This window comes from Corynebacterium poyangense (genome assembly GCF_014522205.1).
GTDB classification, from domain to species: domain Bacteria; phylum Actinomycetota; class Actinomycetes; order Mycobacteriales; family Mycobacteriaceae; genus Corynebacterium; species Corynebacterium poyangense.
Genome location: NZ_CP046884.1, coordinates 1152398 through 1267740 on the forward strand (window position 1 = coordinate 1152398; position 115343 = coordinate 1267740).

Consider the following 115343-nt stretch of genomic DNA (forward strand, 5'->3'; position numbering starts at 1 on the left):
ATGAGCAACTTGCTGCTCTCCGGGAGAAGCTCACCGGCAACTAAAGCTCACCCGATCGGTTGAGGTTTATCGCCCCGAGAGCAACCTGATTCTCTGAGGTTGTTCTCGGGGTTTAGCTATGCCTAAAGGTAGTTGGCTGGATCTAAAAAAATTGCCTGAGTCTTTAGAGTATTTCTGGGAATAGTCGTATAATCAAACATGTCAGAACGAAGTCGGGCATAAGCGGGCGTAAAAAATCGAGGAAAATGTCGTTTATGTTTGGACTTTGGTCAACTTCGTGAGCATCATGGCGTGTTGAAGAACTGTCGTGAACATTTTTCATGGAGCCATGTTGTCATGTCTTGAAAGGTGCCCACATGGCGTCAACGACGACTACGTCGCAACATATTTTGGACAATATCGGTGGTCCGGGCAATATCACTTCGATGACCCACTGTGCTACCCGTTTGCGGTTCCAGTTGGCTGATCAATCCCGCGTTGATATTCCTGCCTTGGAATCTGACCCAGCGGTTCTTGGGGTAGTGAAGCAGGGTAGCACTGGACTTCAAGTAATTATGGGAGGGGGTGTAGCAGAGTATTACCAGGGTATAAAGGCTTTGCCGGGTATGTCTGGCCACGGTGGAGAAGACAGCGCTCAAAGCGGTAAAAAGAACTACGGTGGTGTGCGCGGCAAATACGGCTGGGTAGATTACTGTTTCGAAGTCCTCTCCGATACCTTCCGTCCTATTCTCTGGGCTCTCTTGGGTGCATCCTTGATCATCACTTTGCTGGTGCTTTTGGACACCTTCGGCGTTCAGGATTTCCGGCAGGAAATGACAGAGCAGCCTCCCACCTTCCAATTCCTCCACGCAATGTGGAAGTCCGTGTTCTACTTCTTGCCGATCATGGTTGGTGCTACAGCTTCCCGGAAGCTGGGGGCTAATGAATGGGTTGGCGCGGCTGTTCCGGCTGCTCTTTTGACGCCGACCTTCATTGATATGCAAAAATCCGCAGTCGAGGTCAGCACGTCAATTTCTGACAAATCCGCGTATTTGACCCATGTCTTTGGGCTGCCCATGTATATCAATGATTACAGCGGGCAGGTGTTCCCGCCATTGTTCGCGGCGGTGGTTCTCTATTTCGTGGAAAAGGGACTGAAGAAGATTATTCCGGGCGCTATCCAGATGGTGTTCGTTCCTTTCTTCTCCTTGGCCATCATGATTCCCCTCACCGCGTTTGTGGTGGGACCGTTCGGGCTTCAAGTGGGTAACTGGATTGCTAATTTCTTGTTCTTCCTCAATGAAACGAGCCCGTTCATTTTGGCAGTGGTTATTCCGTTGCTCTACCCGTTCTTGGTGCCCCTTGGTCTGCACTGGCCACTAAACGCCATCATGATTGTTAACCTCAACACCTTGCAGTATGACTTCATTCAAGGTCCGATGGGTGCCTGGAACTTCGCCTGCTTCGGTGTTATCACTGGTGTGTTCATTCTTTCCCTGAAGGAAAAGAATACTCAGATGAGACAGGTTTCCGCTGGTGGTATGTTTGCCGGTTTGCTCGGCGGTATTTCCGAACCATCTCTTTATGGTGTGTTGCTTCGGTATCGGAGAAGCTATTACCGGCTGCTTCCGGGTTGTTTAATCGGCGGTATTGTCATGGGCATTTTCAATGTTAAAGCCTACGCGTTCGTCTTTACCTCTCTGCTGACTGTGGTGGCCATGAAACCGGTGTTGGGCTACTGCATTGGTATTGCTGCTGCTTTCTTCTCCTCGTTGCTGTTGACCTTGTTCCTGGACTACCGAACCAAGGAAGAAAAAGCTGAGATGCAAGCTCGGATTGCTGCGGAGCGTGAAGCAGCTAATGAAGCCGAGGACGAGCGGATTGCAGCGATTGAGGATCGCAATGCTGCTCCGGTTGTTGCTGGTGGAGCAGGTGTTGCTACGGCGACTGCAACTCAGACTAAACCAGTTGCGCAAACCAAACCCGTCAAAGAAGCACTGCAACCAGGTACACAGACGTCGGTGGGGGCGCCTTTGGAAGGCGAGGCAGTGGAATTGTCTGAGGTGCCTGATCCGGCTTTTGCCCAGGGCGCTTTGGGACAAGGTATTGCCATCAAACCAACCGGTAATACCGTTGTTGCGCCAGCCGATGGAACTATAATTGCGGCCCAAAAGACGGGACACGCAGTAGGACTTCGGTTGGATTCCGGTATTGATATGTTGATTCATATCGGCATTGATACGGTCCAAATGCAAGGTGATGGATTTGAGGTTCACGTCGAGCGGAAGCAGCACGTTAAGGCTGGGGATAAATTAATTACCTTTGATCGGGATAAGATCCATGCCGCCGGATATTCGGATATTACGCCGGTATTGATTTCTAATACGAAGAAATTCGCCAAGGTGGAATCCTATCCCGCGTCGTCTGTGAGCATTGGTCAAGAAGTGATCAAGGTTTATGCTAAGGACGGCGAGTAGTAGCTAAACAGCTACTCGCGGAAACTCAGGCTCCCTCATCCGACTTTCGGGTGGGGGAGTCTCTACACTCAGAGGTATGTTAAAAATAGGTCTGACTGGTGGGATTGGCAGCGGGAAATCCACCATGGCTGCGCTGTTATCCCAGCACGGGTTGAGAGTTATTGATGCTGATGCGATTGCTCGGGAGATTGTGGAACCGGGGCAACCGGCATTGACCGAACTAGTAGAGCATTTTGGCAGCGAAATCATTCAGTCCGACGGCCAGCTGGATCGGGCGCGTCTAGCCCAGCTTGCTTTTTCTTCGCCAGAGGAAACCGAGGTACTGAATAGGATTACCCATCCGCGGATTGCTCAGGAAACGCAGCGGAGATTTGATGAAGCTGAGCGAGATGGGGAAACAGCCATCATCTATGACATGCCGCTATTAGTTGAAAATGGCCATTATCATGACATGGATCTCAACGTGGTGGTTGAGGTGGATCGAGAAGAAAGAATTCGACGCCTGACTACCTCGCGGGGTTTAGCGAAAGATGACGTAAAACGTCGCATTGCTGCTCAAGCTACAGATGGTGAGCGTCGGGCTGTCGCCGATGTCATCATTGACAACAATGGTTCGGTTGAGGATCTCAGACCTCAAATAAAAAAACTGCTAAACCGCATCGCTAGTTACTCCACGTGATAGGCCTCCTGATTGAAACTAAAAGAGTGCTCGTCTAATTGACATTTCACCTCTTGATCCTGGGTAACTCCGCAGCGAATACCATCTAGCTCTAGGTATTGACCTGGTTGCAGAGTTTTCACCCCAGGTTGGGCACTGAGTGGGCGATTAGCCTGAATTACCCGTGCCCCATCCTGTCGGTTAATGCTTAAGGCATTTCCTGATGCCGGAAGATCTAGCCGGCACAGAGCTGAGGCTTCATTATTATCCTTCGTGGTGGGGTGTAATTCGCAATAGTCACCGCGGGTGGTCGTAAACATATACCCCTTTTGCTCAGGGTAAATATGATAAGCGGCAAAAGCGTCTCCCTGGTCTGGGGTAATATTCTTCCACGAGTCTGGGGAGGCGTCGTTCCCCTGAGACTCAGAAGCCGAATGAGTAGCGCTATTGGTGGCAGAATTCTTCTCAGTTTCCTGAATAGTTGTCGGTTCAGCCGTCATTGATACGGTACTGACAACACTGCTCTCCTTAGAATGACTATCGTTATTATTTCCTGATTCACCGCTATTCGTGCTGCAACTAGCTATACCAAGAGCACAAATGGTCACGGGGAAGAGAAGGAGTTTCTGGGAGAATTCTTTCATGTTGTCAGGCTATGTCACCTAGCGAACAGTTTCAATATGATCGACCACGCAAAGCGAAGTAGCGTACCCTGGTACGCATGGCTTTTGCAGCTGAGCAACCAGTTTTATCGTATTCAGAGTTTCGTCCCGTTGGTGAAGTTGAGCGTAGCGAGGGTGAGTTTCGGGTAGAGTCCGACTACCAACCCTCAGGTGACCAACCCGGCGCTATCAAAGAATTAGATGAACGACTTCGTCGTGGTGAACGTGATGTGGTTCTTATGGGTGCCACGGGTACTGGTAAATCAGCAACGGCAGCGTGGCTTATTGAGCAGCAACAACGTCCTACCTTAGTTATGGCACCGAATAAGACCTTAGCTGCGCAATTAGCTAACGAGCTTAGGCAACTATTGCCGCATAACGCGGTGGAATACTTTGTTAGTTATTATGACTACTACCAGCCAGAAGCGTATATCGCCCAGACCGATACGTATATAGAAAAAGACTCCTCAATTAATGAAGACGTAGAACGGCTTCGCCACTCCGCGACCTCTGCTTTATTATCTCGACGTGATGTGGTGGTGGTGAGTTCGGTTTCGTGTATTTATGGTTTAGGAACCCCACAGTCATATTTAGATCGCTCAATTGTTTTGCAAGTTGGGGAAGAAGTCGAGCGAGATCGGTTTTTAAGACTCCTCGTAGATATTCAATATGATCGCAACGACGTTGCTTTCACCAGAGGAGCATTCCGCGTTAAAGGCGATACAGTTGATATCATTCCCGCCTATGAAGAACTCGCTGTCCGCGTCGAATTTTTTGGCGACGAAATTGATGCACTTTTTTATATTCACCCACTAACAGGCGATGTCATCCGGCAAGTGAAAGAATTAAGAATATTCCCAGCAACTCACTACGTCGCTAGCCCAGAACGCATGGAACGAGCAGTCGCCGATATTAAAGAGGAACTTTCTCAACGTTTAGCGACCTTAGAAAATCGTGGAAAGCTGCTAGAAGCGCAGCGCTTAAGAATGCGCACCGAATATGACTTGGAAATGATTCAACAAGTGGGTTTCTGTTCTGGGATTGAGAATTATTCCCGGCATATTGATGGTCGTGCCGCAGGGTCAGCGCCTGCAACGCTCATTGATTATTTCCCTGAGGATTTTCTCACCATTATCGATGAATCCCACGTCACCGTTCCTCAGATTGGTGGAATGTATGAAGGGGATATGTCGCGCAAGCGCAACCTTGTGGAACATGGTTTCCGACTCCCCTCAGCCTTAGACAATAGGCCGCTGACCTGGAATGAATTTGAAGATAGGGTAGGCCAAACAGTCTATATGTCAGCTACCCCCGGGCCCTATGAATTAAGTGCTAGCGGTGGGGAATTTGTGGAACAGGTAATTCGTCCCACTGGGCTGGTAGACCCGAAAGTGATAGTAAAGCCGACCCGAGGGCAAATCGATGATTTAGTAGAGCATATTCGACAGCGGACTGCCATCAATGAACGAGTCCTCGTGACGACATTGACGAAGAAAATGGCAGAAGATTTAAGTGATTATCTTCTCGAATTGGGAATTAAGGTTCGCTATTTGCACTCAGATATTGATACTTTGCACCGGGTTGAATTACTACGACAGCTTCGCCTGGGTGAATTCGATGTCCTGGTAGGTATTAACCTGCTACGCGAGGGTTTAGATCTTCCCGAGGTGTCCTTGGTAGCGATTCTTGATGCGGATAAAGAAGGATTCCTGCGTTCTTCAACTTCTCTCATTCAAACTATTGGTCGGGCTGCGCGGAACGTGTCGGGTGAAGTGATTATGTATGCCGATAGCGTTACTGATTCTATGCGTTATGCTATTGAGGAAACGGAGCGACGTCGGGAAAAGCAGATTGCGTACAACACTGAACATGGAATAGATCCTCAACCGCTGCGTAAAAAAATTGCTGATATTTTGGATCAAGTTCATGAGCGCCGAGACGCCGCGGAGGACTCGGGTGCTGCCGGTGACACGGTACTAGCCCACCCGGTTGAGCGTCGGGAAATTTCACAACTTCCTGCGGATCAAGTACAGAAACTGATCGATGATTTGACGCAGCAAATGGGGGAGGCTGCCCGAGATTTGAAGTTTGAATTGGCGGCCCGCCTTCGTGATGAAATCCATGACCTGCGTCAAGAGTTGCGGGGATTAAAAGAAATGGGGATGTAGGCGACATACCGTCGTGCCGCTGCCGCTGGATCCTGGTACAACAGTTAGCTGTAAGAGACATGAGCACCCAGATAAGGGTGTGCCGTCTAATCTGAAGAAGAGAGACGATGAAGTACTCCAACATTGCGGTGGGAACTGATGGTTCGGACGCGTCTTTGAAAGCGGTAGAAACCGCGGCGAGTTTAGCTCGGGCGTATCAGGCCGACCTCACCATTATTTGTGCTTTTTATAACAACTCCGGGGCCCTATTCCATGCCGGGCAAGGAGATGGTCCAACCGGTTTCCCCATAGTTAATCAGGAACGAGCTGAAGAATATCTAGAAAAGGCTCGGCAAGTAGCGGCTGCGGAAGGCGCAGAGAAGATCTCTGTCTTAGCCCGCTCCGGGTCCCCAGTAGAAGTGTTAGTCAATGTTTTAGCAGAAACCGGTAGTGAATTATTGGTGATGGGTAACCGGGGAGTTCGTTCACTTGCAGGGCGCGTATTTGGCTCCATTCCCACGGGAGTGGTTCGCCATGCCCACGTAGACGTGATGCTTGTCAACACCGATGGACATAATCCACCCCACTAGGGTGGGCATTGCTAGAATAAGGGACATCCGAAATCAAAGATTTCTTCGAGGGAAGGCCTTATGAGCGACACTTATTCCACTATCGTCGTGGGAACTGATGGTTCTAATTCTTCCATGCTTGCAGTAGAACGTGCTGCACGCATTGCCTCCGCCTTTGATGCGGTCCTGATTGTGGGGTCGGCATACTACGAAACCAAAGAAGAAGCTTCAAAAACTCTTCGTCAAGATTCTGTCACCGTAGTCGGTGACGAGACTGCCCGGAAGAATCTCCAGGATGCGTCTGAGCGTGCCACTGAGTTGGGCGCTCAGAATGTTCGTACTGAACTGCGTTCGGGCACCCCAGTCCAAGCTCTGATGAGCATTGTCAATGACAACAAAGCTGATCTTTTGGTTGTGGGAAATCGTGGCATAAATTCGCTCACCGGTCGTCTTTTAGGATCAGTACCGGCGGACGTCGCCCGCCAATCAGACTGCGACGTCATGATTGTTCACACAGTTAATTAATCTGTGGTCACGTAGTTACCTCCTCCCGTTGTCGGCTGATATGTCCTCAAGGGAGGAGGTTTCGTGAATTTTAGGTGGCCTGATCTGAGCATTCAGGAATGTCGATGGACTTGGGAACCTCACCAATAACGGTTAAAGATTGTGTCGCGCGAGTCAGTGCAACAAATAAATCCTGCCAGCCTTGGGGAGATTGTTCGACGATTTTGCGGGGCTCCACCAAGACCACGTGGTCAAACTCTAATCCTTTGATGGCGTCGACCGAATAACCACAGTCACTATCATTGGCCGAGATGATAGCGCTTAAGCGGTCTGGTTCTTCGGCCGAGAGTTCGTCAATAATAGCCTGAGGGTTGGTGCCACTAGCTAAGAATCGCACCGGATAGTCAGAATCGCGAATCGCCTGAGTGCCCGGGCTATCCGGATCAATAATCCTCAGCACCTGGTGGGCAATTTCCATAATCTGTGATGGGGTTCGGTAATTGACGGTCATAGTGCGATAACGGAAGCGGGATCCAACAAAGGGACTTAAGGTTTCTGCCCAAGAATCGACGCCGGCAGGAGAACCAGTTTGGGCGGTATCACCTACTAAGGTCATCCACCGGGAAGGACAACGGCGCATCACCATTCGCCACTCCATCGGGGAAAGCTCTTGAGCTTCATCAACAATGACATGACCATAAGCCCAGGTGTAATCCGCGCTGGCTCGTTCCGCGGTGGAACGCGAATCCCTAGTTTCTTGGCGTTGAGCTAATGTCTCAGCGTCAATAACATCATGGGCGCCTAGAATCTCTGCTTCAAATTCTTCGTCATCGGTATCAGTGTTTGCAGAGCTCGCTAAAATATCCAACGCTTCTTGAGCTTCAGTGACTTTTTGCCGCCAATTGTCATCGGCGCGACGTTGCTCTTCCTCAGGATCTGGCATTCCCACCAGCACCGCAAGCTCATCCAGCAGAGCTGCATCAGTAGGCGACCAGGAAGACCCAGACGGCCGGTATAACGCCTCTTGAGTTTCGGTATCATAAGCGCGGGCGGCATACGCTATGCGGTTTTTATCTTCCAATAGGCGACGCAACACCGTAGTCGGTGACAATTCTGGCCAGAACTCAGCCACCAAATCATTGATTTCAGGTTCCTCAGCAAGGTCATCATGAAGTTGGTCAATGTCGGCATGATGGAGGAGGTTTGCCCCACCTAGGGGGTCTGCACCAATAGTTCCAGCCATCTGTTGGGCTAAACGATGCAGCAACTCTTCCCGGAAGACTGATTGCGCTAGGTTATGGGGGCGACGTGAGCGTCGAGCCTTGGTGCGGGCCGCTTTAACCATACTGGGGGTGACTTGGAGGGTGATCCCATCGACCTGGAGATAGCGTATTTCCTCCGGTAATACCTGGTAATGGCGAACTTCCTCGGAGAGAATTTCCACCATCTCTGCTGAGCCTTTGATTTCTCTGACCAGAAGAGATTCCTTCCCCGTGCCACTAATCCCCGGGTAGAGATCCCCGATGGTGGACAGAACAGTTCCGGTTTCGCCTAGTTCGGGGAGAACATGAGATATATAGTCCAGGAATGTTCGATTGGGGCCGATAATAAGTACGCCCGTACGGGCAAGCTGTTCTCGCCAGGTGTAGAGAAGATAGGCCACACGGTGAAGTGCGACGGCAGTCTTTCCGGTCCCGGGTCCACCTTCTACTACTAAAATTCCCCTGGTGCTATCGCGAATGATCTCATCTTGCTCCCGCTGAATAGTTTCCACAATGTCTTTCATCCGGCTAGTGCGGGGTTGCTGCAAGACGTGGAATAAGGCGGATTCAGAACCTACGCCTCCGCGTTGGTGTCCCGCTTGGTTCCCGGACAGGAATTCATCATCGAAGTCAGTGACTGTTCGACCATGGGTACGTAGATGACGTCGTAGTCGTACCCCTTCTGGTTGAGCTGTGGTAGCCAGGTAAAAGGGTCGCGCCATGGGTGCTCGCCAATCCAGCAACAGAGTACGATAGTTTTCTTCCCGAGCATCTAGCCCCATCCTGCCAATGTAGCGACGATCCATGGTGGGTTCGCCGGGCAGGGGATTATCAATATTGCGCGTGTCCTCGCAGTGAATATCAATCCGGCCAAAAACCAGGCCCAGTTGGGCCAGGTTGAGACGATCTAGGCGAGCATTGAGGCTATGGTATTCGGTTTCACGCTGTACGAGCGCTTCAGCGGCCGGATTAGCGGGATCGGTATTTAGTTGCACTAATCTGAGCCGCTCTGTGGCTTGAGAGACTTCATTATCAAGGCGAGCAAAAAGACCATCTACGTAGTTTTGTTCGTGCCTTAACTCTCGCTGGTACTCAGATTCTTGCGACTCTTCTGGCGCTGGGGCTGTAACCAACGCATCCTCCCTCTCCTTAAGACGTAGCCTCTAAGGATACCTCGAAGCGGTTCATCGTGGAGAACACTGACATCATCGACTGCCGAACCCAGGCGGTGCAAAAGAAGAAACCCTCGCGATACCAATCCACCATGAGGGAATCAGCGGCGAGGGTAAACCGAGAGATCGCTTTTAGAAATCAAACTTTCCAGCTAGCTTTTTCTTGGCCTTCTTCAATGACTTATCGGCTTGCTTTTGCAGCTTCTTAGCCTTTTTCTGAGCTTTCTTCGCACTGCGGCTATTCAGTTTCTTATCGGCTTTGTCCTGCGCAACAGAAAAAGCAGCATCGGCCCGTTCTTGAGCTTTAGACGCGGTCTTCACCACGCTCTTGCGCGCTGCCGCGCTATTCTTCTTGGCCGAATCCAACCAATCGTCTTTATTGTCGTCGATATATCCTCGCGCAGATTCGGTAAGATCCTGAACCTTTTCGCTAAGGCTAGCTGCGCCAGCTTTGACAGAGTCGATCCAGTCGTCTTTATTGTCATCGACATAGTCGCGGGCAGTGGTGGCGTATTCGCCTGCCTTGGAGGAAGCGTCGGAGAAAAATTCTTTGGCATTAGCCTGGAATTTCTCGGCTTCAGACTTTGTCGGCAAAGCAGCTTGCACGGCTTTGTTAGCGCGCCACCTTAGCCCCGGACGACCTTCGGTATCCATGGTGGTGATAGCTAATCCGCCGAGGAGTGCCAGATTAGTGAGGAAACCTTGACGGCGAGACTTCTTTTCTTCCTCATCCTGGGTTTCCCAGAATGCGTGGCGCGCCAGAATGGTAGGAATCGTCAGCGCGGTGAGGGTACCAGCAGCGAGCCGAGGAGCCTTGCCTAATGCTAGAGCGGAGGCTGCGCCCACCTTTGCTCCACCGACTGCCCGGGTAACCAACTTGGGATCGTCAGGGATTTGCTTGGCGTATTTGCGGGGCAACAAAGAACGAACCCGCTTGAGGATTTGTTCTGTGCCTTCTACGTGTGCGTCGACGTTAGCCAAAGTGTCAACACCGTCGACCACATACACCGATGCCAACATCGGGCGTGCGAGCTTACGAATCATTTGTAGAACCGCTCCTTAAAAATCGGTCCGAGAAATTTTTCTTCTGTTCAATCGTAGCGTGAATTAGATAAATCGGAAGCAATGGGTAATGGGCGGGGGTGTACCTATTACCATCGCCGGTCCCACCACACGGATAAATGAGGTCGCTCTTCTCCCAATGTTGTCGAGGCGCCGTGTCCGGGATGAATAACTGTGCGGTCATCAAATATATCAAATATTCGCTCAGTGACATCCTTATACAACCGGACAAAATCAGACTCGCTGGACGTTTTCCCCAAACCTCCAGGGAAGAGACTATCGCCGATAAAAATGTGATGAACGCCGTCAATTTCTGTGATGACGGCGAGCCCTCCGGGGGTATGTCCTCGCAGTATTGCCACCGGGAAAGAAAATCCATTCCACTCCACATGGTCACCGTGGTGGAGTTCGACATCGGGAGCCACCGGCAAGGCTGGGGCGTCGAGGAACGAGGCCCAGTGTTGGGCGCCGGTGGCGTCCAGCACCTCGCTGAGGGCGCGGACATGGTCGTGGTGACGGTGTGTGGTGACCACTCCGGTGATCGTTACCCCTGCTTCTTCGGCCATCGCAAAAATTGCCGGAGCGTCGTCGGCTGCGTCGATGAGTAAACCTTCATTGCCGGAGCAAAGAAGGTAGCAATTATTATCCATCGACGACACGGAAATATGTTTCATCGTTAATGCGTTGCTCATGGCTTAGAGGATACCGAGAGGTGCGCCCTCATAGCATCGTTGGTATGTTCGATACGGTAGTTCCGACAGAGAAGACGGGGTAAATAAGTGGCTGATCGCCTCATTGTTCGTGGTGCGCGGGAACACAACCTCAAAGGTGTCGATATTGACATTCCGCGTGACTCTTTGGTGGTGTTTACTGGCCTCAGCGGATCAGGGAAATCCTCCTTAGCTTTTGACACCATTTTTGCTGAAGGCCAGCGTCGTTATGTGGAGTCCCTTTCTTCCTACGCCCGAATGTTCTTAGGCCAAATGGATAAACCCGACGTGGATTTTATTGATGGGCTATCTCCGGCGGTATCTATCGACCAAAAATCTACCAATCGAAATCCACGCTCCACCGTGGGGACGATCACTGAGGTTTATGACTATCTCCGGTTACTTTATTCTCGAGCGGGGACGGCCCATTGCCCGGTGTGTGATGCGCCGGTCGGCAAACAAACACCCCAGCAGATTGTGGATCAGGTCCTCGCTATGGAGCCTGGATTGAAATTCCAGGTTCTTGCCCCAGTGGTGCGCACTCGGAAGGGAGAGTTTGTTGATCTCTTCCAGAACTTGGCAGCTCAAGGTTATTCTCGGGTTCGCGTTGATGGGGAAATTTATCAGCTATCCTCACCGCCATCATTGAAGAAGCAGGTCAAACATGACATTGATGTGGTTGTTGATCGGCTTCAAGTCAAGGAGTCCCAGAAACAACGACTAACCGATTCGGTAGAAACTGCTTTGGCTTTAGCCGACGGTGTTGTAGTCATAGAATTTGTTGGTCTTCCTGAGGAGGATCCGAATCGGGTACGTCGATTCTCTGAAAAAATGGCTTGCCCCAATGGGCATACACTTCATGTTGATGAGTTAGAACCTCGGGCCTTTTCTTTTAACTCTCCTTATGGTGCTTGTCCTGATTGCGATGGATTGGGGACCAGGACTGAAATTGATGAGGACTTAATTATTCCCGACCCCGATGCCCCAGTGCGCAGTTGTGTCCAGCCGTGGAAAACAAGCCCTAATCATCGCTACTTTGAGAAGCTCATTGAGGGTTTTGCCGCAGCTATGGGGTTCGACGCCAATATGCCGTTCTCAGAGCTCACACCTGAGCACAAGCATGCGCTTATCCATGGCACTGAGACAGAGGTTCATGTCCGCTACCGAAACCGTTATGGTCGGCAACGTAGTTGGACTGCTCCCTTTGAGGGAGTGATGGGATATTTGCATCGGAAACTTGAGACCGCAGATTCCGATTCCCAAAAGGAGCGTTTACTTTCTTATACGCGCGAGGTTCCGTGCCCAACATGCCAAGGGACACGACTTAAACCAGAGATTTTAGCTGTCCGCTTAGCGTCGGAAAGCCACGGAGAACTTTCCATTGCTGGCCTATGTGAACTCAGCATTGAAGAAGCAGCAACTTTCTTGGATTCTCTCATTCTCGGAGCCCGCGAGGAGATGATCGCCGGAGCGGTACTTAAAGAAATCCAAGCTCGGCTGCATTTTCTGTTAGATGTGGGACTCAATTATTTGACGCTTAACCGGGCTGCTGGAACCCTATCCGGCGGCGAGGCTCAACGTATCCGCCTGGCCACCCAGATTGGTTCTGGACTAGCTGGGGTGCTGTATGTTCTTGACGAACCCTCCATTGGTTTACATCAGCGGGATAATCATCGATTAATTGAAACCTTAAAGCGACTCCGCGATATTGGAAACACGCTTATTGTCGTCGAGCACGATGAAGACACTATTCGCGCTGCTGATTATCTTGTAGATGTGGGGCCTAGAGCCGGAGAATTTGGCGGAGATATCGTCTATCAGGGGCCACCGGAAGGAATTTTCACCCAGCGGGAATCATTAACCGGAGCGTATCTTTCCGGTCAACGAGTTCTTGGGGTGCCAGAGCACCGCCGAGATAGAGACCCGGATCGAGCACTGAGAATCATTGGTGCTAGGGAGAATAATCTCAAGAATTTGGATATCGACATTCCCTTGGGGCTATTGGTATGCGTAACCGGAGTATCCGGATCCGGGAAATCCACGCTTATCAACGAAGTCCTAGCCAAAAACCTCGCAAATTCATTAAACCGAGCCCGCCTCGTGCCTGGGCGGGCACAACGCGTCGAAGGTGTGGAGAACCTTGACAAACTAGTCCAGGTGGACCAATCGCCCATTGGCCGAACCCCTCGCTCTAACCCAGCGACCTACACCGGGGTCTTTGATAAAATCCGTAATCTTTTTGCCGAAACCACAGAAGCGAAAGTTCGAGGTTATAAAGCCGGACGTTTTTCTTTCAATGTCAAAGGTGGACGGTGCGAGGCGTGCCGTGGTGAAGGAACAATAAAAATCGAGATGAATTTCCTTCCAGACGTCTACGTTCCCTGTGAAGTGTGCCATGGGGCTCGATATAATCGAGAAACTCTGGAAGTGCGCTACAAGGGGAAAAACATCGCTGAAGTTCTTGATATGCCTATCAGCGAAGCAGCTATCTTCTTTGAACCTATTAGCGCTATTCATCGCTATCTGAGCACCCTTGTTGATGTGGGTTTAGGGTACGTGCGGTTAGGGCAATCTGCGACCACCTTATCCGGCGGAGAAGCCCAGCGCGTGAAACTCGCCGCAGAATTGCAGAAGCGTTCCAATGGGCGCACCATCTACATTTTGGACGAGCCCACCACCGGTTTGCATTTTGAAGATATTAGGAAACTGATGCTGGTGATCCAGGGCTTAGTTGATAAAGGAAACACTGTTGTAGTTATTGAACACAACCTCGACGTCATTAAGGCTGCCGACTGGATCATTGACATGGGTCCAGAAGGCGGGGATGGCGGAGGGACCGTGGTGGCCAGTGGTACTCCGGAAGATGTAGCACAAGTCAACGGGTCTTATACCGGACAATTCCTCGCTCCCATGCTGGGGATGAGCTAATCTGTGCCCATGTCACAACGTAGGGATGAAGATGCCGATACCGACAGCTTTGCCATAATTGGCGGCGACAACCCTTGGGATCAAGCCCAAGGCCAGGCTTATGCTCGCCAACGTGGTAGCACCGGGCCGGTCGTTGCTCTCGTTGTTTTAGCACTTATTGCGGTGGCTTTAGCCATAGCTGTGTGGAGTTGGTTGGCCGGAGGATCTCAGAAAGACCAAGCCGAAGCTGTGGCTACCAGCACCACCACCAGCACGCACTCGTCAAGTAGTACCAAAGCATCCTCAACGACGAGTTCATCCTCCACAACGTCGAGCACTCGAAGTTCGACATCAACAACCTCGTCATCACGTCGACCCTCGACGTCAACCGAACCCACCAGCTCTAAGCCGTCGCCACCGCCAATAGCTTTAGGACAAGCTGGGCAAAGCCAATGTGGCGAGATGGGTGGCCATCAGATCTGGTCCGGAAACAGCAATACCAGCTGCGAGTTTGCTCGAGAGGTTGGCTATGCTTTGGCCGGAACACCAGATGGTCAGGATGCGAAAATTAAGGCCACGAGTCCAGTCACCGGTCAGCGCTACACGATGGACTGCCGTAGTTTGAGGAACGGATACTTTGACTGTCGTGGCGGTGATTCTGCCCAGGTGATTATCTCTGGGAGATGAGGTAGGAGAGTCCGCCTAAGGAGTGCAGGCCAGCGCTGCTGCGCGTAGTTTTGACATTGTGGTAGAGGTGAGTTACTATGTCACCGCTACCGCCTCGAATTTACACTTGAATTTGAGGCCACAAGAGGAGATCTTCCCACCCCAGGCCGCTATCAAAGTTGGCTACGGGTAAAGAGTTAGTGCTTACAGTATTGTTCTGTAACACCATTAGCTTTGTGGCCATGATCTCCCGCGTCTTAAGAGCGTGGGATTTTTTTCATGGAACCAAGACCTTCGATTGTGGTGTGGTACGTACATTCTTACCCTGCTACCTGAGGAGTCCACATCAGCGCTGAAGCTCGCATCAATGAGCGAATCCGAGTTCCCGAGGTCCGTCTTGTCGGCCCAAGCGGTGAGCAAGTGGGTATTGTCCGCACTGAGGACGCCCGCAAGCTTGCTTATGATGCCGACCTTGACTTAGTTGAGGTTGCGCCTAAGGCTAAGCCGCCGGTTGCCAAGATCATGGACTACGGCAAGTATAAGTACGAGCAAGCTCAAAAAGCCCGCGAAGCTCGCCGGAACCAGCAGCAGACCGTGGTCAAGGAGCAGAAGCTTCGTCCCAAGATCGATGATCACGACTATGAGACGAAGAAGGGGAACGTGGTCCGTTTCCTGGAGAAGGGTTCCAAGGTTAAAGTGACCATCATGTTCCGTGGCCGCGAACAATCACGCCCAGAGCTGGGATATCGGCTCTTGGAACGGTTGGCAGAAGATGTTTCTGAGGTGGGAATTGTAGAATCTCGCCCGAAACAAGATGGCCGGAATATGACCATGGTGCTCGGACCCGTCCGTAAGGGCAAGAAATAAGCACGCAGACCCCGTTCGACTGGGATTAAGGACTTTTAAGCGATGAAGCAGAAGACCCACAAGGGCACCGCAAAGCGCGTTAAGATGACCGGCTCTGGCAAGCTTCGCCGGGAGCAGGCTAATCGCCGCCACCTCCTTGAGGGTAAACCCTCCACCCGTACCCGTCGTCTGAAGGGCACCAAGGATGTTGCCCAGGCTGACACCAAGCGCGTCAAGCGTCTGCTCGGCAAAGCCTGAGCCAAATAATTGCCCTGAACGTTTACGACAAATAATTAAGGAAGTACCGAAGTGGCACGTGTAAAGCGGTCCGTTAACGCTAAGAAGAAGCGTCGTGAAATTCTCAAAGCCGCCCGTGGTTACCGCGGTCAGCGTTCTCGCCTGTACCGCAAGGCCAAGGAGCAGTGGCTGCACTCCAAAACTTACGCCTATCGTGATCGTCGCGCCCGTAAAGGGGAGTTCCGCAAATTGTGGATTCAGCGGATCAACGCTGCTGCCCGGATGAACGGAATTACTTACAACCGTTTAATCCAGGGGCTACGGCTTGCTGGCATTGAGGTGGATCGCAAGATCCTGGCTGAGTTGGCTGTCAATGACTTCCAAGCCTTCTCTGCTATTTGCGAGTCCGCTAAAGCCGCATTGCCGGAGGACGTGAATGCTCCCAATGCTGCCTAAGAATTTTAGGTAACCGAAAAACTCGTCTCTGGACATAAAATGTTCCTGGTGAGACGAGTTTTTTCATTCATTGGTCCTTTCTAGGGAACTGATGCCTAGCGCCAACACTATGATGGTTCCCACGATAATGAGAACCAGATGCGCTGCTAAGCAGTGATGATGAGGTGGAGTTAGTCATGGATTCCTTTGATAAGGATGGTTTGCCCATCAAGCCCAGGAAAGGGAACTGGGAAAACACCCAAGAGCAAATATTTGCTAAGCATCCGGGTGCTGATGTGGGGGCTTTTAATGTTCAGGATGTTGGGGCACAGTCTTATCGGCCTAGCATCACACAGCCCAGTGCCCCTGAACCAGTTTCTCAACCTGTAGATTCCGGGCTTCAGGCCCACCGCCCGCCCAAAAACAAAGCATTAGCTGCCTGTTTGGCACTGTTCCTGGGTACCACCGGGGCACATAATTTCTACCTGGGTAATTATCGCCGCGGAGTGGCTCAACTGACTTTCCTCGGGCTTTCATCATTCCTAGCTGGGGTCCCCGGTTTCCTGCTCGTAGTCTGGGCAATCATCGAATTCGTCTTAATTCTCGCCGATGTCGGCGCCTATAACACCCGAGGTCACCAGTGATCACCGAACTTGATTTTTCGGCACCTTTTAGCGATAAAACTCCTCGAGTAGTCCATGCCGCTAAACTGAAGCGTTCTTCCGGTCGAAAAAAGGCCCAGCGATTTTTAGTCGAAGGGGAAAATAGCGTCGAGGCGGCTTTAGCAACCGGCGCAGCTACTGATATTTTCCTCAGCGAGAGCGCTGCTCAACGATTTCAAGAATTGCTTCACTTAGCTCAGTACAGCAACGTTTATTGCCATCCAATTTCTGCCAAAGCTGTCCAGTTGCTATCAGACACAAAAAGTTCGACGGGTATCTTCGCGGTCTGTACCCCGGTGCTCTGGCGTTTTCGGCAGTGCCTAGACGGATCTCCTCGGCTTATCAGCATTCCGGTGGAAACCCGTGAACCAGGAAACGCAGGTACTCTTATCCGCGTATCCGACGCCATGGGAGCAGACGCCGTGGTTTTTGCTGGAGACACATGTGACCCGTTGTCGTCAAAAGTCGCTCGATCATCAGCCGGTTCTCTATTTCACATTCCGGTATCTCGGCATCGAGACATTGACGAAACGATTAGCTATATCCAAGGCAAGGGGATTCAGGTGTTAGCTACTGCTGCTGATGGTGATATTTCCCTGGATAATGCAGGCGAGATTCTCTCGCAGCCAACTGCCTGGCTGTTCGGTAATGAAGCACATGGCCTCAGCCCGCAGATTCAGGAATTAGCAGATCATCGGGTGAGAATTCCCATTCGTGGCCGGGCAGAATCACTCAATTTGGCTACCGCTGCCGCTATATGTCTGTACGAGTCGGCCCGGGCCCAGCAGGAAGAGTTTCCCACCCAGAGATAAGAACCTAGGCAATCTCAAAAGCTGAAAGTCTAGCGGGGTAGACTGAAACGAATTGCAGAAGAGTAAACCCACAAGAAGGGGAAGGGCGACCAGGTGAGTGAGTCGACACAACAGCCGAAAATCACCGAAAATTCTTTGACGGAACCAGCTCTCAATGAGGCAGCAAACGCCGCGATCGAGGCTTTTTCCGCTGCTCAAAATCTGGATGAATTGGCCGAGCGACGCCGCGAACACCTTGGCGATTCTGCAGTTATTCCTCAAGCACGTCGATTTCTTGGGCAACTTCCTAAAGACAAGCGAAAAGACGCCGGACGTCTAGTCAACATGGCTCGTGGCCGAGTGGAGAAACACTTCGCACAGATCAAGGCGGAGCTAGAGGAAAAACGGAATCTTGAGGTTCTTCGCTCTGAACGTGTTGATGTCACTATCCCGACTGTTGTTTCTCAACTAGGAGCACTGCATCCCATCACCACCCTCGGAGAGCAAATTGCCGATATCTTTATTGGGATGGGATGGGAAATTGTTGAAGGCCCCGAGGTTGAGGCTGAATACTTCAATTTCGATGCGTTGAATTTCCTCCCTGATCATCCCGCTCGCACTTTGCAAGATACCTTTCACATTGGTGAACCAGGATCCAATCAGGTTTTGCGTACCCATACCTCACCTGTGCAACTGCGAGCGATGCTGGATCGGGACCTTCCCCTGTATGTGGCCTGTCCGGGACGGGTATTCCGAACTGATGAACTTGATGCCACGCATACCCCGGTTTTCCACCAAATTGAGGGATTAGCCATTGATAAGGGGTTGACCATGGCTCATCTCAAGGGCACCCTTGATCATTTAGCGAAAACACTCTTTGGTCCAGAGACCACCACTCGGATGAGAACAAATTACTTCCCCTTCACCGAGCCTTCTGCAGAGGTGGATGTGTGGTTCCCCAATAAAAAAGGTGGCGCTGGTTGGATTGAGTGGGGAGGCTGCGGCATGGTCAACCCCAATGTGTTAAAGGCTGCTGGGATTAATTCCGAAGAGTATTCCGGATTTGCTTTCGGAATGGGCCTTGAACGCACTCTCCAATTCCGCAACGGGCTCAGCGATATGCGTGACATGGTAGAAGGCGATGTCCGATTTACTCTTCCCTTTGGCATTCACGCATAGCGGAAAAAGCGTCGCATCGATAGATTTTCACTCTTAAAGGAGTACTCACTTTATGCTGATTTCACAGAATTGGATCACTCGAATTGTGCGGCATGCTAATCCGGGTTGGGGAGTCTCAGCTGCTGAGTTAGATTCTGGATTTGTTCGGGTTGGATTTGAGACCGAAGGCTATGCCTCAATTCCGGAAACCACCGGACCCCTGGTTATCGGACGGGTCGAAAACATCAAAGAATTAGAGGGGTTCAAAAAACCCATCCGGCACTGCCTGGTCAACGTTGGGTCCGCCAACGGCAGCGGGGACCTCCAATCCATCGTGTGTGGTGCCCGGAATTTCTCGGAAGGCGACCTTGTTGTAGTTTCTCTTCCCGGGACGGTGCTGCCCGGTAACTTTGAGATTTCTGCTCGAAAAACCTATGGGCAGATCTCTGCCGGCATGATCTGTTCTGCCATGGAGCTAGGTCTAAGTGAAAAGCAAAATCCCGGGATCATCACGTTGGATCCGGAAAGCGGAGAACCTGGCGATGATGCCCGTGACATCCTCGGGCTACACGACACAATTTTTGACGTCAATATCACTCCAGATCGCGGATATGCTCTGTCCGCTCGCGGTTTGTGCCGGGAAATTGCCAGTGCTTTTTGCCTCAAATTCACTGATCCGGCGTTTGACCCCTCCGCTGCAGGCGTCACTATCACCGTCCCGGAGGTATCGGGCGAAGCTGCGCCCGTTCAGATTGATGATGAGACGAAGGCGCGACGTTTCGGGCTGAGACTAGTCCGAGGAATTGATCCTCGTGCCGCATCACCTTGGTGGCTACAGCGTGAATTGATGCTGAGTGGTCAGCGTCCGGTGAATGTTGCTACGGATATTACGAATTATGTGATGCTGCTTCTCGGGCAACCTATGCATGCCTTCGACGCCCGGAAGATTCAGGGTGGTATTCATGTGCGTCGGGCCCGGAAAGGTGAGAAGCTTCGTACCTTAGATCATGTGGAGCGAGCCCTCCATCCAGAAGATGTGGTGATCTGTGATGATCAAGGCATCCAATCCTTGGCTGGTGTCATGGGTGGAGAGACCTCTGAAATCTCTGAGAGCACCACAGATGTCTACCTCGAGGCTGCTATTTGGGATCCTATCGCGGTAGCTCGAACGTCTCGTCGGCATAAATTAAGTTCGGAGTCTTCCCGACGTTTTGAACGCGGGGTAGATCCGGCGATCGTGGAAACCGCCTTGGATATTGCTGCCAGTCTGCTCATAGAGATTGCTGGCGGGACCATTGATTCCGGTCGGACTTTGATCGGCGAATTATCAGCTATGCCGGCTATCTCGATGAGAGCTACTCGCCCCACCGAGTTGGCTGGAGTTGAATATTCACAGGACGTGGTTGTGAAACGACTCCAAGAGGTGGGGTGCCAGGTAGAGGACGCTGCTTCGGGGGAGCTTGAGGTAACTCCGCCGACATGGCGTAGTGATTTGACCATGCCTGCAGAGTTAGTAGAAGAGGTATTACGGCTAGAAGGGCTAGAAGCAATCCCGTCCATTCTTCCGACTCCTCGTGGTGGACGTGGATTAAGTGCGGCTCAGCGACGCCGTCGGGCGATTGGTCACGCCTTGGCTTATTCCGGCTATGCCGAGATTTTACCTACGCCCTTTATGTCTCCCGACCTTCCGGATATGTGGGGGCTTCCGGATAATGATCCGCGCCGAGCTACCGTCAAGGTGCAAAACCCGCTGGATGTCTCCCAAAGCCACTTGGCTACCACCTTATTGCCGGCCATGTTCGAAGCTGTGGCTCGAAACCATGCCCGTGGTCGGGTCAATATGGAGATATTTGGACTTCAACAGGTGTCCTTTCACCGGGCTGAGAAATCTCCCATGCCTTCCGTGGCGCAGCGCCCCGATGATGCCACTCTTCAGGCTGTGCTAGATTCGCTGCCTAAGCAACCTCTGCACGTGGCAACCGTTGGGGTAGGTCAGCGGGTTTATGGCGGTCCGCTTAGTACTGCGCAGGACTATAGCTGGGCCGATGCCGTCGAATCTGCCCAGATTGTGGCACGTGCGGCTGGTATGCAGTTGGAAATTCGCCAGGGTGAAGAATTACCGTGGCATCCTGGGCGCTGTGCAGAACTGCGCGTTAATGGAGAAACTGTGGGGTATGCCGGAGAATTGCATCCCCAGATTTTAGAGAAGATGGAACTTCCGGCTCGGACGTGCGCAATGGAGCTAAATATCAGTGCCTTAACGCTAGAAGAGTATCTTCCCGCTCCGGTGCTTTCGGCTTACCCGAGTTTGCATCAAGATATTGCGCTGGTGGTGGATGAGGATATCGCTGCTGAATCAGTGCGACAGGTCGTGGTAGAAGGGGCCGGTGAGCTGCTCGAAAGCGTCGAACTTTTTGATATTTATCGCTCTGACCAGTTAGGGGAAGGCAAGAAATCGCTGGCTTTCGCCTTAGTATTCCGCGCTCCGGATCGCACTCTTAGGGATGAGGAAGTAAATGAGCGACGTATGGCTGCTGCCGAACTAGCCCGACAGCGTCTTGGCGCAGAGATGCGGTCCTAGGAAGTATCGCTCCCGAGGAACCTGCCCAACACACCGAATGCATAATTTACGAATTAACGTATAAAGTGCTAGGGTGTTGGCATGAGTCTTGATGTAGCAGTAGTGGGTGCCACTGGATACGCCGGAGGAGAAATTCTCCGGCTGCTTTTAGGTCATCCCGCGTATCTTTCAGGTGAACTAAGCATTGGGGCACTCATGGGAGCTAGTTCCGCGGGGCAGCGTCTGGGAGCCCTCATGTCACACCTGCCGCAGCTTGCTGATTGCGTCATTGAAGAAACCGATATTTCCCGGTTGGGAAATTTTGACGTGGTGTTTCTTGCTTTACCGCACGGTCATTCGGCGCGGGTGGCTGAGCAAGTCGGTGACGACACTGTAGTTTTGGATTGCGCTGCTGATTTTCGCTTGCGGGACGCACATACCTGGACAAAATTCTATGGGGCCGAGCATGCGGGGAGCTGGCCTTATGGGATCCCCGAGATGCCGGGGCATCGCGAGGACATACGACAAGCGCGGAGAGTAGCTGTACCTGGCTGCTTCCCAACTGGCGCTACTTTAGCTCTCTTACCTGCCGTACAATCGGGGCTTATTTATCCTGACGTGGTGATCACCTCAATCACCGGGGTTTCTGGTGCGGGGAAAAAAGCGGCTGTCGCATTTTTAGGTTCTGAAACAATGGGGTCGCTTAAGGCGTATAACGTTGCCGGCCAACATCGTCACACGCCGGAAATAGCTCAAAATCTCAATGAGTTTTCTCAAGAGCCAGTGACGGTGTCTTTTACTCCCGTCTTGGCACCACTAGTACGCGGTATTCTCACCACCGCAACGGCGCCGATCCGAGAGGGAATTAGTGATGCCCAAATTCGGGAGAGCTATGAGAAGTTTTGCGCGAAGGAACCGTTCCTGCACCTATTAGATCCTGGGCAGCAACCTCAAACCCAAGATGTTGTGGGAAGCAATATGTGTCAGCTCCAGGTGCAGCTAGACGAGTATTCGCGACGTCTGGTCGTCACCTCAGCTATCGATAATCTCACTAAAGGTACCGCCGGGGCAGCTATTCAATGCATGAATCTTATTTGCGGTTTCCCGGAAACAGCTGGACTAGCTCAAGCCGGTATAGCACCTTAAACAAAAAGAAAAGAGTGAATTTATGAGTACTCACCCAGGCATCACCACCCCCGCTGGTTTTCGGGCGGCCGCTATTGCGGCTGGCATTAAACCGTCAGGGAAATCAGATATGGCGCTCGTAGTAAACGATGGGCCTAAGTTTATTGCGGCTGGGGTTTTTACCCAGAACCAAGTCTTTGCCTCCCCGGTTAAAATCACTCGGCAGCATATACAAGACCATTGCCTTAAGGCCGTGCTTTATAACTCCGGTAATGCTAACGCCTGCAATGGCAAACAGGGGGACGATGATGCCTTATCGTTGATTACTCAAACTGCCAACAATCTAGGAATAGAGCCAGCTGACGTGGGAGCGTGCTCTACGGGACTCATCGGAGATCTTTTGCCGATGAATGTGATGCGGCCAGGAGTTGACGCTTTGTCTTCCAACCTCGGAGGCAATGGGCATCTCGCAGCCGAAGCCATTATGACCACCGACACGGTTGCGAAAGAGTTCTTTTCTGCTCAGGGGGAGTGGTCCTTGGGCGGGATGGGAAAGGGAGTTGGCATGATGGCGCCCTCCTTGGCGACGATGCTGGTCTGTCTAACGACCGATGCTGATGTCACCGCCGAGATGGCTCAAAAGGCCTTGGGTAAAGCGTGTTCCACAACTTTTAATACGCTAGATGTGGACGGCTCTACCTCCACTAATGACACGGTTCTGCTTTTAGCTTCCGGTGCGAGCGGGTACACCCCCAGTCAAGAAGAATTCGACGCCGTGGTCTACGAGGCGTGTTGGGATCTTATGAAACAAATGCAGGCCGATGCTGAAGGGGTAAGCAAACGAGTATCAATCACAGTCCGTGGTGCTGAAGATAATGATTCTGCCCTTACTGCTGCTCGTTGTATTGGTCGGGACAACTTGTGCAAGTGCGCGTTCTTTGGTTCAGACCCCAACTGGGGACGGGTACTCGTCGCTGTCGGGATGGCTCCGGTGGTAATGGATCCAGAGCACATCAATGTCTATTTCAATGGTGAACCGGTATGCCTAGACTCCACAGGAACTCCTCATGCTCGAGAGGTAGATCTTAGCGGGCCAGATATTAGCGTGGAAGTTGACTTAGCCACTGGCGGCCCGGGTACAGCAACGGTGTACACCACAGACTTATCTCATGCCTATGTGGATATTAATTCTGCCTACTCCTCCTAAAGCACCGTGATCAGTAAGGACACCTCGTCAATGTGTGAAGACGTTAGATCTTTAAGTTCTGGAGCTCGAGCTACCGTATTGGCTGAAGCATTGCCGTGGCTTAAGCACTTCCGCGACAAAATCGTGGTGGTGAAATACGGTGGCAACGCAATGGTCGATGACCAGCTCAAAGCCGCCTTTGCTGCCGATATGGTCTTTTTGCGTACCGTTGGTGCTAAACCAGTGGTAGTTCATGGCGGCGGTCCACAGATAACCACCATGCTGAAACGCCTTGGCTTAGAAGGTGAGTTTCGCGGCGGCTTCCGAGTCACCACTCCCGAAGTCATGGAAGTTGTCAGAATGGTGCTTTTTGGCCAAGTAGGTCGAGACCTCGTCGGACTTATTAATTCTCACGGGCCCTATGCGGTGGGTTGTTCTGGCGAAGATGCTGGACTCTTCACTGCGGAAAAACGGTTTGTCAATGTTGATGGACAACCCACAGATATTGGGCTAGTCGGCACAATTACTGATGTCAATCCCTCCGCAGTCATGGATATTATTGAGGCAGGGCGCATCCCCGTAGTATCGGGGATTGCTCCGGGAGTAAACGGGGAAGTCTATAACATCAACGCCGATAGTGCGGCTGGGGCTTTAGCGAGTGCTTTGCAGGCTGAACGTCTACTCATTCTGACCAACGTGAAAGGTCTTTATTCTCACTGGCCTGACCAAGATTCTTTACTCTCGAAAATTCAGGTAGGGGAGCTTGCCGAACTATTGCCTGAACTAGATGCGGGAATGATCCCGAAGATGGAATCCTGTTTAAAGGCTGTGGAATCTGGAGTAGCGGCAGCGCATGTCATTGATGGTCGGATTGAGCACTCTGTTCTTCTGGAGCTACTCACCATGGGAGGCATTGGAACCATGGTGCTGCCGGATGTTTATGACCTCGCAGATTATCCCGTAGGCAAGGTACTAAGAAAGGATGAAAGCCAATGAGCTCAATCTTGGAGCGCTGGTCAGAAGACCTGATGAACACCTATGGCACTCCGCCTGTAGCTTTGGTATCTGGTTCAGGATCAACTGTTCGCGATGATGCAGGTAAGGAATACCTTGATTTGCTGGCCGGCATTGCCGTAAATTCCTTAGGACATGCTCACCCTGCTGTGATAGCTGCGGTCTCTCACCAAGTTGCCACCTTGGCTCATGTTTCCAATCTTTTTGCCTCCGGCCCTGTGGTTTCCGTTGCCGAAGAACTAAAAAAGCGTTTTCGCAGTTCAGCCGAGACGCGAGTCTTTTTTTGCAATTCAGGTGCAGAAGCTAATGAAGCAGCCTTCAAGCTTGCCCGTCTAACTTCACGACCACGGGTGCTCAGTGCTATTCATGGGTTTCATGGCCGAACCATGGGTTCGCTGACGTTAACGGGTCAACCCGATAAACGAGCTGCTTTTGAACCCCTAGTACCAGGCGTGGAATATTTCACCTTCAACGATGCGGAGTCTTTGCGAAATCTAGTAACCAAAGATCCGGACAATACTGCTGCGATTATCCTTGAGCCGATTCAGGGCGAAACCGGGGTGATTCCAGCAACCAAAGATTTTCTCCACGAAGCACGACAACTCTGCAATGATCACGGGATTCTTCTGATCTTTGACGAAGTACAAACCGGAGTAGGTCGCACAGGCGCATTTTTCGCTCACGACATCTACGGAATCACACCAGACGTAGTCACCATGGCCAAAGGCCTAGGAGCAGGGCTTCCAATTGGAGCGTGCCTGGCGACCGGCCGGGCAGCTCAACTAATGCGGCCAGGTTCCCATGGAACTACCTTCGGTGGTAATCCCGTGGCCTGCGCGGCCGCGATAGCCGTACTAGAGACGATTGACGACGATTTTCTAGCGAGCGTCCGCGCCCGAGGCCGTCAATTCCGTGACCTATTAGCTGGCTGTGCGGAGGTCAAAGACGTCCGGGGAGAAGGACTCATGCTTGGCGTGGTGTTGCACCACCCCATTGCCAAAGATGTTGTGCGCTGCGGTCTGGAACATGGCGTCATCCTCAATGCTCCCGCCGAGGATATTATCCGGCTTACCCCACCGTTGGTGATCACTGAAGAAGAAGTTGCCGAGGCAGGACGACGAATCTCCGCGACGCTGAAGGCTGTGTCCGAGGAAAGGAACAAATAAATGAATTCGCTTCGCCATTTTCTATCCGATGATGATCTGACGCCTCAAGAGCAAGCTGAAATCCTATCCTTAGCTGCAGAATTAAAAAAGGCACCGCTGTCACGTCGCCCCCTCGACGGAGGCCTTAGCGTGGCCTTGCTTTTCGATAAAACCAGCACTCGAACCAGGTTTTCCTTTTGCGCAGGGATTGCCCACCTAGGCGGAAATGCCATTGCTGTTGATTCTCAAACTTCTCAACTCAGCAAAGGAGAATCTTTCCAAGACACCGGGGCGATATTGTCCCGTATGGTCGAAGCCATAGTCTGGCGCACTAATGCGCATAGCAATCTTCTCGAGATGGCAGAGACCGCCACAGTTCCCATCATCAACGGGCTGAGTGATGACGTTCACCCCTGCCAAATTCTGGCTGATCTCCAGACCTGTATTGAAAAACTCTGCCCGGAAGAAGGCCCCGCTGGTCTATCGTCGAAAAAGGCCGTGTATGTGGGCGACGCTGCCAATAACATGGCGCACAGCTATCTACTCGGCTTTGCTACTGCGGGAATGGATATATCCGTCGTCGGCCCTGAAGGATTTCTGCCTGATCCAAAATATGTTGCCCGGGCGAAGGCACGAGCTGAGGAAACCGGAGCAACGGTTCGGGTGAGTTCGGATCCTCTGGAAGTACGTAATGCTGATGTTGTTATCACGGATACCTGGGTGTCTATGGGGCAAGAAGATGACGGAAAAGACCGGCGCACTCCATTCTTGCCGTACCAAGTCAACGCCGATTTGATGAAGCTTGCGAATCCGGGAGCAATATTCCTTCATTGTTTGCCGGCTTATCGAGGAAACGAGGTGACCTCCGAGGTCATCGACGGTCCACAGTCGGTGGTTGTTGATGAAGCGGAAAATCGGCTCCATGCTCAAAAGGCTTTGCTAGTGTGGCTGCTAGAGAAAAATGGGCGAAGCGAGGCTCTATGACAGAGTTTCGTGATAGCGTTGCGCAGCCAGGGATGAGCCGTACTGCACGGCTGGCGTTGATTGCCGAACTGCTTCAGCGAACTCGGGTGTATTCACAGGTTCAGCTCTCAGAATTGCTGCTGGACGAGGGAATTGACATAACCCAAGCCTCTCTATCTCGTGATCTAGACGAACTCGGTGCTAAGAAAGTTCGTCCTCGACGAGGGGGGAGAGGTTTCTACACCATTGGAGAGACCGACCAATCCCAACCCGAAGTGGTTACTGGTCCAAGACTAAAACTCCAGCGGATGGTGGATGAACTCGTCGTTTCCATAGACCACTCCGGGAATATTGCGGTGTTGCGCACGCCACCTGGAGCTGCCCAATATTTGGCCAGTTTCATTGACCGAGTGGGCATGGGAGAGGTTGTGGGATCTATTGCTGGTGATGACACGGTTTTTGTACTAGCACGTGAACCGATGACCGGAGCTGAGCTTGGAAAATTATTAACTGAAAAGTGATCCTGGGCCGAGCCTCACGGTGGCCACGACCCAGTTGTAAAGTGTAAAAAGCACTCATGACATCTCCCCGGCGCGCGGGGAATCATGAACAATATTTTATAAGGAGATTTTCCCATTATGACTGACTGCGTAGTCCTCGCCTATTCTGGTGGTCTGGATACTACTGTTGCCATTCCGTACCTGAAGAAAATGACGGGTGGAGAGGTTATCGCCGTTTCCATTGACCTGGGACAAGGCGGTGAAGATATGGAGTCAGTCCGCCAACGAGCATTAGGGGCCGGAGCGGTAGAGTCCATTGTGGTCGACGCCAAAGATGAGTTTGCTGAGCACTATTGCTTGCCGACTATTAAAGCCAATGGCCTCTATATGAAGCAGTATCCGCTGGTGTCCGCGATTTCCCGGCCGTTGATTGTCAAACACCTGGTGCAAGCAGCTCAAGAACACGGTGGTACTCACGTAGCACATGGCTGCACCGGAAAAGGAAATGATCAGGTTCGTTTTGAGGTGGGATTTATGAATATGGATCCAGACCTCAAGATCATTGCTCCTGCCCGGGATTTTGCCTGGACTCGTGATAAAGCTATTGCCTTCGCTGAGGAAAACAACGTTCCTATTGAGCAGTCAGCAGCGTCTCCCTTCTCCATTGACCAAAATGTATGGGGTCGGGCAGTGGAAACCGGATTCTTGGAGGACCTGTGGAACCCGCCCACCAAGGATCTTTATGCCTACACGGAAGACCCTAACTTGGGTAACGCTCCTGATGAGTTGATTATCTCTTTTGAGAGCGGAGTTCCCGTTGCGATCGACGGCCGCCGCGTGAGCGTTTTGGAAGCTATCGAAGAACTCAACCGTCGGGCCGGCGCCCAGGGGGTTGGTCGTCTCGATATGGTGGAAGATCGCTTAGTGGGAATTAAATCGCGTGAGGTCTATGAAGCTCCGGGAGCTGTAGCCCTGATAACGGCTCACGAGGCTTTGGAAGATGTCACCGTCGAGCGGGAATTAGCTCGGTATAAGAGGTTGATCGACGCCCGCTGGTCCGAAGAAGTCTATGACGGCCTATGGTATGCCCCGTTGAAGCGTTCCCTGGATGCGTTTATTGAGTCCACCCAGGAAAATGTTACTGGCGATATCCGCTTGGTACTCCAAGCTGGACGGTGCGTCGTCAACGGACGTCGTTCTAACCACTCGCTCTATGATTTCAACCTGGCCACCTACGATACCGGCGATACCTTCGACCAAACGCTGTCTAAGGGATTTGTTGAACTTCATGGACTATCTTCCAAGATCGCTAATCGTCGGGATCGTGACGCCCGCAATTCCTAAAGTTATTTGACGCGGAAAGAGAGACCTGAGCATGCAGAAGCACGGAACAAACCAAGGAGCGCTCTGGGGAGGTCGTTTTTCAGGTGGCCCGAGTGAAGCAATGTTTGCCCTCAGCGTATCCACTCACTTTGATTGGGTACTAGCGCCATATGACATCCTTGCTTCTCAAGCTCATGCCCGGGTTTTGCACGCTGCAGGGTTGCTTAGCGATGATGAACTAGACAACATGCTGGCTGGTCTTCGTCAACTAGGAGAGGACGTGGCTGATGGATCTTTTCAGCCTGCCCCCACAGACGAGGATGTTCACGGCGCTATGGAGCGGGGTCTTATCGAAAAAGTCGGATCCGAATTAGGCGGACGGTTAAGAGCCGGTCGTTCGCGAAATGATCAAGTAGCTACTCTCTTTCGGATGTGGGTGCGCGACGCTATCCGGGAAATCGCTCAGGAGGTGAGTGATTTGGTAGCTGCACTAGTTACTCAAGCCGAAGCCCATCCTGACGTTATTATGCCAGGTAAAACCCATTTCCAAGCAGCCCAGCCGGTACTTCTTGCTCATCAACTTTTGGCCCACGCCCACCCCTTGTTGCGTGATTGCGAAAGGTTACAGGATCTCGACAAAAGGCTGGCTGTGTCTCCCTACGGATCTGGGGCATTAGCGGGCTCATCGCTTCATCTTGACCCGGAAGCCATCGCCGCTGAACTAGGTTTTGACTCCGCCAGCGATAACTCGCTCGATGGCACTGCGGCGCGGGATTTTGCAGCCGAAACCGCTTATGTATTAGCCCAAATTGCGGTAGATTTATCCCGCTTAGCGGAAGAGATTATTGCTTGGTCAACTCCAGAGTTTGGGTACGTCACGCTTGCCGATCAGTGGTCAACTGGGTCGTCAATTATGCCGCAGAAAAAGAATCCCGATATTCCGGAACTCACTCGAGGGAAAACTGGTCGGCTCATTGGAAATCTTGCGGGGCTTATGGCCACTCTCAAAGCTTTACCGTTGGCTTATAACCGCGATTTGCAGGAAGATAAAGAGCCCATTGTGGATTCTGTGACACAATTAGGGCTTCTTTTGCCGGCCACGACAGGGTTAGTTTCCACTCTCACGTTCCATCCTGAGCGAATGCGGGAACTCGCACCCGCTGGCTACACCCTAGCCACTGATCTCGCAGAGTGGATGGTCCGGCAGGGAGTGCCCTTCCGGGAAGCGCATGAAGCGTCCGGAGCATGTGTGCGTATTGCTGAAGCTCGAGGGGTGGGATTAGATGAGCTCACGGATGAGGAATTAGCGTCTGTTGATGATCGGCTCACTCCTGCTGTACGCAGTGTGCTCAATGTGGAAGGGGCCGTTGCATCGCGGGATACCCGGGGAGGTACTGCGGGAATTCGGGTAGCTGAACAGCGTCAACGAGTAGCTCATCTCAACTCACGGTATCGTCAGTGGGCAGAAACACCGGTACGAAAGGACAGGAACAAGTAATGAGCCTTGACCCACAACTTCTGGACATTCTCGTGTGTCCCAAGGATAAAGGTCCACTCCGCTATGAGGAGACCGAAGGAAAACTGATTAATGACCGCTTGGGTCTGGCTTATCGGATCGATGACGGAATTCCAGTGTTGCTCATTGATGAGGCGGAAACCTACCCGCCGCAATCCTGAAGAGTATCCAGTTTTCGAAGTGCCGAGTATAAGATCTTTACGCCGGTGGCTAGATCTGATACTCGGCTTAGTTCGTGGGGTGAATGGCTTACTCCACCATTGAGGCTAGGGATAAACACTATTCCTGATGGGCATATCCGTTGGATAATCTGAGCGTCATGGCTGGCCCCCGAAACCATAGTGCATACTCGTGTGCCACACACGTGCGCAGCATCATGTAAAACCTGCTGAACGTCTGCCGATAGGTGCTCAGGCAATACCTCTGACACGTGATGGCAGGTGCACTCTAATTGACGGTGATTCGCGATACGGTGGGCTAGGTTCATTAGGTCGTGAGCGCATTCTTGCTGAACAGTGTCTACAACTCCGCGGATATCTACGCTCAATGTGCAGACGCCAGGAATGGTCGTTATTCCACCGGGTTCTACCGATAGTTGACCGGTAGTAATCCGAAGCCCGGGATCGAGAAAATCCAGAGGGGCGCGTTGCAGAGCATATTCTTCAGCAGCAACTAAGAACTCCGCGGCACCAGCAAGGGCGTCCCGCCTAATTCTCATTGGGGTGCCACCACTGTGCGACGCCACCCCGGTGAACGTGAAGCTAAGGCGGGTACTTCCTGAAATTGTGCTCACGATTCCGGCGTCGAACCCACTCTTGTCAAGGCTGGGACCTTGTTCAATATGGAGTTCAATGAAAGCTTTCCATTCGTGCGGTTGCCACTGTGCGGCAGCAAGATCATTCGGATTCAACCCTAATTCCTGCATCGCGCGAAAGGCGCTTATGCCAGTAGCGTCGGAAAGCTGGGAAAGTGATTCCGACGTATGTAGTCTCGCCGCTATTCTGCTGCCCACACACGCTTGGCCGAACCGTGCTCCTTCTTCGGTGGCGAATACCACTATCTTTAACGGGTGGTTCCATGCGGTTTCCGTTTCCGAGGCCCGGATATGAGCTATTTCCATTGCTGCAATCACTCCGGCTACGCCGTCGAAACGCCCGGCGTGTTCCACGCTATCTAGGTGGGAGCCACAGGCAAGAGCTGGTGCAGTAGAACGGGTGCCGGCAAATTCAGCTATGGTATTACCTGCGTTATCGCTATAGACTTGGGCGCCTAGCTTGCTCATTTCACGACTGAAAAATGCGTGCGCTTGGCGTTCCTGCAGGGTATAGCCAAGTCGGGTAACTCCATGGTCGTCGCGGTTGTCGTTAAAGGTTGCAAATTGTTTCAGGTAGCGGCGCAACCTTTCATGGTTAACCATATAAAGACCTCATTTATCAGGGTGGGTGGTTCTTTCTAGCGACCTTATACCCATTACTATGTAGTGCGTATCTTGCTGGGTTTTTGAGATCAATGAGGATCATCCGCAAAAATGACCAAAATTATTAATGAACTGCAATGGCGTGGACTGATAAATCAGCACACGGATTTAGAGGCTCTGGAAAAGGCCTTGGCTACCGGGCCAATCACCATGTATTGCGGATTTGATCCCACCGGCCCGTCCTTACATGCGGGGCATTTAGTCCCGCTCCTGATGTTGGCTCGATTCCAGCGGGCTGGACATCGACCTATTGTTCTGGCGGGAGGCGCAACCGGTATGATCGGCGATCCGCGCGAAGTAGGCGAGCGCAGCATGAATGATGGGGATACCGTTGCTGAATGGGCAGAAAGAATTAGTAGTCAGCTGCAGCGCTTTGTCTCTTTTGAAGGAGAGTACGCCGCACAACTGGTGAACAATAATGAATGGACCCAAAACCTAGGTGTCATCGAGTTTCTTCGTGACATTGGTAAGCATTTTTCTCTCAACACCATGCTGGCTCGCGAAACCATTAAAAGGCGGCTGGAAAATGATGGAATTAGCTTCACCGAGTTTTCCTATATGTTGCTTCAGGCCAATGATTTCTTGCAGCTTCATAAGCGTTATGGGGTGACTATGCAGGTAGGCGGTGGAGATCAATGGGGGAATTTAGTTGCTGGGGTTGATCTCTTGCGTCGCACCAAAGGTGTTACCGCTCATGCCATGACTGTACCGCTGGTGACTGATTCCGAAGGCAAGAAATTCGGAAAATCCACCGGTGGAGGGAGTTTGTGGCTAGATCCTCAGATGACCAGCCCGTATACCTGGTATCAGTATTTTATTAACGCGTCCGACGCGGATGTTATCCGCTATCTACGCTGGTTTACTTTCCTTAGCCAGGACGATATTGCAGATCTTGAAGAGGAAGTAACAGAGCGTGCCTATAAGCGTGAAGCTCAGCGAACCTTGGCTCAAGAAATGACCACTTTGGTCCATGGCGAATCAGCCACGCGCGCTGTGGAGGTAGCTGCGCAGGCATTATTCGGTCGCGCAGATCTACGGGAGTTAGATAGTGCGACGCTAGCAGGCGCGTTGTCTGAGACCTCAGTGGCTGAAGTTCTGCCGGGAGAAGGGCGAGGAATTGTTGATCTTCTCCTGAAAGCGGGACTTGTAGAATCCCGTGGAGCTGCGCGCCGTGCTCTCAAGGATGGTGGTGTCTACGTCAATAACAACCGCATTAGCTCTGAGGAGTGGGAGCCGCACTCTGAAGATTTATTACATGGAGAGTGGCTGGTCTTACGACGCGGGAAAAAGAATTTTGCTGGCGCCCGAATTCGCCGCTAATGAACCCGTTGGCCTGCGTATTTGCCGAAATGTGGAAAGCGGTGTAAATTATTAATCCGTTGCCGAGGTAACCGCTGGGTTGCTGGAAGGTAACAAATCGGGACCAGAAAAAACTTGACTTTAAGATCTAGTTGCTTATAGAATTCAGGTCCCAGTCACCAAACTCTTACGTTTAGTGACCTGTGTTGTGTGAGAACTCAATAGTGTGCCAGTAGTATTTTTTTGTGATGGATTCACGCGTTATTGGTTGTGGCTTGTTGTGTGATGGGCCTCGTGGTGCTGTGGTGGGGTTGTGGCTATTCCTTGCTGTTGTGGTGTCACGGTGATCAATAATGTTTTTTTAATTTAGCTTTGGCTGTTGCTGGTGGTATGGTGTGTTGTCCTCGTCGGATGTGCTGTGTCATTGGTGATGGTTTTTTGTTTTTTGGTTAGGTTTTGACTCTTTGTTGTGGAAGGGTTTTTTCCTTTTTTATGGAGAGTTTGATCCTGGCTCAGGACGAACGCTGGCGGCGTGCTTAACACATGCAAGTCGAACGGAAAGGCCTTGCTTGCAGGGTACTCGAGTGGCGAACGGGTGAGTAACACGTGGGTGATCTGCCTCATACTCTGGGATAAGCCTGGGAAACTGGGTCTAATACTGGATAGGACTGCATTGTAGGTGGTGTGGTGGAAAGTTTTTTCGGTATGAGATGAGCCCGCGGCCTATCAGCTTGTTGGTGGGGTAATGGCCTACCAAGGCGGCGACGGGTAGCCGGCCTGAGAGGGTGGACGGCCACATTGGGACTGAGATACGGCCCAGACTCCTACGGGAGGCAGCAGTGGGGAATATTGCACAATGGGCGCAAGCCTGATGCAGCGACGCCGCGTGAGGGATGACGGCCTTCGGGTTGTAAACCTCTTTCGCTAGGGACGAAGCTTTGGTGACGGTACCTAGATAAGAAGCACCGGCTAACTACGTGCCAGCAGCCGCGGTAATACGTAGGGTGCGAGCGTTGTCCGGAATTACTGGGCGTAAAGAGCTCGTAGGTGGTTTGTCGCGTCGTCTGTGAAATTCCGGGGCTTAACTTCGGGCGTGCAGGCGATACGGGCATAACTTGAGTGCTGTAGGGGAGACTGGAATTCCTGGTGTAGCGGTGAAATGCGCAGATATCAGGAGGAACACCGATGGCGAAGGCAGGTCTCTGGGCAGTAACTGACGCTGAGGAGCGAAAGCATGGGTAGCGAACAGGATTAGATACCCTGGTAGTCCATGCTGTAAACGGTGGGCGCTAGGTGTAGGGACTTTTTCACGGTTCCTGTGTCGTAGCTAACGCATTAAGCGCCCCGCCTGGGGAGTACGGCCGCAAGGCTAAAACTCAAAGGAATTGACGGGGGCCCGCACAAGCGGCGGAGCATGTGGATTAATTCGATGCAACGCGAAGAACCTTACCTGGGCTTGACATACACCAGATCGCTGCAGAGATGTAGTTTCCCTTGTGGTTGGTGTACAGGTGGTGCATGGTTGTCGTCAGCTCGTGTCGTGAGATGTTGGGTTAAGTCCCGCAACGAGCGCAACCCTTGTCTTATGTTGCCAGCACGTAGTGGTGGGGACTCATGAGAAACTGCCGGGGTTAACTCGGAGGAAGGTGGGGATGACGTCAAATCATCATGCCCCTTATGTCCAGGGCTTCACACATGCTACAATGGTCGGTACAGTAGGTTGCGATATCGTGAGGTGGAGCTAATCCTTGGAAAGCCGGTCGTAGTTCGGATTGGGGTCTGCAACTCGACCCCATGAAGTCGGAGTCGCTAGTAATCGCAGATCAGCAACGCTGCGGTGAATACGTTCCCGGGCCTTGTACACACCGCCCGTCACGTCATGAAAGTTGGTAACACCCGAAGCCAGTGGCCTAAACTCGTTAGGGAGCTGTCGAAGGTGGGATCGGCGATTGGGACGAAGTCGTAACAAGGTAGCCGTACCGGAAGGTGCGGCTGGATCACCTCCTTTCTAGGGAGTTTTGTTTTTTGTTTTTTTGGTTGTGAAACGTCATGCGTGGTCATGGTTGGTAGCGTGTGGGTTTGTTGTGGTGCTGCTGGTGGCTGTTGGGTGTCTGGGATGGCACAGTTAAGTGTTTTCCTTGTTGTCTGGCTGTGGTGTGCTGCTGCTTGTTTGTGGGTGGTGGTGTGCTGTGGTTGGTGTTGTGTGAGAACTGTATAGTGGACGCGAGCATCTTATTCTATTTTTCTGCAGCATGTTGTGTGTTGTGTAGGGCGTATAGTGGATGCCTGTGGTATATCGAGCCGATGAAGGACGTGAGAGGCTGCGTTAAGCCTCGGGGAGTTGTCAGCTAAGCGTTGATCCGAGGATGTCCGAATGGGGTAACCTGGCCATCGTTATGGGTGGTGACCACGTGGTGAATGTATAGCCATGGTGGGGGTAACGCGGGGAAGTGAAACATCTTAGTACCCGTAGGAAGAGAAAACAATTTGTGATTTCGTGAGTAGTGGCGAGCGAAAGCGGATGAGGCTAAACCTGGTGTGTGTGATACGTGGCAGTGGTTGCATGCTAGGGGTTGTGGGGTTTTTTGCGTAACAGTTCTGCCAGGCTGTTGATTGTTGTGGTTGCAAGAGCGGAAGTGGTGTGGGAGCACTCGTCGTAGAAGGTGATAGCCCTGTACGTGTACTTGTGATTGTGATGGTTTGTGAATTGTCCCCGAGTAGCAGCGGGCTCGTGGAATCTGCTGTGAATCTGCCGGGACCACTCGGTAAGCCTAAATACTTGATATGACCGATAGTGGATTAAGTACCGTGAGGGAATGGTGAAAAGTACCCCGGGAGGGGAGTGAAATAGTACCTGAAACTGTGCGCTAACAATCCGTCAGAGCCTCTGTGTGGGGTGATGGCGTGCCTTTTGAAGAATGAGCCTGCGAGTCAGCGGCATGTCGCTTGGGTTAACCTTTGGTGGGTAGCCGTAGCGAAAGCGAATCCTCATGGGGTGTGTGTGGCATGTCCTGGACCCGAAGCGGAGTGATCTACCCATGGCCAGTGTGAAGCAATTGTAAGAGGTTGTGGAGGCGCGAACCCACTTAGGTTGAAAACTGAGGGGATGAGTTGTGGGTAGGGGTGAAAGGCTAATCAAACTCCGTGATAGCTGGTTCTCCCCGAAATGCATTTAGGTGCAGCGTTGTGTGTGCTTGCTGGAGGTAGAGCTACTGGTTGGTTTAGCGGGACGATCATCTTAGCGATATCAGCCAAACTCCGAATGCCGGTAAGTGTGAGCATGGCAGTGAGACTGTGGGGGATAAGCTTCATAGTCGAGAGGGAAACAGCCCAGATCGCCGGCTAAGGCCCCTAAGGGTGTGCTAAGTGGAAAAGGATGTGGGATCGCGAAGACAGCCAGGAGGTTGGCTTAGAAGCAGCCATCCTTGAAAGAGTGCGTAATAGCTCACTGGTCGAGTGGTTCTGCGCCGACAATGTAGTGGGGCTTAAGTACACCGCCGAAGCCGCGGCAAGAACACATGTTTGTGTGTTGTTGGGTAGGGGAGCGTCGTGTATGTGGTGAAGTTGCCGGGTGACCGTGTGATGGAGTGTACGCGAGTGAGAATGCAGGCATGAGTAACGATTGATAAGTGAGAATCTTATCCGCCGTATGACTAAGGGTTCCTGGGTCAAGTTCGTCTTCCCAGGGTGAGTCGGGTCCTAAGGCGAGGCCGTCAGGCGTAGTCGATGGATAACGGGTTGATATTCCCGTACCTGTATGCATGCGACCATGATGAATCAGTGATACTAACTTTCGTGCTGTTGCATTATTGTGCTGCGCATCCTTTTGTGGGTGTGTGGTTGGTGTGATGGTGTTGGGAGGGCCTGATCTGGTAGTAGTCAAGTGATGGAGTGACGTAGTAGGGTAGCTAAGCCATCTGGTGGTTATGGTGGTGTAAGCGTGTGGCCTAAAGGCTAGGGAAATCCGGTCTTTGTTTGTAAAGGTGAGGCGTGATGCGTAGCCCTTTTTGTGGGTGATGTTAGTGATCCTGTGCTACCGAGAAAAGCTTCTAGCGATGTGTGTGTACGGCCCGTACCCGAAACCGACACAGGTAGTTGGGTAGAGCATACTAAGGCGTTCGGGTGAACTGTGGTTAAGGAACTCGGCAAAATGCCCCCGTAACTTCGGGAGAAGGGGGGCCGCTGGTGGTGCCCCATGTTGTCTGTGGTGGTGCTGTTGGTGGTCGCAGAGGATAGAGGGAAGCGACTGTTTATCAAAAACACAGGTCCGTGCGAAGACGGTTAAGTTGAGGTATACGGACTGACGCCTGCCCGGTGCTGGAAGGTTAAGAGGACCTGTTAAACCTGTTGTGGGTTGAAGCGGAGAATTTAAGCCCCAGTAAACGGCGGTGGTAACTATAACCATCCTAAGGTAGCGAAATTCCTTGTCGGGTAAGTTCCGACCTGCACGAATGGCGTAACGACTTCCCTGCTGTCTCAATCACAGGCCCGGTGAAATTGCAGTACGAGTAAAGATGCTCGTTACGCGCGGCAGGACGAAAAGACCCCGGGACCTTTACTATAGCTTGGTATTGGTGTTCGGTTCGGTTTGTGTAGGATAGGTGGGAGACTGTGAGGTTATCACGCTAGTGGTAGCGGAGTCGTTGGTGAAATACCACTCTGGCCGGATTGGATGTCTTAACCTTGGCCCATGATCTGGGTTGGGGACAGTGCCTGGTGGGTAGTTTAACTGGGGCGGTTGCCTCCTAAAAGGTAACGGAGGCGCCCAAAGGTTCCCTCAGCCTGGTTGGTAATCAGGTTTTAGAGTGTAAGTGCATAAGGGGGCTTGACTGTGAGACTGACAGGTCGAGCAGGAACGAAAGTTGGGACTAGTGATCCGGCATCTCATTGTGGTTTGGGTGTCGCTCAACGGATAAAAGGTACCCCGGGGATAACAGGCTGATCTTCCCCAAGAGTCCATATCGACGGGATGGTTTGGCACCTCGATGTCGGCTCGTCGCATCCTGGGGCTGGAGTAGGTCCCAAGGGTTGGGCTGTTCGCCCATTAAAGCGGCACGCGAGCTGGGTTCAGAACGTCGTGAGACAGTTCGGTCTCTATCCGCCGCGCGCGTGGAAACTTGATGAAAGGCTGTCCCTAGTACGAGAGGACCGGGACGGACGTACCTCTGGTGTGCCAGTTATTGTGCCTATGGTATGGCTGGTTAGCTACGTGCGGGAGGGATAACCGCTGAAAGCATCTAAGCGGGAAGCCTGTTTTAAGATAAGGTTTCTTTTGAGGTTCCCTAGAGATGATGGGGTTGATAGGCCGGGGTTGTAAGCCTTGTGAGGGGTTGAGATGACCGGTACTAATAGACCGATAACACACAAAAAATGAGTGTGTGTGGGATTGATAGTGTGTGTTTGCGTCTGCTGTATAGTGTCTGGCATGACACTGCCACCCCTTGGTGGGTGTGGTGGGTTGTGTTGGTGGGTGTGTTGGTGGTTGATGGTGGCAGGGTCACGCCCGGTCCCGTTCCGATCCCGGTAGCTAAGCCTGTTTACGCTGATGGTACTGCACTTGTGAGGGTGTGGGAGAGTAGGTTGCTGCCAACACGTGATAATTTGATTAATTCCCTGTGGGGTGGGGTGGTATGGTGTGATCCCGTACCACCCCACCCCACCTTTTTGTTATGCCCCTGCGGGGGGGGTAGAGGCATAGCCCGGGGATGGCGCGGGGTATGCGGGGACGATACCCGCCATCAAGGGTGTGGAGGATTGCATTCCTTTCTTTCTAGACAAGAACTGAAAAGCTTTAATGCGTGAGCATTCCAATTTCAATTAAATATGTTGCCGTTGAACTATTCGTTCTCGACGAGTTATTAATACTGACTCCGCAATCTGAGTGTTAAGAATTTGAACTGGTATAATGCTGCGGAGAATTGTGCCTAGAAGCTAAGGAAGAATATCTAAAAATGACCGATCGTTCCAGAAACTCCGCCGGCTCATCGCGGAAGAAATCCCCAACCAGTAAGCCTAAGGGCTGGAAAAAGGGTTCTGAGGGCCGCCGGTTTTCGGGCCCTAAACGGAACGATCAACCTCATCCTCGTCAGCGGTCTGAGGAAGGTAGCCGGTGGGACGAAGATAACTCTAGGTCGCGCACCTACCGTAAGGTTTCATCTTTGCAGAAGAACTCGGAAGGTCATAGGTCCGGTTCAAATAGTAGAGATGATGATCGGGCAGGTCGTGGTGGCGGAGGAGGGCGTCGTCACTCTTCTCGGGGTGGTGCAGGACGCTCTCAACGAGGTTATCAACCGCGTCGGCCAAATTTCCGGGAGGAGCGTACTCAAAAACACCTCAATGAACCAAAAATTCCCGCCGATATTCATGCTCAGGATTTAGATCCCTTGGTTCGTCAGGATCTGCGTGTGCTTTCTAAAGATAATGCAGACCGGGTCGCCCGCCATATGGTCGCTGCCGCAGTATTTATGGATGAAGACCCTGATCTAGCTCTTAAACATGCTCGTGCTGCTAAAGACAGAGGTGGACGAGTCGCAGTTACCCGGGAAACCTGTGGTATTGCAGCATATCGTGCAGGAGCATGGAAGGAAGCTCTAGCTGAGCTTCGTGCTGCTCGGCGGATATCAGGTGGCCCAGGTCTATTAGCGGTCATGGCTGATTGTGAACGGGGTTTGGGTCGTCCTGCGAAGGCTATCGAATTGGCGGATTCTCCGGAAGCTCAGCAACTTGACGATGATGCGACCACAGAGCTAGCTATCGTTGTTGCCGGCGCTCGACAAGACATGGGTGATTATCAAGCAGCGGTAGAGATTTTGAAGCATCATAATCCTGGTGCTGACCGCTCACCTTTCGAGGCTGCGCGGATCAGCTATGCTTACGCGCACGCACTTCAACTAATTGATGATCGTCAAGGTGCACGTACATGGTTTGAGCACTGCGTTGCACTTGACGAGGATGGATTAACCGACGCTGTGGATCGTTTGGCCGCCCTTGATGATTCTGATTCTGGGAAGCGTACGCGATGAGCCTCCTGAACAATCATGACGCTCTGCTGCTCGATCTTGACGGAACGGTGTGGGAAGGGGGACACGCTCTTCCCGGTGCAGTAGAAACCATCGACAACAGCGGTTTGACCGCCATATACGTCACCAATAACGCTTCACGTTCTCCGGAATCCGTCGCGAAAATGCTGAGAAATATCGGGTTGCGCGCTACTTCAGAGGACGTTTTAACCTCAGCTCAAGCCGCTGTAATGATGGCGCAAAAGTATTTGTCTCCAGGCGATAATGTCTTGGTACTGGGTTCGGAATCTTTCCGAGAACTCGTGAGAGAGGCCGGTTATCGGGTTGTTGACTCTGCTGATTGTCAACCAAAGGCAGTTATGCAAGGCCACAGTCCTCAAACCGGCTGGGCCGAACTGTCTGAAGCTGCGCTTTCTATTAGAAATGGAGCGCGGTATTTAGCGTCTAATCTTGACACCTCTTTGCCTATGGAACGTGGGCTCATGGTGGGAAACGGTTCGATGGTGGCAGCGGTGGTGTCAGCGACGGGAGTGGAACCAGAGTCCGCCGGGAAACCGGAGCCCACCATGTTTTACCAAGCTCAGGAATTAGCGAAAAGTTCCGCTCCGCTAAGTGTGGGTGACCGCCTTGACACTGATATTCAAGGTGCAATTGCTGCTGCTATGCCGGTTCTTCACGTGTTGACCGGGGTATCTGGGCCTGAGGAGTTGATGCACGCTGAGGTTAGCCGTCGCCCTACTTATATTGCGCGTGATTTGCGCGAAGCAACGTTATCCGCCACCCAACTGCAACCTAGTTCCCAGGGTGGTTTTAGTGCGACGTTGGAGGGGAGCGAAGTTATTCTTCGTGGTGGGGAACCATCTGCAACTTTTGTTCAAGCTGTGCGCACTGTGATGGATGTTGCTTGGCAGTGTGAGGATTCTTCTAGCCTGAAGGTTCGGGCGGTCGGCCGGAAAGTTGAAGAAATCATGGAGCAGTGGTGGTAATTGTGGCCGTGCCGAAACCACGCGACCCACGTCAATCCGTGATAACTCCGGAACGGGTAGAAGAGCGTTTTCGAGAAGTGTTGCGAGCTGATAATCGCGAAGCTGAGTCTCTGCAAGACCAGGATGAAGACGCTGGCGATGCAGCTCATCAACAACGGCTATATGAGCAGTTATCGCAGGCACATGAAGTTCTTATAGCAGCGCTCCAGGAGGATTGAGAGTAAATGACGGGGCGAAGGCGTCTTGATGCGGAATTAGTGCGTCGCAAAATAGCACGTTCGCGGGAACAAGCTCGTGCCATGATTTGCGAAGGGCGCGTGGAGATTAATGGATTTAAGGCTCACAAGCCAGCTACGGTGGTGGAGGATTCCGCGTCCATTCGGGTGCAAACCACGGTCGAAGATACGTGGGCTTCCCGGGGGGCACATAAACTTCTAGGCGCCTTGGAAGCTTTTGAACCTCAAGGGTTATCAATAGAGGGCCGACGCGTACTTGACGCCGGTGCTTCAACCGGGGGTTTTAGTGACGTGCTTCTGCGACGTGGCGCACGGGAAGTCGTGGCTGTGGACGTCGGTTATGGGCAGCTAATTTGGCGGCTACAGAATGACTCTCGGATGTTGGTGTTGGATCGAACGAATATCCGTAACCTGACCCCAGAAATGATGAATGGAAAGTGCGAGATGATGGTGGGAGATCTTTCATTTATTTCGCTTAAGCTCACTCTTCCTGCAATTCAGCAATGTCTGATCCCGGGTGCTGACTTATTGCCCATGGTTAAACCCCAATTTGAAGTGGGTAAAGATCGGCTAGGCCAAGGCGGGGTAGTTCGAGATCCGGAGCTGAGGGCAGAAGTAACAAAGGACATCGCGGTATTCTCCCACCAATTAGGCCTAAGCCTTCGTGGTGTGGTGGCCTCTCCGCTTCCCGGCCCGAGCGGCAACGTAGAGTACTTCCTATGGTTGATAAATGATGAGGGGAAAAGTCACCCCTCATCGGAAGATCTCACTCACATGATTAACTCTGCTGTATCGGAAGGACCTCAATGAGCACCCGGCGAGTTTTGCTGGTGCCGCACACCGGCCGTAAAGATAATGTTGCAGCTGCTGCCCGCGCTGCTGAACTTTTGCAGGCAGCAGGAATTGAGGTGCCGGTGTTAGTTCATCAAGACCCAGCACCTATTGATAATGATCCAATTCTTTCCGCTTTGGAGCGACGTCACCACAATGCGCACGCCACTGAGGGTGCTGAACTGGTGCTGGTATTAGGGGGAGACGGAACCTTTCTTAGAGCAGCAGATTTAGCTCATAGCGCGGACTTGCCGGTGTTAGGAATTAATCTGGGTCACGTTGGTTTTCTTGCAGAATGGGAAGCCGAGTCCTTAGACGAGGCTATTGAACGAGTGATAGACCGAGATTATCGAGTCGAAGAAAGAATGACCTTAGCGGTCACGGTTCGGGATGAAGCTGGAACTATTGTCAACACCGGATGGGCGCTCAATGAGGTCAGCGTTGAAAATCTCAACCGCTCTGGGGTACTAGATGCTGTGCTGGAAATTGATTCCCGTCCGGTGAGTTCTTTTGGGTGCGACGGTGTGCTGATCTCTACTCCCACCGGTTCTACCGCTTATGCTTTTTCCGCAGGTGGACCAGTTCTTTGGCCAGAATTAGACGCTATTTTAGTGGTCCCCAATAACGCTCATGCTCTTTTCACTAAACCGTTAGTTGTCAGTCCTCAATCAACGGTCGCCGTGGAATCGATTTCGCCGACGTGTGCCGCAGCAGTGTTGATGGATGGTTTTCGTTCGGTAGCTTTGCCGTCGGGCGCTAGGGTAGAAGTAGCTCGAGGTCCGCGTCCAGTGCGATGGGTGCGATTGGATGATAAGCCGTTTACCGACCGGTTAGTGACGAAACTGCGCTTACCGGTTGAGGGCTGGCGTGGCCCTCGCAGTGGAGGAAACCGCTCAAAGCATTAGAGGGTAGGTGCCATGCTTGCGGATATCGCGTTATGGAATCTGGGAGTTATCCCCGAGGCTTCGGTTGAGTTCAGTCCGGGGCTAACCGTCCTCACCGGTGAAACTGGTGCCGGGAAAACCATGGTGGTCACCGGATTGCGGCTATTGACCGGCGGCCGAGCAGATGCTTCTCGAGTTCGTACGGGGGCAGATCGTGCAGTGGTGGAAGGGCATTTTCACGTCGATGGGTTATCGCAGTCCCAAGCTGATACGGTTGCCGCCATTGTCAATAATGCCGGGGGGAGTGGAGATGATGGGGAATATATAGTTTCTCGTCATGTGAGTGCCGCTGGTCGTTCACGCGCCCATGTTGGCGGGCGGAGTGTTCCAGCCGCAACATTAAAAGAGTTCGCGGAGCAGTTAGTCACTATCCATGGTCAGAATGATCAATTGCGACTATTGTCTCCTGAGCGTCAACGAGAGGCTTTGGATCGTTGTTCCCCGGATATTCCGCCATTGTCGGCGTCATATCGGAAGGCCTATCAGCATTGGCAGGAATTGCGAAAAATCTGGCAGCAGCGAACATCACAGCGTCGCGAGATTGCGCAAGAAGTTGATCGGCTTCGTTTTGCTATCGGGGAAATTGATGCGGTAGATCCGCAACCCGGGGAAGATCGTGAACTGGTAGATAGTATCCGACGCCTCCAGGACGTCGATTCGCTCAGAGAAGAAGCTTCCCTTGCTTGGGCAGCTATTGATGGTGCCGAAGTACTAGGTGGGATTGAGGATGAAGATCATGCCGCTAGTACCCGGTTAGGTCAAGCTCAAACCACGTTGGCAAATAGTGAGGATCCCGTTTTACAAGAGCTGGCCACGAAGCTGGGGGCAATCACTGCTGAGTTAAGTGAAATTTCGGCAGAACTAGGAAGTTTTCTTAGTGATCTTCCTGCCGACCCAGAGCAATTAGAACTGTTACTTCAGAGGCAACAGGAGCTGAAAACTTTAACGAGAAAGTATGCCCCGGATTGTGCTGGGGTGGTGAAGTGGCGGGAGAAGGCGCGAAAAAAGTTGTCGGCTTTGGATATCTCGCCAGAAGCGCTCGATCAATTGCAACGTGATCTGGACCAGGCAGAAAAGAAGATGGTGGCGGCGGGGGCAAAGCTCAGCGCAGCGCGACGCGCGACAGCTCAACGAGTCGCTAAAGATGTCACCGACGAGCTTCATGGACTCGCGATGCCGCACTCGAGCTTGGAGATTGCAGTAGCAGAAACTGCCCCTGGACCATTTGGCTTAGATGAGGTGGAGCTACGGCTGGCTGCAGCGAGCGGATTAGAATCGCGGCCGCTTGCCGCTATCGCCTCCGGTGGTGAGCTTTCTCGAGTGATGTTGGCTCTAGAAGTTATCTTGTCTCAAGCAAGTCAGGGAATGACCCTTGTTTTTGATGAAGTCGACGCGGGAGTCGGCGGAAAAGCTGCCGTGGAAATCGGAAGACGTTTAGCCCGTTTAGCCACCCGCCACCAGGTCATAGTCGTCACTCATCTCCCCCAAGTGGCAGCCTATGCAGATGTCCATATCCATGTGGCTAAAGAAAGTGCATCTGATTCGGTGCGCTCGGAGGTTGAAGTGCTAAGCGAAGATCGTCGAGTTGCGGAATTGGCTCGAATGCTCGCAGGGCTCGACGATACTGCCACCGGTAGAGCTCATGCTTTAGAACTTTATCGTCGCGCGCAACAGGAAAATGCCCAGATGCGGCAGGGTAGCGTCGGCGCGCCTACCGGAAAATAGGTTGATAAGAGGGAAAGATAGGCCGCATGAGTCTGTTCTCCCGCTCTTCTGATCAACCCGGAACCCACGGCGTTCTTCGTGACTGCACTCCCCACGGTAAAGGGTTCCGGCGCCTGGCTGAGGGAGATATCGCGGTGATTGACTGCCCGGATATCTCTCGACGTTTTGCGCAGCGACTCATTGAAGCTAATCCTGCCGTTGTGGTCAACGCTGCCGAATTCTCTACCGGAGCTATTCCCAACTTTGGTCCCCAAATGCTTCTTAGCGCCGGAGTTGTACTGGTAGAAGGTGTGGGTTCTGATGTTATTCATAGCTTCCGGGATGGCAAGAAAGGTCGAGTTGATGAAGACGGTGCGGTGTTTGTCGGGGACCGACACGTCGCAGATGGCACAGTAGTTGATCTCCATCACGCCGAAACAAAATTCGATGAGGCCCAACAGTCCTTGGTGGACCACATGGAAGCGTATTTTGGCAACGCTATCCAATTTATTCATTCGGAATCACCGCTACTTATTGATGGTTTGGGTATTCCTGATACGGGAGTCTCCATTGAAGGCCGCACAGTGATTGTGGTGTCTCCTATGCCGGATCTTGTGGAAAGATTGGGGAGATTAAAACCTTTTATTCGGGAACAACAGCCACTCATTATCGGTGTTGATGACGCTGCAGATGTGCTTATACAGGCTGGTTATGACGTCGATATTATTGTCGGCAATCCAGCTGATATCGCTGCGGAAACTCTTCGTAGTGGTACCAGAGTGGTATTGCCGGCAGAACCGGATGGTCATGCGGCAGGTCTAGAACGCATCCAGGATCTAGGGATAGGGGCTATGACCTTCCCCGCGGCCACAGATTCTGCCACGGATCTGGCATTCCTCTTGGCCGAGTTTTATGGGGCAAAGCTCATTGTCAACGTCGGACCTTCTCTTAATCTAGAAACAATTTTTGGCGATTCCCCTCAATCAAACCCCGCCGCTCTTCTGGTCCGTGCAAAAATGGGTGGAAGACTCGTTGATTCTGAAGCCCTCATCACGATGTACGATGGTCATTCACATTCGAGTGGGGCTTGGCTCTGGGCTGTTTTAGGAATTATCACTGCCATCGCTGCAATTGTCTTACTAGTTGGTTTGGGTGGTGACGACACTTTCCTTCACAACCTCATTAACACGTGGAACACAATTGCCTTGACATTCCAAAGCTGGTTCAAATAGTCCCGGAGGGTTAAATACAGATGGCACACAATAAAGGACAAGGACGTAGTGGGTTTCTGATTGCCGGTCTAGGTTTCGGGGTGGCTGCGGGAACACTTCTGGGAGCTTTAGTGATTAGCCCGGCCACCGCGGGTCTGGGCGATGGCGGGGCAAATAAGGCCCAACTCGCTGAGGCTGAGGATCACGCCAAAATTGCCGAAGCTCAAGCTAACAGTGCGGATAGCGTCGTTTCCGAATTAGCTTCCGATGCGGTCAAAGGAACACTCGACGGAAAACCGGTCCTGGTAATCCGGACCAATGACGCCACTGATGATGATGTGAACGCTATCAATAACTTGCTGAAATCTTCTGGAGCAGAAAACGCGGGCACATTGAAGCTCACCGAGCTTTTCTCCAGCAGTAATGGGGTAGATCGTCTCAAGTCCATTGTGGCTAATACCCTTCCTGCCGGCGCGCAACTTAATACCAAAGATTTAGATCCTGGAACGCATGCTGGTGATGCCCTCGGAGCAGCTTTGCTATTAAAACCAGATAGCAATGACCCTATTGCCTCCGATAATGATCGAAAATTATTATTAGAAGCCCTCAAAGGCGAAGGATTTATCGATTATCAGGATGGGTCAATTAAACCTGCCCGAGCTGTGGTGATTGTTAACGGTGATAGTGATGGTAGTGGGGAGAGCAGCTTTGCCAGCGGCATGTTAAGTAATTTCAGCCGAGCCCTTGCCGTCCAGTCAAAAGCTACGGTGGTTGCCGGTAGAATCCATACTGCTAGTGATAGTGGTGTCATTGGTCAACTGCGTGGTTCCAACATCAAAGAAATCTCCACCGTGGATTCCCTGGATCAGGACTGGGCTCGCCTAGCTACTGTCTTGGCTATTAATGAGTTATTACAAGGCAAGCACGGCAATTATGGTGCTGCTGCGTCTGCCGATGCGGCGGTTCCGAAACTGTCAAAGGGCTGATATACTGAAAGCCCGTGGGTTGTGCCGGTGCGGAACGCTCCAAACGTGTTCCCGGTGACCTGCGGATTTTTCGTTTCCGGGCACCCACATCGTTAGTGAGAATCCCGAGACATCGTTGAGGAGTCCGCCTGTGCCTCAGAAATCCCGCCCAACTAAGTTCGTTTTTGTGACGGGAGGCGTCGTATCCTCCCTGGGTAAGGGGCTAACTGCAGCTAGCTTGGGTCAGTTGCTTATTGCTCGAGGATTATCAGTCACCATGCAAAAACTTGACCCGTATTTGAACGTGGACCCGGGGACTATGAATCCCTTTGAACATGGTGAGGTCTTTGTAACCGATGATGGCGCTGAAACTGACCTTGACTTAGGGCACTATGAACGGTTCTTAGACCGCAACCTTACCTCTCATGCCAATGTCACCACCGGAAAGGTCTATTCCACAGTCATCGCCAAAGAACGCCGGGGCGAATTTTTAGGGAAAACGGTTCAAGTGATCCCGCATATTACCGATGAAATTAAGTCCCGGGTGTTGGCGATGGCTGAGCCAGATGCCGACGGAGATCGTCCGGATGTCGTTATTTCGGAGATTGGTGGCACCGTCGGAGATATTGAATCTCGCCCCTTCCTTGAAGCAGTTCGTCAAATGCGCCATGAAGTAGGTCGGGAAAATATCTTCTTTATTCATTGTTCTTTGGTGCCTTACTTAGCTCCATCCGGTGAGCTGAAAACGAAGCCCACGCAGCATTCGGTAGCCGAATTACGCGGTATCGGCATAGTCCCAGATGCTTTGGTGTTGCGATGTGATCGTGAAGTTCCTCCACCATTAAAAGAAAAGATCGCTTTGATGTGCGATGTAGACACCGAAGGGGTGATTTCTTGCGCCGACTCGCCCTCCATTTACAACATTCCTGAGGTGCTTTATCGCGAACATCTTGACACTTTCCTCATCCGTCGCCTGAATCTACCTTTCCAAGATGTTGATTGGACAGTATGGCAAGATCTATTAGATCGAGTACATAATCCGACGACTGAGCTGAACGTTGGAATTGTTGGTAAATATGTTGATTTGCCCGACGCCTATCTCTCTGTCGTGGAAGCATTGCGCGCTGCCGGATTTGCCCATTATGCACGGTTGAATATTCGCTGGGTCTCTGCTGATTCCTGTACTGACATGGATGGGGCAGCACAAGCCCTTGCTGGTCTTGATGCAGCGGTGGTTCCCGGTGGCTTCGGGGTTCGAGGCATTGAGGGGAAAATAGGCGCTATTCGTTATGCCCGGAACGCAAAATTACCTTTACTTGGCTTATGTCTCGGATTGCAATGTACCGTGTTAGAAGCTGCTTTAAGCGCGGGAATTACCAATGCGAGTTCTACCGAATTTGAGCCGGATACCCAAGCACCTGTGATTGCCACCATGGCAGAACAGCAAGCCGCCGTTTCTGGCGAAGCCGATCTTGGCGGCACTATGCGTCTAGGAGCATATCCGGCGGTGTTGCAAGAAGGCTCTCTGGTGGCCGAGCTATATGGCAGTACCGAAATTAGTGAACGCCATCGTCATCGCTATGAAGTCAATAACGCCTTTAAGGATGAAATCACCGCGGGGTCGCAATTGCAGTTTTCCGGTACTTCGCCGGATGGCAGCCTCGTAGAATTTGTTGAATATCCTCGAGACGTCCATCCATTCTTGGTAGCGACCCAAGCCCACCCGGAATACAAATCCCGACCCACGAAGCCGCATCCCTTGTTCGTCGGACTTATTAAGGCAGCACTCGAAAGGAAGGCTTAGGCGATTATGGCTGCTGCAGCTCAACACAAATTTCAGGCACATGAGTCTGAAGTTTTAGTGGACGCTCCAATTTTGGCTCTTCGACGTGACCAGGTAGAAATGCCAGGTGGCAAGAAGAGTGCTCGAGAAATTGTGGAACATTTTGGGGCTGTGGCAGTGGTCGCGTATCGTCCCGGTGATGCACAGGATCCAGGATCCGGAGAGATTGCCCTGGTCCGCCAATATCGACAGTGTGTTGCTCAGCGACTACTTGAGCTGCCGGCAGGAATTCTTGATCTGGCCCAAGAAGAAGAGTTGCATTGTGCTCAACGAGAGTTGCAAGAAGAGGCGGGACTTGCAGCAAAAGACTGGCGAGTGTTAGTGGATCTGGTAACCAGTCCTGGGTTTTGCGATGAGGCGGTACGAGTCTATCTAGCGCAAGAGCTAGAGGATGTGCCACAACCAGAAGCAGAGGATGAGGAAGCCGATATGGTTGTGGAATGGGTCCCTTTATCTACGGCGGTTTCTTCTATCATGCGAGGTGAGATCGTCAATTCTATTGCCATCGCCGGAATATTTGCCGCTGCTGAGGTAGTGTCGGGCCGTAGCGTTGCTCGCCCAGTTTCTACCCCATTTGCCTTACGTCCGCAGCGTCTTGCCCAGCGAAGAATTGCTCAAGGTATAGGCCCAGATCTGAAGAAACTGTGAAGACTGATCCGGAATCAATAGCCTCGCAATGGTTGAGCCACCTTACCGTTGAGCGTGGCTTATCAGCCAACACTTTAAGCAACTACGAGCGCGATATTTCTCGATATTGTTCCTGGTTAACTGATGTAGGGATTAATAATTTCTCTCGCATCACTACCGCTGATGTAGAAAACTATGTTGCCTACCTACGCCGGGAAGGTCTCGCATCATCTTCGGCGGGGCGTGCGTTAGTGGTAGCGCGAGGACTGCATCGTTTTGCCGTAAGCGAGGGGTATGTCGGAGTGGATGTGGCTCACGACGTCCAGCCCCCCTCAGGGAGCAAGCATTTGCCCGATACCTTGAGCATTGCAGAGGTAACCAAGCTCATTGAAGCCATTCCCGAAGGTGAAGAAGCCAGCGCAGAAGACCTGCGTGACCGTGCCTTGTTGGAGTTACTGTATGGGACAGGTGCGCGGATCTCGGAAATTCTAGCTCTTAGCGTCGATGATCTTGACAACTGCGATGGGATCATCCGATTCCTCGGCAAGGGATCAAAAGAACGTATTGTGCCCGTCGGCGGTAAAGCTATAGCTGCGGCCCACCACTATTTAGTGCGCGGTCGACCTCAGCTACATAAGGGGAAAACCTCAGCGTTATTCCTCAATAAGCGAGGCGGTCCACTCTCTCGGCAAAGCGCTTGGGCGATTCTGAAAAGCAGCGCGGAGCGAGCGCATCTACACCAGGACATATCTCCTCATACCCTGCGTCACTCCTTCGCTACCCACCTCCTCGAAGGTGGAGCTGATGTACGCGTGGTGCAGGAATTACTAGGTCATTCATCAGTGACAACAACACAAATCTATACTCACATCACCGCTGAAAATCTCCGCGCCGTATGGGCAACGTCTCATCCGAGAGCTTGAAAGAACACAGCGAGTGGACCATTATGTGAGCCTTGACTGATGAATCACTCACGGACATGTACTCTATGAGAGAGGGGATCGACGCCCCGGTAAGTCAAGGAAGAAGGGTTGACTGTGAGCGATTCGGGTTTATTTGACGCCCCGGATGTCGAATACGGGCTGACCGGGCGGCCAATTCGGGAACTACCGGAGCCAAAGCCCTTGGACAAACATGGTCCAGCCAAGATTCTTGCCATGTGCAATCAAAAAGGCGGAGTGGGGAAGACTACGTCCACCATTAATCTGGGAGCGTGCTTAGCCGAGGTGGGCCGGAAAGTCCTCATGGTTGACCTTGATCCCCAAGGTGCCCTCTCTGCTGGGTTGGGAGTGCGCCACCAAGATTTAGATGTCACTGTCTATAACCTCTTAGTCGATCACAGCACCACAGTTCATGGTGCTCTCGTCCACACCTCCATTCCCGGTTTGGATTTAATTCCCGCAAATATCGACCTGTCGGCAGCCGAAATTCAATTAGTTAATGAGGTGGGACGGGAACAGACTCTGGCTCGAGCTCTTCGACCGGTGATGCGCGATTATGACTACATCATCGTGGATTGCCAACCCTCCTTAGGCCTATTGACAGTTAATGCCTTAGCCTGCGCCCACGGGGTTATTATCCCCATGGAATGTGAGTTTTTCTCTCTGCGCGGCTTGGCGCTACTGACCGACACTGTAGAAAAGGTCCGTGACCGCTTAAATTTCGACTTAGAGATCGTCGGGATTTTGGTGACGATGTTTGATCGCCGGACAAGCCACGCTCGTGAAGTAATGAGCCGCGTCATTGAAGTTTTTGAAGACAAAGTCTTTGACACAGTTATCACACGGACCGTCCGTTTCCCAGAGACATCAGTAGCAGGAGAACCCATTACGAGCTGGGCTCCAAAGTCCCAAGGCGCCGAACAGTACCGAGCATTAGCCCGTGAGGTTATTGAGCGGACCACCTTCTGAAAGCCCACCCTAAAATCTGGTCTGCCTCGTTGATATGACGACTACGGAGAACCTGGATGAGCCAGCAGTTCAACCCGAGATCACCGGATTTCGGGTAGCCCTGCACAACTTTGAGGGCCCCTTTGATCTGTTGTTGCAACTGATTCAGGCACGTCGCTTAGATATTACCGACGTCGCCTTAGCTGAAGTCACTGATGAATTTGTGGCCTATACTCGCCACCTTGGTGATGCAGCAGACTTGGATGAAACCACACAATTTCTATTAGTGGCAGCCACGCTCCTAGATCTGAAAGCTGCTCGCCTGGTCCCTCATGGAGAGGTCGACGATGAAGCTGACCTCGAGCTTCTTTCTGCGCGAGATCTGCTTTTTGCTCGTCTTTTACAATATCGTGCTTATAGTCAAGTAGCCGAGAGATTCCACCAGTGGCAGCAAGAAGCGCCGCGACGCTATCCTCGTCTCGTAGCTCCGGAAGAAAAGTTCGCGTCCCTCTTACCACCTGTCTATCTGGGACATACCCCCCACAGTTTCGCTGAATTGGCTGCCGGGGTTTTTCGACCCCAACCACCGGAAGAAGTGGCGGTGGGGCATATTCATCAAGTCGCCGTAAGCGTTCCCGAACAAGCAGGTCGGATTCTAGATATTCTCAGCACCGTCGGGCAGAAACAGTGGTTATCTTTTCACTCGCTTACTTCCGATTGTGCGCTATCCATGGAAATCATCGGTCGGTTTTTGGCTCTTCTTGAGCTCTATAAGGCCCATGCTGTTGAAGCTCATCAAGAAGAGGCCCTAGCCGAACTAAAAGTTCGCTGGACTGGGAAGGACGTTGATCCTTCGGTGGTAGCCGCAGCGAACTGGGATTAATTATGAAGAAAGTTTTCCTTAGGGGCGAGCTTTTAGCAAATCTAAAACCGAGTCATCTAATGGCCGATCAGCATATATCCGGACATCTGGTTCTTCTGGGTCATCTTCGGTGTTGATTCGTCGGCCTTCCCATTGTGGATCCAATCCAAGCTTTTCCAAGACGTGGAAAGACGCAGGATGGTTGACGGTGACTCGGGCTGATACTGGAATGTGCGGGTGGCTCCGAGCTGTGGTTTTCAGCGCGGTTTCGCTGACTTCGGTGGCATAGCCATATCCCCATTTTTCCGGCCGAAGTCGGTATTTCAAATCCCAAACCTGATTCTCAACCATCTCCACCCCGCCTACCCCGATGAACTCGGCAGGTTGGTCTCGGAGGTAGATGGCCCACGGGCCCAGACCATGTTTGTGCCAGCATTCCTGGGCGTGTTCAATCATGGTTTTGGTTTGGCGGGCTGATTCGTGACGTGCCTGGGGGCGATGCGCCCAAATCCGGGCATCGCTATAAACCTTAAAAGCTTCATCTGCTTGGTTACTGTCCAAAGGCAGAAGAAGCAGTCGTTCTGTACGTGTGATGCTAGTCATAGAAGTATTGTAGATCACAATAAGAAATGGTGTTCGAATTTTCTCGCGTACTACTAGGATGATGCTGTGACTTCAGCCGAACCAGAACTTCCCTTAGTGTCTCAGCTGCGATCCCAATTGGAATCAATTCTTCTGGTTGTTGATACCCCAGTGAGTATTGAAACGTTGTCTCACGCTGTCGATGCTCGCCCGGAGCAAATCTTGATAGAGCTCCGGGAAATCGCCGCGGAATTTACTGCTCGGGGAAGCGGAATAGATCTCCGCGAAACAGAGGAAGGTTGGCGTTTTTATACCCTCCCCGCTAACTCCGATGCCGTCGAACAGTTTATGCTCGATGGGACTCGCACTCGTCTTTCCCGCGCAGCCCTCGAAACCCTTGCCGTGATCGCCTATCGTCAGCCCGTTACTCGGGGACAAGTTTCCGCGGTTCGCGGAGTCAATGTTGACGGAGTGATGCGCACTTTACAATTGCGCGGTCTCATCAAAGAGGTCGACACACCAGAATCGGGCGTTGCTCGCCATTACGCCACCACCGAACTATTCCTTGAACTCTTAGGATTAAATTCTCTCTCGGAGCTTCCGGAGTTGGCCCCCTTGCTCCCGGATGTGGACTCCATCGAGGACCATTAATTTTTCTGCCTCAATCAGGTAGACTACCTAGGTTATCCATATCCATAAGAGAAGAGAGGCACGAGGAAACGTGACCCCACCCGCTCGCCGAGAAGGTACACCGGAATCTTCCCAGTCCTGGGATTATCCTACAAAAGACCAGCGTCAACAGGGATTTCGTTCGCGGAGTAAAAAACGTAAGCCTAAAGAATACATCCAAGGTGTCACCGCTGATCAGCGATCAATGCCGCTGATATCCAGCGCAAAGCCAGCACGCCATCAACATGTCGATGAAGAAGAAGTACGACGTCGTCAGGCCGCCAATGAGGCTGCAGGAGTCGAGAAAGTTCGGCTTCAAAAAGTATTGGCTCGGGCCGGGGTGGCGTCGCGACGTCGTTCGGAGATCCTGATTGAGGAAGGCCGGGTAGAAGTTAACGGCAAGGTGGTTGAACGCCAAGGAATGCGAGTTGATCCTTCCGCAGATATCATCCGCGTTGACGGAGTCCGCGTCAATGTCAATGAGGATCTAGAGTATTGGATTCTTAATAAGCCCCGTGGTTTGCAAAGCACCATGGAAGATGAATTAGGTAGGCCTTGCATCGGTGACCTGATCAGTGAAAAGGTGAGCTCTGGTCAACGGCTATTCCACGTCGGACGGTTAGATGCAGATACCGAGGGGTTGCTTCTGTTGACCAATGATGGGGAATTAGCCAATCGCCTGATGCATCCACGCTATAAGGTGTCGAAAACATATCTCGCCACTGTCTTAGGAGAGGCGGATCGCAGTGTGGTACGCGCCTTGAAAGAGGGGATTGAGCTTGACGATGGGCCGGCCAAAGCCGATTATGCGCAGATTGTGGATGTCTATAATGGGCAGTCATTGATTCGGGTGGAACTGCATGAGGGGCGTAAACACATTGTGCGTAGGATGCTGAAAGAACTTGGCTACCCGGTGCAGCGGTTGGTACGCACGAAAATTCATACTGTACAGCTAGGAGAGCAAAAACCTGGACATCTCAGGGCGCTGAACTCTTCCGAGCTGACTAGTTTATTCAAGGCGGTGGAAATGTGACTACTGCAGACAAGATTCTTAGTAACCTGCCTCATGGTGGCCTGATTCTTGCCGTTGATGGACCTTCGGGAACAGGGAAGTCCACCATGTGCCGCGCGGTAGCTAAAAAACTTCATGCTCGATATATCGATACAGGCGCAATGTATCGAGTGGCTGCCCTAGCTGTGTGGAAAGCAGGAATAGACCCAGAAGATAGCGCCGCCGTCATTGAGATAACGTCTGGTCTTGCCCTTGAAGTCAATGATGATCCGGATTCCACCGAGGTCATCGTGGATGGTCAGGATGTATCTCAAGAGATCCGAGGACCCGAGGTTACAGCTATAGTCTCAGCGGTATCTGCTATCCCTGAAGTTCGCGAAAACCTGGTTGCCTTGCAACGCCACCTCTGTGAGGAAGCTGGCCGGGCAGTGATTGAAGGACGAGATATTGGCACCGTCGTTCTTCCAGATGCACCCGCAAAAGTATTTCTGAGCGCAGCTCCGGAGGTTCGGGCTCGACGCCGCTATGAACAAGACTTAGCGGCAGGTCGTGACGTCGATTTTGCGACTGTTCTGCGCGATGTTCAGCGACGAGATGATTATGACTCCCATCGTGCTACCTCACCTCTGCGGCCAGCAGATGATGCCGTCATTATCGACACCTCTGATCTCACACCGGACCAGGTTCAGGAAGCCTTAATAGAGGTAGTTGAGGAATCATGTTGGGCTGAGCTCGAGGATAAACAGTGGGAAGAACTCGCTGAGGAATATGGCATTAGCAAGCCGGATACTGTCGAAGAAGCTCTGTGCACAGTAGCTATTGTGGGGCGACCCAATGTTGGCAAATCCACGTTGGTGAATCGTTTTATTGGTCGGCGAGAAGCTGTAGTAGAAGACCACCCGGGGGTAACCCGTGATCGAATTTCCTATCTCGCTGATTGGGGCGGGCAACGATTCTGGGTTCAAGATACCGGCGGGTGGGATCCCAATGTCAAAGGAATTCATGCAGCTATTGCCCGCCAAGCTGAAACAGCGATGTCCACGGCTGATGTCATTGTCATGGTCGTTGACACGAAAGTGGGGATTACTGCCACCGACGAGGTAATGGCCCGACGCCTATTGCAGTCTGAGGTTCCTGTCCTGGTGGTGGCAAATAAGTGTGACTCAGACATGCAGCTAGCTGATATGGCAGAGTTTTATGCCCTCGGACTAGGTGACCCTTTCCCCGTTTCAGCACGTCATGGTCGGGGAGGGGCTGATGTCCTAGATGCAATTTTGGACGCATTCCCAGAAGAACCACGTGCCAGCTTTATCACGGAGGGGCCCCGACGGGTAGCACTAGTAGGAAAACCTAATGTCGGGAAGTCTTCTTTGCTGAATAAGATGACGGGTGAAGAACGATCCGTCGTCGATTCGGTAGCTGGAACCACCGTGGATCCGGTTGATTCTTTGGTGCAGTTAGACCAAAAACTGTGGCGGTTTGTCGATACAGCTGGGCTTCGGCGCAAGGTGAAGAATGCTTCCGGTCATGAATACTATGCGTCCTTGAGGACCCAAAACGCCATTGACGCTGCAGAAGTGTGCGTGATGCTTATTGACTCCTCAGAGCCGGTATCTGAACAAGATCAGAGAGTACTGGGGATGATTATGGAATCCGGGAAGGCCTTAGTGCTCGCTTTTAATAAGTGGGATTTGATGGATGAGGACCGTCGCTGGGAACTTGAGCGAGACATCCAACAACAGCTAGCGCATATTCCGTGGGTTCGGCGGGTTAATATCTCCGCGAAGACCGGCCGGGCTCTGCAAAAGATTGAGCCGGCGATGATTGAGGCGTTGGAGAGTTGGGATAAACGGGTCAGCACCGGGAAGTTAAATAACTGGGTGCGTGAAGTTATTGCCCAAAATCCACCCCCCATGCAAGGTGGCCGGTTACCTAAGGTGTTGTTCGCTACCCAAGCATCCAGCAGGCCCCCGGTTATTGTGCTATTTACCACGGGATTTTTAGATGCAGGGTATCGACGGTATCTTGAGCGAAAATTCCGCGAGAGCTTCGGCTTTGAAGGCTCACCGGTTCGGATAGCTGTCCGAGTTCGAGAACGCCGGAAACAGCGCTAAGCGTGATTTGGTTTATTCACTCTTGCTCTTGTCTGCCGACCGTCCTACTACAAAGGCGTCCAGTCGGTAGGGAAGAGCAATTTTTTCTTCTCGTCCGAACCCAAGGTGTTCGTGAAGATACCAATTCAAATTATCTGTTACCCGCTTTCTTATTGTTTCGTTACTGCGTAACCAATAGGAGCGGGTATGGGTGAGGGTGTGAATATCGCGAGGAGAAACTTCTTGAACCCACGTATCGCGAAGTTCCTTTTCAACCACAAAGGGTGTTGCTAATTCCGGCTCAAATCCCTCTCGCTGAATATCGCCACTGTGCATAATTCGCGCCAACCTTAATACCCATGGTTCAGAAACATCAAGAGTGTTCCACGCTAAGAGTATTTTCCCGCCTGGTTTTAAAATCCGGTCGCATTCTTGGCAGGAGCGGTGGATATCAACCCAATGCCAGGTTTGAGCGCAACCGATAAGGTCGACGCTGGAATCAGCTAAGGCGGTGTTTTCTGCAGTCGCGCGCCACACCGGGATATGCGGGTACAGGCTGCGGAAGATTCGAACCATGTCTGGACTAGGATCGCTGGCAGTTAAGGCATAGGGTCTAGAGAGTTGACTATGGTGGCTAAGCCGAGCGAAGAGTCCAGTTAATTTTCCCGTACCCGCCCCCATGTCATGGATGGTCAGACTAGATAAATCCTGAGGCATCAGTTGTTGAAGTTGCTCACCATATCCCGGCCGGACGCGATCGTATTCGGTGATTTGATGATGAAAGGCAGTTGCGCTTAACAGGCGATGTTCTCGACTTTTAAAGCGGGGAGAATTGCGTTGGGAAGGGGGTCGAAGCACCACTCGAGCCTAACTCGGCCACATTGCCGAAACCAATCCTTATCATCTAGTAGGGAAGTGAAGCATAATTCGCTATCGTGGATGAGCACTCGTGTGAAAAATTTTAACAGTGGGAAGGTACGGAACAGGCTGGATGAATTTCTCCAAAGCCGCGGCTTTACTCAGCGGCATTATGGTGGGGTTGGCGTTGGCCATAGTAATTTTGAGTTTCGATCATGGCCCAACTTCGGAACAAGATAACGCCCAAGAACTCGAGGTGACCACCCCACCTACGGAAACGATGACGAGTAGCGTAGCTACCCCATCTGACAAACCCGCCTTTAGTGGCCCCCAGCCGGAAAATCAGCCACCATTAAGCTTACTTCCGCTCAGCAACAGCGCCAATTCATTATCTCGGTACCGAGGAATTTCTATCCCGGACGGTTGATCCCGGTGATCTTCGCTTTTCACGGCTATCGTGAAAATGCTGCCCTCATGCAGACGTATTCCCACCTTGATGAAGCGCAGGCTTTAGTTATCTATCCCGACGGCTTAAATCAATCGTGGGAAGGGGCTCCTTATGCTGTTACTAATGGTGGAAAAGATCGAGAATTTGTCCAAGATATTCTCAAAGCACTAACCACGATTTATCCCGTCGACAAAGACCGTATTTTTGCCACCGGCTTTTCCAATGGGGGTGGTTTTGCCGCCATGATCGGTTGCCAGATGCCTAATCTTTTTGCGGGAATAGCTCCGGTGTCGGCCGCCTATTATTCCGCTGTTCATGAAAACTGTTCTCACACTCCGGTAGCGATGCTTGACATCCATGGCACGGAGGACCCTACTGTTGCCTATGAGGGCGGAATTCGCCACAATACCCGCTATGATTCGGTGCCAGAAGTACTGTCTCAGGCAGCAAAGCGAAATCACTGTCAAGAACAAACCAGCACTTACCGGATTAATAGTTCCGCTACTCGACAAGACTGGCATGGCTGTGATTTGCCGTTGAGCCACATTCGGGTAGGTGAGGGGATTCATGCCTGGCCAGGAGCACCTAATGACAAGCGGGAAAACGTGCCTCAGAATATGGCGACGGATGAGGTTTTGCGGTTCTTCGGAATAACGAAGGTTCCGCGTCACTAGTATTTAAGGATATGAATGGTGTTGTTCTCTCCACCAATGTGGCGTCTCCTCAACCAGATCCAGGTGGTGCCGCACGAAGAAGCGGGATCCTTAAAGTCCCCTGCGAAAAAATAGAGCTTGTTATTCCCGGGCTGGATTATGGCGATGGTTCTGGAGTGGTCGGAGATTTCGTCGGCGATTCACGACACCACGGGGGATATCACAAAGCCATTTATGGTTTCAATAGGGAAGAACTCAATTTTTGGGAGCATGTTTTAGGAACATCCCTCCCTAGTGGCTTCTTCGGGGAAAATCTAACAGTTGCGGAGCTTAATCTCTCAGAATTGATGATCAACCAACGCGTCCATATCGGGTCAGCACTGTTGGAAGTCTCTGTGCCTCGCATCCCGTGTCGAACTTTTGCATCGTGGTTGGACGTTCACGGCTGGACTAAGAAGTTCACTGAACGAGCACAGTGCGGCACATATTTCCGGATCATTAAGCCAGGAACTATTTTTCCTGGAGATCACCTTGTCCTATCCTCGCCGCCGAGCCACGGAGTTACGGTCAGCGAAGCGTTTCAAGCGAAAATGGGGAACCGGGTTTTCGCTCGCCGTGTCGCCGCCCATTGTCTACCAGGGCATCATCATGCCGAACTGGCACGGTTGGTCGGCGAAAAATAAACCACCATCTCTATCAACAAAGATGGTGGTGAAGTCTTGTCGGACTGACAGGATTTGAACCTGCGACCCCTACACCCCCAGTGTAGTGCGCTACCAAACTGCGCCACAGTCCGTGTGGTGCTCATATTGAGCAACTCCCATAGGTTACAACTGTGTCAGTATATTCGTCCAATCAGCTGGTCAACGGGGGTTATTGAGCAGATTCCACCTCAATCTTCAGCGGAGCTACCTGATGGGTGAGGGTTCGACGCATCTTATCGTCAACATCTCCCACAATCGTGACTTCTCGCCGGAAGTGGCCCGGCTCCGTAGGAGTAACTCGTACGACGACGTCATCCACCGGGATTTTTTCTCGGCGCGCTGCTGCTCGAACTTCCTGGGAAGCCTGCGCAGCGAGAGCGGCAGACAAAAGATCTGACACCGCGTGCCCTTGTGCCTTTCCACCCTCGGCTTTCGTCCGGTCAGTGTGGATAGTGCCATACGGGCTTTGGATGACATCCGCAAATTTGGAACCACGGGAGCTGCGAGCAACAGCCCCGTGAGAGACTTCCTCCGGTTGATGATCTGGTTTCAGATATGGGGCTACCCAGGCGCCAATAAGGTGTGCTGCGCGCTGAGCGCTTCCTTGACGAGTGCAGAGATGGTCTGCCTTATCGAGGCATATTAATGATTTCGGATATCGCGTCAACCGAAAAATATTCTGGGCATTATCAATGCCGACAGTTTGATCCGTTGGTGAGTGGAGCAAAAGGAGCGGTTTTCTCAGTCGAGGAAGATATGATTCAACGCTTGTCTCCGCAAGATCTTCTAGGAATTCCCGAGATATTTGGATATCTCGCCCTCCGAGAACTACAGTGACTGCGCCTTGATCATCGACTTCTTTGATCCGGTCAGCAAAGTGTAAAACGGCATGAGCTGGATCAAAAGGAGCGCCGATAGTCGCCACGGCGGAGAGGCTGGGTAATTCCGTGGCGGCTCGTAGGGATGCTGCTCCGCCGAGAGAGTGACCGATAAGGAGCTGGGGAGCGCCGTAGTGCTCGCTCATCCAGCGGCTCGCTGACTTAATGTCTTCGACATTGGAGCTGAAGGAAGTTTCTGAAAAATTCCCTTCCGATTGTCCGAGACCGGGAAAGTCGAAGCGCAGTGATGCGATGCCGAATTTTGTTAACTCGCGACAGACTCTACTTGCTGCTGGAGTGTGTCGAGAACCGGTGAAACAATGTGCAAACATTGCCCAAGCCAAAGGTTTCCCGTCAGGAAAATCAATGGTGCCAGCCATTGATGTCCCTGAGGAAGAGGGCACGGACACGTTTTCTGAATGCACGGGATGATCCACCTTTCCGGAACAGTTTGATGATGATTCTGTGGGGGAGTCCTGCTATGTATCATAATGGCCCGCTATCCTCGGAAGAAGTATGGTATTTGGATCGGAAGGAAGGCGTCCGCATGGCGGGGTTTGACTGGTTCTGGCGGGCGATGGGCGGCAGTTCTGCGCGGAAGAATCAGAAGCGAGGAAAAGAAATCGTTGCGCACGCCAGTGAGGTTCGCCGTCAGCTCAAGTCACTCAGCGATGATGACCTTCGAGGACAGCTCCAGACGTCGGACATGGGCACCAAACTGGCGGTGCTCGCGGAAGCAGCTCAACGAACCTTAGGGTTGGACCCCTTTGACTGCCAAGTAAAAGCCGTCCTTCATCTTCTTGATGGTGACGTCATCCAGATGGCTACTGGCGAAGGGAAAACCCTGGTCGGGGCGATGGCCGCCGTGGGATTTGTCGCTGAAGGTAAGAAAGTTCATATTCTCACCGTCAATGATTATTTGGCGCGCCGCGATTCCGCCTGGATGTCCCCGTTGGTGGATTTTTTTGGTCTTAGTGTCGGAGCTATCTATGAGGGTCTCGACGCAAATCAACGACGCCAGGAATACCTCAAAGACATTGTTTATGGCCCAGTCAACGAAATCGGCTTTGATGTTCTCCGGGACCGCCAAGTCACCAGCAGAACTGACCAAGTCCACACCGCAGTGGATGTGGCGCTAGTTGACGAAGCTGATTCGGTACTGGTCGATGAAGCTCTTGTTCCTCTAGTACTTGCTGGTTCCATCCCCGGAGAAGCTCCTACTGGCCACATCACAGATATTGTTCGTGACCTCCGGGAAAATATGCATTATGTAATCGATGATGATCGTCGAAACGTTTTCTTGACTGATGCCGGAGCAGATTACGTAGCTGCTGCCTTGGGATTGGATTCGCTTTACGATGGAGACCAAGCCGCTCATATTTTGGTGCACGTCAATTTGGCGCTCCACGCCAAAGCGTTATTAATTCGGGATATTCACTATCTTGTTCGTGACGGAAAAATCCAGCTCATTGATTCTTCGCGGGGGAGAATCGCGGAGCTTCAGCGTTGGCCTGATGGTCTGCAAGCTGCGGTGGAGGTAAAAGAAGGGCTTAGTGTCAGTGAGGGAGGGAAAATCCTCGACACCATCACGATCCAAGCCTTAATGGGGCGCTATGCAACCTTATGTGGCATGACCGGAACGGCCGTGGAAGCAACTGATCAGTTGCGGCAATTCTATGATCTGGGGGTTGCTGTTATTGAGCGACATAAACCCTTAACCCGGTTTGATGAAGCAGACCGAATTTATGCGACTGCCGAGGATAAGAATCGGGCATTGGTGGCGGAGATCCGTCGAATCCATGACACCGGCCAGCCAGTATTGGTGGGAACCCACGATGTGGCTGAGTCTGAGGCGTTAGCAGCAGCTCTGTCCGATCTCGACGTTAATGTTCTCAATGCTAAAAATGATGATGAAGAGGCGCGGATCATCGCAGAGGCTGGGGACGTCGGGCGCATTACAGTATCTACTCAAATGGCTGGGCGAGGTACTGATATTCGGCTTGGGGGCGCAGATGAATCACGCTATCAACAAGTGGTTGAGCGTGGCGGTTTAGCGGTTATTGGAACCGGAAGGCATAAGACTGCGCGTCTTGATAATCAGTTACGCGGACGAGCTGGACGTCAAGGTGATCCCGGATTATCGCTGTTCTTTGTCTCTTTGCATGATGACATGGTGGTATCGGGCGGAAGTGGCGAGCACATCACGGCGCATCCCGATGCCGAAGGCCGAATTGATCAGAAGCGAGTCGATGATTTTATTGCTCATTGCCAACGAGTTACCGAAGGCCAATTATTGGAGATCCATGCCCAGACGTGGAAGTATAACAAGTTATTGACGGATCAACGCGCCATTATTGATGAGCGACGTGCTCGTCTTTTAGATACCGATCAGGCGTGGAAAGAGTTACAAGAACGAGCACCCGAACGAGCCGCAGAAGTAAAAGATCGCCCAAAGATCGCCGAAACTGCTCGCGAAATTATGCTTTTTCACCTCGATGAAGAGTGGTCGGAACATCTAAGCATCATGGATGAAGTTCGAGAATCCATTCATTTAAGGGCGGTAGCTAAAGAGACTCCGTTGGATGAATTTCATCGGATTGCGGTTCGTGAATTTAAGGATTTAGCCCAACGAGCGGTAGATAAGGCAGTGGAGACTTTTCAGGAAGTGACCATTGACCCCCAAGGTGTAGCCCAATTAGCTGACCAGGGTAGGGCACGACCCTCCGCGACCTGGACCTATATGGTTTCCGATAATCCGCTGGCCAGCGGCGGTAACTCAGTGATGTCTGGAATTGGTAATATTTTCCGTTGATCCCCCGCGCCACGCAGACCATTGCGATGGCGCTATGATGAGATTCATTGAACGTATCCGTATTAACCGGAGGTACCAGATGAGCGAGAACACCGGCACCAATGAAGCCCAGGTAGAGACCACGTCGGTCTTTCGGGCGGATTTGCTGAAGGAGATGGAGTCCGGGGCGCAGAACCCGGCTGGCGGATCATCGCCAGGTGCTGACAATCTTCCTGAGGGTGCCGCTTTACTCGTCGTTAAGCGTGGTCCTAACGCGGGTTCGCGGTTCCTTTTAGATCGGGAAACCACCACCGCAGGCCGTCACCCAGAGTCTGATATTTTCTTGGATGATGTCACGGTCTCTCGGCGCCATGCAGAATTCCGTATTAACGAGGGGCAATTTGAGGTAGTAGATGTAGGAAGCCTAAATGGTACTTATGTCAACCGAGAGCCTCGAAACTCCCAAGTATTGTCGACCGGGGATGAAATCCAAATTGGTAAATTCCGGTTGGTTTTCCTTGCTGGACCGAATAAGGCATAAGCCAACAAAAGGGTATAAATTACCTCATTTGTTCCCATTCTCTAATCTGTTGAAGGTCTGCTGTGAGTGCTTTAAGAAACCGCGCCCAATCCGGGGCCATCTCTACGAAAACCGTTTCCATAGGAGTGGTACTGGAACGGCTGCGGACGGAATTTCCGGACGTCACCGTCTCAAAGATTAGGTTTCTTGAATCCGAAGGACTTATTAGTCCTCAGCGAACTTCCTCCGGTTATCGCCGCTTCACTCACGATGATATCGAGCGTTTGCGGTATATCCTGGTCACGCAACGCGATAATTACACTCCGCTCAAAGTAATTCGGGAGCAGCTGGAGGCCATGGACTCCGGTCAGGTGACCGCAATCGTGGGAGCGGCCTCGGCGGAACCGCTCATCTCCCCGGAGACATTTCGGGCTTCTACCGCGCTACGGCTAAGTGACCATGATCTTGCGGAACAAGCCCAAGTATCGGTTGACTTTGTCGTGGAGTTGTACCAGATTGGGCTAATTAAACCAGATAACGCTGGCTTCTTTAATGTTGATGATGTACGCATTGTCAGTACCGCCTCAGCTTTGAAAGAGTTTGGATTTGATTCACGCCAACTCAAAACATTGCGGACAGCGGCGATTCGTGAAGCTGGACTTATTGAGCAAGTTTCCAGTCCAGTGGCAAAATCTGGGAAAGATACCGCTCGGCAGCAGGCTGAGGAGCTTAATCAGCAAATGTCGGCGTTGGTGGTTTCACTACATGCCACGCTGCTCAAGAATGCCCTTCGGGAGGATAATAGTTAATGCCAGCCATTGAGGTCCTTGTTCACGGTGTTTATGAGCTAGGTCCGGAAGGCTTTTCCTGCGCCCTTATAGAGTGGTTGAGCGAGGGCCGAGTAGTGCCTATTTGGTTGACACCCGCGGACGCTACGATGCTCGATCTCAGGTTGCGCGGTATTCACTCTCGGCGTCCTACCAGTCATGATCTTATTGCCCAATTGGTGGAAGTCCAGGGGGGAGTTTCCACAATTGTCATTGATTCCTACCATGAAGGTGTTTTTAGTGCGACGCTGAGCTTGTCGGATGGTACGAGCTTTGATATCCGAAGTTCGGATGCGTTAATGCTGAGCGCTGTGACTGGGCACTCTGTTTATGTTGAACACGATGTCCTTCAACAGTGTTCCTTGTATCTCGGGGTGGAAGATCTCAAGCATTATTTTGGGATCGACTTGGGGGGTGAAGGTGAGCATGGCGGCGGTAACGTCGACCATGATCATTCCGCCTCGGGGGATGCCCAGGCAGATGCGGATTTCCAATCCTTGATGCAGTCGATGGGTGTTACGGAATCTGATCTCCGGGGAGAAGCTGAAGGCGACCACGAGGGCCCTGAAACTGATGTTACTGGTGAGTCGGATGATGAAAAATAAGCCCTAAGAGGTTAAACTTCAAGTTGAGGTTGAAGTTTCAGGCGTGTCATTCGCTCTGGCGCGTGATTTTGCTTTAGCCTAATCTGAGACATAGTGATACCCCTCAGCAATTGGAGTATGCAGATGAACTACGATTCGCCACACCAGGAGGCTCTTTTTGATCTTGGCCCCGATGAAGAAGTAGGCTACCGCGTCCCTATCGCCTGCCAAGTAGCGGGTATTACCTACCGGCAGCTAGATTATTGGGCACGCACTGACTTGGTGACCCCGTCGATTCGTGACGCTCGAGGTTCAGGATCTCAACGTCTTTATTCTTTCCGCGATATCTTGATTCTCAAGATTGTTAAGCGATTGCTTGATACCGGTATTTCTTTGCAAAATATTCGACTCGCTGTCGACAAGCTTCGTCATCACGGAGTCAGCGACCTCGCAGAAATCACCCTGGTATCAGATGGCAAAACGGTCTATGAATGCCGTTCCAATGACGATGTTATTGACTTATTGGGCGGTGGCCAAGGTGTATTTGGAATCGCCGTACCTGGAATTGTGAAAGAATTGACCGGCACAATTTCCGCTTTCCCGGCCGAGAAAATCTCCGATGATGCCGATGGTTTTGCTCTGGTAGATGAACTCGCAGAGCGACGTCGCCGTCGGACTTCCTAAAACACCTTTGCTGAGGGGTTAAATCCGCACTCCCACCCAGTGACTTACCATCTGCCTCAACTGAACCACAGATGTGGGTAGGGCAGGGTGGTAGTCGCTTAGGACAGAATCCATCGGCTCCACACCCAGATGAATAAGCCGTAGATCTATTCCTTGTTGCCGGGCATCCTCAATACTTTTCCGGAAACTTATATCATCAATAGCTTCGTCTGTTCCCGTGGAAATCACCACTACCCGAGTGGCAACTCGGCTATCCCGGTGGTGTTGTTCGGCCAGTTCTAAAGCTTTCATCACAGCTGACCGAGTTTGGGGAACACCTCCTGTGTGCAAGAGCGCAAGGTCTCCTTTGACCTTATCCGCAGAACCAAATTCACTATTGACTCGCCAACCTTTGGTGACTCCTGGGCTAAGAGGTGAAGAATAATTCATCAACGCTACAGTCTTACCCTGGAGCCCTAATTGTTCAGCAGCATCCGTTATTGCTGAGCGAGTAGCTTCAAATGCCGGCTGATGATCAAATTCAGAATTCATCCGCCCCGAGGTGTCAAGGAGAAAGAGAGTATCTGCGGAAGGAAGCATTTGCTGTGCAGATCTCAATTGCGCCAAAGCCGCTTCATTAAGAACTTCATTAGGTTGGGATTGATCGTGGGTAGCGGCGTACTCCACAAAGGCCGCACCGGCTCGTGTCTGTTCTTCGTTGACTTTCTCCGTAGCAGTCAGTGGTACCAAAATTGAATTGACCTGGTAGGGGAGGGCTTCTCGGTGATAACCCTCGGGAATAGTAGAAACAGCCAGGCTTGGGGGATGCCCCTGAAGTGCCTGGTCAAGGCTAAGATCGTGATCTCGATTGAGCAATTTCGCAGCTTCATCTTGGTCACCACCACTTAATGCTAAGGCTATTGCTGCTGCTTGCGGCTCAGGGAAAAGGGTGGTGGCGGGATCATCGGCTAGCTGGGATCCCTCTTTAAGCGCTAGGGATAAAGTTAATCGGGTCTGGATATGAGTCCCTGAGACACTACGTTTCCCCTGGGAGAGGGATTCGTCAATGTCATCATTACTAAGTCCGACGAGTGCTGCAGCTTGATCCGGGCTCGCCACGAAAGTGGGATGAACGCAGTAATCCCGAATCACAGAGTTTTCGTGAGACCACTGATCAATGAGAGCGCCAGCTACACCAGGGGTGCTCTCGAAAATGGGGACCTCCAGGTGACCTTCAATACATTCCTTTTGGCTGGCCTCGGATACTGTGGCATTGTGGCGACGTAAAGCTAGCCATCCGGCGCTAAGCGCAAGTATCACCGCGATAATCACGATGAGAGCAATCAAACCGGGGGCTAAACGAAAATTCCTTTGCCCGTTGGAATGACGTGCCATAAATACACCCCTCTACACCGGATGATCAGTACTCTCTACTCCCCACTGTATCGCGGATTTAAGTCTGTTCGTGTGTCCAGTCAGAAACTGTTCCCACGTATTCTTCGATTAAATCTTCCAAGGTAATAATCCCGAGAAGTTTGCCGGAGTGGTCACGAACTTGAGCCATGTGTGCTGATTTGAGGTGCAATTTATGCAGAGCCTCATCCATGGCAGCATCCGACTGCACAATGATGAGCGGCCGGATTTGGTGAGCGGGAATTCGGTCCTGGGCGCTGGCTGTTCCAATTCGATCAAGGACATCTTTGATATGAACATAGCCGACATAGGAACTATTAGCTGCTCGAACCGGAAACCGTGAAAAACCAGTCTCCACTACTGCTTTTTCCAGATCAAGCAATAGAGGTCCGCCTTTCCCATTAGGAATACAACGCACCTGATCCGTCGGAATCATCACTTCTTTGACCGAGCGATTCTCGGACTTTAAGGCTTTAGAAAGTCGAGCATGTTCTTCCGCATCCAACAGCCCCTCAGAACGTGACTCAGCGATCATACTGGCCAACTGTTCTTGGTCCACAGTGGAATCAAGTTCATCTTTTTGCTCGATACCAAACAGTTTCAAAGTAATTCGCGCTGACCAGTTCATGAATTCAATACCAGGTCGGGTCAGCTTCATCCACAAAATCACCCCAGGGGCAAGCCACATGGCTAGAGTTTCTGGTCCTGCAATAGCGATGTTCTTAGGCACCATTTCACCGAAGAGAATGTGGAGGAAGGTGATGATGACTAGGGCGATGACAAAGGAGATGGGATGAATTAAGGAAGAAGGAACCCCTAAGGCAGTAAAGGGTTCCTCAATATAATGTGCGATAGCTGGCTCTGCGACTTTACCCAGAATCAAAGAGCAGATAGTGATTCCCAACTGCATTCCGGCGAGCACGATGGAAAGATGTTCGACCGCAAAGAGCGCTTTTCGAGCACTGCTTTTCCCTTGGCTGATGAGAGATTCTAGGCGATCTCGACGAGAAGAAATCATGGCGAATTCTCCCGCTACGAAGAAAGCATTACCTAGTAGTAGCGCACCAATAAGCAGAATTGTCGTGAAAATACTCACTGGTAATCCTTCGCCTCCTGGTGACTAATCGGGGAAAAGACTACTTTGTCAATGCGGCGATCTTCCATCACCGTTACCCGCGCTATCCATCGTCCGGAAATCCCTGATTCAAATTCGGCGCGTAATTGGTGCTCGGAGACTGGAAGCAGGACCACATCGCCGACGTCGGGAATTTTGCCCATGGCAGACATGATTAATCCGCCAACAGTTTCATAGGGGCCCTCTGGGGCGGTGTAGCCAATTGCATCATCTAATTCATCCACTCGGACTAGCCCGGAAACCTCCCAGCTAGAACCAAATTGTTGGAAGTCACGCTCGGCTTCGGAATCATCATGTTCGTCATAGACCTCACCGAGGATTTCCTCGACGACGTCTTCGATAGTCACGAGACCAGCAATGCCTCCGTATTCATCGGCGACCAGAACTAACTGCGAGCCTGCCGAACGAACGGCGTTTAAGACAGAGTCACCATCGAGACTTGCAGGTACTGATTTAATCTCCCTAGCTAGAATATTGACGGTAACTGTGGAGCGTTGCTCTCTGGGAACGGAGAAAGCGTCTTTAATGTGAACCACCCCGATGGGTTGGTCTAAATCAGAGTCCGCAACCGGGAAGCGGGAATGCCCTGATTCTTGGGCCAAGCGTATTAACTGATCAACAGTGTCCGAGGCATCGAGGAAATCCACGGTAGAGCGCGGAGTCATCAATTCCTCAGCCGTTGTTTCACCAAATTGTAAGGATCGGTCCAAAACTTGTGCCGTATTGGCATCAAAATCTCCAGCCTCAACAGAGTGACGAACTAAGGCACCTAATTCTTGGGCCGACCGGGCCGAGGCAAGCTCATCAGCTGGTTCGAAACCGAGCTTCCGAACCAGAGCATTAGCTGAAGCATTGAGCAATTTAATAAACCACGCACATCCCCGGTTGAAGACATTCACCGGCGGAGCCACAAACCGAGCTGTGGCTAGGGGCATGGTGATAGCAATATTTTTTGGCACTAATTCCCCAAATACCATCGACAACAATGTTGCGATGATTAATGCGAGAACTAGGGCAATTGCCGTGGTAGATACCTCGTTGAGGCCTAGGAGGAGAAGTAACGGGGTAAAAAACCGGGCGAGGACCGGTTCAGCCAGGAAACCTGTAGCCAAGGTCGTCACGGTAATTCCTAGCTGAGCGCCGGAAAGTACAAAGGAGAGGTTCTGAAAATCCCTCAACACCGCGCGGGCTCTCCGATCACCCTTCTGTGCTGCGTGGTTTTCTACCGTGGATCGTTCTAGACCGGTGAGAGCAAATTCAATTGCCACAAAAAAACCGGTGCTGGCGGTAAGCAGCACGAAACCTAGCAGTGCGAGGATACTTATCACTATGTCCATTGTCGGTGGCTACCGAGCCTTGTGAGCATCTTTCCGAAAATAGCGGCGGTTTCGGTTCAACCGCCTGGTACGAGTAGAACGATTTGGGGTGCGTTGAGGTTCCCTGGTGAAAGAAGGAAACTCCATTGCACCCAGAATGCGCTCAAGTTCAGGGGAGCGAGGGTGCACCTCGTACCATGAGGCTTTCACCTGCGCTTGTCCTAAAACTTGATGCAGCACCGAAACTTGCTTCGGTAAGCACATCATAACCACAGTGCCGTAGGAGCCAGCACGTGCGGTCCGCCCGGAGCGATGAATAAAGCTCTTGAGGTCCTGGGGTGGTTCAAGGTGAACAATCAGATCCATCTGAGGGATATCAATCCCACGTGCAGCAATATCAGTCGCGATCAGCATATTACTGCGCTTGGTCCGAAACCCGTCCAGAGCATCTTGTCGCTGTCTTTGGGTCTGCGCTCCAGAAAGAGCAGAGACGCTAATCCCATAGCGTTGAAGCGCGGCTCGTTGACGTTCGACGCTATGGCGAGTCCTGACAAAACAAACGCTTTGCCCTTGTCGTGTTGCTATTCGAGCCAGGATGTGCTGGCGTTCGCGGGCATTGTTAACCCGAAACACGACGTATCTTTTCTGGTCGTTTTGAGAGGCGTTCTCAGTGCATGTATGTTCTTGTGGATCGTGGAGAAACCTCCTAACGATCTCGGTGATGTCCTCATCTAAGGTGGCTGAAAACAACAGTCGTTGAGACTGCTGTGGGGTGCCCTCTAATAGAGTCCTTACTTGGGGCAAAAAACCCTGATCGGACATTTCGTCAGCTTCGTCGAGAACCGTTATGGCAACCTGGTCAAGGTGGATCAAGCCGTGATTGACTAGATCAATGGCCCGGCCAGGAGTAGCGATAAGAACATCGACAGGTGCGGCTAATAACCGGCGATCCTTAGCTAAGGGGACGCCGCCTATGACAGCAACCATGCGGAGTCCTACTGCTGCAGCATGAGGGGAGAGGCTATCAAGAATCTGTTGTGATAACTCTCGGGTGGGAGCAAGAATTAACGCCCGAGGGTGCCCTGGCAAAGACGGCGCTCCAGCGAGCAGGGAGAGAATAGGAAGGCCGAAGGCAAAGGTCTTACCAGACCCAGTTGGTCCTTTGGCTAATACGTCACAGCCAGAAAGAATGTCGGGAATGGTCTGGGTTTGAATGGGAAAAGGCTCGCGCAGGCCGGCTTTGCTCAAGCTTTGGCACAGTGCGAGCGTTAATCCTAGGTCCTTGAAGCTGCTCACTAAATAAAAGCTATCCCTATACTTCGATTTCGGATCGATCAGCGGACCACAGGGTGTGGAACCGCCCTGGCTTATCTACCCGCTGATAGGTGTGAGCGCCAAAGAAGTCCCGCTGACCTTGAATAAGAGCAGCCGGTAAACGTTCTGCTCGAAGAGAATCATAGTAGGACAGGGAGGAAGAAAACACCGGAACGGGTAAACCTAGGCGAGTGGCTGCGACGACGACTCGACGCCACGAATCTACGAGATTTTCCATTTCTTGGTGGAAATAAGGATCAAGAAGGAGCGACTCCACCTCGGGATTATGGTCATAGGCTTCAGAGATGCGATTGAGGAACTGAGCGCGAATGATGCAGCCGCCACGCCAGATCATGGCGAGGTCTCGCGGATCCACATTCCAATTATGTTCTTCAGAACCAGCTTTAATTTCATCAAAGCCTTGGGAGTAGGCGACTAGCTTGGAAGCGTAGAGTGCGCGTCGCACATCTTCAACGAAGTCTGCTTTATCAATGCCTAAGTCATCGAAGGTTTCTACCGCTCCGCTGGGGAGAGCTTGGCAGGTGGCGGCGCGTTGACGTTGAGCACCAGAAAGGGCGCGGGCGAAGACGGCTTCGCCGATCCCAGTAGTAGCTATGCCCAGATCCAGAGCGGCTTTCACTGTCCAACGCCCCGTACCCTTTTGCCCAGCTGAGTCCACAATGACATCGATCAATGGACGCTGGGTTTCTGAATCAACCTGGGATAACACTTCAGCGGTAATCTCAACAAGATAAGAATCAAGATCCCCGGAATTCCATTCCCGGAACACGTCGGCAATCTCTGAGGGTTCCATACCAGCGGCATAGCGGAGCAAATGATAGGCTTCGCCAATAACCTGCATATCGGCGTATTCAATACCGTTGTGAACCATTTTCACAAAGTGCCCGGCGCCATCTGGGCCAATATGAGTGACGCAGGGAGTTCCGTCCACCTTAGCGGCAATAGATTCTAGTAACGGGCCTAAAGCTTCATAAGATTCTGCCGGACCTCCGGGCATAATAGCCGGGCCGTGAAGGGCGCCTTCTTCACCACCCGATATTCCGGCACCCACAAAATGCAGACCGCGAGCCGAAATCTCTTTTTCCCGGCGGATGGTGTCGGTATATAAAGCATTGCCACCATCGATAATAATGTCGCCGGGCTCCATTGCGTCAGCTAATTGCTCAATCACCGCATCCGTGGCTTTCCCCGCTTGAACCATGATGATGGCGCGGCGCGGGCGCTCCAGCGAAGCAACAAATTCTTCGATAGTGGCTGAAGGGATGAAATTGCCTTCTTCACCGTGGTCTGAAATTAATTTATCGGTCTTAGAGGTACTGCGATTATAGACCGCAACGGTATGGCCTTTGTGAGCGAAGTTTCGGGCAAGATTAGAGCCCATAACTGCTAAGCCAACGACGCCAATTTGTGCCAGGTTCTGCTCTGTACTCATGGTTGCCAATAGTACTCTTAATTTGCTGGCCTTTGGGTTCAGCCAGCTTAGATCACGTAAACTAAGTAGCTATGGACTTAATGAAGGCTATTAACGAAATTGGTGAAGGGCCAGCCACGGAGCAACAATTAGAGGCAATTAACAATCGGGCGTCGGGGTACAGCGCGTTGCTGGGATTAAAATTTATTGCGCTTAGTCAGCAAGAGGTCGTAGCAGAATTAGCGGTTGGAGAACACCACTTACAGCCCGCAGGTCTAGTCAATGGTGGAGTTTATTGCGGTATAGGGGAAACAGTAGGGTCCTTGGCTGGAATGGTATGTGCACCAGGACGAAGCATTGTTGGGGTGAACAATTCCACAGATTTTATTGCTTCAGTCAAAGCCGGGGTGATTACAGCGGTGTGCCGGCCCATCCAGTTGGGGAACCGGACCCAATTGTTTGAAATTATTATGAGCCACGAAGGTAATGAGGTTGCGCGTACCATCTTGCGGACCATGGTGCGCTAGGCGTCTAGAGCCATTCATTCTTTCGGAACCACCAAGCTAAAAATGCGACGATGACAACCATGAGCAACAGCACCAGGGGATAGCCAAAGCTATAGGATAACTCCGGCATGTGCTCAAAATTCATTCCATAGATTCCGGCAATCAAGGTAGGTACAGCTGCCATTCCCACCAAGGCGGAAATTGTTCGCATGTCTTGGTTTTGCTGCATAGTGATTTTCGCAACGCCAGCATCAATAAGGGCAGTTAGCCGTTCATCATAACCAGCGATACGGTCGGTGACGATGAGATGATTATCCAGGGCGTCGCGAAAATAGGAGCGTAATTTCTTGCTCATTAAATCTTTATGCCCCTCAGCTAGTTGACGAAGCGCCGGTACTAGGGGAGCAATCGCATGACGCATTTCTAGAATTTCTCGTTTAAAGGTGTAAATCTGCTCGATATTGAAGCGAGAATTAGGGGTAAAGACTTCTTCTTCTAAAGAATCAACTTCTTCACCGAGTTGATCGGCAATCCACCCGTAGCGCGCCACATGGTCATCAGCAACGGCCCACGCTAAGGCGGCGGGGCCACGAGCACATAGCTGGGTATCGTGATCGAGACGATGAGCTAAACCACTTGAAGGACTGTGGTGGCGAATGGTGATAATGAAATTCTTGCCCACCAGCATTTGGATTTCACCAGTGGAGATCATTTGCCGACCATCGTCGATGTAATCCAGATCTTGATAATTAACTGAGCGCACCACAATGAACAACTGGTCACCGTAGCGTTCTACTTTCGGGCGTTGATGGGCTTCAACTGCGTCTTCCACAATGAGTTCGTGAACCTCAAAATGTCCGGCGACGACTTTCATTTGTTCTGCGGTAGGCTCTTCTAAAGCTAGCCACACAAAACTCGTACCTGGGCCTTCTTGTTCACTGATTCGTGCGACTTGGGCGATGGCCGCACCATAACTGTAGTGACCGGGAAGACTACGACCGTTGTGGTAGACCCGGCAATATTCGATAGCCTGTTCTACCGCTGCGTTGTCATCAGTGGGGATGGGGGCATTTCTCTGTTGACTTGAGGTGTTAACAGTGCGCGTTATTTTCCCGTTCACAGGCAATCATCCTCCTGATCAAAAAACTGGCGGCGCGGTAGAACCAAGATAAGACTATAACGCGAAGTTTTATGATGGTGGTTATGCCAACCTGGAAGCAGATTTTAGAAAAGAATCCCCAGCATTCCCACACTTATGCAGCTCGGTGGCGACGCTTTGCTGAGGAGGGGCGGGATATTGATGGGGAAGCAAGACTGATCGACGCCATGGTGCCCCGTGGAGCGGTCATTTTAGATGCGGGGTGTGGCACGGGACGGGTAGGGGGATACTTAGCGAAACGTGGGCATCACGTAACCGGTACTGATATTGATGAGGTTTTACTCAACCACGCCAGGCATGATTTTCCAGAGGCGCACTGGGTGCAGTCTGATCTAGGGAAAGATCCCCAGCCCTCGGGTCCTTATGACCTCATCGTTCTTGCCGGGAATGTGGTCAGCTTCATTGCGCCCGAAGATCGCCGAGCTATGTTTGCTCATCTCCGTGAGGTGTTAGCTCCGCATGGACGATGCGTGGTGGGATATGGGGCTGGCCGAGGCTGGGATTTTGAGGATTTCTTGGGTACCGCCAAGGAATCCGGATTCATAGCCCAGCATCTTTTTAGTTCCTGGGACTTGGCGCCGTGGAATAGCAATTCCTCATTCCTGGTGGCGGTATTGGCACTAGAACGTAGTGATGCCTCGGGAACGGAAAACCTCGCGAGTGGCTTCAGTTTGCTCAGCTGAGGGAGGCTCCACATTCTCTAGGGTGTACTTTAACCCCAGTTCATCCCATTTATCAGAGGCCATGTTGTGGAACGGTAGTACTTCCACGCGTTCCACGTTATCGCTCCACCGCGCCACGATATCGGCTACCGCTTCAATGTTGTCAAGGGCATCAGTAAGTCCGGGGACTAACACAAACCGGACCCATACCTTGAGGCCTCGCCGTGCCAAGCGATCCCCAAAATCAATTGTGGGTTGCAGTGTTCGACCAGTGACTTTTTTATAGGTTTCTGGAATACCTGATTTCACGTCAAGTAAGACCAGATCAATATTGTCAAGGTCCTCATCCCTTAACCGTGATCCAAGAAAACCGGACGTGTCAATGCAGGTATGAATTCCAGCTGCGTGTACCTCGGCTAAGAGTTTTCGGGTGAACTCGATTTGAAAAAGCGGTTCTCCACCGGAAATTGTTAGGCCCCCTTTGGATACCTGGAAAATCCGCTTGTAGCGCAGGACTTTCCGGACAATGTCCGCTCGACGTTCCAAGGTTCCGGTTTTCATCTCCATGGTGTCAGGATTATGGCAATACTGACAACGTAGCGGGCAACCGGACAGGAATAACGTCATCCGGGTTCCTGGCCCGTCGACGGCGGTCACCATTTCCCAGGAGTGCACCAGGGCAATCTCGCCTTGTCGACGAGCAGCGAGCATCTCAGCGCGATCAAGTTGAACATGTTCGCTGCCAATGCCTTGGGCTACGCCACGTACCCGGTCACCGAATTCCGGGTCTAGAGTGACTACACCGCTAATTCCGTCCGAGGCCATCGTCGAACAATCTCCTTAAAACTGGTACAAGGTGGGAATAAGCCCGCCGTGGCTCAAGAAAAGCACACGGTGGGCTCGAGGTACGTGGGTGATTATGCTCCGTGATGGAACGTACGGGAAATAACGTCGCGCTGTTGTTCCTTGGTGAGCTTTACGAAGTTCACGGCGTACCCGGATACCCGAACAGTGAGATTAGGATAGTTCTCCGGGTGCTCCATGGCATCTTCCAAGGTGGAACGGTCAAGGACGTTGATGTTGGCGTGATATAAGCCAGCATCCATGTTGTGTGCGCTGCGGGCGGCTTTCATGCTGCGGAGACGCTCGTCAAAAGTTTTGGTGCTCATTCTTTTCTCCTTCGTAGTTCTTAGTAAAAATATCTTCTAGCTGCAGGTTCCAGGGTCATTCATGATGAACCCCGCATCAAGCACACCAACCAGATTGTTAACCTGCTCCTGCTTATCGCGGCCCAAGCCCGAGGGGGTGATGGTGTTGGTTAACGAAATACCATCGAGGGCATCGTGATAATCCAATTTGCCCACCGACAACATGGAGGACACCATGCCATGGTTATCGGCTCCGTTTTCTGGATTGGCACCGGGGGCAAAGGGGGTCCCGGCCTCGTGGCCTGAAGGGAAGGACCCAGTGGCTTTGCCGTAGACCACATTTGAGGTGATGGTTAACACCGATTGAGTAGGAATTGCATCCCGATACATCGGAATTTGCTTGATCTTGTCCATGACGGTGTGAACCACAGTGGCGGCAATGTCATCTGCGCGATCATCGTCGTTACCGTAGATGGGGAAGTCACCTTCGGTCCGGTAATCAACTACAAGGCCAGTGTCATCGCGGATGGGATAAACCTTGGCATAGCGGATTGCAGATAGCGAATCTGCGACGATGGATAAACCAGCGATACCGCAACCCATAGTGCGCACAATATCTGAATCATGGAGCGCCATTTCTACGGCTTCGTAGGCGTAGCGGTCATGGCAGTAGTGGATAATGTTGAGTGCTTCCACATAGGTTCCGATGACCCAGTCCAACATTTCCTCATAGCGTTGCCAGACTTCATCGAAGTCCAAGGGGCCGTCGCCCTCTATGGGAGCGTGAGGTTCTGCAACAATCTGTTTTCCAGTGACCTCATCACGTCCACCGTTGATGGCATATAGCAAAGCCTTAGCAGCGTTGACGCGGGCGCCAAAGAATTGCATTTGCTTGCCTACCCGCATCGGAGAAACGCAGCAGGCGATAGCTGCGTCATCGCCCCATTGCTCCCGAATTTGGCGGTCTGATTCGTACTGGACCGAGGAAGTTTCAATAGAGATTTCGGCGCAGAACGACTTATAGCCTTCGGGGAGGGAGGGATCCCAGAAAATCGTGATATTCGGTTCCGGAGCCGGACCGAGGTTGCGCAGAGTTTGAAGTAAACGGAAGGAAGTTTTCGTAACCTGAGAACGGCCATCTTCGGAGATGCCAGCATCAGACCAGGTGGCCCAATAGGGGTCGCCCGAGAAAATCTGGTCATAATCGATGGTGCGCAGGAAGCGGACGATACGCAGTTTAATGACCAGGGCGTCGATAATTTCTTGAGCATCTTGCTCAGTGATTAAGCCACGGGCCAGGTCGCGTTCAAAGTAGATGTCAAAGAATGGGGAGAGCCGGCCAAAGGACATGGCTGCTCCATCTTGACTCTTTACGGCACCGAGGTAGCCGAAGTAGGTCCACTGGACTGCTTCCTTGGCGGTGTGAGCCGGACCGGAAATATCAAAGCCATATGATTCAGCGAGGGTCTTGAGCTTTTTGAGTGCTTTGATCTGCTCAGAATGCTCCTCCCGATAACGCGCCCAATGCTCGGAGAAGTTCTGGCCCGCAACAGCGTCTTTAGCCCGCTGTTTTTCCTCGATTAATTTGTCAATACCGTAGAGGGCTACTCGTCGGTAGTCGCCAATGATACGGCCACGCCCGTAGGCGTCGGGCAAACCGGTGATGATATGTGAGGAACGGGCGGCGCGAATTCGTGGGGTATAGATATCGAATACCGCATCATTGTGGGTTTTCCGATACCGAGTGAAGATTTTCTTGACGTCAGGGTCTACGTCTTTCCCGGCTTCGTGAATAGCGGTTTCTACCATTCGCCAGCCGCCATAAGGCATCATGGCCCGCTTGAGCGGGGTATCAGTTTGAAGGCCGACGATGACGTCATCTTCATCATTGATATAGCCAGCCGGAAATGCGTCAATATCAGCCGGAGTGTGGGTATCTACATCGTAGACACGACGCTTACGCTCTTCGGACAGATAATGCTTTTCTAGATAATCCCAGGTACGAAGGGTTTTATCGGTCGCGGGGAAAAGGAAAGAAGAATCACCTTCATAAGGAGTGTAGTTCTTCTGAATGAAATCCCGAACATTGATATTTTCTGTCCAGTCACCTGGGGTAAACCCTTCCCAGGCTTCCGTGGCAGCTGAAATAGTAGTCGTCAATATTTTTACCTTTCACTCAATCACGGGTTACGCGATGTGTGTCGGTCAAAGTGCCGAGGGTATCGGCAATCTTTTATCACGGTCAACAGCTCAATCGAGGTAAATCGATCAAGTATCACCGCTCACGGAACCTATTGTAGGACGATGTGCCCCAAAGGTAGGGTTTTTATACTTGTGGAATCGGGCACACCCGGATGTGAGTGGCACGACATTGGGTCCGATTATGTGAGCTATTGCCTTAATGCTTGATCGAAGAAATGATATTCGTGTTCGCACGCAGCAAGATAAGCTTCGACGGCAGCTATACGTTGCTGAGGAGTGGCGCGTTCAAAAGCCTGTTCCGCCCGGAGCAACGCCTGTCGAACGTCCTCAATGAAAGCGTCCTCATCACCATAGACGTCAAGCCATGCCCGATAAGGGTGCACCGGAAAATTACGGTGGGATAAGGCTTTACCTACTTCGGCATACAACCAATAGCAGGGCAGAACCGCAGCAACCCCAACAACATAATCGCAAAGTGACGTTGTGGCTTTGAGGAAGTCAGTATAAGCAGCAGTCACGGTAGACATTCCGGTGCGGTTGACATCATGATCACGCAACCAGGTGCGGTGGAGTTCCGCTTCCTCCACAATGCACTGTTGAGAACCCGCAACCCACGCCAAGGAATCAGAGGTTTCCGGTGCTTTAGCTCCAAGGGTTGCCAAAGCCCGCGAATATTCTCGGAGATAGAGCGAATCTTGGTAGAGGTAAAAACTGAAGTCTTTCGGTTGCAAAGAACCTTCACCGAGTTGCTGGATAAAGTCCGAGTTCAGGGTGTTAAGCCAGTAGTCATGGCCAATACGCCATAAAGCGTTAGTCCAAGGCCCAGGTGCCGCAATGCGGGGAAGATCAACGGGATTCCGCGGTGACGGCCCCAGACGGTGAGGTGTGGTTCCATCGCAGAATGGCACATGCTGAAGCTCACGGTACCTGGGAATGTGAGCCTTTCCATTTTCAGCTAGGCGCCTAGCTTGGTGGCTATGATCTACTGGACCATGCCCATATCCGACGCCCAGAGCTTCACCATGAACAATGGCTTCACGCAACCAGGACGTGACCCACGTGATAGCCTCAATCCGATCTCCACCCTGGGCCAGTTTGGTAGCTAGTGCGGAAGATAATGAGCACCCGGTGCCGTGGGTAGATTCAGAGTGAACGCGGGGGTTAGAGATGCGATAAACCGCACCGTATTTATCCACAAGGGCATTATCGGCTTGCGGTCCGCTCAGATGACCGCCCTTGACAATGACTGTGGTGCTAGTCCGTTGTGCCCATTGTTTAGCCAGTTCAACGGCCTCATCAAAAGAAGATATCTCCTCCACCCCGCAGAGAACGGCTAGTTCTGGAATATTGGGGGTGATGTAATCAGCAAGTTCGGCGAATTTTCGAACAGCATCTTCGGCTTCTGCTGCTAAGAGACGATGGCCGCTCGTAGACACCATTACTGGATCTAGTACGACGACCGGTGGGCGATTCTTTGTCAACCACTCAGATACGACAGCGGTGGTGTCGCTATCTGCCAACATTCCAATTTTGAGAGCGTCAATCGTGACGTCGTCGCTCACCGCTTCTAGTTGCTGCTTGAGAAACTCCGATGGGGGACTGAAAATATCACGGACACCGCATGTGTTTTGGGAAACCAAGGCGGTAACCACCGCCATGCCATATCCACCAGCGGCTGCGATGGATTTGAGATCTGCTTGCAGACCAGCTCCCCCAGAAGGATCAGTACCAGCGATGGATAACACCCTCGGAATGCTGCCCCTGATTGCGCGTGACCCGGTAATACATTTCCGAAGATCTCTAGCTGCTTGTTCTGGATTCAGCGAGGTCATAATTTCGGAGACAACGCAGAGTCCGTCAACTACCGTGTGCTGGATGATGTCGCTTGCGTTATCGAGATGCACACCACCAATTGCGACGCAGGGCATACCGAGGCTCTTAGCTTTGTGGGCGAGATTTATTAGCCCTTCAATTCCTAACGGAGCAGCGGCGTCTTGCTTGGTGGAGGTAGCGCGGACTGGGCCGATTCCTACGACATCTGGGAGAGGAAGGTGTGCGTCATGGCAGCGTTGGACAATATCGTCAAGTTCTGACTCCACCGAGATAGAAAGCCCGATCATAAGGTGTGAGGGCAAGGCGCGTCGAGCTTCCTCATAAGGAGTGTCATCTTGGCCGATATGAAGGTGAAGCCCTAATTTGAGAGCACAATCGAGCCGATCATTGACGAAGAGAGGAACTCTGGCCCCAATAATTTCACTTAATGCGCGGGCGCGTTCTTCAAAGGTAGCGTCATCAGCGTGTTTATCTCGCAGCTGGACAGCAGTGACGCCACCGCAGATAGCTTGGTCGACAATGTGAGGAACCTGATCGGGCCCGCCCCCCTGGTCAGGATCGGTCACGAGGTAGAGATCCCAAAAATTAGGCATTGTGGTGTTCCTCCTGGATCTCGATAGCGTGGAAAATATCCTGGTCGGTCAGGTTATAGAGAGCGTCAATCCACGCCGCGTGAAAGCTGCCAGGCCCGGAGGAAGAAGCTGCGGCGTGCGATCCAGCGGCACCGAGATGAGCGTGGGCAGCGAGAACGGCATCATGGGCGGAAATTTTTTGATCGGCGGCAGCGCCTAAGTAGGCGGCGCACACTGCACCAAGGGAGCAACCCGTGCCGATGAGACGTTGCATAAGTGGATCGCCGGAAGTTAACCAGGTAATCCGATCAGCCGAAACAATGAGGTCTTGAGGTCCCGAAACCGCCACGACACAATTGTGCGCTTGGGCCAGATGGCGGGCTACGTCGAGCGCACTGGTGACCTCATCAGTAGCGTCCACACCGCGTCCGCCGGATCCCATTCCCGCTAAGGCGGAAATTTCCGAGGCGTTTCCCCTGATGGCGGTGGGATGGCGCTGGACGATCTCCTGGCAGAAACGGGTGCGGTGAGTAAGCCCCCCGACAGCGACCGGATCCAGCACCCAAGGGGTGTTGCTTTTTGACGCGCCCTTAATAGCGGCGCGCATTCCTTGATACTGTTCAGCGGATGGGGTTCCGGCGTTTATTAACACCCCGGAAGCAACTTCAGCAAAACCTTCGGATTCCTCCGGGGTGTCGCACATTGCCGGAGCAGCGCCCACTGCGAGCAACACATTTGCGGTAATTTCAGCAACAACTTTGTTGGTGAGACACTGCACCAACGGGGAAGTTGACTGTAGAGCATGAAATGCTTCAGATAAAGCAGGCTGTGTCATCAGGTGACATCCCTTCGCTAGTTCGAACTAGAGCAGGTTCAGCGGGTGTTTTCTCAGCGCCGGCGAAATCTTAGCGGCGCACCCCGTGTCCCTCTGGCCCGATACTAGCAGCTGGAATGGACCTGACCACCTAACCGTGTTTAACCTTTATATTGGTTAGTTTCCCGCACCTCGATGGGAAGATCACTGTCATCATCAACAGAACGGCCCAGCTTCAATAAACCGGTGCGAGCATGAAGTTGTTGGCGGGTGACTGCCAAGTTCCAGCGCTTCTTTGACAGGGCGTTGATACCCCAAGAGACGATGGACACGAAGCGATTTCGGAAACCAACGAGATACATCACGTGCACCAAGAGCCACAGAACCCAACCAAAGAAGCCGGTGACTTCGATCTTCCCCATTTTTGCTACCGCAGAAAAACGGGAGATGGTGGCCATGGAACCTTTGTCGATGTAGTCAAATGGTTCTCGTGCGGATTCCTCGCGGCCCGAAACCTCAGCGGCAATTTGCTCGGCTGCGTATTCACCGCCCTGGATTGCTACCTGAGCGACGCCGGGTAGGCCATTGAGATTGATCATGTCACCAACGACGAAAACGTTGGAGAAGGTTCCCACAGTCAGGTCATTATTGACGGGAACGCGACCTGCGCGATCAACTTCTAAGCCAGCCTGATCTGCGATGAGCTTGCCAAGTGGGGAAGCGGAAACACCGGCGGACCAAATCTTGCAGAAGGAGTTAATGGTGTGTTCGGAACCATCGACGGTGGACTTATATGTCACTGTGTTTTCGTCCACATTGGTCACGATGCTATTGGGTTTAACAGTAACTCCTAGCTTCTCTAACTGCCGCTGGGTATAGCGGCCGAGTCGTTTTCCGAACGGCGGTAACACCTGCGGGGCGCCATCAAGCAGGACAATTTTCGCCGAGCTTGGTGCGAAGTGACGGTATTCATCAGCGAGGGTGCGATGAGCCATTTCAGCAAGCTGACCAGCCAGCTCAACGCCAGTTGGCCCCGCCCCAACGATGGTGAAAGTGAGGAGTTTTTCGCGTTCCACAGGGTCACGGGTCAGCTCAGCTCGTTCGAAAGCACCCACGATTCGAGCCCGGATTTCCAAGGCATTATCAATGGTTTTCATGCCCGGCGCAAACTCCGCGAAGTGGTCATTGCCGAAGTAGGACTGGTTAGCGCCAGCAGCGACAATCAAGTAGTCGTAACTGTAGGTGGTCTGGTAGTGGCCCAAGGAAGCCGTAACCGTTTGTTCGGCAAGATTGATGTCAGTGACTTCGCCCTTGATGACGTCGATATTATCCTGCCGGGCTAACACCTGACGGGTCGAAGGAGCGATTTCACCGGAGGACAAAATGCCGGTAGCCACCTGGTAGAGCAGGGGCTGAAAGAGGTGATGGTTAGTGCGGTCGATAAGAGTGATATCGACATCTTCATTGTCCAGCTCATGGGCGGCGAATAGTCCGCCAAACCCTGAACCGATAATTACCACATGCTTGCGGCCACCATCGGGACGGTAAACCTCACTCATGAAATAAAGATCTCCTATTGTCATGGGGGATATCTGGAAGTTCTGACAACGTCAGTAGAGAACTATCGTAGACCTGTCGCTCAGTAGTTGTGTCATTCGCCTCGGATAAAAACAATTTTTTCTGCTATGAACTTGTCGGATATCCTCCTCGCGCCTCCCCGAAAACGCGCGCTTAGGCAGTAGGATATTCGAGGTGATAAGCGGCGAGCATCTGGCAGAAATCGACCCTGAACTGTGGCCTGGGATAGTAGAGATTCCGTCCGGACCTGGTATGTCTACCTGGGCTCGTCTAGCTGAAGCACGATTCGCCCGGGCATGTTTCAAAGCTGGTCTTTCGCTAGAGGGCATTGATGCTGATTTGATTGTTGATCAGGAGGCGTTATTTCCCCGTCTAGCGCGAAACGGCTGGGTGGGATTAGCTGAATCCTGGATGGCAGGAGAGTGGCGGACTAAAGATTTGACGAGGGTTCTTCGTTGTCTCCTGGACGTTGGGTTTAAAGCTCGACGTCGCCGGCCCCATTTCCGCTTTGATGATTATGACGGAGGCGGCTTGCCGCCGGAACTGATCCGGGTCAGCACAACCGATGGAATGAGCTTCTTCGGCGGAATCTTTACCGGAGTTTCCACAACGGAGCGCACCGCTGTTCCTAGTCATGTGCGCGGAGCCGGACGAGGAAGCGAAGCAGGCACCCACTTTGTGGATATCACGACCATTGATAACCCGGTGGAAGTAGAACGAGCGGACCTTTCAGATGCCCAGCGCCGAGCAGTTCTGCGGTTGTTGGAAGAAACTCACGTCTCTCCAGGATCTCACGTCCTGGAATACCCAGCCAGCGGGGGATTAGTTGCTGTTGAAGCAGCACGGCGTCGAGCTACGGTGGATTCCCTGAGTGCCGATGACAATGTGCTGGCAGCAATTAATGAGCCTTTGGTGTTAGCGGGTGTTTCTGACTCAGTGCATCTACAGCCCTTGGAGCATCCAGTAGCGACGTCGCAGGAGTGGCGGGGTCGCTATGACGCCATTATTTCCATGGAATACATGGAACTTCTCAGCGCGCGAGAGCGGAAACTGTTTGTGGCTTCTATCGAAAGAATGTTGGATAGCTCGGCTCGCGCGGGAGTGCAAACTGTCTGCGCTACCCAGCAACTACCGGACGTTGCCCATGAGGCACTTGATGCGCTCCGGTTGTATATTTGGCCGGATCTTCGTTATCCCACGGTAGAGGATGTCCACCGCCTCGTTGATCGGCACACCACCATGCGGGTCATCGCCGAAACACACAGTGCGGGGCATTATGCGCACAGCTTAGAAATGCAGAATTCTCAGTTTTTGGGAATGCAACGAGAAGCCGCAGCCGACGGTTTCGACGCGGTATTCCGACGGATGTGGCATTATCAATTTGCTCTACGCCGAGCATTATTTGACCTAGGATGGCTCGATGCTGTGCAATTCACCTTAACTGCACGGCATCGGGGAGGGCGACGCTAAGTAGGCGTCGGACGGCCTAGATTTTTCTCAAATCATGGTCCCGGGTCTCTCTTGTCTTCAGAATCGAGATCAAGGAGATGACCGAGACGATCAGGAGATAGAAGCCAACAGCGGAGACTCCATAATTGACCGCTAAGCTGGTCGCGATAAATGGAGCGATTGCTGCGCCCAGAATGGATGAGACGTTGTAGCTAATTCCGGATCCGGTGTAGCGGACGTTGGTGGGGAAGAGCTCAGGTAGGACAGCAGACATGGGGCCGAAGATAAGACCCATGAGGAACATGCCGATACAGAGGAAGATGAGGACGCTTACTTTGGTGGCGCGATCCTGAGATAGGAAGAAGCTGAAGGTAAAGCTGTAGACGATGATGGCTAAGGTCACCCAGGTTAACGTCACGCGGCGACCATAAACGTCAGCGAGGTGACCGGAAACTGGGATACCGATGACGAAGCCGAGAATCGAAATGAGCTGGAGAACGAGGAAGTCGTTGTAGTGGATTCCTAGCATGCCGCGTTCCACGGGACCAATGCCATAGGAAAGAATCCAGGTGGTCACCAAGTAGAAGAGGGTGTAGCAGCCGACCATAATAAAGGTTCCGGCAATAAGCGGAATCCAGGCGTTGCGGAATACCTCCGCAAGGGGGGAGGTGACTTTTTTGCCTGAATCTACTGCCTCTTTAAAGACTGGCGTCTCATCGAGTTTGAAACGGACCCACAGACCGATACCGACGAGAACGATGGATAGCCAGAAAGGAATCCGCCATGCCCAGTTCAAGAAGGAAGCCGTTGGGTCACTGGTGGAGTCGCCATAGATGGTTACTAAAACGAGAAAGAGTCCGTTGGCCAGGATGAAACCAAAAGGTGCACCGAGTTGTGGCCACATAGCGGCTCGGGCGCGTTTACCGGGTTCGGCGGTTTCGGTAGCTAGCAGAGCAGCACCGGACCATTCACCACCAAGCCCCAGGCCTTGACAAAAGCGCATCAGCGCCAGGAGAGCTGGGGCGAGGATGCCGGCTTGGTCATAGGTGGGGAGACAGCCGATGATGAAGGTAGCGATTCCCATGGTGAGGAGGGAGCCAACTAAGGTTGCTTTGCGGCCGATGCGGTCACCGAAGTGTCCGAAGATGATTGATCCGAGCGGTCGGGCTAAAAAGGCGAGACCGAATGTGGCGAAGGATGCCAGAAGGCCGACCATGGGGTTGTCGTTCTTGGGGAAGAACAAAAAGGGGAACACCGCCACTGCGGCGGTGGCGTAGGCATAAAAATCGTAGAACTCGATGGTGGTGCCGATGGTTGAACCGATGATGATGCGGCGTCGGTCTTTCTTGGATAGCCGCGGGGAATCGGTATCCGGAGTGGTGACGGGTGCGCTCACTAGGGCCCCTTTTCTAGCAAAAGATACGGAAAAAAGATGATTGGCTAACCCTAGCTATTCCATCTGATGGAAGTCAAATCTCGTAAAATGAGATACAGTTTATGCGTATTGTTCCGGGGTATCCCTGAGGGCAAGCCAAATAATTCCGCTGGCACTGGCAGCAGCTATGGCAGCGATCCATAGCGGTGCGGCCATCCCGAAGTTTTCTAGCGGACCAACCAAGGTAGGGGCCAGGGCTGAGCCGATAAAGCGAACGCCAGAGTATGCGGAGGACGCTACTGGACGAGATAGGCCGGTATCTGACATAGAAACGGTTGTCAGGAGAGTGTTGACAATTCCGACGCAGAATCCGCCGATGATCACTACCACGATTAGGGGAGTAACGCGGGTGGAGAATAGTGCCATAAGGATGTGAACTACGGCAACAGATAGAATGGCGGTGAGGAGTACTGATTGAGTACCGAAACTGGCAGCAAATTTCGGAGCCACCCAGACGCTGGAAATAGCTAAGCCGGTACCCCAACCGAAAAAGACAAAGCCCAAATGGATGGGGGTGAAGTGAATTCCGGCGATGCTGGCTGCGTGCTCTACGGGGAAAGGTGAGTAGACCAGCATCATGATGAAAGAGAAATTAAAGAATAGTGCTCCGAGGGCAAGCCAGCGCATACCTGGGTGGAAGGCGCCACGAAGGCCGTCGAAGAATTGGAGCGGAGGTGTTGATGTGGTGGATTGAGTTTGAAAGAATATGACGATGGCTATGAGAGCACAGCCCATGAGGATGGCGGTGCCGGCGAAGGGGCCACGCCAAGAAACCTCGCCCAGTAGGCCGCCGAGTAGCGGGCCGAACGCAAAACCCAGACCCACTGCGGCTTCATAGAACATCACGGCCATTGTGGCGTGAGATGTTGCTGAGACGATGGCGGATAGCGCGGTGGAGACAAATAAAGCGTTGCCCAGGCCCCAGCCAGCACGGAATCCAATGATGTGGTTTACGCTTCCGGCGATAGTGCACAAGGTGGCGAAGGTAACAATGACAGCGACGCCGAGGATTAATGTTCGACGAATGCCTATGCGGGTTGACACCCAGGCGGAGAAAAACATCACGATCGCGGTGATGAAAAGATAAGAAGTAAAGAGTAGTTCTGTTTGGCCGGCACTGGCATTTAGCTGTCGAGCAATCGTCGGCAAGATCGGGTCGACGAGCCCTAAGCCCATGTAGGAAACAGTGCAGGCAAAAGTTAAAACCCAGACCTCGGGGGGCTGGGCTAATAGTGAGTTGGTCCGTTTCGGATTGCTCACTCGGGTATCTCCTCAACAGTATGGTCGGGCGCATGGATATTAATAAGCTTTTCCAAAACCGGACGAGCGGCATCGAGTATTTTTAGCTCATCGTCGGATAAGACCTCAGTGAGTGGCTCTAAGCTATGAGCTACACTATGACGTAGTTCACGAAGCTCGATACGTCCGGCCGGAGCTAAATGTACCATCGTGGCACGACCATCCAGTGGAGAGCGTCGGGTTTCTACAAAACCTTGATCTGCGAGTCGTTTGATGACGCGGGAAGCGGTAGGCTGAGCGGTCATCTCAAGATCAGCTAGTTCGCCGATGCATAGCGGTCCACGGCGAGCAAGGTGGCCGAGAATCCGCCAGCTCGCTGATGTAGGTGGTAATCCTGCCAGGCTTAAGGAGTGGCGAGAGAAACGATTAGTCAGCAGCATTAACTCCGACCACCAGTCTGGACTTCCAGTTTCGAACGTCGGGTCGGTTGTTGGATCGTGTTCATGGGAATGCCCATGGGGGGATTGGTTGGTCATAAGAGCCAGAATACATTTGTAATCTATACACTCGGCCTATGTGGATGCATTTCCCAGCGTGAAAGTGTAAATATAAAATGACATAATGTACATTATCGGACAATTCTTCGCACTCTCCGGCAGATGAGGCGACGCCCGGGTGTCCTAATCAGTGTTTGTGCGGGATTCTTTAAAGTGCGGATACGCAGACTTAAGTTGCCACACGCTCAGTGCAATCAATATCAGGCACAACGCCACGAGCAACCCCGCTCCGTGAGACATGAGGATGTAGATAAGGAACGCGATGAGGATGATGAGGCGGACGCAGAGATACCAAAAATAATTACGTGGGTTTAGGGACATGTCTTGGCCGCCTGTTAATCTGAGGTCTTCTTAAAGGCAAGCCGGATATTGAGTTCACCGTCTTTTGCTACCTTGGCAGCAATAAAATCCGGGGTTATTACGCCAAAATCCTCACGGTTAATAGGAATGTTGGCTGAGGCGATGAGACTATCGCCATCACGAAGAACGAGGAAGTCTTCGCTAATCTCTTTTGTTTTCCCCAGAATAGTAATATCGCCAGTGAGTTTCACGGTTCCGGGGTTACCGTTACCAGGAATTCCGCTAAGGTCCACAGGGCTGGTTAACCGAAAGGAAGATTCCGGGAATTTATCAGTAAACAGCAACTTATTGCGAACACTAATATCCCGTTTGGCTTCATCCGTGGTGATATTGCCCATTTGGACAGTGATGTCACCACTCCGGAGCTGCTCGCCATCAATATCAATAGCGCCGCTGACCTCGTGCGTCGTGCCCGACGTCGTCTTATGTCCACTCGGTAAGATTTCTTCGAACGTAAATCCCACTGCTGAGCTATTAGGTGCCTTGCCTTTGGCGACTTCCCAATGCCCGGCTAAGTCAGTACTAGCTGGTTTGGCATGATCGGCATTAAGCGCTTCGGTTTTAGTACCGGCGCCCATCATATGTGAGACAACCATGGGAGCTATCCCAGCCAGCACAAGGAGCACAATCAGAACAGAAAGAATTACTACTACCTTGTTGTTACGCTGTGGTTTGCGTCGCGGCGTTCCCATACCTACCTGAACTTCTCAACTTTCCTCGCCAGGACTACTAATTCCTGACATAATGTCTTCATCTCTGAGTAATCAGCGCCATCATGAACAGCTGACACCATATCCTCTGCGGCGCACCGCAAAGCATACAAATCATCACGATACTCTTCCACCTGCTCCGGAGGGATGATAATGCTTCCCGTGGGTAAACTCTCCAGCACTCGCTGCTGACGGTGTTGATATGCCTGCTGGCGGCACGATGCACTGCAGTACTTCTTTGGTCGACCACGGCGAATGATTTTTATTGGGGTGCCACACCATTCACAGGTTGGTGCTGGTGAGGGCCTAGCTTTCACCCGTACCATCCTAACCTATATCTCCGGGAACAAAGTATTATCGCCTTTCGTTATACTGTAGTGTCTACTGTGCCTCCTATAGGGCTATAGGGTGCATCCACTACCTGGAAAGGACTGATGTCTAAATGGCAGACCGCGTGCTTCGTGGCAGCCGGATGGGTGCTGTGAGCTATGAGACTGATCGGGACCACGATCTAGCTCCCCGTCAAATGGTGAAATATCGCACCGAAGACGGTGAGGTGTATGAAGTTCCTTTTGCTGAGGATGCAGAAATCCCAGGCACCTGGATGTGCAAAAACGGCAAAGAAGGCATCCTTATTGAAGGTGAAGGCACTGAAGCCAAGCCAGCTAAGCCACCGCGCACCCATTGGGATATGTTGTGCGAGCGCCGCAGCATTGAAGAGCTCGATGCTCTGTTAGAAGAAAGAATTGAGCAATTGCGTAAACGTCGACGCAATGCAGCGAAACTGCTAAAGCAGCAAAAAGAGCAAGAGGCTCAAGAGGCAAAGCAGTAGGAGGAGCGCCCCCCCACTACCCTATTTTTCCAGCCCCGTTCCGCTTGGTGTGAGAAAAATCAACGGAAACGGGGTTTTTCTTAGGCTGGATTAATCGGCGTCACGCATCCGGCGTCGAGCTTTTAACTCACGACGTTTACGAGCGCGTTCTCTGGCAAGGGTGGTAAAAATGCCGCGAAGTTCCTGGAGCTGACTGAGGCGGTGCTGGATACCCCACTTAGTCACTTCCAGTAGCGAGTCTTTCACAAAAGAGCCATCTAGCTTGGACTCGCCTATTTCTCGTTCAGTGAACGTGATAGGTACCTCACACACATCGGCGCCAGCTTCGACCGCCCGCCACGCAAGCTCAACTTGGAAAATATATCCGGCGTGGGATAACGCATCTAAGTCAAGTTTCTCTAACAGCTCACGACGATAAGCCCGGTAGCCAGCGGTCATATCGCTAAGTCCAGCACCAAGTGCAGCAGAGATATAAATATTTCCGCCGCGGGAAAGAATCCACCGCTTCTTGGGCCAATTGACCACCTTGCCGCCGTCAATATACCGAGATCCGATCACTAGATCCGCGCCGTTGTCAATTTCCGCTAAGAGCAGATGAAGTTGCTCCGGGGCGTGGGAGCCATCAGCATCCATCTCACAAATCACCTGGTAATCATGCTCAACGCCCCAGGTGAATCCAGCCATATAGGCAGCGCAGAGTCCTTCTTTACCTTTGCGATGTAAGACGTGGATCTGGCTATCCTGGGCGGCTAACTCGTCGGCTTTTTCCCCGGTTCCATCAGGGCTATTGTCATCCACCACCAAGACATCTACCGTGGGCATCGCGGAGCGAACTCTGCCAACAATCAGCGGTAGGTTTTCCAACTCGTTGTAGGTCGGGATAACCACCAGAGTCAGATCGGAGGGGTTTGTCATTTCTTCCTCTTCTTTCTTGCCCTCTTTTGCTGTGCTGACACAGGATGAAATTGATGTTTGAATAGCGCTATCGCACCACTCAAAACACCCATAATAACCATCAGCAGTTGAACAATAACACCATAGCGCGCAGCAAAGGTGAGATTATCTCTTAAGGGCAATTCGGCAACTAAATGATTAGCCTCAAAAATGCGGGTTGATTGGCTGACTGTTCCATCCGGCTGGACCATGGCCGACACTCCGGACGTTGCGCTCACTACTACTGCCCTATCTAGTTCGAGAGCACGCATTCGGCTCATTGCTAATTGTTGATAGGTCATATTCGTAAAACCAAAAGTAGCGTTATTTGTAGGTGTGCTTAAAAGTTGGGCGCCGTGAAGCACAGCGTCTCTTCCGGCATTATCAAAAGCCACTTCATAGCAGGTAGCAATTCCTAATTTGATGCCGGCGATAGTCACCACACCGTCCCCGGTTCCAGGTTGGAAATTTCCAGCTAGATCAACATATTTACTGACATGCCGCAGAAGATTGCGCATGGGCATGTATTCCCCAAACGGCTGTAGATATTTTTTGTAGTGAAAATCCTGGGGACCAGCCTTAGGGTCCATAACCAACATAGTGTTGCGATCCCCCACCTCATCCTCGGTAATCGTCCCAATGAGGATGGGAACACCAGAATGCTGTAAGGCCTCCTCAACTAGCTGCGCAGATTGAGGATCGCGCAAAGGGTTCACATCAACTGAATTCTCCGGCCAGATCATAAAATCAACCGGCTCTGTAACCTTTTCGCTTTCGCGCACATGGTTTGTCAACACAGCTCGCCGTTGCGCATTGAAATCCAAACCCATTCGGGGAACATTGCCCTGGATAGCGGCCACTGTACGAAAGCCCACCGTGTTATCTGGATTATTAACCTGACTATGGGCAAGGATCGTCGCTAGGGCGATAACACTCAGCGAGAGAACTGACATGGTGCGCTTGCTATGCCACACTAACGCCAGCAAACTTGCTGCGCATCCTACTGTGGCGGCGGTGACGAGCGCGGGTCCTCCCCAGCGAGCTAGTGATGCGAACGGGCCGTCGATTTGACCCCAAGCGAGACGAACCCAGGAGAACCCGCCAAAAGGCCAGGAACTGCGGAAATATTCGACGGACACGAAAAATAGCACAAAGCCTGTTAGTCCCCATCGTTGTTTTAATATCAGCGCACCAACACCGCCCAGAAGAATTCCATAGAGACTTAAGGCGAAAACTAAAGCCAGATAGGGTGTTTTCCCTACGAATTCGCCAACCCAGGGAAGCAAGAAAAGAAACGCGACGAGGGATTGCGTGAAACCTAGAACCATGCCCCATCGTGCACTCACGGTGCTGGATAATCGGGTGGGCGAGTTCCATGGGGAGAGCCCGAGGATAAGGAAAATGATGGAAAGAATACCGGCTGGCCACCACCCCAAGGGTTCGAAAGAGGCGTAATAACCCAGCCCTGAGGCGGCCATGAGGATGAGGCGAAGGAAGATAACCACGAATTCTTAGTTATTCTTTTGATCTGGATGGTTGGTACTGTCACCGTTTTTAGGCGCGTCCTGAAAATCCTCGGGGGTAAGGTTTTCTGTCCACCGTTGAATCTCAGTTTCATCAATGACATCTGGTGCTGTGTCGTGATGGGGAGAATCTGGGTTTGCGGTTGGGCGGACATCACCGTATTGGAAATGCCGAAATTGTCCGGTTCTTTCAAAGGTGCGGATTCCGATATTTTCGATACGATTGCGCACTTTTCGAGCTAAAAGTCGACGGAACATACCTCGGGTAGGTGAAAGCACGAGGAGCAACCCCAGAATTCCACTGACAAATCCAGGTAAGGCCAGTAATAAACATCCCGCCAAGATTAACCCTAAGTCCCCCACGGCTGTACCAGGATCTTCTTGACCTCGAGAGGCTTTCAAAGCGAGTTTTCGTAGCTCTAGGCGAACAAGCAATATTCCGATGATGAAGAAGGCGAATAAGAGCAATAACGCCCATCCGGTTCCGATCCAATGCGCGACTCCCCAAAAGGCCAGGGCTTCAGTGAAAACATAAGGAATGGTTAGTAAAAGTGGCACGCTTATCAACCCTACCCAGTCTTACTGCTTAAGTGGTCAAGAAGCCATGAAGCATCGCTGGTGAAATGCTGATAGTACGGAAGAAAATGGTTTATGCAGCTTCGCCCAGGAATGCGGGGAAGAGAATTTTCCCGCCACTGGATTCTGGCACCCTGTTTTTCCCATAATTGCTTTAATTCCCGTACCTGAGAAATAGGTACCACATCGTCATGGGTGGATCCCCATAACAGCACCGGCATAGTAGGTGGAGTTTTACCTAATCTACGATCCTCTAGTTCCCGTTTTACGGCAGGTGTTTCGTCTAAGAGTTCTGCTAATCGTCGATGGCTTGTTGTCCATTGGGATGAGTTTTGCCATCCATAGTGAAGTGCAACGCCAATACTACAGGTGGTACTGGCGTCGAGTACCTTCTTTAGACCGCTATTATCCAGTTGCCCTAAAATCTCGCTTCGGATATCTGCTGAGCTGACCAGCAAACCTGCTGTGGTATAGGCAATGACACCAGTAGCTAGGCCACCATCAACATAGGACAAAACTTCGTCCAACCGTGACGGTGGTGCACCGATCACTGCTGCGTGCGCGGAACATTGAGATTGAGTAGATAAATGTTCGACGAGAGCCGCTCCAGCACCACCTCCTTGAGAAAATCCCCAGACCCCTACGGGCGCCTCAGGGTTGAGTCCCAGCGATTGCGCAGCGAGTACGGCGTCCCAGAGAGCAAAGGCACCGGATTGGTGGTCACAATAGAGCTGAATTCCAAGGTCAGGATCACGGGGATAGTCAGTAATGACGACATTTGCTCCGCGAGCTAGAAAGTAGTTAATGACGGGCTGTTCATAGGAGACAATGGCATCAAGGGCTGGTTTAATATATCCCGCCACTCCTACCACGCAACTGACGCTGGGGTCGCAGTGGGAGGCGACTCCTTGCGTGGAGGGGGCAAAGGCGATCGTGGGACGAATTCCGAATGGATGTGTGCGGTGGGAGAAAAACGCGGCGCCGGTTGCTGCCAGTTTTCTTCCGCGTGCATCTTCGGTGACATAGCTGAAGTGGTAACTGGTAGCCGGGTTGTAGAGGTTGTGGGTGCCTAGAACTGGTTGATGCTGTGCTGAAAGCAATTCTCCGCGCTGATAATGCGCTAGTTCGGCCGGGCTTGAAAATGAGGGTGCCAGGGAGGCATCTACGTCATGTGCGTGTGGTGGTTGCGGCGACCTGAATAAGATTCGTCGAGCCATACCTTGGGCAGTATCCGATACTAACGGGATAAGGGTACGTATTAGAGCGGACGTAGCTCCGGAATAATAAACTCCCGTACTCATTTTCTGACTCTATTCGGCGCCTTTAGGATAAAGATTATGAATGTCGATTCTAATTCTCTCCACATACTACGGGCTGCTGATGGTGTCAGTTTAAGAGTGCCCGTAAATAATCGGTGGATCCCAGGATCTACCTGGGGAGAATTAGCGGAGTTGGCACAGCAAACAGATCAGCATCTTTATCTCACTGATAGTGGCAATATCAGAATCCGTGGACTAGAGGAAGCGAAAATCGGTGATGTCTGTACCGCTATTTCCAGCATGGAATGGGGAAATGATGTGTCACCGCAGGAATCTAGCTCAATTTCTATTGGGTGGATACAGGAGCAAAAATCCGCACCCGTAGACTTAGGGGCCGGCGTGAAATTGGGAATTCTTCCGGCGCAGATCGCTGAAATATTGGCGGCCATAGATCATCCAACACGCATCAACCACCAACGCCGACTCCTCATTTCTGGGCTTCCCGAGGCGCTGGCTGAACAGATTCTCAGAATTTTGGCGCCGGCGGGATTAATCTTCGATGAACACTCTTCGTGGAATCGGATTAGTGCCTGTATTGGGGCGCCGCACTGCTCTCACGCACTATCTTATGTTCGTCATGACGCTTCTCAATTAGCCACTACCCCACTTGCCTCGCATGTTCATTTGGTGGGGTGTCGCCAACGCTGCGGACAACCACAGGGTCCGCATCAGCTTTATCAAGCCACCGGTGAAGGCGAATACGACGTCCTAGATCATTAACTAGCGTGCGTGAAGAGCATCTAAAACCTCAGCGAGGCTATGGCATTGCACAAGGGCTGGCGGTGTTGGAGGTCGGTCAATGAGCACCACGGGAATCGCCAACTCCCGGGCGGCATCAAGGGTCGGCTCAGCAGAAGAGTCTCCGGTGTTGCGCAGAACTATCCCGTCAATCTGGTTGTCTCGCAGAAGCTGTTTTTCCACGCTCACGTCACTGGGAGGGGTAGGCAAGATCCGGAATCGTGGTGGGGTTCGTCCCGGCGCGGAACGGCCACGGCCCTGAGCCGGGGTCCGAAGAACATAAAGATTGTCATGATCCTCGTGAAAATCCTGCGCCAGGTGAGGAGCCTTCCAGAAGTCTAAAAGGATGTGGTGGAAATTCCTGGCGCAGAGTCGTGCTGCAGTCCCGGTATCCCCCACTATTTGCCAACGGTCTTGAGGCCCTGGTTGCCATGGAGGTTGAGTGAGTTGAAAATAGGGTGTCCCGGTAGCCCGTGCCGCTTCTGAAGCATGCAAACTGGGTGTTTCCGCGAAGGGATGAGAAGCATCAATGATAAATTCCACCCCATGATTGATGATGAAGCGGGCCAGCCCAGCGGGTCCGCCAAGATCCCCAATGCGCACCTGACCAGCGGGTGCTAGGCCCGGTTCAGGAAGGACAGTGGTTACCCACCATTGACGCTGGACGAGTTCGTGGGCCAACATGTGAGCCGGCTCAGAACCACCTATTATCAGAACCCGCATACTCACCTTCTCTTCTACCTATGGAGACTCGGAACACGTGACTATCGAGGCATGTGCCGCCACAGTGGACGTGGTATCAGCGACATCACCCATGCTAGGAGTCGTAGCCTGTGGGGTACCCAGATGGTGAGACTCCGTCGACGACGCATCCCGGCGATCACCGCGTTGGCTACATCTTCGGGGTAGACCGACAAGGGTGCTGGTTTCATCCCGCTGGTCATTGACCCGATCACAAAACCCGGGCGGACAGTAATCATGCGGACAGAGGTAGTAGCCAGGCGGTCCGTGAGACCCTGACAAAAAGCATCCAACCCCGCTTTGGTGGAGCCGTAGACGTAGTTGGCGCGACGGGCTCGCCAGCCGGCGATGGAAGAAAAAGCGACAAGAGTACTTCTTTCCTTTTGGCGGATGAGTCGAGCAGCCAAAGTATGAAGAGCCGCAAGTTGAGCCGTGTAATCCACCGTCGCTATATCCCAGGTGTGGCGAGCGGATTCTTCAGCGCGAGTTTGATCTCCAAGAATCCCGAAGCTGAGGACGGCACATGCAATATCTTCTGGAATGGCTTCGAGAACCTGGGCGGTAGCGTCAGGGGAGGTGGCTTCAAATTCATGGAGACAAACCTCTTCTGCGCCAGCTTGGCGAAGCTGGGCGCTGAGGCTTCCCAGAGCCTCTGGCCGACGAGCAGCAAGGTGGACTCTGCGCCCACCACATAACTTGAGGGCGAGCTGACTACCGATATCACTGGTGGCGCCTAGAATCACAAGAGCCCCAGGTTGTTCGCGGGTACGTCGGACCAAGACCATAGGTTTAGCGTAGTTCACGGGGCTGATTATTGAGGCGACGTCCGCCATCCTCGGTAACGACCATGATGTCTTCGATGCGTGCGCCGTGTTGACCGCTCAGGTAGATTCCCGGTTCGACGGAAAAACACATTCCCGGCGCGAGGATAAGGTCATTATCCGCGGAAATGTTGGGTTCTTCGTGGGTCGATAACCCAATTCCATGGCCCGTGCGGTGAAAGAATGCTTCCCCGTAACCAGCGTCGGTGATAATACTGCGGGCAATATTATCAATGGTTGACGCCGGGATTCCTGGGCGGACAGCCTGACAGGCTTCTTCTTGGGCCCGGTAGAGGATTTGATAATAGTCGCGGAATTCGGCTGGAGCCTGAGCAATCGCGTCGACGCCTCCCACCACATAGGTTCGAGTGCAGTCAGAGTGGTATCCAGGTCCGAAGGTGCCGCCGATGTCGACCACCACGGGGTCGCCGACTTCGAGAACTCGTTGGGAGAAAGAGTGGTGTGGATTAGCGCCATGAGGTCCAGAACCTACGATGATGAAATCCACGGCGGAGTGTTTTTCTAGAATGAGTTTCTCAATGTCTTTCGCTACCTCCTCCTCGGTGCGCCCAGGTTGGAGTAGCTGCGGTACCTGAGCGTGAACTTCATCAATAGCTTGCGCTGCACCGGAGAGCTGTTCTAGCTCAGCGTCATCTTTTGTCCCAAAAAGCCCGGATAAGATACGAGAAGCCAGTTGGGATTGGCGTGGGGCCAGGAGGTTTTGGAGCGCTAAGACGTGAGCGGTCGTCAAACTGGAACCTAAGGCCACGGGGCCATCTGAGTGGAACTGCTGAGCTGCTAAGAGGTGAGCATTATCGCCATCACTCCAGCCGATAATATTGATATCGAGATCAGGCACGGCGGACTGTTGGAGATCACCGGCATCGACCTCGGGGATAATGATGCTGGCCGGACCATCAGCGCTAAGCACGAGAGCAGTGAAACGCTCATGAGTAGATACCCATGAGCCAGTTAAATAGGCGAATTCAGCGCCGGTGCCGATAATCATTCCCGACAACCCCTGCTGATGGATGATCTCCGTCGCCCGATCAAGGCGATCGGCATAAACAGAGCTCGGGAAAAGCAGTACAGAATCACTCATGCTCACCATGGTAGCTATCGGACAACCGAATGCGGGTGATCTAGGGATCTAAGGTGACCACTCCTCGTTGAATGGCCTGGATTGCTTGGCGCGCATGAAGCTGCAGGGGTTCATATGTACTGGTGTTTTCTATTTGACGAAGCAGATCAACCACTTGACGGCACCAGCGGACAAAGTCACCAGGACTTAATTCCGCCCCTGAAGCATGTGCTGCGGCCAAACAGTAATCCAAGGGCGCTCCCGCTGTCCATTGATGAATTGCCGTAGAAAAACCCGGTTCCAGCAGCCTAGTCATGTCAAGGTGGTGGCGTTGTTCGCTATTGATCAACTCTGACCACAATGATTCGGTGGCGTTCATAGCGGTTGCTAACGCCTCTGTGGGGACCTCGGTATCAGAGGATAAATCCTGACGATTCTCAAACGTGCACAAGGCTGCAATACCTGCTAGTTCAGCCGGATCCAGGTTGTCCCAGATCCCTGACCTCAAGCATTGGGCAATTAAGAGGTCGGCTGGGTGGTGAAGCTGCGCCAGGCGTTGGCCTTCCTCGGTAACGACGGGCTGACCATCCTGAATGGTTAAATACCCCAATTCGGTTAGCAACGCCGTAATTTGTTCAAAAGTCCGGGCTAAGGTGTCCGTAGCTCCAGAGATCCGACGTTTGCGCCGACTAATCTCAGTCCGGGTTTCTACCACGCGGGCCGCTGTTCTCGCTAGATATTCTCGATCATTCGCCGGCCACTGATGAACCGGATGGTCTCTGAGCTGTTGTCGAAGATCAATAATCTTAGAGCTGGGTTTGATTCGCGCCCGCTGCCGTAATTTTTTAGGCCTCCCATAACTATGACGCCGAAAATTATCCATCACATACCGGGTATTTTTTCGACCGGGTTGAGCCATCCCCCGTGGAAGTTTCATCTGCCCCACCGCAACCGGAGGGTTAGCAAACTCGGCAACTTTGATCCGGCCGCACCACCCAGTTTCAGTAATCACCATGGGCCGAGGATCCTGCGGTCGCTGAGCTGGCTTCACCACTACCGCCATCACCGGACGCTTTTTCCCGGGCATGGCAATCACCTCACCGTACCCCAGCCGAGCCAAGACAGCCCGAACTTCCTTTTCCCGCTCCATGACCCCTCGACGTCGATGATCTTTCTCCGCCTCAGTGAGATCCCGACGAATTTTCATATACTCCACCAGGAGATTAGCCGCGTCATCCTCAGGTCCCAGCGCTGGGCGTCGCTGCTCTAATTCCTGATCCAACTGGTGTTCCAGGCCACTAAGTTGTTCTTCTAAACGGGTTATAGACCGAGCATCACCAACAATAGATCCGTGAGCTTGGAATTGGGCGAATGACTGCTCAATAAGCGAGATGGAATCCTCATAACTCCTAGTGCTGAGCAGATTCACCGTCATGTTATAACCAGGGGTAAAAGTAGAATTGAGGGGGTAGGTGCGGGTGCTTGCCAAACCAGCAACAGCCTCTGGATCCAGGGTTGGCGCCCAGTGCACTACCGCGTGTCCTACCTGATCTATTCCGCGTCGTCCGGCGCGCCCAGTGAGCTGAGTGTATTCACCTGGGGTGAGGTCCACATGCGCTTCGCCGTTGAATTTGATAAGCCGCTCTAACACCACCGTGCGTGCTGGCATATTGATCCCCAGGGCTAGGGTTTCCGTAGCGAAAACTACCTTAAGTAGCCCTCGGGAAAAAAGTTCCTCGACGATGTGGCGAAAAGCTGGGAGCATCCCGGCGTGGTGAGCTGCACAACCACGAGTTAATGCAGCGCGCCAACGCGGAAAATCTAAGACCTCAAGATCTTCGATCGGAATATCTGCTACCCCGGTATCAACCAGCCGGCCGATTTCTTCTGCTTCCTCTTGAGTTGTGAGGGTGAGGTGAGAACGAAGGCATTGGTGGAGTGCTGCGCCACACCCAGAACGAGAAAAGATGAAGAAGATGGCAGGAAGCATGGAGCGTTTCTGCAAAGAGTCAATGGCTTGCGGGCGACCTATGATTGCTCGACGCTGGCTTCGCTGTTCTCGGCGCTCAATTGCGGTCAGTAGCTTGGGGTTAAGCGGTGGCTTGGTGTCGTAGGAGGGATCAAAAAGTGGATAGAGAGTTGATCCCACCATCATCCATTGGTTTAGCGGTACGGGTCGGTGTTCAGTAACGATGACTGCAGTGTCGCCACGAACCTCAGAAAGCCAGCGACCAAATTCTTCGGAGTTGGAAACCGTAGCAGAAAGCCCGATGATGGAGATATCCGCGGGCAGGTTGAGAATGATTTCTTCCCAGACTGGTCCGCGGGAGCGATCTGCAAGGTAGTGAATCTCATCCATGACCACATGAGAAAGACGGTCCAGCCGGAGTGATTGAGAATAAATCATGTTCCGGAGGACTTCAGTAGTCATGACCACGATATCCGCGTCCGGATTGACTGTGACGTCGCCAGTTAATAGGCCGACTGTCTCGGGACCATAGTGTTCTTGGAAGTCATGGAATTTTTGGTTACTAAGGGCTTTAATCGGCGTGGTGTAGAAACACTTTGTGCCCTGAGACAGCGCTAAAGCTACCGCAAATTCGCCGACGATAGTTTTCCCGGCACCGGTAGGTGCGCAAAGGAGAACGCCCTCCCCTGATTCGATATGACGACACGCATCTTTTTGAAAATGATCCAGAGGGAAAGAAAGGCTCTGTGAGAATTCCGCCAGGAACGATGACATGGTATCTACGGTACTGAAGAGTGAGATTTAGCTAAAGAACGTCAGAAAAATCGGGCCCGTCGTTCGTTTGTCCGCGGGAGTCGAAAGCGCCCGGATAGCCTTGCTGTGTTTGAGGGTTGGGCACCGGTGATGTCCTAGGAGTGGTGGAGGGTGCTACGTGACTGGGCCGCTGGATGGGTTCTGGGTGAGTCTCGAGGGGAGAACTTTCATCATCGGCCACATCCATCCAATCTGGGCGGGTTTGTTTTCTTCTTTTATCATTCCAGCGGCAGAATTGGAAGGCGATTTCGGTCAACAGGCAGAGGCAGAAGGTCAGAGCCATCATGGAAAATGGGTCTTGGCCGGGGGTAACTACCGCAGCTAGAATTGCCAGGGCGATGATAATAATCCGCCGTTTATTCCGGACATGTTCGTAGCTGAGGATACCTACGATATTTAGCGCCGCGATGATTAAGGGCACCTCAAAGCTGACGCCAAAGACTACTAATACGATGACAACGTAGTAGAAGTAGTCATGTCCAGACAGGGCGGCTGACTGGTACTCGTCACCCATGCTGAGTAAGAATTCGAGACCTACTGCGAGAACAAAGTAAGAAACCACTGCTCCCATGAAGAAGAGGATGACAGCGAGGGTCACAAAGGTGAAGGTAAAGCGCTTTTCTTTTTTATGGAGACCAGGAGTAATGAAAGCCCATATCTGGTAGAGCCACACCGGGGAGGAAAATACTATTCCGGCGAGTGATCCCACTTTGAGCCGCAGCAAGAACATCTCGAAAGGGCTCGTTGCAAGGAGGCGGCATTCTCCATCTGGGGTAAAGCTAGCGCGTTTCTCAGGCGGCAAGCTGCAATAGGGGCCCCGCAAAATATTCCCCAGGGATTCGATTCGGAAAGACCACTCCCTGATGTGGAAATGAACACCGTGTTGGTACCAGATAAATCCCACGACAGTGCCAATAGCAACTGCTGAAAGTGCAACGATAACTCGATAGCGGAGTTCTTTAAGATGCTCCACCAGGGTCATGGTGCCGTCGGGATTATTCTTTCTACGGCGACGCTTTGCCAATTTCCCCGCAGCATCCGCAGCCTGAGTCATGAAGAATTAACCTTCCGATCGTGTCGGATTAGGAGCGGGGCTGCTGAGGATCTTGAGGATATTGTTGTGGTTGGTAATTAACCTGAGGTTGAGGCTGATGAATAGGTTGCTGAACTGGGGGTTGGGAGGCAGCAATTTGTGCTTGGTTGTCCCGCTCATCATCTTTAGACATCTCCTTGACCTCGGATTTGAAAATCCGCAAGGACCTGCCCATGGAACGGGCAGCATCAGGAAGCCGCTTCGCGCCAAATAGCAGGATAATAAGCAAGAAAATCACTAAGAGCTCAGGGGCGCCCAGAGTCATCGAAGTCAGCCTTTCGCTGTATTGGATGGGTTGTCCTCATAGCACGCCAACGCTTCAGCTCTACGCTGCGCGAAGTCAGCTAGGAGTGTCTCTGGACCAATGATACTCACTCGATCAGCATTTCCAAGCAGGAAACGGTAAAACCACTCTTTTTTGCCAACGGGCATTTGAGCTTCATACTGCCCGTCGCTGCGTCGTTTACCCAACTTAATGGGCCAATAATGAGCCATCCATGTTGCCTCAGGTTGGATGACGACATCAGCCCACAGGGTGATGTGACTAAAGCCAAATGGGTCGTCGGGATCAAAGGTTGCCTTGGTGTGGAGAGGATCGACGGCAAGCTCGGTTTTGTGCACCTGGTCAATTCGATCAACCCGGAAGCTCCGATAATTTTCAGCCTGGTTCTCCCAAGCCCATAAATACAATTGACCCTCGTAGCTATAAATGAGCAGAGGTTCTACGTGCCGAGTTGATACTGAATCACTCCGCACCGATGCGTACCTGAAAGTTATTTGTTTTCGTTCTTCCATAGCTTGGTTAACAAGTTTGATAACCATGGTATCTATATTCTCATCATGGTCTGCGGTGGAGTTAAAAACTACTTGAGCTTTGAGTCCCATGATGGTGCGCAATTTGTGCGCTGCGGAGGTAATCGCCTCAGGTGTTTCAAGGCCAGGAACTTGCTCCAATTGCTCAAGGATGAGCAGTAAAGCTGCGGCCTCTACCCTGGTAAGGCGGAGAGGTTTATTCATCCCTTGATCTTCAATGATATGGACATGCTGATAGGTGGGCTTTTCCATATCCACCAAATCATCGGGCAACATTCCCGGTCTACCGCAACAATGTAAGCTCTGTAAATCTTCAATGATTTGGCGCGGTTCTTCCCCTAAATCAACCGCTGCTTCCAACACGTTATAGCCAGGATGATTCCGAAAATAGGGAATTAAATTAAGGATCCGAACCAGATCATCCAGATTATGAGCACGCATCGCTTTCCCCTACCTGAAGAAGATCTTTAATGGCAGCCACAACGTCAGGGGGTGATTCCACCACCAGGTCAGGGGCATACCCAGCGGCGAGCCGGACCGCCCAATCGCGATCTACCCCCCTCAAGATAAAACGATGATTTCCACGCGGCTGAGCTATTCTCATAAATTCCACGGCACCTGTTCCGCGGTAGCGAAAACAGATATCTACTAATTCTTTATGGCGGCGGAGAGATTCCTCGACATATACCTGGAGATTTTGTTTGCTGGGCTGATGGGATGCTGGCCCAATTTCCGCCACATCTGATACTCGCTGAATTCTAAAAGAGCGTGGTTCTTCTCGATCAATATCAAAGCCAACCAAGTAAATCCGCGAACGATGCAGCACCACTCCCCACGGGTCCATGGTTCTGAGGACTGGAGGTGAGGTGGGGGAAGCCTGGTAGTGAAAACGGATCCGAGATCCCTGCTCGTGGGCTCGCAACAGTTGAGTTAAAACCTTCAAGGGGATCTGATTGATGTCATTAGATTGCGCCAACGCAGGAGCACTTAGTTCTTCCCGAGACACCCCGCTAGCAGCAATTTTTACCCATCCAGATCGGGTAAATCCGGCCAGTTGGGTACTTTGCCCAAGGTCTCCAGCTAGAGCTAAAACTGTTGCCTCTTCCGGGCTAAAAGCAACGGGTGCTAGAGCATAGTGCTCTTGGTCTAACCGCAACGTCAGGTCTCCCCCACTGTGCTGCTCTTTGATCGGAACGCCAACTAGTTTGAGATGTTTGATGTCACGACGAAGCTTCTTTTTCGCACTACTTTTTTGAATACCCTTAGCCGCATAACCGCTGACATTATCAACAATCCAATCCAGGCTTAATCCAGAATTCTTCTTTTCATCTGCGTCAATAAAGGCAAATAAAAGGTTGACTAGCCGTTCGGATTCTTTATTTTCCTCGCTCATGAGTACACTCCCTGTTCGGAGTGATCCTGCATTGTAGCTATCAACTCGTCAACCTTGTCATCAACGGCGCTGAACGGGTCGGGCAGTTCCACCATCGTGGGCTCCGGTCGATCCAGTTTGAGACGTACCCAATCCACAGTAACGGGCGCATGGCAGTTCTCTGCAGCCTGAAGGAAACATCCGCGCAAGTGTGCCCTGGTGGTATCCGGGGCATGATCTTTAGCCTGGAGTACTTCTTCTTCGGTAATCCAGCGTTTAACGACTCCACGCTGTTCTAGCAATCGCAATAAGCCTCGTTGTGGGTGAATGTCGTGATAGCGCAAATCTAGGTTGATAAGGCGTGGATCACGGGGATCTTCAGTATTCCAGCGCTCCTGATAACGTCGAATAAGCTGGTATTTAATTACCCAGTCAATTTCTTGATCTACTAGGGAGAAATCCTGTTTTCTTAAAGCTTCGAGGGTGCGTGACCACAGCTCCACCACTTTGAGTAGTTCTGCCTGAGAAGTACCACCCTGAGCAGGCGGTTGGCGCTGACGAAGATAGTCGCTAGCTGCTTGGCAATACGTTTCTTGAACCTCAAGTGCTGATACCGTGGTGCCGTCTTTAAGAACTAGCGGGGTCTGACCGCTCAGGTCGCGGGCAATATCGCGAATATGGTGTGAAGGCTGTGCTACTTCCCATTCTGGCAACGGCCATCCTGATTCCATCATTTCTAGCATCAGCAGCATCGAACCGATCTTGAGAGCGGTGGTCGGTTCTGCCATGGTGGAATCACCGACGATGACATGCATTCGGCGAAACCGAGAAGAATCAGCATGCGGTTCATCGCGCGTATTAATCATCGGGCGAGCCCGGGTTGTCGCCGAGGACACTCCTTCCCAGACATGATCTGCACGCTGAGAAATACAGAATCCGGCTGGATACCCAGAGTTTTTTGGTGCAAGAGTCCCGGCTCCGCACACTAACTGACGAGTAATAAGGAAAGCCATCAGTCGGTTACCCAGATTTTTTAAGAGCACATCTCTACTAATGAGATAGTTTTCGTGGCAACCATAAGAATTCCCGATGGTATCGACGTTATTTCGGAATAGGTGGATTTTGGCGTCGACACCTTCTTGAGCAAGAGCCTGTTCAGCGAGGAATCCCAGATCAGTTAAAGTAGCATCTCCGGCTCTATCATGAGCTAGCAGTTGACGTAAATTATCGCACTCAGCTGTGGCCACTTCGGGATGCGCGCCGACGTCTAAATATAGGCGGGAAGCATTCCTGATAAAGACATTTGAACTGGAATACTTTTCGACAATTGGCCGAAATAAATACCGTGCCGCTTCATCGGGCCCTAAACAGCGAACCCCATTTGTGGCAGCGCACATTATCCCATATTCAGTTTCCAGGCCCATGATTCGGCGCCGGAATACCGTGGGCGAGGAAGCAGGCATCGGGTTACTGGCCGCCTTTCTGCACGTAGGAGCGCACGAACTCTTCTGCGTTATTTTCTAGTAATCCATCAATTTCATCGAGAAGATCATCAGTTCCGTTGGTGCTAATTGAGACTTGCCCAGCTTCGACCACACTGTCATCTTCAGGTTCTGACCCACCTGATTGACGCTGAATACGAGATTGCGGTGACATAAAAACTAGCCTCCCTCTATGCCTTAGGTCTAACTAAGTGTACTCGGATTTGTAGATGGCTGGAATTTTAGAAATAACTAATCTTAATGCCGTGCGCCTTAAGACACTCCAACAATTCCTCGATAGTCGAGATTCCAGCTACGTGCTGGGCCAATTCTTGTTCCGTGCCTCGATCTAATTCATCCAGATGAATCTTTGCTTGTGGTGCGTCAGGATGATCAGCAACATAGACAATAACGCTTTGCCAATTTGCCGCCAACACATGTTTTCCCCAGTGACTGACCACATATCCGCGCAGCCATGCTCTGCTATCACTCGGCGCGTGATCTGCAGCATCCTCAATATCAGAGGGATCAATAAGAGTCCGCATCTTTCCCTTTTTCACCAAAGCCTGATATAAGGAACGCTCAGGATCAATATCGTGATACTGCAAATCAATAAGCTTTATTTTTGGGTCGCTTAGAGATAGGCCACGGTTAAGAAATGACTGGATCAGTGACCATTTTGTCGACCAATCCAAAATTCCGGCAGTAGCTAAAGGATCTTCACCTAATAGATCTAAGACCTCATCCCACAGTTTTATTACCTTGTGGTCAATCTCAGTTGTCGGGGTAACCCGAGACCGGTATTCAGCAAGAATCTGGATAGCGCTAAGCTGTCTTCCGTCTCGAAGAGCAACACAGTGCTGGAGACTTAAATCCCGAGAGATACTGCGCAATGCAGCCAAAGGATCAACTAATTGTAGATCGCTAAAGTCCACTCCTTCTTCCACGGCATCCATAACTAACGAGGTCATGCCCAGCTTTAGGAAAATAGCTGTATGAGACAAATTTGCGTCGCCAATAATGACGTGGAGGCGGCGCCATTTATCACTATCGGCGTGCGGTTCATCTCGGGTGTTAATAATGCCTCGGTTGAGCGTTGTTTCTAGTGAAATTTCTTGGAAGAAATAATCCGCCCGCTGGGAGATCTGGAATCCTTGTTCAGTTCCTTCCTCTCCTAGTCCTACTCGTCCGGCACCGGTGATAATTTGGCGTGCACAGAAAAAAGGGATGAGGGCTTTGGCCATGGTGGAAAAATCTGTTTCTCGGGAGAAGAGATAATTTTCGTGGGAGCCGTAGGATGCACCTTTTCCGTCGACGTTATTTTTATACATCTTTAGTGGCGGACACGGCTCAACATTCTTCAACACCGAGATGCCTTGGGAACTAGCCTGAGCTACATCGGCGATAGCACGTCGGGCAATCACATCACCGGCCACGTCATAGCGTAGCCCGTCCCAGGCATTAGAGACCTCTGGGGTGGAGAATTCAGGGTGGGCGTGGTCAACATAAAAGCGGCCACCGTTGTTCGTCACCATATTGGCCACCCCGAAGGCATCGGGATCCACGATGGGAACGGTGTGGTAACGACGTAAATCAAAGCCGCGGAGATCTTTGAGCGGTGATTCAGACTCATAATCCCACCGAAATCGCGCTGCTGTACGCATAGCCGCATAGGTTGCTACCGCGTGGGTTGAGGTTGTGATGGGGCTTAAATCCGGCTGGTCCGGTGTGGAAATTCCATATTCCGTTTCAGTTCCCAAAAAGCGCGTCATGGCTGTTAAGCTTAGCCGATCACCTCGATACGAAGAACGTTTCTCCCAGGTCTGCCGGTAATCCGTGCCCATTCATCGGGATTAGCAGTATTGGGGAGATCCTCGCTTTCGCTTTGCTCCGCAGCCACCGCAGCAATCATATGGCGCGTGGTTAGACCACGACCCTGGGCGGAAATGGCATCCTTAATAGCTAGCTTTTTGGCTCTATCCACAATGTTGGCAATCATGGCTCCAGAGACAAAATCTCGATAGTGAAGAACCTGACAACTCCCCTCGCTAAAGTAGAGGCGAACGTAGGGCTTATCCCGGAAAAGTTCAGAGACACCAGTGTTGATAAGCGTCTCAGCGGAATCCACTAGAGGTAAAGAATCATCAATATAACGGCTGAAAATATCTTTTGCGCCGGCCTCATCTGGACGAGAGATGCGGATTTTGACATCAAGCCGACCGGGGCGCAGAACTGCTGGATCAATCAGCTCCTCACGATTGGTGGCACCAATGATGATGACATTGCGGAGGTTTTCCACGCCATCTAGCTCGGTGAGAAGCTGAGGCACGACAGTGGTCTCCATATCGGAGCTGACTCCCGATCCGCGGGTGCGGAAAATAGAATCGATTTCATCAAAAAAGATGATGACGGGACGGCCTTCGGAAGCGAGCTCGCGGGCGCGTTCAAAGATCATTCGGATCCGGCGTTCAGTTTCTCCAACAAATTTATTGAGTAATTCCGGCCCCTTGATATTCAGGAACCAGGATCGTGACCCGTCCCCTATTCGAGTAGCAAGAGATTGCGCGACGGCTTTAGCGATGAGGGTCTTTCCACATCCAGGTGGACCGTACAGCAACACCCCTTTGGGCGGGTGTAATTGATAGGCCTTATAGAGTTCTGGATGGGCAAAAGGAAGCTCGACGGCGTCTCGAATTTTATCTATCTGTTCATCTAAGCCACCGATGTCGGCATAGCTGACATCAGGAACTTCCTCCAAAGACAAACTGGATACTTCAGTTTTAGGGATTCGTTCAAAAGCAACCCCCACACGCTCATGGACCAATACCGAATCACCACTGCGCGCCTGGTGCTGGATGGCCTCAGCTAGCCTGACCACCTTTTCCTCACCGCTCGGGCTAGTAATGACTGCGCGGTCACTTCCGATTTTCTCCATCAACGTGGCAAGGCTGCCGGTTTCAGGGATACCGCAACTTTCCACGATGACACTGCCTTCCCCTAGGCGGACTCGGTTACCCGATCGCAAGGAAGATTTATCAACATGAGGGGAAATTTTCACCCTCATTCGGCGCCCGGCAGTCATGATTTCAGCGTCACGGCGATGATTGGCAAATTCCAGAAAGATCCCATACGTGGACACTGGTTCAGCTAGATCGTCAATCTCAGCACTGAGATCTTTGAGGCGATCTCTTGCTTCTTTAAGAAGATCAGCTAATTTCACATTCCGTGCGCGAGCTGCATTGAGGTCGCGACGCAACTTGGTGGTTTCGCTAGTCAATGACGGATCGTGGTGGTCCATGGTGCTCTACCCTACCGCCGAGCTTTGCGTTGAGGACGTGGAGGGGTAACCCCATCTGCCAGGCGTCGGGCCATCACCAGGAAGGCAGTGTGAGCATTCATTCGATGTTCCGGCCTAGTTGCAAGACCTTCTACTCGCCATTCTCGCACCAAGGATTCCCATGCTCGAGGTTCGGTAAAACACCGCTGTTCCCGGATTCCCTCCATGACCTTCATTAATTGTGGAACAGTAGCGACATAGGTCATAAATACTCCGCCGGGGATCAGGATGTCTGCGGAAACCTTGAGACACTCCCACGGTTCAAGCATGTCTAAAATGACACGGTCTACGCGGCCTCCCAAGTCAGCAACAGTGACATCGTGCAGATCCCCGAGGCGTGGTTGCCAATTCTGTGGGCGCCCGCCAAAGAATTCATCAACATTGGCGCAGGCGTAGTCGAGGTGATCTTGACGGATTTCATAAGAAAAAAGAGTGCCTTGATCCCCAATAGCCCGGAGTAAAGACATTGATAGGGCCCCTGATCCAGCGCCGGCCTCCAACACTCGGGCGCCGGGGAAAATATCTCCTTCCACCAGGATTTGCGCGGAATCTTTGGGGTAGATCACCGCGGCACCGCGTGGCATGGAGAGCACGTGGTCCACCATGAGATGTCTAAAGCAAAGATATTCCGTACCAAGGGTGGAACGAACCACACTGCCTTCATCTGCCCCGATGATGTCATCGTGAGCGATCTGTCCTTTGTTGGTGTGGAAAATCCCACCGGGTTGGACAACGATGGTGTGGTGACGGCGTTTCGGGTCAGTTAACTGCACCCGATCACCCGGTTGAAACGGGCCGGAATAGGCCATGCCGTGTTCCCTTTCTTTCAATCTCTGTACTGAGCTATTGCTGCTCCCCAAGGTGTGCAGATCTTAACTGACTAAGTATGCCTCAAGCGCCCGGATAAGCAGAAGTTCATCATCTGTGCCCATGATTTCCCTCGATGAATGCATAGACAACAGGGCGGCACCCACATCGACGGTGTCAATTCCTAAGCGAGTGGCGCTGATTGGTCCAATAGTTGACCCGCAGGGAACCGAATTATTGCTGACAAAATATTGGTACGGAATCCCGGCACTACGACAGGCTTGACGGAACATGGCGGCAGTTTTCCCAGTAGAGGCATAACGTTGGTTGGCGTTTGCTTTGATAACCGGACCAGCATTGAGCTGTGGGAGATGGCCTGGATCATGCTTTTCCGGGTGATTGGGATGAACGGCATGGGTAGCGTCAACCGAAATGCTCGATGATCGGGCAAACATCTGGTGGATCTCATCACGGCTAGCTCCAAGGCTGGTGGCCGTCCTGGTGAGGACCTCCTCAAGCAGCGGCCCAGCCGCTCCACTTGCGGAATGAGACCCTACTTCCTCATGGTCAAAAGCAGCTACCACAAGTATGTCGTCGCCCATATCGCCGGATGCGATGACACTGAGCACAGCGGCGACACTGGCATAGGCTGAACTGAGGTTGTCTAGTCTGCGTGAGGCCAGAAACTGATGATCTGAGCCGATGAACGCGGCCGGTTGGGTATCAACGGTGATGAGGTCATGTCCGACGATGTCGGCTGCAGTGATGTCCCGGTCTATGAGGTGGGCGATGTGCTCCAATAACGCAGCACCGCCAGAGCAGAGTGCGTATATGGGTTGGAGATCCCGTTGTCTATCGGGCTCAAAAGTTGAGGAACGGTCCAGGTGGATGGCAATGTGAGGGATCCGTGCAATGGGTCCGGTGGCAACGAGATGTTCGGAGCCATCGGACAGGATTATTCGTCCAGCAAAGGCAAGATCACGGTCAAACCACGACGGCACAATGGGGCCGCCATAAACCTCTACTGCAGCTTGGCGGTAACCCTGGGCGGTAAAATCTGGATCCGGTTTGAGTAAAAACCCGGGTGAATCCAAGTGAGAACCGAGGATTTTAAAACCAGATTCTGGTGAGGCATTCTCCGGTATCCACCAGGCCATAAGCGCCCCGTCTCGGATGAGATAATGGCCACCTGGGGTGCAGTCCCATCCGGAATCTCGGTATTGCTGACGATATCCCGCGTTCTCAAGAAGAGTGGCTAACTCCCGAGCGGCATGAAAAGAACTCGGTGAAGCATCAAGGAAATCCAGAAATTTGTTCAGATCAGACATGACACCAGGGTGCCACGCTCTCGGCCTCGGAGGGTAGCCAGTTACTCTGGTAGCTATGTCTTCCACTGCACGACCTTTAGCTTTATCTCCAAGCAGGGCTAATGATTATCAACAATGCCCGTTGAAGTATCGTCTTCGTGCCATAGACAAGATCCCGGAACCAACAACGGTAGCGCAGGTGAAGGGAACATTAGTTCATGCCGTTTTGGAAGAAATGCATGGATGGGAGCGAAATAATCGGACTTTCCCGGCGGCGGTAAAAAGACTGAAACCCACGTGGGCTCAGATGTGCGACAAAGATGAGTCCTTGGCCGAATTGGTCCCTGAGTCGCAGTTTTATGATTTTTTGGTCGAGTGTCGCGAACTGTTGCGAGGCTATTTCTTTATGGAGAATCCTCAAGGATTTGATGCGGATTCCTGCGAAAAATTTGTCCAGACTGTTTTGCCCAATGGTGTTCCGGTGCGGGGCTTTATTGATCGAATTGATATTGCACCGACTGGGGAAATCAGAGTGGTTGACTACAAGACCGGTAAAAAACCATCGCCTCGGTTTTCTGCTGAGCCGAAGTTTCAGATGATGTTTTATGCGTTGGTTTATTGGCGGATTTTCCAGGATCTGCCCACCCAACTCCGACTTATGTATATCAAAGAAGCAGACTCTCTATTTCTTAGTCCCTCCAAAGAAGAATTGGAATTCTTTGAACAAGATTTAGCCCATTTGTGGAAAAAGATTGTAGAGGATGGACACAGGGGGAGTTTTCGACCAAAGAAGTCAAAGCTATGTGGGTGGTGTCATTTCCAGAACCTGTGTCCAGCTTTTGGTGGCACCCCTCCTCCCTATCCAGGTTGGCCGGGTGCCATGGGAGACAAGAGCGAAGTCTCCCGCTAAAACAGTCCTGAGATAGATCCTTCGCTATCAATATCGATATGCAAGGCGGCCGGGTTTTTGGGAAGACCAGGCATGGTCATCACATCACCGGTCAATACCACCACAAATCCTGCCCCGGTTCGCGGAATTAATTCCCGAACATGAAGGGTGTGCCCGCGCGGTGCACCTAATTTCTTTGGATCATCAGAAAAGGAATACTGGGTCTTTGAAATACATACCGGTAAAGCATCCAAGCCGTTCTTCTTGAGCTGGTTCAGTTGCTTCCTTGCTTTGCTGGAAAACTCGACCTCACTTGCCCCATATACGCGTCGGGCAAGAGTAGTGATGGAGTGCTCAACACCCTGTTCGGGATCATAAATTTGTTGCGGGGAACGGGTGCGTTGCTCACGTCCCGCCAGGACCTGTTCTACAGCTTCTGCCAATTCCTGACCGCCATGACCACCGTGCGCCCACACGTGAGAGTTCACTAATCGGATACCTTGGTCTTGGGCCCATTCTTGGAGATAGTGTGCTTCTGCTTCGGTGTCGCTAGGGAAGGAATTAATAGCAACAATAGGTTCGACGTCGAACTGTCGAATATTTCCGATATGTGCGCCGAGATTCTCGATCCCTTTGGCTAGAGCTTCATGATTCTCTTTGTCCAAATCCTCTCGAGCCACACCACCGTTGTATTTCAGGGAGCGAATTGTTGCGACCACAACAACAGCATCGACGTGCAGCTTGCCGACGCGAGCCTTGATATCGAAGAATTTCTCGGCACCTAAATCAGACCCGAAACCAGCTTCGGTGACCACAATATCTGCGCATGACATTGCTGTTCTCGTAGCAAGAAGACTGTTACATCCATGGGCGATATTGGCGAAGGGACCACCGTGAATAAACGCCGGGGCTCCTCCCAGAGTTTGCACCAGATTGGGGTTAATCGCTTCTTTCATTAATGCGGTGAGTGCTCCAGCCACCCCTAATTGTGAGACAGTAACTGGCTGATCATCATAGGTGTAGCCGATGGTCATGGCTCCCAGTCTCCGCTTAAGATCTGTGAGATCTGTAGCCAGGCATAGTACAGCCATAATTTCACTAGCCGCCGTGATGGTGAAACCAGTTTCTGCTGGTACTCCGTGAGCCGGGCCACCCAATCCAGTGACCACACCGCGTAGGGCCCGATCGTTGACATCGAGGCATCGTTGCCAGGTTACTTTTCGAGGGTCGATATTAAGGGCATTTCCTTGGTGGATGTGGTTGTCAATCACCGCCGCTAAGGTGTTGGTTGCTGAGGTAATAGCGTGGAAATCCCCCGTGAAGTGAAGATTAATATCTTCCATGGGAACGACCTGGGAGTAGCCGCCACCGGCTGCGCCACCTTTAATGCCCATGACCGGCCCTTGGGAAGGCTCTCGAAGAGCTGCTGCAACCTTATGATTACGCAGATGAAGCGCATCCACTAAACCAATGAGCGTGGTTGATTTACCTTCACCGGCAGGAGTAGGAGACATCGCAGTGACGAGTACGAGTTTGGCCTGTCCTCGACTAGATAACTGAGTGGGATCAACCTTCGCCTTCGTTCGGCCATAAGGAATGAGGGCAGAATCAGGGATCCCGGTCCGCTGAGCGATGTCGGTGATATCGAGTAGTGGGTGTGCCTGGGCGATAGCGACGTCGCTTTGAGGGTTCGTCGTGTTGTCAGGGACCTGGGGATCATGAGCACAAGTGGTGTTAGCCATAACTTCATGCTTACCATGAGTTGCGTGACTCATACGTCGAAAAATCAAGAAAGTGATGACCGTGGTGTTTTAGCACGCGTCTTACTTCCCGGCGGTAAAGAACCTGACGCCCGGTTTACCTTGGCTAATGAACGAACTTTTTTAGCGTGGACCAGGACGTCTCTAGCTTTCATGGCGGGAGGGGTGGCTTTGGAAGCCTTCCCCATTGACCATGTATCACCAGCAGTTCGCACCACTATGGCGATATGTGTTATTGCGGTGGGATTGGTGATTGCACTCGGAGCTAGCGTGCGATGGGTGCGCGTGGAGCGTGCCATGCGACACGATAAACCCTTACCTGTACCGGCTATTATCCCGGTACTTTCGCTTGCTGCTGTCCTTGCCAGCGCAACCGCGATCTGGGTTTTCCTGATATGAATCAGGTAATTCGCCACGAAGATCCCGGTTTGCAACCAGAACGAACAGCCTTGGCGTGGACCAGAACAACGGTAAGTTTTTGCGTTGCTTCGGCAATGCTATTGCGCTGGGCACGGGTTCTAGGTGTCCATAGCTTCTGGATCGTGGCGTTATTAATCGGCGTGATCCTATGCTTAAATCTCAGCCAACGGCGTCGCTATCTACGCCATAATCACGGTCTAAAGACCGGAAGCACCCAGGCAAATATTGTCGGGGTGCTTAGTTTAACGAGTATCAGTCTGTTTTTGGGGCTGTGCTCAATCCTTCTAGTCCTGGATTCTTAGAGAATAATTCCCCCAAAGAGGTAACACAGAGCAACTGAAATAGCGATGTTCAATGCTCCAGGAATGAGGAAGGGATGGTTAAATACGTAGCTGCCGATCTGAGTAGAGCCTGTGTCATCCATTTCTACTGCCGCTAATAGCGTGGGATATGTTGGCAAAATAAACAAGGCTGACACCGCCGGGAAAGCTGCAAGAGCCGTCAAGGGAGAGACACCTATTGCTAAGGCAGCTGGAATAAGAGCTTTGGCGGTTGCTGCTTGAGAATAAAGAAGGGCTGCGGCGAAGAATAATACTATTGCCAACATCCATGGCCAGCGCTGCAATACACCGCTTGAAAAATGCTCGATATCTTTCAGATGTGCATTAATGATCGTGGTGCCCAGCCAGGCTACACCGAGCACACAAACACAGGCTGACATTCCGGACTTGAATACCTGGGTGTTAAGGATCTCTCCGGCCGGGATCTTAGCGATGAGGACAATGATCGTAGCGGTTGCCAACATCAACGACATGATGGCTTCATTGCGCGGTAAAGCTGGGTTGGTTATTAACCCCACCTGTTCTGAAATAGCTGTAGCATAGGCCATCACTAAAACAATGGCGACAAGAAAAACAATCAGAGATAGTTTCGCTGCCTTCGTTGGAACATAATCGGCAGCTTTCTTTGGTGGATTAACCAGACCTTTTTCTACTCGGCTCAAATACACCGGGTCTTTTTCCAACGGTTTACCAAGCATATTAGCAATCAAGGCAGTAGGGAAAATAGCCAAGAACGTCGCCGGAATTACTACTCCTAGGATCCCGAGATAGCTGATTCCTAAGGGCTCGAGCGTTGAGGCGAGAAAAACAACGGCTGCGGAAATTGGGGATGCGCAAATAGCGACTTGGGAGGCTACCACCGCTATTGATAAGGGACGCGACGGCCGGACCTTCCCCTCCTTCGCAACCTCAACAATGACCGGCAAGGTAGAAAAAGCAGTGTGGCCCGTCCCCGCTAGCAACGTCATTAAGTATGTGACGATGGGAGCCAAAATAGTGATCTGCTTAGGCCGGCTCCTTAATACGCGTTCAGCGAGGTGAACGAGGTAATCCATGCCCCCTGCCCGTTGCATAGCTGAAATCGCAGCAATGACGGACATAATGATACCAATGACATCAAATGGGATGTCATCTTTACTCACTGGGGTTCCGATCAAACCAAGCAATAAGACGCCAAATCCACCGGCAAAACCGATGGCTATAGACCCTAAGCGAGCGCCAAGAACAATGGCGGCCAGAATGATAAAGATCTGGACAGCGACAAGCATGGTCTTTCGCTTTCTATACTCAGGTGGGTGTGGAAATAACCCACCGTGTTCGTCGTGATTATTCCATCACCATTATGCATAATTTAAGCCCCTAAGGAAAACTTAGGTGTTGTAAATAACATAACAGGAAAGCTCGACTGTCGCGTCCACCACAAATACTATTAATCGTTAGATTGTTATTGCGCCATTAAAAAATTTCTCCTTTACCCAGATAAACAGGAAAAGGGTAAAGGAGAAATAAGAAAACTTCTACCTATTTATCCATCAAGGTAAAGCTTCCCGCGAAATTCTGGGTGCATGAGATTTTCTTTACTGAGCACCCGATCCAAGGTGGCCTCGTCCAAAAGGCCTTTTTCCAGCACCAGTTCTTTTACCGACTTCCCCGTTTGAGCAGCCTCTTTCCCAATTAAGTCCCCATTGTGGTGGCCGATGAACGGATTTAAGTAGGTGACAATACCGATGGAATTTTCTACATACCCACGGCATACATCAGCGTTGGCGGTAATCCCACGGACACACTTCTCACGTAGGGTGACAACAGCGTTGCCCAAGATCCGAATGGATTGGAATAATGCCTCCCCTATTACCGGTTCCATGACATTCAGCTGTAGCTGCCCGGCTTCGGCTGCCATCGTTACAGTCAGGTCATTACCAAACACTTTAAAGCACACCTGATTGACAACTTCCGGAATAACCGGGTTGACTTTAGCTGGCATAATCGAGGAACCAGCCTGTCGCTCAGGTAGATTGATTTCATTCAACCCAGCTCGCGGACCAGAAGAAAGCAGCCGCAGATCATTGCAGATCTTGGACAGCTTCATTGCTGCACGTTTCACAGCGGAATGAGTCAAGACATAAGCCCCG

General features: G+C 51.9%; 102 protein-coding genes, 1 tRNA gene, 3 rRNA genes, 2 pseudogenes and 1 riboswitch (2 of these 109 running past the window's edge). Of the genes and pseudogenes, 60 read left to right on the forward strand and 48 right to left on the reverse strand.

Annotation, left to right across the window (positions count from 1 at the left end):
• The 3 genes from rpsA to coaE all read left to right on the forward strand — a co-directional run.
• Positions 1-44, forward strand: the final stretch of a protein-coding gene (gene rpsA / locus GP475_RS05405) for a 30S ribosomal protein S1 (RefSeq protein ID WP_187975798.1). Its footprint begins 1411 nt before the window's first position; 44 of the gene's 1455 nt are visible here — the last part of the coding sequence; its start codon lies off the left edge, out of view; its stop codon occupies positions 42-44.
• Positions 45-356: 312 nt separating this feature from the next.
• Positions 357-2456, forward strand: coding sequence for a glucose PTS transporter subunit IIA (locus GP475_RS05410; RefSeq protein ID WP_187975601.1), 2100 nt, complete (start codon positions 357-359; stop codon positions 2454-2456).
• Positions 2457-2532: 76 nt separating this feature from the next.
• Positions 2533-3135, forward strand: a complete 603-nt coding sequence (gene coaE, locus GP475_RS05415; protein WP_187975602.1) for a dephospho-CoA kinase — start codon at positions 2533-2535, stop codon at positions 3133-3135.
• Here coaE and GP475_RS05420 read toward each other — a convergent pair.
• On the reverse strand, positions 3123-3758 hold the full coding sequence (locus GP475_RS05420) for a hypothetical protein (protein ID WP_187975603.1): 636 nt from the start codon (positions 3756-3758) through the stop codon (positions 3123-3125). The genes coaE and GP475_RS05420 overlap by 13 nt on opposite strands.
• A 77-nt stretch (positions 3759-3835) precedes the next feature.
• On the opposite strand from GP475_RS05420, the gene uvrB reads away from it, so the two are divergent.
• The 3 genes from uvrB to GP475_RS05435 all read left to right on the forward strand — a co-directional run bounded on the left by uvrB (position 3836) and on the right by GP475_RS05435 (position 7017).
• Entirely contained in the window at positions 3836-5944 is a 2109-nt protein-coding gene (gene uvrB, locus GP475_RS05425) for an excinuclease ABC subunit UvrB (protein WP_187975604.1), read from the forward strand.
• A 107-nt stretch (positions 5945-6051) separates the two neighbouring features.
• On the forward strand, positions 6052-6513 hold the full coding sequence (locus GP475_RS05430; protein WP_187975605.1) for a universal stress protein: 462 nt from the start codon (positions 6052-6054) through the stop codon (positions 6511-6513).
• A gap of 60 nt (positions 6514-6573) precedes the next feature.
• Positions 6574-7017, forward strand: a complete 444-nt coding sequence (locus tag GP475_RS05435) for a universal stress protein (RefSeq protein ID WP_187975606.1) — start codon at positions 6574-6576, stop codon at positions 7015-7017.
• 70 nt (positions 7018-7087) lie between these two features.
• Here the strand turns inward: GP475_RS05435 and GP475_RS05440 are convergent, their stop codons facing one another.
• The 3 genes from GP475_RS05440 to GP475_RS05450 all read right to left on the reverse strand — a co-directional run bounded on the left by GP475_RS05440 (position 7088) and on the right by GP475_RS05450 (position 11184).
• Positions 7088-9391 (reverse strand): HelD family protein, encoded by a 2304-nt coding sequence (locus tag GP475_RS05440; RefSeq protein WP_187975607.1) that lies wholly within the window; start codon positions 9389-9391, stop codon positions 7088-7090.
• A gap of 171 nt (positions 9392-9562) precedes the next feature.
• Positions 9563-10474 carry a DoxX family protein gene (locus tag GP475_RS05445; RefSeq protein ID WP_187975608.1) on the reverse strand — a complete coding sequence of 304 codons (912 nt, stop codon included), beginning with the start codon at positions 10472-10474 and terminating at the stop codon, positions 9563-9565.
• A 107-nt stretch (positions 10475-10581) separates the two neighbouring features.
• Positions 10582-11184 (reverse strand): MBL fold metallo-hydrolase, encoded by a 603-nt coding sequence (locus GP475_RS05450; protein WP_187975609.1) that lies wholly within the window; start codon positions 11182-11184, stop codon positions 10582-10584.
• Between the two features lie 87 nt (positions 11185-11271).
• Here GP475_RS05450 and uvrA point away from each other — a divergent pair, with 87 nt between their 5' ends.
• The 18 genes from uvrA (at position 11272) to GP475_RS05540 (ending at position 30397) form a co-directional block, all read left to right on the forward strand.
• Positions 11272-14130 carry an excinuclease ABC subunit UvrA gene (uvrA, locus tag GP475_RS05455; protein ID WP_187975610.1) on the forward strand — a complete coding sequence of 953 codons (2859 nt, stop codon included), beginning with the start codon at positions 11272-11274 and terminating at the stop codon, positions 14128-14130.
• Between the two features lie 9 nt (positions 14131-14139).
• Positions 14140-14796: a hypothetical protein gene (locus GP475_RS05460; protein WP_187975611.1), complete on the forward strand. Its 657-nt coding sequence runs from the start codon at positions 14140-14142 to the stop codon at positions 14794-14796.
• A 324-nt stretch (positions 14797-15120) separates the two neighbouring features.
• A complete protein-coding gene (infC, locus tag GP475_RS05465) occupies positions 15121-15642 on the forward strand; it encodes a translation initiation factor IF-3 (protein WP_187975799.1) in 522 nt (173 codons plus the stop codon).
• 42 nt (positions 15643-15684) lie between these two features.
• On the forward strand, positions 15685-15879 hold the full coding sequence (rpmI, locus tag GP475_RS05470) for a 50S ribosomal protein L35 (RefSeq protein ID WP_187975612.1): 195 nt from the start codon (positions 15685-15687) through the stop codon (positions 15877-15879).
• Positions 15880-15930: 51 nt separating this feature from the next.
• The gene (rplT, locus tag GP475_RS05475) at positions 15931-16314 is read left to right on the forward strand and encodes a 50S ribosomal protein L20 (protein WP_187975613.1); all 384 of its coding nucleotides are present in this window, start codon (positions 15931-15933) and stop codon (positions 16312-16314) included.
• A gap of 176 nt (positions 16315-16490) precedes the next feature.
• Entirely contained in the window at positions 16491-16937 is a 447-nt protein-coding gene (locus tag GP475_RS05480) for an NINE protein (RefSeq protein ID WP_187975614.1), read from the forward strand.
• Positions 16934-17767 carry a TrmH family RNA methyltransferase gene (locus GP475_RS05485; RefSeq protein ID WP_224400034.1) on the forward strand — a complete coding sequence of 278 codons (834 nt, stop codon included), beginning with the start codon at positions 16934-16936 and terminating at the stop codon, positions 17765-17767. The genes GP475_RS05480 and GP475_RS05485 overlap by 4 nt, the downstream gene beginning before the upstream one ends.
• 120 nt (positions 17768-17887) lie before the next feature.
• The gene (gene pheS, locus GP475_RS05490; RefSeq protein ID WP_187975801.1) at positions 17888-18925 is read left to right on the forward strand and encodes a phenylalanine--tRNA ligase subunit alpha; all 1038 of its coding nucleotides are present in this window, start codon (positions 17888-17890) and stop codon (positions 18923-18925) included.
• Positions 18926-18977: 52 nt separating this feature from the next.
• Positions 18978-21485 (forward strand): phenylalanine--tRNA ligase subunit beta, encoded by a 2508-nt coding sequence (gene pheT, locus GP475_RS05495; RefSeq protein ID WP_187975615.1) that lies wholly within the window; start codon positions 18978-18980, stop codon positions 21483-21485.
• An 81-nt stretch (positions 21486-21566) separates the two neighbouring features.
• Positions 21567-22610, forward strand: coding sequence for an N-acetyl-gamma-glutamyl-phosphate reductase (gene argC, locus GP475_RS05500; protein WP_187975616.1), 1044 nt, complete (start codon positions 21567-21569; stop codon positions 22608-22610).
• A gap of 22 nt (positions 22611-22632) precedes the next feature.
• The gene (gene argJ / locus GP475_RS05505; RefSeq protein ID WP_187975617.1) at positions 22633-23796 is read left to right on the forward strand and encodes a bifunctional glutamate N-acetyltransferase/amino-acid acetyltransferase ArgJ; all 1164 of its coding nucleotides are present in this window, start codon (positions 22633-22635) and stop codon (positions 23794-23796) included.
• A 30-nt stretch (positions 23797-23826) separates the two neighbouring features.
• A complete protein-coding gene (gene argB, locus GP475_RS05510; RefSeq protein ID WP_187975618.1) occupies positions 23827-24771 on the forward strand; it encodes an acetylglutamate kinase in 945 nt (314 codons plus the stop codon).
• Positions 24768-25955: an acetylornithine transaminase gene (locus tag GP475_RS05515; RefSeq protein ID WP_187975619.1), complete on the forward strand. Its 1188-nt coding sequence runs from the start codon at positions 24768-24770 to the stop codon at positions 25953-25955. Before argB ends, GP475_RS05515 begins: the two co-directional genes overlap by 4 nt.
• Positions 25956-26918, forward strand: coding sequence for an ornithine carbamoyltransferase (gene argF / locus GP475_RS05520; protein ID WP_187975620.1), 963 nt, complete (start codon positions 25956-25958; stop codon positions 26916-26918). It begins immediately after the preceding gene.
• A complete protein-coding gene (locus GP475_RS05525) occupies positions 26915-27418 on the forward strand; it encodes an arginine repressor (protein ID WP_224400039.1) in 504 nt (167 codons plus the stop codon). Before argF ends, GP475_RS05525 begins: the two co-directional genes overlap by 4 nt.
• Before the next feature lie 117 nt (positions 27419-27535).
• Positions 27536-28741 (forward strand): argininosuccinate synthase, encoded by a 1206-nt coding sequence (locus GP475_RS05530; protein WP_187975621.1) that lies wholly within the window; start codon positions 27536-27538, stop codon positions 28739-28741.
• Positions 28742-28772: 31 nt separating this feature from the next.
• Positions 28773-30218 carry an argininosuccinate lyase gene (gene argH, locus GP475_RS05535; protein ID WP_187975622.1) on the forward strand — a complete coding sequence of 482 codons (1446 nt, stop codon included), beginning with the start codon at positions 28773-28775 and terminating at the stop codon, positions 30216-30218.
• Positions 30218-30397 (forward strand): Trm112 family protein, encoded by a 180-nt coding sequence (locus GP475_RS05540; RefSeq protein ID WP_187975623.1) that lies wholly within the window; start codon positions 30218-30220, stop codon positions 30395-30397. Before argH ends, GP475_RS05540 begins: the two co-directional genes overlap by 1 nt.
• Here the strand turns inward: GP475_RS05540 and GP475_RS05545 are convergent.
• Positions 30379-31653: a Zn-dependent hydrolase gene (locus GP475_RS05545; RefSeq protein WP_187975624.1), complete on the reverse strand. Its 1275-nt coding sequence runs from the start codon at positions 31651-31653 to the stop codon at positions 30379-30381. The genes GP475_RS05540 and GP475_RS05545 overlap by 19 nt on opposite strands.
• 111 nt (positions 31654-31764) lie before the next feature.
• On the opposite strand from GP475_RS05545, the gene tyrS reads away from it, so the two are divergent.
• From tyrS to GP475_RS05630, 17 genes are all read left to right on the forward strand, one after another.
• Positions 31765-33033 (forward strand): tyrosine--tRNA ligase, encoded by a 1269-nt coding sequence (gene tyrS / locus GP475_RS05550; protein ID WP_187975625.1) that lies wholly within the window; start codon positions 31765-31767, stop codon positions 33031-33033.
• A gap of 468 nt (positions 33034-33501) precedes the next feature.
• Positions 33502-35020: ribosomal RNA gene (locus GP475_RS05555) — 16S ribosomal RNA — on the forward strand.
• A 247-nt stretch (positions 35021-35267) separates the two neighbouring features.
• Positions 35268-38381: ribosomal RNA gene (locus GP475_RS05560) — 23S ribosomal RNA — on the forward strand.
• Positions 38382-38486: 105 nt separating this feature from the next.
• Positions 38487-38604: ribosomal RNA gene (rrf, locus tag GP475_RS05565) — 5S ribosomal RNA — on the forward strand.
• The 16S, 23S and 5S rRNA genes sit together here, the layout of an rRNA operon.
• 359 nt (positions 38605-38963) lie before the next feature.
• Entirely contained in the window at positions 38964-40034 is a 1071-nt protein-coding gene (locus GP475_RS05570; protein ID WP_187975626.1) for a tetratricopeptide repeat protein, read from the forward strand.
• Positions 40031-41017, forward strand: a complete 987-nt coding sequence (locus GP475_RS05575; RefSeq protein ID WP_187975627.1) for an HAD-IIA family hydrolase — start codon at positions 40031-40033, stop codon at positions 41015-41017. Before GP475_RS05570 ends, GP475_RS05575 begins: the two co-directional genes overlap by 4 nt.
• Before the next feature lie 8 nt (positions 41018-41025).
• Positions 41026-41235, forward strand: coding sequence for a hypothetical protein (locus GP475_RS05580; RefSeq protein WP_224400338.1), 210 nt, complete (start codon positions 41026-41028; stop codon positions 41233-41235).
• A gap of 6 nt (positions 41236-41241) precedes the next feature.
• Entirely contained in the window at positions 41242-42063 is an 822-nt protein-coding gene (locus GP475_RS05585) for a TlyA family RNA methyltransferase (RefSeq protein WP_187975628.1), read from the forward strand.
• Complete coding sequence (locus GP475_RS05590) at positions 42060-42989, forward strand: NAD kinase (protein WP_187975629.1); 930 nt, start codon at positions 42060-42062, stop codon at positions 42987-42989. The genes GP475_RS05585 and GP475_RS05590 overlap by 4 nt, the downstream gene beginning before the upstream one ends.
• Positions 42990-43001: 12 nt before the next feature.
• Complete coding sequence (gene recN / locus GP475_RS05595) at positions 43002-44753, forward strand: DNA repair protein RecN (RefSeq protein WP_187975630.1); 1752 nt, start codon at positions 43002-43004, stop codon at positions 44751-44753.
• A 17-nt stretch (positions 44754-44770) separates the two neighbouring features.
• Positions 44771-45964: a putative cytokinetic ring protein SteA gene (steA, locus tag GP475_RS05600; RefSeq protein ID WP_187975804.1), complete on the forward strand. Its 1194-nt coding sequence runs from the start codon at positions 44771-44773 to the stop codon at positions 45962-45964.
• A gap of 20 nt (positions 45965-45984) precedes the next feature.
• Positions 45985-46929, forward strand: a complete 945-nt coding sequence (locus tag GP475_RS05605; protein WP_187975631.1) for a copper transporter — start codon at positions 45985-45987, stop codon at positions 46927-46929.
• Between the two features lie 130 nt (positions 46930-47059).
• The gene (locus GP475_RS05610; RefSeq protein ID WP_187975632.1) at positions 47060-48712 is read left to right on the forward strand and encodes a CTP synthase; all 1653 of its coding nucleotides are present in this window, start codon (positions 47060-47062) and stop codon (positions 48710-48712) included.
• Between the two features lie 6 nt (positions 48713-48718).
• Positions 48719-49399 carry an NUDIX domain-containing protein gene (locus tag GP475_RS05615; protein ID WP_187975633.1) on the forward strand — a complete coding sequence of 227 codons (681 nt, stop codon included), beginning with the start codon at positions 48719-48721 and terminating at the stop codon, positions 49397-49399.
• Entirely contained in the window at positions 49396-50301 is a 906-nt protein-coding gene (xerD, locus tag GP475_RS05620) for a site-specific tyrosine recombinase XerD (RefSeq protein WP_187975634.1), read from the forward strand. Before GP475_RS05615 ends, xerD begins: the two co-directional genes overlap by 4 nt.
• A gap of 114 nt (positions 50302-50415) precedes the next feature.
• Entirely contained in the window at positions 50416-51288 is an 873-nt protein-coding gene (locus GP475_RS05625) for a ParA family protein (RefSeq protein WP_187975635.1), read from the forward strand.
• Between the two features lie 34 nt (positions 51289-51322).
• On the forward strand, positions 51323-52150 hold the full coding sequence (locus GP475_RS05630; protein ID WP_187975636.1) for a segregation and condensation protein A: 828 nt from the start codon (positions 51323-51325) through the stop codon (positions 52148-52150).
• Between the two features lie 18 nt (positions 52151-52168).
• Here the strand turns inward: GP475_RS05630 and GP475_RS05635 are convergent, their stop codons facing one another.
• The gene (locus GP475_RS05635) at positions 52169-52732 is read right to left on the reverse strand and encodes a GNAT family N-acetyltransferase (RefSeq protein ID WP_187975637.1); all 564 of its coding nucleotides are present in this window, start codon (positions 52730-52732) and stop codon (positions 52169-52171) included.
• Between the two features lie 66 nt (positions 52733-52798).
• Between GP475_RS05635 and scpB the strand changes: the two genes are divergently transcribed.
• From scpB to der, 3 genes are all read left to right on the forward strand, one after another.
• Positions 52799-53362 carry an SMC-Scp complex subunit ScpB gene (gene scpB / locus GP475_RS05640; protein ID WP_187975638.1) on the forward strand — a complete coding sequence of 188 codons (564 nt, stop codon included), beginning with the start codon at positions 52799-52801 and terminating at the stop codon, positions 53360-53362.
• 70 nt (positions 53363-53432) lie between these two features.
• The gene (locus GP475_RS05645) at positions 53433-54413 is read left to right on the forward strand and encodes a pseudouridine synthase (protein WP_394367417.1); all 981 of its coding nucleotides are present in this window, start codon (positions 53433-53435) and stop codon (positions 54411-54413) included.
• A gap of 86 nt (positions 54414-54499) precedes the next feature.
• Entirely contained in the window at positions 54500-56506 is a 2007-nt protein-coding gene (gene der, locus GP475_RS05650) for a bifunctional cytidylate kinase/GTPase Der (RefSeq protein WP_262485257.1), read from the forward strand.
• Positions 56507-56518: 12 nt separating this feature from the next.
• Here the strand turns inward: der and GP475_RS05655 are convergent, their stop codons facing one another.
• Complete coding sequence (locus GP475_RS05655) at positions 56519-57343, reverse strand: class I SAM-dependent methyltransferase (protein ID WP_262485242.1); 825 nt, start codon at positions 57341-57343, stop codon at positions 56519-56521.
• A gap of 133 nt (positions 57344-57476) precedes the next feature.
• Here GP475_RS05655 and GP475_RS05660 point away from each other — a divergent pair, with 133 nt between their 5' ends.
• Genes GP475_RS05660 through GP475_RS05670 form a run of 3 tightly spaced genes read left to right on the forward strand, consistent with a single transcriptional unit; the run spans position 57477 to position 59127 of the window.
• The gene (locus GP475_RS05660) at positions 57477-57770 is read left to right on the forward strand and encodes a hypothetical protein (RefSeq protein ID WP_187975640.1); all 294 of its coding nucleotides are present in this window, start codon (positions 57477-57479) and stop codon (positions 57768-57770) included.
• Entirely contained in the window at positions 57767-58465 is a 699-nt protein-coding gene (locus GP475_RS05665; RefSeq protein WP_262485243.1) for an alpha/beta hydrolase family esterase, read from the forward strand. Before GP475_RS05660 ends, GP475_RS05665 begins: the two co-directional genes overlap by 4 nt.
• A gap of 11 nt (positions 58466-58476) precedes the next feature.
• On the forward strand, positions 58477-59127 hold the full coding sequence (locus GP475_RS05670; RefSeq protein ID WP_187975641.1) for an MOSC domain-containing protein: 651 nt from the start codon (positions 58477-58479) through the stop codon (positions 59125-59127).
• Positions 59128-59166: 39 nt separating this feature from the next.
• Here GP475_RS05670 and GP475_RS05675 read toward each other — a convergent pair.
• Together GP475_RS05675 and GP475_RS05680 are read right to left on the reverse strand one after the other, a co-directional pair.
• Positions 59167-59240 (reverse strand) — tRNA-Pro (locus tag GP475_RS05675).
• Between the two features lie 77 nt (positions 59241-59317).
• A complete protein-coding gene (locus GP475_RS05680) occupies positions 59318-60451 on the reverse strand; it encodes an alpha/beta hydrolase family protein (RefSeq protein WP_187975642.1) in 1134 nt (377 codons plus the stop codon).
• Positions 60452-60573: 122 nt separating this feature from the next.
• Here GP475_RS05680 and secA2 point away from each other — a divergent pair, with 122 nt between their 5' ends.
• The 5 genes from secA2 to GP475_RS05705 all read left to right on the forward strand — a co-directional run bounded on the left by secA2 (position 60574) and on the right by GP475_RS05705 (position 65432).
• Positions 60574-62838: an accessory Sec system translocase SecA2 gene (secA2, locus tag GP475_RS05685; protein ID WP_187975808.1), complete on the forward strand. Its 2265-nt coding sequence runs from the start codon at positions 60574-60576 to the stop codon at positions 62836-62838.
• Positions 62839-62917: 79 nt separating this feature from the next.
• Positions 62918-63358 carry an oxoglutarate dehydrogenase inhibitor Odhl gene (odhI, locus tag GP475_RS05690; protein WP_187975643.1) on the forward strand — a complete coding sequence of 147 codons (441 nt, stop codon included), beginning with the start codon at positions 62918-62920 and terminating at the stop codon, positions 63356-63358.
• Between the two features lie 62 nt (positions 63359-63420).
• Positions 63421-64146 (forward strand): transcriptional regulator FtsR, encoded by a 726-nt coding sequence (gene ftsR / locus GP475_RS05695; RefSeq protein ID WP_187975644.1) that lies wholly within the window; start codon positions 63421-63423, stop codon positions 64144-64146.
• Entirely contained in the window at positions 64146-64769 is a 624-nt protein-coding gene (locus GP475_RS05700; RefSeq protein ID WP_187975645.1) for a bifunctional nuclease family protein, read from the forward strand. Before ftsR ends, GP475_RS05700 begins: the two co-directional genes overlap by 1 nt.
• Positions 64770-64892: 123 nt before the next feature.
• Entirely contained in the window at positions 64893-65432 is a 540-nt protein-coding gene (locus GP475_RS05705; protein WP_224400345.1) for a MerR family transcriptional regulator, read from the forward strand.
• A gap of 18 nt (positions 65433-65450) precedes the next feature.
• Here GP475_RS05705 and GP475_RS05710 read toward each other — a convergent pair whose 3' ends face one another.
• Genes GP475_RS05710 through gndA form a run of 5 tightly spaced genes read right to left on the reverse strand, consistent with a single transcriptional unit; the run spans position 65451 to position 72042 of the window.
• Complete coding sequence (locus GP475_RS05710) at positions 65451-66806, reverse strand: vWA domain-containing protein (RefSeq protein WP_187975647.1); 1356 nt, start codon at positions 66804-66806, stop codon at positions 65451-65453.
• Positions 66807-66864: 58 nt separating this feature from the next.
• Positions 66865-67920, reverse strand: coding sequence for a hemolysin family protein (locus GP475_RS05715; RefSeq protein WP_187975648.1), 1056 nt, complete (start codon positions 67918-67920; stop codon positions 66865-66867).
• Complete coding sequence (locus GP475_RS05720) at positions 67917-69296, reverse strand: hemolysin family protein (protein WP_187975649.1); 1380 nt, start codon at positions 69294-69296, stop codon at positions 67917-67919. Before GP475_RS05720 ends, GP475_RS05715 begins: the two co-directional genes overlap by 4 nt.
• Positions 69297-69305: 9 nt before the next feature.
• The gene (locus GP475_RS05725) at positions 69306-70571 is read right to left on the reverse strand and encodes a DEAD/DEAH box helicase (RefSeq protein WP_187975650.1); all 1266 of its coding nucleotides are present in this window, start codon (positions 70569-70571) and stop codon (positions 69306-69308) included.
• 16 nt (positions 70572-70587) lie between these two features.
• Positions 70588-72042 carry an NADP-dependent phosphogluconate dehydrogenase gene (gndA, locus tag GP475_RS05730; RefSeq protein WP_187975651.1) on the reverse strand — a complete coding sequence of 485 codons (1455 nt, stop codon included), beginning with the start codon at positions 72040-72042 and terminating at the stop codon, positions 70588-70590.
• A 71-nt stretch (positions 72043-72113) separates the two neighbouring features.
• Here gndA and GP475_RS05735 point away from each other — a divergent pair, with 71 nt between their 5' ends.
• Complete coding sequence (locus GP475_RS05735; protein ID WP_187975652.1) at positions 72114-72548, forward strand: PaaI family thioesterase; 435 nt, start codon at positions 72114-72116, stop codon at positions 72546-72548.
• A 4-nt stretch (positions 72549-72552) separates the two neighbouring features.
• Here the strand turns inward: GP475_RS05735 and GP475_RS05740 are convergent, their stop codons facing one another.
• On the reverse strand, positions 72553-73647 hold the full coding sequence (locus GP475_RS05740; RefSeq protein WP_224400350.1) for a magnesium and cobalt transport protein CorA: 1095 nt from the start codon (positions 73645-73647) through the stop codon (positions 72553-72555).
• 83 nt (positions 73648-73730) lie between these two features.
• Between GP475_RS05740 and GP475_RS05745 the strand changes: the two genes are divergently transcribed.
• Positions 73731-74369: a class I SAM-dependent DNA methyltransferase gene (locus GP475_RS05745; protein WP_187975654.1), complete on the forward strand. Its 639-nt coding sequence runs from the start codon at positions 73731-73733 to the stop codon at positions 74367-74369.
• Here the strand turns inward: GP475_RS05745 and pflA are convergent.
• The 6 genes and pseudogenes from pflA to GP475_RS05775 form a co-directional block, all read right to left on the reverse strand.
• Positions 74307-75173 (reverse strand): pyruvate formate-lyase-activating protein, encoded by an 867-nt coding sequence (pflA, locus tag GP475_RS05750; RefSeq protein ID WP_187975655.1) that lies wholly within the window; start codon positions 75171-75173, stop codon positions 74307-74309. The genes GP475_RS05745 and pflA overlap by 63 nt on opposite strands.
• Positions 75174-75265: 92 nt before the next feature.
• Positions 75266-75856, reverse strand: a pseudogene (gene grcA2, locus GP475_RS12650) (autonomous glycyl radical cofactor GrcA2).
• A pseudogene (locus GP475_RS05760) lies at positions 75836-77656 on the reverse strand (pyruvate formate lyase family protein); the annotation flags it as partial. The pseudogenes grcA2 and GP475_RS05760, both read right to left, overlap by 21 nt.
• 230 nt (positions 77657-77886) lie before the next feature.
• Complete coding sequence (locus GP475_RS05765; protein ID WP_187975658.1) at positions 77887-80124, reverse strand: bifunctional hydroxymethylpyrimidine kinase/phosphomethylpyrimidine kinase; 2238 nt, start codon at positions 80122-80124, stop codon at positions 77887-77889.
• Positions 80117-80938, reverse strand: a complete 822-nt coding sequence (gene thiM, locus GP475_RS05770; RefSeq protein ID WP_187975659.1) for a hydroxyethylthiazole kinase — start codon at positions 80936-80938, stop codon at positions 80117-80119. The genes GP475_RS05765 and thiM overlap by 8 nt, the downstream gene beginning before the upstream one ends.
• A riboswitch (TPP riboswitch) is annotated at positions 80931-81034 on the reverse strand. Its footprint overlaps the gene before it by 8 nt.
• Positions 81035-81078: 44 nt before the next feature.
• Positions 81079-82476: an NAD(P)/FAD-dependent oxidoreductase gene (locus GP475_RS05775; protein ID WP_187975660.1), complete on the reverse strand. Its 1398-nt coding sequence runs from the start codon at positions 82474-82476 to the stop codon at positions 81079-81081.
• A 193-nt stretch (positions 82477-82669) separates the two neighbouring features.
• Between GP475_RS05775 and GP475_RS05780 the strand changes: the two genes are divergently transcribed.
• Positions 82670-83965, forward strand: a complete 1296-nt coding sequence (locus tag GP475_RS05780) for a class I SAM-dependent methyltransferase (protein WP_262485244.1) — start codon at positions 82670-82672, stop codon at positions 83963-83965.
• Positions 83966-83981: 16 nt separating this feature from the next.
• Here the strand turns inward: GP475_RS05780 and GP475_RS05785 are convergent, their stop codons facing one another.
• From GP475_RS05785 to GP475_RS05810, 6 genes are all read right to left on the reverse strand, one after another.
• Positions 83982-85340: an MFS transporter gene (locus GP475_RS05785; RefSeq protein WP_187975661.1), complete on the reverse strand. Its 1359-nt coding sequence runs from the start codon at positions 85338-85340 to the stop codon at positions 83982-83984.
• A 99-nt stretch (positions 85341-85439) separates the two neighbouring features.
• Entirely contained in the window at positions 85440-86639 is a 1200-nt protein-coding gene (locus tag GP475_RS05790) for an MFS transporter (protein WP_223144681.1), read from the reverse strand.
• Positions 86636-87154, reverse strand: a complete 519-nt coding sequence (locus GP475_RS05795; RefSeq protein WP_187975662.1) for a MarR family winged helix-turn-helix transcriptional regulator — start codon at positions 87152-87154, stop codon at positions 86636-86638. Before GP475_RS05795 ends, GP475_RS05790 begins: the two co-directional genes overlap by 4 nt.
• Before the next feature lie 144 nt (positions 87155-87298).
• On the reverse strand, positions 87299-87496 hold the full coding sequence (locus tag GP475_RS05800) for a hypothetical protein (protein WP_187975663.1): 198 nt from the start codon (positions 87494-87496) through the stop codon (positions 87299-87301).
• A 14-nt stretch (positions 87497-87510) separates the two neighbouring features.
• Complete coding sequence (locus GP475_RS05805; protein ID WP_187975664.1) at positions 87511-88227, reverse strand: YceI family protein; 717 nt, start codon at positions 88225-88227, stop codon at positions 87511-87513.
• 2 nt (positions 88228-88229) lie between these two features.
• A complete protein-coding gene (locus GP475_RS05810) occupies positions 88230-88562 on the reverse strand; it encodes a hypothetical protein (protein WP_394367418.1) in 333 nt (110 codons plus the stop codon).
• A 125-nt stretch (positions 88563-88687) separates the two neighbouring features.
• Between GP475_RS05810 and GP475_RS05815 the strand changes: the two genes are divergently transcribed.
• Positions 88688-89077, forward strand: a complete 390-nt coding sequence (locus tag GP475_RS05815; protein WP_187975665.1) for an RNA polymerase-binding protein RbpA — start codon at positions 88688-88690, stop codon at positions 89075-89077.
• A gap of 90 nt (positions 89078-89167) precedes the next feature.
• Here the strand turns inward: GP475_RS05815 and GP475_RS05820 are convergent, their stop codons facing one another.
• The 4 genes from GP475_RS05820 to GP475_RS05835 are packed head-to-tail and all read right to left on the reverse strand — an operon-like array spanning position 89168 to position 93410.
• Positions 89168-89992 carry a polyprenol monophosphomannose synthase gene (locus tag GP475_RS05820; RefSeq protein ID WP_187975666.1) on the reverse strand — a complete coding sequence of 275 codons (825 nt, stop codon included), beginning with the start codon at positions 89990-89992 and terminating at the stop codon, positions 89168-89170.
• Positions 89989-91488, reverse strand: a complete 1500-nt coding sequence (gene lnt, locus GP475_RS05825) for an apolipoprotein N-acyltransferase (protein WP_187975812.1) — start codon at positions 91486-91488, stop codon at positions 89989-89991. The genes GP475_RS05820 and lnt overlap by 4 nt, the downstream gene beginning before the upstream one ends.
• A 33-nt stretch (positions 91489-91521) precedes the next feature.
• The gene (locus tag GP475_RS05830) at positions 91522-92091 is read right to left on the reverse strand and encodes an FxsA family protein (RefSeq protein ID WP_187975667.1); all 570 of its coding nucleotides are present in this window, start codon (positions 92089-92091) and stop codon (positions 91522-91524) included.
• An 11-nt stretch (positions 92092-92102) separates the two neighbouring features.
• Positions 92103-93410, reverse strand: coding sequence for a lipase family protein (locus tag GP475_RS05835; RefSeq protein WP_187975668.1), 1308 nt, complete (start codon positions 93408-93410; stop codon positions 92103-92105).
• Between the two features lie 36 nt (positions 93411-93446).
• On the opposite strand from GP475_RS05835, the gene GP475_RS05840 reads away from it, so the two are divergent.
• On the forward strand, positions 93447-94148 hold the full coding sequence (locus GP475_RS05840; protein ID WP_187975669.1) for a hypothetical protein: 702 nt from the start codon (positions 93447-93449) through the stop codon (positions 94146-94148).
• On the opposite strand, the gene GP475_RS05845 is transcribed toward GP475_RS05840, so the two are convergent.
• From GP475_RS05845 to GP475_RS05910, 14 genes are all read right to left on the reverse strand, one after another.
• Positions 94149-94889: a precorrin-6A/cobalt-precorrin-6A reductase gene (locus tag GP475_RS05845; RefSeq protein ID WP_187975670.1), complete on the reverse strand. Its 741-nt coding sequence runs from the start codon at positions 94887-94889 to the stop codon at positions 94149-94151.
• 41 nt (positions 94890-94930) lie between these two features.
• Positions 94931-95692, reverse strand: a complete 762-nt coding sequence (locus GP475_RS05850; RefSeq protein WP_187975813.1) for an SDR family NAD(P)-dependent oxidoreductase — start codon at positions 95690-95692, stop codon at positions 94931-94933.
• A gap of 4 nt (positions 95693-95696) precedes the next feature.
• Complete coding sequence (locus GP475_RS05855; protein WP_187975671.1) at positions 95697-96830, reverse strand: M24 family metallopeptidase; 1134 nt, start codon at positions 96828-96830, stop codon at positions 95697-95699.
• 40 nt (positions 96831-96870) lie between these two features.
• Positions 96871-99552 carry a DEAD/DEAH box helicase gene (locus GP475_RS05860; protein ID WP_187975672.1) on the reverse strand — a complete coding sequence of 894 codons (2682 nt, stop codon included), beginning with the start codon at positions 99550-99552 and terminating at the stop codon, positions 96871-96873.
• A gap of 31 nt (positions 99553-99583) precedes the next feature.
• Positions 99584-100645 (reverse strand): twin-arginine translocase subunit TatC, encoded by a 1062-nt coding sequence (gene tatC / locus GP475_RS05865; protein WP_394367419.1) that lies wholly within the window; start codon positions 100643-100645, stop codon positions 99584-99586.
• 28 nt (positions 100646-100673) lie between these two features.
• A complete protein-coding gene (gene tatA, locus GP475_RS05870; protein WP_187975673.1) occupies positions 100674-100949 on the reverse strand; it encodes a Sec-independent protein translocase subunit TatA in 276 nt (91 codons plus the stop codon).
• Between the two features lie 5 nt (positions 100950-100954).
• Positions 100955-101938 carry a helix-turn-helix transcriptional regulator gene (locus GP475_RS05875; protein ID WP_187975674.1) on the reverse strand — a complete coding sequence of 328 codons (984 nt, stop codon included), beginning with the start codon at positions 101936-101938 and terminating at the stop codon, positions 100955-100957.
• A complete protein-coding gene (locus GP475_RS05880; protein WP_187975675.1) occupies positions 101925-102890 on the reverse strand; it encodes a helix-turn-helix transcriptional regulator in 966 nt (321 codons plus the stop codon). Before GP475_RS05880 ends, GP475_RS05875 begins: the two co-directional genes overlap by 14 nt.
• Complete coding sequence (pafA, locus tag GP475_RS05885) at positions 102887-104332, reverse strand: Pup--protein ligase (protein ID WP_262485245.1); 1446 nt, start codon at positions 104330-104332, stop codon at positions 102887-102889. The genes GP475_RS05880 and pafA overlap by 4 nt, the downstream gene beginning before the upstream one ends.
• 4 nt (positions 104333-104336) lie before the next feature.
• Positions 104337-104525: a ubiquitin-like protein Pup gene (locus tag GP475_RS05890; protein ID WP_187975676.1), complete on the reverse strand. Its 189-nt coding sequence runs from the start codon at positions 104523-104525 to the stop codon at positions 104337-104339.
• 67 nt (positions 104526-104592) lie between these two features.
• Complete coding sequence (gene dop, locus GP475_RS05895; RefSeq protein ID WP_187975677.1) at positions 104593-106122, reverse strand: depupylase/deamidase Dop; 1530 nt, start codon at positions 106120-106122, stop codon at positions 104593-104595.
• A gap of 11 nt (positions 106123-106133) precedes the next feature.
• Positions 106134-107648 carry a proteasome ATPase gene (gene arc / locus GP475_RS05900; RefSeq protein WP_187975678.1) on the reverse strand — a complete coding sequence of 505 codons (1515 nt, stop codon included), beginning with the start codon at positions 107646-107648 and terminating at the stop codon, positions 106134-106136.
• An 11-nt stretch (positions 107649-107659) separates the two neighbouring features.
• On the reverse strand, positions 107660-108496 hold the full coding sequence (locus tag GP475_RS05905; protein WP_187975679.1) for a tRNA (adenine-N1)-methyltransferase: 837 nt from the start codon (positions 108494-108496) through the stop codon (positions 107660-107662).
• A 63-nt stretch (positions 108497-108559) separates the two neighbouring features.
• Positions 108560-109822 (reverse strand): M18 family aminopeptidase, encoded by a 1263-nt coding sequence (locus tag GP475_RS05910; RefSeq protein WP_187975680.1) that lies wholly within the window; start codon positions 109820-109822, stop codon positions 108560-108562.
• 55 nt (positions 109823-109877) lie between these two features.
• Here GP475_RS05910 and GP475_RS05915 point away from each other — a divergent pair, with 55 nt between their 5' ends.
• Positions 109878-110711, forward strand: a complete 834-nt coding sequence (locus GP475_RS05915; RefSeq protein ID WP_187975681.1) for a RecB family exonuclease — start codon at positions 109878-109880, stop codon at positions 110709-110711.
• On the opposite strand, the gene GP475_RS05920 is transcribed toward GP475_RS05915, so the two are convergent.
• Positions 110708-112432 carry a formate--tetrahydrofolate ligase gene (locus GP475_RS05920; protein WP_187975682.1) on the reverse strand — a complete coding sequence of 575 codons (1725 nt, stop codon included), beginning with the start codon at positions 112430-112432 and terminating at the stop codon, positions 110708-110710. The two genes, GP475_RS05915 and GP475_RS05920, sit on opposite strands and share 4 nt — an antisense overlap.
• A 24-nt stretch (positions 112433-112456) precedes the next feature.
• Here GP475_RS05920 and GP475_RS05925 point away from each other — a divergent pair, with 24 nt between their 5' ends.
• Together GP475_RS05925 and GP475_RS05930 are read left to right on the forward strand one after the other, a co-directional pair.
• The gene (locus GP475_RS05925) at positions 112457-112849 is read left to right on the forward strand and encodes a YidH family protein (protein ID WP_262485246.1); all 393 of its coding nucleotides are present in this window, start codon (positions 112457-112459) and stop codon (positions 112847-112849) included.
• On the forward strand, positions 112846-113172 hold the full coding sequence (locus GP475_RS05930) for a DUF202 domain-containing protein (RefSeq protein ID WP_187975683.1): 327 nt from the start codon (positions 112846-112848) through the stop codon (positions 113170-113172). Before GP475_RS05925 ends, GP475_RS05930 begins: the two co-directional genes overlap by 4 nt.
• Here GP475_RS05930 and GP475_RS05935 read toward each other — a convergent pair.
• Both GP475_RS05935 and aspA read right to left on the reverse strand, forming a co-directional pair.
• The gene (locus GP475_RS05935; RefSeq protein ID WP_187975684.1) at positions 113169-114479 is read right to left on the reverse strand and encodes an anaerobic C4-dicarboxylate transporter; all 1311 of its coding nucleotides are present in this window, start codon (positions 114477-114479) and stop codon (positions 113169-113171) included. The genes GP475_RS05930 and GP475_RS05935 overlap by 4 nt on opposite strands.
• A gap of 257 nt (positions 114480-114736) precedes the next feature.
• Positions 114737-115343, reverse strand: partial view of an aspartate ammonia-lyase gene (gene aspA, locus GP475_RS05940; protein WP_187975685.1) — the end only. 947 nt of this gene lie beyond the right edge of the window; the window shows 607 of its 1554 coding nt (coding positions 948-1554); its start codon lies beyond the right edge, outside the window — the gene reads right to left on this strand; the stop codon is at positions 114737-114739.

Coding starts and splice junctions, on each gene's coding strand:
- GP475_RS05615 (WP_187975633.1), top strand. CDS start 48,719: ATGGCTGCTGCAGCTCAACACAAATTTCAGGCACATGAGTCTGAAGTT.
- GP475_RS05905 (WP_187975679.1), bottom strand. CDS start 108,496: ATGGCCTATTCCGGCCCGTTTCAACCGGGTGATCGGGTGCAGTTAACT.
- coaE (WP_187975602.1), top strand. CDS start 2,533: ATGTTAAAAATAGGTCTGACTGGTGGGATTGGCAGCGGGAAATCCACC.
- gndA (WP_187975651.1), bottom strand. CDS start 72,042: ATGAGTACAGAGCAGAACCTGGCACAAATTGGCGTCGTTGGCTTAGCA.
- GP475_RS05480 (WP_187975614.1), top strand. CDS start 16,491: ATGGATTCCTTTGATAAGGATGGTTTGCCCATCAAGCCCAGGAAAGGG.
- GP475_RS05660 (WP_187975640.1), top strand. CDS start 57,477: ATGAATTTCTCCAAAGCCGCGGCTTTACTCAGCGGCATTATGGTGGGG.
- rpmI (WP_187975612.1), top strand. CDS start 15,685: ATGAAGCAGAAGACCCACAAGGGCACCGCAAAGCGCGTTAAGATGACC.
- GP475_RS05525 (WP_224400039.1), top strand. CDS start 26,915: ATGACAGAGTTTCGTGATAGCGTTGCGCAGCCAGGGATGAGCCGTACT.
- GP475_RS05850 (WP_187975813.1), bottom strand. CDS start 95,692: ATGGTCTTGGTCCGACGTACCCGCGAACAACCTGGGGCTCTTGTGATT.
- GP475_RS05460 (WP_187975611.1), top strand. CDS start 14,140: ATGTCACAACGTAGGGATGAAGATGCCGATACCGACAGCTTTGCCATA.
- GP475_RS05935 (WP_187975684.1), bottom strand. CDS start 114,479: ATGCTTGTCGCTGTCCAGATCTTTATCATTCTGGCCGCCATTGTTCTT.
- tatA (WP_187975673.1), bottom strand. CDS start 100,949: ATGACTCTGGGCGCCCCTGAGCTCTTAGTGATTTTCTTGCTTATTATC.
- GP475_RS05795 (WP_187975662.1), bottom strand. CDS start 87,154: ATGACCAACCAATCCCCCCATGGGCATTCCCATGAACACGATCCAACA.
- GP475_RS05605 (WP_187975631.1), top strand. CDS start 45,985: ATGGCACACAATAAAGGACAAGGACGTAGTGGGTTTCTGATTGCCGGT.
- GP475_RS05430 (WP_187975605.1), top strand. CDS start 6,052: ATGAAGTACTCCAACATTGCGGTGGGAACTGATGGTTCGGACGCGTCT.
- argF (WP_187975620.1), top strand. CDS start 25,956: ATGAATTCGCTTCGCCATTTTCTATCCGATGATGATCTGACGCCTCAA.
- tatC (WP_394367419.1), bottom strand. CDS start 100,645: ATGACTCAGGCTGCGGATGCTGCGGGGAAATTGGCAAAGCGTCGCCGT.
- GP475_RS05920 (WP_187975682.1), bottom strand. CDS start 112,432: ATGGCTAACACCACTTGTGCTCATGATCCCCAGGTCCCTGACAACACG.
- GP475_RS05815 (WP_187975665.1), top strand. CDS start 88,688: ATGGCAGACCGCGTGCTTCGTGGCAGCCGGATGGGTGCTGTGAGCTAT.
- GP475_RS05410 (WP_187975601.1), top strand. CDS start 357: ATGGCGTCAACGACGACTACGTCGCAACATATTTTGGACAATATCGGT.
- GP475_RS05590 (WP_187975629.1), top strand. CDS start 42,060: ATGAGCACCCGGCGAGTTTTGCTGGTGCCGCACACCGGCCGTAAAGAT.
- GP475_RS05670 (WP_187975641.1), top strand. CDS start 58,477: ATGAATGGTGTTGTTCTCTCCACCAATGTGGCGTCTCCTCAACCAGAT.
- GP475_RS05450 (WP_187975609.1), bottom strand. CDS start 11,184: ATGAGCAACGCATTAACGATGAAACATATTTCCGTGTCGTCGATGGAT.
- pafA (WP_262485245.1), bottom strand. CDS start 104,332: ATGCCTGCTTCCTCGCCCACGGTATTCCGGCGCCGAATCATGGGCCTG.
- GP475_RS05630 (WP_187975636.1), top strand. CDS start 51,323: ATGACGACTACGGAGAACCTGGATGAGCCAGCAGTTCAACCCGAGATC.
- GP475_RS05710 (WP_187975647.1), bottom strand. CDS start 66,806: ATGGCACGTCATTCCAACGGGCAAAGGAATTTTCGTTTAGCCCCCGGT.
- GP475_RS05855 (WP_187975671.1), bottom strand. CDS start 96,830: ATGAGTGATTCTGTACTGCTTTTCCCGAGCTCTGTTTATGCCGATCGC.
- GP475_RS05705 (WP_224400345.1), top strand. CDS start 64,893: ATGAACTACGATTCGCCACACCAGGAGGCTCTTTTTGATCTTGGCCCC.
- GP475_RS05875 (WP_187975674.1), bottom strand. CDS start 101,938: ATGCGTGCTCATAATCTGGATGATCTGGTTCGGATCCTTAATTTAATT.
- GP475_RS05890 (WP_187975676.1), bottom strand. CDS start 104,525: ATGTCACCGCAATCTCGTATTCAGCGTCAATCAGGTGGGTCAGAACCT.
- arc (WP_187975678.1), bottom strand. CDS start 107,648: ATGGACCACCACGATCCGTCATTGACTAGCGAAACCACCAAGTTGCGT.
- GP475_RS05930 (WP_187975683.1), top strand. CDS start 112,846: ATGAATCAGGTAATTCGCCACGAAGATCCCGGTTTGCAACCAGAACGA.
- pflA (WP_187975655.1), bottom strand. CDS start 75,173: ATGGCCTCGGACGGAATTAGCGGTGTAGTCACTCTAGACCCGGAATTC.
- dop (WP_187975677.1), bottom strand. CDS start 106,122: ATGACGCGCTTTTTGGGAACTGAAACGGAATATGGAATTTCCACACCG.
- odhI (WP_187975643.1), top strand. CDS start 62,918: ATGAGCGAGAACACCGGCACCAATGAAGCCCAGGTAGAGACCACGTCG.
- argH (WP_187975622.1), top strand. CDS start 28,773: ATGCAGAAGCACGGAACAAACCAAGGAGCGCTCTGGGGAGGTCGTTTT.
- GP475_RS05745 (WP_187975654.1), top strand. CDS start 73,731: ATGCCAACCTGGAAGCAGATTTTAGAAAAGAATCCCCAGCATTCCCAC.
- GP475_RS05880 (WP_187975675.1), bottom strand. CDS start 102,890: ATGAGCGAGGAAAATAAAGAATCCGAACGGCTAGTCAACCTTTTATTT.
- argB (WP_187975618.1), top strand. CDS start 23,827: ATGTGTGAAGACGTTAGATCTTTAAGTTCTGGAGCTCGAGCTACCGTA.
- GP475_RS05805 (WP_187975664.1), bottom strand. CDS start 88,227: ATGGGAACGCCGCGACGCAAACCACAGCGTAACAACAAGGTAGTAGTA.
- GP475_RS05720 (WP_187975649.1), bottom strand. CDS start 69,296: ATGGACATAGTGATAAGTATCCTCGCACTGCTAGGTTTCGTGCTGCTT.
- argJ (WP_187975617.1), top strand. CDS start 22,633: ATGAGTACTCACCCAGGCATCACCACCCCCGCTGGTTTTCGGGCGGCC.
- GP475_RS05840 (WP_187975669.1), top strand. CDS start 93,447: ATGAATGTCGATTCTAATTCTCTCCACATACTACGGGCTGCTGATGGT.
- GP475_RS05635 (WP_187975637.1), bottom strand. CDS start 52,732: ATGACTAGCATCACACGTACAGAACGACTGCTTCTTCTGCCTTTGGAC.
- GP475_RS05540 (WP_187975623.1), top strand. CDS start 30,218: ATGAGCCTTGACCCACAACTTCTGGACATTCTCGTGTGTCCCAAGGAT.
- GP475_RS05835 (WP_187975668.1), bottom strand. CDS start 93,410: ATGAGTACGGGAGTTTATTATTCCGGAGCTACGTCCGCTCTAATACGT.
- GP475_RS05700 (WP_187975645.1), top strand. CDS start 64,146: ATGCCAGCCATTGAGGTCCTTGTTCACGGTGTTTATGAGCTAGGTCCG.
- GP475_RS05915 (WP_187975681.1), top strand. CDS start 109,878: ATGTCTTCCACTGCACGACCTTTAGCTTTATCTCCAAGCAGGGCTAAT.
- pheT (WP_187975615.1), top strand. CDS start 18,978: ATGCTGATTTCACAGAATTGGATCACTCGAATTGTGCGGCATGCTAAT.
- GP475_RS05910 (WP_187975680.1), bottom strand. CDS start 109,822: ATGTCTGATCTGAACAAATTTCTGGATTTCCTTGATGCTTCACCGAGT.
- secA2 (WP_187975808.1), top strand. CDS start 60,574: ATGGCGGGGTTTGACTGGTTCTGGCGGGCGATGGGCGGCAGTTCTGCG.
- GP475_RS05530 (WP_187975621.1), top strand. CDS start 27,536: ATGACTGACTGCGTAGTCCTCGCCTATTCTGGTGGTCTGGATACTACT.
- GP475_RS05570 (WP_187975626.1), top strand. CDS start 38,964: ATGACCGATCGTTCCAGAAACTCCGCCGGCTCATCGCGGAAGAAATCC.
- GP475_RS05820 (WP_187975666.1), bottom strand. CDS start 89,992: ATGACAAACCCCTCCGATCTGACTCTGGTGGTTATCCCGACCTACAAC.
- GP475_RS05575 (WP_187975627.1), top strand. CDS start 40,031: ATGAGCCTCCTGAACAATCATGACGCTCTGCTGCTCGATCTTGACGGA.
- GP475_RS05860 (WP_187975672.1), bottom strand. CDS start 99,552: ATGTCATCGTTCCTGGCGGAATTCTCACAGAGCCTTTCTTTCCCTCTG.
- GP475_RS05845 (WP_187975670.1), bottom strand. CDS start 94,889: ATGCGGGTTCTGATAATAGGTGGTTCTGAGCCGGCTCACATGTTGGCC.
- GP475_RS05585 (WP_187975628.1), top strand. CDS start 41,242: ATGACGGGGCGAAGGCGTCTTGATGCGGAATTAGTGCGTCGCAAAATA.
- GP475_RS05545 (WP_187975624.1), bottom strand. CDS start 31,653: ATGGTTAACCATGAAAGGTTGCGCCGCTACCTGAAACAATTTGCAACC.
- tyrS (WP_187975625.1), top strand. CDS start 31,765: ATGACCAAAATTATTAATGAACTGCAATGGCGTGGACTGATAAATCAG.
- GP475_RS05765 (WP_187975658.1), bottom strand. CDS start 80,124: ATGCCTAATTTTTGGGATCTCTACCTCGTGACCGATCCTGACCAGGGG.
- GP475_RS05445 (WP_187975608.1), bottom strand. CDS start 10,474: ATGATTCGTAAGCTCGCACGCCCGATGTTGGCATCGGTGTATGTGGTC.
- uvrB (WP_187975604.1), top strand. CDS start 3,836: ATGGCTTTTGCAGCTGAGCAACCAGTTTTATCGTATTCAGAGTTTCGT.
- lnt (WP_187975812.1), bottom strand. CDS start 91,488: ATGGCCGCCTCAGGGCTGGGTTATTACGCCTCTTTCGAACCCTTGGGG.
- recN (WP_187975630.1), top strand. CDS start 43,002: ATGCTTGCGGATATCGCGTTATGGAATCTGGGAGTTATCCCCGAGGCT.
- argC (WP_187975616.1), top strand. CDS start 21,567: ATGAGTCTTGATGTAGCAGTAGTGGGTGCCACTGGATACGCCGGAGGA.
- GP475_RS05435 (WP_187975606.1), top strand. CDS start 6,574: ATGAGCGACACTTATTCCACTATCGTCGTGGGAACTGATGGTTCTAAT.
- GP475_RS05775 (WP_187975660.1), bottom strand. CDS start 82,476: ATGAGTGAGGTTTACCGTCCCGATGGTGGCCGCAAGCATGTGGTAATT.
- GP475_RS05420 (WP_187975603.1), bottom strand. CDS start 3,758: ATGAAAGAATTCTCCCAGAAACTCCTTCTCTTCCCCGTGACCATTTGT.
- der (WP_262485257.1), top strand. CDS start 54,500: ATGTGCCGCGCGGTAGCTAAAAAACTTCATGCTCGATATATCGATACA.
- GP475_RS05735 (WP_187975652.1), top strand. CDS start 72,114: ATGGACTTAATGAAGGCTATTAACGAAATTGGTGAAGGGCCAGCCACG.
- thiM (WP_187975659.1), bottom strand. CDS start 80,938: ATGACACAGCCTGCTTTATCTGAAGCATTTCATGCTCTACAGTCAACT.
- GP475_RS05800 (WP_187975663.1), bottom strand. CDS start 87,496: ATGTCCCTAAACCCACGTAATTATTTTTGGTATCTCTGCGTCCGCCTC.
- GP475_RS05515 (WP_187975619.1), top strand. CDS start 24,768: ATGAGCTCAATCTTGGAGCGCTGGTCAGAAGACCTGATGAACACCTAT.